89 protein-coding genes and 1 pseudogene (1 of these 90 cut by a window edge) are annotated in these 112238 nt (G+C 38.2%); 57 read left to right on the top strand and 33 right to left on the bottom strand.

What is annotated here, in order from left to right:
• Nucleotides 1-618: 618 nt before the first annotated feature.
• On the bottom strand, nucleotides 619-3099 hold the full coding sequence (locus tag J4051_RS04290) for an exopolysaccharide transport family protein (protein ID WP_208232619.1): 2481 nt from the start codon (nucleotides 3097-3099) through the stop codon (nucleotides 619-621).
• Between the two features lie 6 nt (nucleotides 3100-3105).
• Nucleotides 3106-3900 (bottom strand): polysaccharide biosynthesis/export family protein, encoded by a 795-nt coding sequence (locus tag J4051_RS04285; protein WP_208232618.1) that lies wholly within the window; start codon nucleotides 3898-3900, stop codon nucleotides 3106-3108.
• 282 nt (nucleotides 3901-4182) lie between these two features.
• On the opposite strand from J4051_RS04285, the gene J4051_RS04280 reads away from it, so the two are divergent.
• The 5 genes from J4051_RS04280 to J4051_RS04260 all read left to right on the top strand — a co-directional run bounded on the left by J4051_RS04280 (nucleotide 4183) and on the right by J4051_RS04260 (nucleotide 11674).
• Entirely contained in the window at nucleotides 4183-6042 is a 1860-nt protein-coding gene (locus J4051_RS04280; RefSeq protein WP_208232617.1) for an ABC-F family ATP-binding cassette domain-containing protein, read from the top strand.
• A 351-nt stretch (nucleotides 6043-6393) separates the two neighbouring features.
• On the top strand, nucleotides 6394-7164 hold the full coding sequence (locus J4051_RS04275; RefSeq protein ID WP_208232616.1) for an O-methyltransferase: 771 nt from the start codon (nucleotides 6394-6396) through the stop codon (nucleotides 7162-7164).
• A 150-nt stretch (nucleotides 7165-7314) separates the two neighbouring features.
• Nucleotides 7315-7998 carry an ABC transporter ATP-binding protein gene (locus J4051_RS04270; protein ID WP_208232615.1) on the top strand — a complete coding sequence of 228 codons (684 nt, stop codon included), beginning with the start codon at nucleotides 7315-7317 and terminating at the stop codon, nucleotides 7996-7998.
• Between the two features lie 383 nt (nucleotides 7999-8381).
• The gene (locus J4051_RS04265; protein WP_236027212.1) at nucleotides 8382-9707 is read left to right on the top strand and encodes a DUF58 domain-containing protein; all 1326 of its coding nucleotides are present in this window, start codon (nucleotides 8382-8384) and stop codon (nucleotides 9705-9707) included.
• Between the two features lie 1028 nt (nucleotides 9708-10735).
• Nucleotides 10736-11674 (top strand): LysR substrate-binding domain-containing protein, encoded by a 939-nt coding sequence (locus J4051_RS04260; RefSeq protein WP_208232614.1) that lies wholly within the window; start codon nucleotides 10736-10738, stop codon nucleotides 11672-11674.
• A gap of 91 nt (nucleotides 11675-11765) precedes the next feature.
• Here J4051_RS04260 and J4051_RS04255 read toward each other — a convergent pair whose 3' ends face one another.
• The gene (locus J4051_RS04255; protein ID WP_208232613.1) at nucleotides 11766-11963 is read right to left on the bottom strand and encodes a hypothetical protein; all 198 of its coding nucleotides are present in this window, start codon (nucleotides 11961-11963) and stop codon (nucleotides 11766-11768) included.
• A 506-nt stretch (nucleotides 11964-12469) separates the two neighbouring features.
• Between J4051_RS04255 and J4051_RS04250 the strand changes: the two genes are divergently transcribed.
• From J4051_RS04250 to secA, 3 genes are all read left to right on the top strand, one after another.
• A complete protein-coding gene (locus J4051_RS04250; protein WP_208232612.1) occupies nucleotides 12470-13045 on the top strand; it encodes a cob(I)yrinic acid a,c-diamide adenosyltransferase in 576 nt (191 codons plus the stop codon).
• Nucleotides 13046-13201: 156 nt separating this feature from the next.
• Nucleotides 13202-13423 (top strand): DUF2795 domain-containing protein, encoded by a 222-nt coding sequence (locus J4051_RS04245; RefSeq protein WP_010177336.1) that lies wholly within the window; start codon nucleotides 13202-13204, stop codon nucleotides 13421-13423.
• A 298-nt stretch (nucleotides 13424-13721) separates the two neighbouring features.
• Nucleotides 13722-17075: a preprotein translocase subunit SecA gene (gene secA / locus J4051_RS04240; RefSeq protein ID WP_208232611.1), complete on the top strand. Its 3354-nt coding sequence runs from the start codon at nucleotides 13722-13724 to the stop codon at nucleotides 17073-17075.
• Nucleotides 17076-17227: 152 nt separating this feature from the next.
• Here the strand turns inward: secA and J4051_RS04235 are convergent, their stop codons facing one another.
• The gene (locus J4051_RS04235; protein WP_208232610.1) at nucleotides 17228-19699 is read right to left on the bottom strand and encodes a hypothetical protein; all 2472 of its coding nucleotides are present in this window, start codon (nucleotides 19697-19699) and stop codon (nucleotides 17228-17230) included.
• Between the two features lie 219 nt (nucleotides 19700-19918).
• Here J4051_RS04235 and J4051_RS04230 point away from each other — a divergent pair, with 219 nt between their 5' ends.
• The 5 genes from J4051_RS04230 to ccsA all read left to right on the top strand — a co-directional run bounded on the left by J4051_RS04230 (nucleotide 19919) and on the right by ccsA (nucleotide 30395).
• Nucleotides 19919-20587, top strand: a complete 669-nt coding sequence (locus J4051_RS04230) for a porin family protein (protein WP_208232609.1) — start codon at nucleotides 19919-19921, stop codon at nucleotides 20585-20587.
• A 168-nt stretch (nucleotides 20588-20755) separates the two neighbouring features.
• The gene (locus J4051_RS04225; RefSeq protein WP_208232608.1) at nucleotides 20756-24712 is read left to right on the top strand and encodes an AsmA family protein; all 3957 of its coding nucleotides are present in this window, start codon (nucleotides 20756-20758) and stop codon (nucleotides 24710-24712) included.
• Between the two features lie 354 nt (nucleotides 24713-25066).
• Entirely contained in the window at nucleotides 25067-25666 is a 600-nt protein-coding gene (gene nrfH / locus J4051_RS04220; RefSeq protein WP_208232607.1) for a cytochrome c nitrite reductase small subunit, read from the top strand.
• A gap of 12 nt (nucleotides 25667-25678) precedes the next feature.
• Nucleotides 25679-27178: an ammonia-forming cytochrome c nitrite reductase gene (gene nrfA / locus J4051_RS04215; RefSeq protein ID WP_208232606.1), complete on the top strand. Its 1500-nt coding sequence runs from the start codon at nucleotides 25679-25681 to the stop codon at nucleotides 27176-27178.
• 64 nt (nucleotides 27179-27242) lie between these two features.
• On the top strand, nucleotides 27243-30395 hold the full coding sequence (gene ccsA / locus J4051_RS04210; protein ID WP_236027209.1) for a cytochrome c biogenesis protein: 3153 nt from the start codon (nucleotides 27243-27245) through the stop codon (nucleotides 30393-30395).
• 95 nt (nucleotides 30396-30490) lie between these two features.
• Here ccsA and pncA read toward each other — a convergent pair whose 3' ends face one another.
• The 4 genes from pncA to J4051_RS04190 form a co-directional block, all read right to left on the bottom strand.
• Nucleotides 30491-31096, bottom strand: a complete 606-nt coding sequence (gene pncA, locus J4051_RS04205; protein WP_208232605.1) for a bifunctional nicotinamidase/pyrazinamidase — start codon at nucleotides 31094-31096, stop codon at nucleotides 30491-30493.
• A 416-nt stretch (nucleotides 31097-31512) separates the two neighbouring features.
• Nucleotides 31513-32910 carry a nicotinate phosphoribosyltransferase gene (locus J4051_RS04200; RefSeq protein WP_208232604.1) on the bottom strand — a complete coding sequence of 466 codons (1398 nt, stop codon included), beginning with the start codon at nucleotides 32908-32910 and terminating at the stop codon, nucleotides 31513-31515.
• 349 nt (nucleotides 32911-33259) lie between these two features.
• Nucleotides 33260-34798, bottom strand: a complete 1539-nt coding sequence (locus tag J4051_RS04195) for a bifunctional metallophosphatase/5'-nucleotidase (protein WP_208232603.1) — start codon at nucleotides 34796-34798, stop codon at nucleotides 33260-33262.
• Nucleotides 34799-35325: 527 nt separating this feature from the next.
• Entirely contained in the window at nucleotides 35326-35778 is a 453-nt protein-coding gene (locus J4051_RS04190) for a KTSC domain-containing protein (RefSeq protein WP_208232602.1), read from the bottom strand.
• A gap of 268 nt (nucleotides 35779-36046) precedes the next feature.
• Here J4051_RS04190 and J4051_RS04185 point away from each other — a divergent pair, with 268 nt between their 5' ends.
• From J4051_RS04185 to J4051_RS04165, 5 genes are all read left to right on the top strand, one after another.
• Nucleotides 36047-36745 (top strand): DUF4382 domain-containing protein, encoded by a 699-nt coding sequence (locus tag J4051_RS04185; RefSeq protein WP_236027201.1) that lies wholly within the window; start codon nucleotides 36047-36049, stop codon nucleotides 36743-36745.
• A gap of 396 nt (nucleotides 36746-37141) precedes the next feature.
• Nucleotides 37142-37717, top strand: coding sequence for a DUF2911 domain-containing protein (locus tag J4051_RS04180; protein ID WP_208232601.1), 576 nt, complete (start codon nucleotides 37142-37144; stop codon nucleotides 37715-37717).
• 14 nt (nucleotides 37718-37731) lie between these two features.
• Nucleotides 37732-38811, top strand: a complete 1080-nt coding sequence (gene meaB / locus J4051_RS04175; RefSeq protein WP_208232629.1) for a methylmalonyl Co-A mutase-associated GTPase MeaB — start codon at nucleotides 37732-37734, stop codon at nucleotides 38809-38811.
• Nucleotides 38812-39419: 608 nt separating this feature from the next.
• Complete coding sequence (locus J4051_RS04170; RefSeq protein ID WP_208232600.1) at nucleotides 39420-40781, top strand: acyl-CoA dehydrogenase family protein; 1362 nt, start codon at nucleotides 39420-39422, stop codon at nucleotides 40779-40781.
• Between the two features lie 319 nt (nucleotides 40782-41100).
• The gene (locus J4051_RS04165) at nucleotides 41101-41982 is read left to right on the top strand and encodes a diacylglycerol/lipid kinase family protein (protein WP_208232599.1); all 882 of its coding nucleotides are present in this window, start codon (nucleotides 41101-41103) and stop codon (nucleotides 41980-41982) included.
• Here J4051_RS04165 and J4051_RS04160 read toward each other — a convergent pair.
• The 7 genes from J4051_RS04160 to J4051_RS04130 all read right to left on the bottom strand — a co-directional run bounded on the left by J4051_RS04160 (nucleotide 41967) and on the right by J4051_RS04130 (nucleotide 49855).
• Nucleotides 41967-42560, bottom strand: a complete 594-nt coding sequence (locus J4051_RS04160) for a phosphatase PAP2 family protein (RefSeq protein ID WP_208232598.1) — start codon at nucleotides 42558-42560, stop codon at nucleotides 41967-41969. The two genes, J4051_RS04165 and J4051_RS04160, sit on opposite strands and share 16 nt — an antisense overlap.
• On the bottom strand, nucleotides 42560-42787 hold the full coding sequence (locus J4051_RS04155) for a hypothetical protein (protein ID WP_208232597.1): 228 nt from the start codon (nucleotides 42785-42787) through the stop codon (nucleotides 42560-42562). Before J4051_RS04155 ends, J4051_RS04160 begins: the two co-directional genes overlap by 1 nt.
• A 417-nt stretch (nucleotides 42788-43204) precedes the next feature.
• A complete protein-coding gene (locus J4051_RS04150) occupies nucleotides 43205-44599 on the bottom strand; it encodes an MATE family efflux transporter (RefSeq protein WP_208232596.1) in 1395 nt (464 codons plus the stop codon).
• A gap of 420 nt (nucleotides 44600-45019) precedes the next feature.
• Nucleotides 45020-45964 carry an NAD(P)H-dependent flavin oxidoreductase gene (locus J4051_RS04145; RefSeq protein ID WP_208232595.1) on the bottom strand — a complete coding sequence of 315 codons (945 nt, stop codon included), beginning with the start codon at nucleotides 45962-45964 and terminating at the stop codon, nucleotides 45020-45022.
• Entirely contained in the window at nucleotides 45964-47577 is a 1614-nt protein-coding gene (locus J4051_RS04140; protein ID WP_208232594.1) for a S8 family serine peptidase, read from the bottom strand. Before J4051_RS04140 ends, J4051_RS04145 begins: the two co-directional genes overlap by 1 nt.
• 32 nt (nucleotides 47578-47609) lie before the next feature.
• On the bottom strand, nucleotides 47610-48797 hold the full coding sequence (gene mnmA / locus J4051_RS04135) for a tRNA 2-thiouridine(34) synthase MnmA (protein WP_208232593.1): 1188 nt from the start codon (nucleotides 48795-48797) through the stop codon (nucleotides 47610-47612).
• Between the two features lie 347 nt (nucleotides 48798-49144).
• Nucleotides 49145-49855 carry a toxin-antitoxin system YwqK family antitoxin gene (locus tag J4051_RS04130; RefSeq protein WP_208232592.1) on the bottom strand — a complete coding sequence of 237 codons (711 nt, stop codon included), beginning with the start codon at nucleotides 49853-49855 and terminating at the stop codon, nucleotides 49145-49147.
• A gap of 66 nt (nucleotides 49856-49921) precedes the next feature.
• Here J4051_RS04130 and J4051_RS04125 point away from each other — a divergent pair, with 66 nt between their 5' ends.
• The gene (locus J4051_RS04125) at nucleotides 49922-50914 is read left to right on the top strand and encodes a fasciclin domain-containing protein (RefSeq protein ID WP_208232591.1); all 993 of its coding nucleotides are present in this window, start codon (nucleotides 49922-49924) and stop codon (nucleotides 50912-50914) included.
• A 97-nt stretch (nucleotides 50915-51011) separates the two neighbouring features.
• Here the strand turns inward: J4051_RS04125 and yidC are convergent, their stop codons facing one another.
• From yidC to J4051_RS04110, 3 genes are all read right to left on the bottom strand, one after another.
• Nucleotides 51012-52907 carry a membrane protein insertase YidC gene (gene yidC, locus J4051_RS04120; protein ID WP_208232590.1) on the bottom strand — a complete coding sequence of 632 codons (1896 nt, stop codon included), beginning with the start codon at nucleotides 52905-52907 and terminating at the stop codon, nucleotides 51012-51014.
• Between the two features lie 109 nt (nucleotides 52908-53016).
• A complete protein-coding gene (locus J4051_RS04115) occupies nucleotides 53017-54657 on the bottom strand; it encodes a CTP synthase (RefSeq protein WP_208232589.1) in 1641 nt (546 codons plus the stop codon).
• A gap of 597 nt (nucleotides 54658-55254) precedes the next feature.
• Nucleotides 55255-58023 (bottom strand): M16 family metallopeptidase, encoded by a 2769-nt coding sequence (locus J4051_RS04110; RefSeq protein WP_208232588.1) that lies wholly within the window; start codon nucleotides 58021-58023, stop codon nucleotides 55255-55257.
• 202 nt (nucleotides 58024-58225) lie between these two features.
• On the opposite strand from J4051_RS04110, the gene J4051_RS04105 reads away from it, so the two are divergent.
• From J4051_RS04105 to J4051_RS04065, 9 genes are all read left to right on the top strand, one after another.
• Nucleotides 58226-59110: an SDR family oxidoreductase gene (locus J4051_RS04105; protein ID WP_208232587.1), complete on the top strand. Its 885-nt coding sequence runs from the start codon at nucleotides 58226-58228 to the stop codon at nucleotides 59108-59110.
• 90 nt (nucleotides 59111-59200) lie between these two features.
• Entirely contained in the window at nucleotides 59201-62056 is a 2856-nt protein-coding gene (locus J4051_RS04100) for a M16 family metallopeptidase (RefSeq protein WP_236027198.1), read from the top strand.
• Between the two features lie 242 nt (nucleotides 62057-62298).
• A complete protein-coding gene (locus J4051_RS04095) occupies nucleotides 62299-63063 on the top strand; it encodes a ParA family protein (RefSeq protein ID WP_208232586.1) in 765 nt (254 codons plus the stop codon).
• A complete protein-coding gene (locus J4051_RS04090; RefSeq protein ID WP_208232585.1) occupies nucleotides 63063-63962 on the top strand; it encodes a ParB/RepB/Spo0J family partition protein in 900 nt (299 codons plus the stop codon). Before J4051_RS04095 ends, J4051_RS04090 begins: the two co-directional genes overlap by 1 nt.
• Nucleotides 63952-64563: a DUF5683 domain-containing protein gene (locus tag J4051_RS04085; protein ID WP_208232584.1), complete on the top strand. Its 612-nt coding sequence runs from the start codon at nucleotides 63952-63954 to the stop codon at nucleotides 64561-64563. Before J4051_RS04090 ends, J4051_RS04085 begins: the two co-directional genes overlap by 11 nt.
• A 92-nt stretch (nucleotides 64564-64655) precedes the next feature.
• A complete protein-coding gene (dapB, locus tag J4051_RS04080; protein ID WP_208232583.1) occupies nucleotides 64656-65357 on the top strand; it encodes a 4-hydroxy-tetrahydrodipicolinate reductase in 702 nt (233 codons plus the stop codon).
• A gap of 108 nt (nucleotides 65358-65465) precedes the next feature.
• Nucleotides 65466-67010 (top strand): signal peptidase I, encoded by a 1545-nt coding sequence (lepB, locus tag J4051_RS04075; protein WP_208232582.1) that lies wholly within the window; start codon nucleotides 65466-65468, stop codon nucleotides 67008-67010.
• A 12-nt stretch (nucleotides 67011-67022) separates the two neighbouring features.
• Nucleotides 67023-67643, top strand: a complete 621-nt coding sequence (locus J4051_RS04070) for a WbqC family protein (protein ID WP_208232581.1) — start codon at nucleotides 67023-67025, stop codon at nucleotides 67641-67643.
• Nucleotides 67643-67957 (top strand): DUF6122 family protein, encoded by a 315-nt coding sequence (locus J4051_RS04065; protein WP_208232580.1) that lies wholly within the window; start codon nucleotides 67643-67645, stop codon nucleotides 67955-67957. The genes J4051_RS04070 and J4051_RS04065 overlap by 1 nt, the downstream gene beginning before the upstream one ends.
• A 366-nt stretch (nucleotides 67958-68323) precedes the next feature.
• Here the strand turns inward: J4051_RS04065 and J4051_RS04060 are convergent, their stop codons facing one another.
• The 7 genes from J4051_RS04060 to J4051_RS04030 form a co-directional block, all read right to left on the bottom strand.
• Nucleotides 68324-69346, bottom strand: a complete 1023-nt coding sequence (locus tag J4051_RS04060; protein ID WP_208232579.1) for an endonuclease/exonuclease/phosphatase family protein — start codon at nucleotides 69344-69346, stop codon at nucleotides 68324-68326.
• 4 nt (nucleotides 69347-69350) lie between these two features.
• On the bottom strand, nucleotides 69351-70223 hold the full coding sequence (locus J4051_RS04055) for a rhomboid family intramembrane serine protease (protein WP_208232578.1): 873 nt from the start codon (nucleotides 70221-70223) through the stop codon (nucleotides 69351-69353).
• On the bottom strand, nucleotides 70220-70969 hold the full coding sequence (locus J4051_RS04050) for a rhomboid family intramembrane serine protease (protein WP_208232577.1): 750 nt from the start codon (nucleotides 70967-70969) through the stop codon (nucleotides 70220-70222). The genes J4051_RS04055 and J4051_RS04050 overlap by 4 nt, the downstream gene beginning before the upstream one ends.
• 28 nt (nucleotides 70970-70997) lie before the next feature.
• The gene (gene mutL, locus J4051_RS04045) at nucleotides 70998-72848 is read right to left on the bottom strand and encodes a DNA mismatch repair endonuclease MutL (protein ID WP_208232576.1); all 1851 of its coding nucleotides are present in this window, start codon (nucleotides 72846-72848) and stop codon (nucleotides 70998-71000) included.
• On the bottom strand, nucleotides 72848-73129 hold the full coding sequence (locus J4051_RS04040; protein WP_208232575.1) for a riboflavin synthase subunit beta: 282 nt from the start codon (nucleotides 73127-73129) through the stop codon (nucleotides 72848-72850). The genes mutL and J4051_RS04040 overlap by 1 nt, the downstream gene beginning before the upstream one ends.
• A 595-nt stretch (nucleotides 73130-73724) precedes the next feature.
• The gene (ribH, locus tag J4051_RS04035) at nucleotides 73725-74207 is read right to left on the bottom strand and encodes a 6,7-dimethyl-8-ribityllumazine synthase (protein WP_208232574.1); all 483 of its coding nucleotides are present in this window, start codon (nucleotides 74205-74207) and stop codon (nucleotides 73725-73727) included.
• A 4-nt stretch (nucleotides 74208-74211) separates the two neighbouring features.
• Nucleotides 74212-74979, bottom strand: a complete 768-nt coding sequence (locus J4051_RS04030) for a YfgM family protein (protein WP_208232627.1) — start codon at nucleotides 74977-74979, stop codon at nucleotides 74212-74214.
• A 134-nt stretch (nucleotides 74980-75113) separates the two neighbouring features.
• On the opposite strand from J4051_RS04030, the gene recF reads away from it, so the two are divergent.
• The 6 genes from recF to J4051_RS04000 all read left to right on the top strand — a co-directional run bounded on the left by recF (nucleotide 75114) and on the right by J4051_RS04000 (nucleotide 80379).
• Nucleotides 75114-76196: a DNA replication/repair protein RecF gene (recF, locus tag J4051_RS04025; protein ID WP_208232573.1), complete on the top strand. Its 1083-nt coding sequence runs from the start codon at nucleotides 75114-75116 to the stop codon at nucleotides 76194-76196.
• An 86-nt stretch (nucleotides 76197-76282) separates the two neighbouring features.
• A complete protein-coding gene (locus J4051_RS04020; protein WP_208232572.1) occupies nucleotides 76283-76702 on the top strand; it encodes a lipocalin family protein in 420 nt (139 codons plus the stop codon).
• Nucleotides 76703-76765: 63 nt separating this feature from the next.
• The gene (locus tag J4051_RS04015) at nucleotides 76766-77062 is read left to right on the top strand and encodes a DUF721 domain-containing protein (RefSeq protein WP_129016796.1); all 297 of its coding nucleotides are present in this window, start codon (nucleotides 76766-76768) and stop codon (nucleotides 77060-77062) included.
• Between the two features lie 98 nt (nucleotides 77063-77160).
• The gene (locus J4051_RS04010; protein ID WP_208232571.1) at nucleotides 77161-79581 is read left to right on the top strand and encodes a penicillin acylase family protein; all 2421 of its coding nucleotides are present in this window, start codon (nucleotides 77161-77163) and stop codon (nucleotides 79579-79581) included.
• Nucleotides 79578-79931, top strand: coding sequence for a hypothetical protein (locus J4051_RS04005; RefSeq protein ID WP_208232570.1), 354 nt, complete (start codon nucleotides 79578-79580; stop codon nucleotides 79929-79931). The genes J4051_RS04010 and J4051_RS04005 overlap by 4 nt, the downstream gene beginning before the upstream one ends.
• A 256-nt stretch (nucleotides 79932-80187) precedes the next feature.
• A complete protein-coding gene (locus J4051_RS04000) occupies nucleotides 80188-80379 on the top strand; it encodes a cold-shock protein (RefSeq protein WP_027125508.1) in 192 nt (63 codons plus the stop codon).
• 147 nt (nucleotides 80380-80526) lie between these two features.
• Here the strand turns inward: J4051_RS04000 and J4051_RS03995 are convergent, their stop codons facing one another.
• Complete coding sequence (locus J4051_RS03995) at nucleotides 80527-80946, bottom strand: nucleoside-diphosphate kinase (RefSeq protein WP_208232569.1); 420 nt, start codon at nucleotides 80944-80946, stop codon at nucleotides 80527-80529.
• 214 nt (nucleotides 80947-81160) lie between these two features.
• On the opposite strand from J4051_RS03995, the gene J4051_RS03990 reads away from it, so the two are divergent.
• The 4 genes from J4051_RS03990 (at nucleotide 81161) to J4051_RS03975 (ending at nucleotide 84644) form a co-directional block, all read left to right on the top strand.
• Nucleotides 81161-82177, top strand: coding sequence for a DHH family phosphoesterase (locus J4051_RS03990; RefSeq protein ID WP_208232568.1), 1017 nt, complete (start codon nucleotides 81161-81163; stop codon nucleotides 82175-82177).
• Complete coding sequence (gldI, locus tag J4051_RS03985; RefSeq protein ID WP_208232567.1) at nucleotides 82174-82722, top strand: gliding motility-associated peptidyl-prolyl isomerase GldI; 549 nt, start codon at nucleotides 82174-82176, stop codon at nucleotides 82720-82722. The genes J4051_RS03990 and gldI overlap by 4 nt, the downstream gene beginning before the upstream one ends.
• Before the next feature lie 4 nt (nucleotides 82723-82726).
• Nucleotides 82727-83890, top strand: a complete 1164-nt coding sequence (locus J4051_RS03980) for a peptidylprolyl isomerase (protein WP_208232566.1) — start codon at nucleotides 82727-82729, stop codon at nucleotides 83888-83890.
• Between the two features lie 268 nt (nucleotides 83891-84158).
• On the top strand, nucleotides 84159-84644 hold the full coding sequence (locus J4051_RS03975; RefSeq protein ID WP_208232565.1) for an integrase core domain-containing protein: 486 nt from the start codon (nucleotides 84159-84161) through the stop codon (nucleotides 84642-84644).
• Between the two features lie 79 nt (nucleotides 84645-84723).
• Here the strand turns inward: J4051_RS03975 and J4051_RS03970 are convergent, their stop codons facing one another.
• A complete protein-coding gene (locus J4051_RS03970; RefSeq protein WP_208232564.1) occupies nucleotides 84724-86184 on the bottom strand; it encodes an aminoacyl-histidine dipeptidase in 1461 nt (486 codons plus the stop codon).
• A 166-nt stretch (nucleotides 86185-86350) separates the two neighbouring features.
• Here J4051_RS03970 and J4051_RS03965 point away from each other — a divergent pair, with 166 nt between their 5' ends.
• From J4051_RS03965 to J4051_RS03955, 3 genes are all read left to right on the top strand, one after another.
• Nucleotides 86351-87418 (top strand): DUF3810 domain-containing protein, encoded by a 1068-nt coding sequence (locus tag J4051_RS03965; protein WP_208232563.1) that lies wholly within the window; start codon nucleotides 86351-86353, stop codon nucleotides 87416-87418.
• 82 nt (nucleotides 87419-87500) lie between these two features.
• The gene (locus J4051_RS03960) at nucleotides 87501-90467 is read left to right on the top strand and encodes an amidohydrolase family protein (RefSeq protein WP_208232562.1); all 2967 of its coding nucleotides are present in this window, start codon (nucleotides 87501-87503) and stop codon (nucleotides 90465-90467) included.
• 121 nt (nucleotides 90468-90588) lie between these two features.
• Nucleotides 90589-91890 carry an amidohydrolase family protein gene (locus J4051_RS03955; protein WP_208232561.1) on the top strand — a complete coding sequence of 434 codons (1302 nt, stop codon included), beginning with the start codon at nucleotides 90589-90591 and terminating at the stop codon, nucleotides 91888-91890.
• Between the two features lie 211 nt (nucleotides 91891-92101).
• Here the strand turns inward: J4051_RS03955 and J4051_RS03950 are convergent, their stop codons facing one another.
• On the bottom strand, nucleotides 92102-92905 hold the full coding sequence (locus J4051_RS03950) for a DUF6503 family protein (protein WP_208232560.1): 804 nt from the start codon (nucleotides 92903-92905) through the stop codon (nucleotides 92102-92104).
• A gap of 256 nt (nucleotides 92906-93161) precedes the next feature.
• On the opposite strand from J4051_RS03950, the gene J4051_RS03945 reads away from it, so the two are divergent.
• The 11 genes and pseudogenes from J4051_RS03945 (at nucleotide 93162) to J4051_RS03895 (ending at nucleotide 102003) form a co-directional block, all read left to right on the top strand.
• Entirely contained in the window at nucleotides 93162-93959 is a 798-nt protein-coding gene (locus J4051_RS03945; RefSeq protein ID WP_208232559.1) for a TrmH family RNA methyltransferase, read from the top strand.
• A gap of 209 nt (nucleotides 93960-94168) precedes the next feature.
• Nucleotides 94169-95401 (top strand): M48 family metallopeptidase, encoded by a 1233-nt coding sequence (locus J4051_RS03940; RefSeq protein ID WP_208232558.1) that lies wholly within the window; start codon nucleotides 94169-94171, stop codon nucleotides 95399-95401.
• A 156-nt stretch (nucleotides 95402-95557) separates the two neighbouring features.
• Nucleotides 95558-96790, top strand: a complete 1233-nt coding sequence (locus J4051_RS03935; protein ID WP_208232557.1) for a serine hydrolase domain-containing protein — start codon at nucleotides 95558-95560, stop codon at nucleotides 96788-96790.
• A 312-nt stretch (nucleotides 96791-97102) separates the two neighbouring features.
• Nucleotides 97103-98305 carry a retropepsin-like aspartic protease gene (locus tag J4051_RS03930; protein WP_208232556.1) on the top strand — a complete coding sequence of 401 codons (1203 nt, stop codon included), beginning with the start codon at nucleotides 97103-97105 and terminating at the stop codon, nucleotides 98303-98305.
• A 551-nt stretch (nucleotides 98306-98856) separates the two neighbouring features.
• A pseudogene (locus tag J4051_RS18955) lies at nucleotides 98857-99039 on the top strand (type II toxin-antitoxin system RelE/ParE family toxin); the annotation flags it as partial.
• Between the two features lies 1 nt (nucleotide 99040).
• Nucleotides 99041-99325 carry an addiction module antidote protein gene (locus J4051_RS03920; RefSeq protein WP_208232555.1) on the top strand — a complete coding sequence of 95 codons (285 nt, stop codon included), beginning with the start codon at nucleotides 99041-99043 and terminating at the stop codon, nucleotides 99323-99325.
• A 310-nt stretch (nucleotides 99326-99635) separates the two neighbouring features.
• The gene (locus J4051_RS03915) at nucleotides 99636-99887 is read left to right on the top strand and encodes a type II toxin-antitoxin system ParD family antitoxin (RefSeq protein WP_208232554.1); all 252 of its coding nucleotides are present in this window, start codon (nucleotides 99636-99638) and stop codon (nucleotides 99885-99887) included.
• Complete coding sequence (locus J4051_RS03910) at nucleotides 99880-100179, top strand: type II toxin-antitoxin system RelE/ParE family toxin (RefSeq protein ID WP_208232553.1); 300 nt, start codon at nucleotides 99880-99882, stop codon at nucleotides 100177-100179. Before J4051_RS03915 ends, J4051_RS03910 begins: the two co-directional genes overlap by 8 nt.
• A 138-nt stretch (nucleotides 100180-100317) precedes the next feature.
• Nucleotides 100318-100848, top strand: coding sequence for a hypothetical protein (locus J4051_RS03905; protein WP_208232552.1), 531 nt, complete (start codon nucleotides 100318-100320; stop codon nucleotides 100846-100848).
• Nucleotides 100849-100902: 54 nt separating this feature from the next.
• Entirely contained in the window at nucleotides 100903-101394 is a 492-nt protein-coding gene (locus J4051_RS03900) for a YdcF family protein (protein WP_208232551.1), read from the top strand.
• A 201-nt stretch (nucleotides 101395-101595) separates the two neighbouring features.
• Nucleotides 101596-102003 carry a hypothetical protein gene (locus J4051_RS03895; protein WP_208232550.1) on the top strand — a complete coding sequence of 136 codons (408 nt, stop codon included), beginning with the start codon at nucleotides 101596-101598 and terminating at the stop codon, nucleotides 102001-102003.
• A 158-nt stretch (nucleotides 102004-102161) separates the two neighbouring features.
• Here J4051_RS03895 and J4051_RS03890 read toward each other — a convergent pair whose 3' ends face one another.
• Nucleotides 102162-104447: a glycoside hydrolase family 20 protein gene (locus J4051_RS03890; protein WP_208232549.1), complete on the bottom strand. Its 2286-nt coding sequence runs from the start codon at nucleotides 104445-104447 to the stop codon at nucleotides 102162-102164.
• 188 nt (nucleotides 104448-104635) lie between these two features.
• Between J4051_RS03890 and J4051_RS03885 the strand changes: the two genes are divergently transcribed.
• Both J4051_RS03885 and J4051_RS03880 read left to right on the top strand, forming a co-directional pair.
• Nucleotides 104636-105226: a hypothetical protein gene (locus tag J4051_RS03885; protein ID WP_208232548.1), complete on the top strand. Its 591-nt coding sequence runs from the start codon at nucleotides 104636-104638 to the stop codon at nucleotides 105224-105226.
• 89 nt (nucleotides 105227-105315) lie between these two features.
• Entirely contained in the window at nucleotides 105316-105492 is a 177-nt protein-coding gene (locus tag J4051_RS03880) for a hypothetical protein (RefSeq protein WP_208232547.1), read from the top strand.
• Between the two features lie 90 nt (nucleotides 105493-105582).
• Here J4051_RS03880 and J4051_RS03875 read toward each other — a convergent pair whose 3' ends face one another.
• The gene (locus tag J4051_RS03875; protein ID WP_208232546.1) at nucleotides 105583-106806 is read right to left on the bottom strand and encodes a class I SAM-dependent rRNA methyltransferase; all 1224 of its coding nucleotides are present in this window, start codon (nucleotides 106804-106806) and stop codon (nucleotides 105583-105585) included.
• Between the two features lie 213 nt (nucleotides 106807-107019).
• On the opposite strand from J4051_RS03875, the gene J4051_RS03870 reads away from it, so the two are divergent.
• The gene (locus J4051_RS03870) at nucleotides 107020-107862 is read left to right on the top strand and encodes a tetratricopeptide repeat protein (protein ID WP_236027193.1); all 843 of its coding nucleotides are present in this window, start codon (nucleotides 107020-107022) and stop codon (nucleotides 107860-107862) included.
• A gap of 155 nt (nucleotides 107863-108017) precedes the next feature.
• Here J4051_RS03870 and J4051_RS03865 read toward each other — a convergent pair whose 3' ends face one another.
• A complete protein-coding gene (locus J4051_RS03865; protein WP_208232545.1) occupies nucleotides 108018-108992 on the bottom strand; it encodes a hypothetical protein in 975 nt (324 codons plus the stop codon).
• A 251-nt stretch (nucleotides 108993-109243) separates the two neighbouring features.
• Between J4051_RS03865 and J4051_RS03860 the strand changes: the two genes are divergently transcribed.
• Nucleotides 109244-109696: a hypothetical protein gene (locus J4051_RS03860; protein ID WP_208232544.1), complete on the top strand. Its 453-nt coding sequence runs from the start codon at nucleotides 109244-109246 to the stop codon at nucleotides 109694-109696.
• 92 nt (nucleotides 109697-109788) lie between these two features.
• On the opposite strand, the gene J4051_RS03855 is transcribed toward J4051_RS03860, so the two are convergent.
• Nucleotides 109789-110565 carry a TIGR03915 family putative DNA repair protein gene (locus J4051_RS03855; RefSeq protein WP_208232543.1) on the bottom strand — a complete coding sequence of 259 codons (777 nt, stop codon included), beginning with the start codon at nucleotides 110563-110565 and terminating at the stop codon, nucleotides 109789-109791.
• Nucleotides 110566-110569: 4 nt separating this feature from the next.
• Nucleotides 110570-111832: a putative DNA modification/repair radical SAM protein gene (locus J4051_RS03850; RefSeq protein ID WP_208232542.1), complete on the bottom strand. Its 1263-nt coding sequence runs from the start codon at nucleotides 111830-111832 to the stop codon at nucleotides 110570-110572.
• Between the two features lie 286 nt (nucleotides 111833-112118).
• On the opposite strand from J4051_RS03850, the gene J4051_RS03845 reads away from it, so the two are divergent.
• A protein-coding gene (locus J4051_RS03845) for a RelA/SpoT family protein (protein ID WP_208232541.1) crosses the window boundary here: on the top strand, nucleotides 112119-112238 show its beginning. Its footprint extends 2085 nt past the window's final position; the window shows 120 of its 2205 coding nt (coding positions 1-120); it begins with the start codon at nucleotides 112119-112121; its stop codon lies beyond the right edge, outside the window.

The raw sequence follows: 112238 nt of genomic DNA, 5'->3' as shown, positions 1-112238 counted from the left end.
TTAAAAGCTCGACGGAATTAGCATAATTTTGTGTTTCTCCTAAACAGATTCAAAATGACAGTAATTTTAAAGAAACTCTCATAGAGCCTTTATTGGTCAGGCTTTTAGAGGAACATTTAATTTTAATCGGACACCATTGAACCAAGATTCAAGATTCAGTAGCGTCCGATATAAGAACCAAGACCGCTGCGCTATAAGAATCAAGAACCAAGACTAAAAAACTTAGAACATTAAAAATGTGGCTTTTAAAATTTAAAGCTCGACGGAATTAGCATAATTTTGTGTTTCTCCTAAACAGATTCAAAATGACAGTAATTTCAAAGAAACTCTCATAGAACCTTTATTGATCAGGCTTTTAGAGGAACATTTAATTTTAATCGGACACCATTGAGCCAAGATTCAAGATTCAAGATCTTCAAAAATCAACAATCAACAATCTTCAACCCGCCCCTACCTAAGAAGGTACGTTCGGGCTAGTCGTTAATCGTTAATCTCATAACCTTATCACTACTAATTCCTAATGCCTAATCCCTAATTCCTCACCTCTAACCTCTCACCTCTCACCTCTCACCTCACCACTAATCCCTAATCCCTAATCCCTAATCCTTAAAACCCCCATCAACCAATACTCTTAAAAAACCGCTTAATGCGTCTCAACAGCGGGCGTCTGCCGTTTCCTTCGTGATAGGCATTGCCATAAACGCCGTAACCATAGCCGTAGCCGTACCCATACCCGTACCCATACCCGTAATTATGATTGGTCTTGTGCTTATAGAAGTTAAGGACAAAACTAATATTCTTGACCTCACCCATTTTATATTTGGCGTTGATTAAAGCCAACATCCCTTTTTTGGTATAATCCAATCGGACCATAAACAGGGTGGCATCGGCATATTGTGTCAATTCTAAAGCGTCGGTGACCAAACCTAAAGGTGGCGTATCCAGTACAATCATATCATAACGGCCACGTACTAACTCGATGAGCTCCTTCAATCGATCGCCCATTAATAGCTCTGAAGGGTTTGGAGGTACTGGCCCCGACGGAATGACATCTAAATTTTCAACATGCGACGAATAATTAACCTCATCAAACGTATTGTCTCCAATTAAATAATTGACAACACCTTTATCATTCGAAATATTAAAATCATCAAAAATTTTGGGTTTTCGCAAATCCAGACCCAACAGCAAGGTTTTCTTCCCGGACAAGGCATAAACTGTCGCTATATTAATGGAACAAAATGTTTTTCCTTCACCACTCACCGAGGACGTAATCATGATGGTTTTGCCGACACCATCCTCTTCACCTTGCTTTTTATAAATAAACTGTAAACTTGAACGAATAGAACGGAAGGATTCTGAAACTGCCGATTTCGGCTTTTCAAATACCACCAAATTGTTTTTATAATTGTATTTCCCAATCAAACCCAAGATTGGAATGCTGGACAAACGTTCTACTTCATCCGAACCGTGAATGGTATTATCCAGTAAGAAGATCACAAATATGAGGAACATGGGGATAAAAAAGCCTAACATCAAACCCATCATATAATTCAGGTTTTTGTTGGGACCAATCCGGCCGCCTCCAATATCCTTGGCTTCGTCAATAGTGCTGATGTCCGATACATTCGCCGCTTTCACGATAGCCGCTTCCCCCCGTTTAGTCAAATAAATATTATAGGCCTCTTGACTGATGTTCATCTTACGCTGAATTTTCAAAAACTCCTGTTGGTCTTCAGGCAGATTGCTCAACTGCGCTTCAAAACGCGCCATATTATTATTAATAGCATCCAAATTGATACCAATCGTCTTTTTTGTATTGCCAATAGTTTCTAAGAGCACATTCTTTTCGGCATCAATTTGCCGATCAATATCCTTAAAAATAACATTGCCCTCCTTAACCGTGTACTCTTTTGATTGCCGCTCAATGGCTAATGCAGTAATTTTAGCAACACTCGACAATATGTTATTCTCAGTAATCCCTACAGAAGTTGGTGCAGCTATTTGAGTATAATCAGTCTTTGTTCGGAGATAGTTTTCGAGCGAATTAAGATAGTTTAATTTGGTACGTTCTTCTTCCCTGCTTAAGTCTAAGGCTCTCAATTTTTCCGAAACAATATTCATTTCTTCCGTGACATCAAACAGCTTATTCTTCTTTCTGAAGGTATTCATTTCATCCGTAACATCCTTGAGATTGTCATTGACGGCATTCAAACTACTGTCAATGAATTTTATGGTATTGGTGGCGTATAAGTTCTTGCGCTCCAATTCCGTCTTGCTTAAAATTGAGGTGGTCGCATTCAAATAATCCACAATCTTGGCTTTGTTACTTCCCGCCAAGGATAAGGTTAAAACTGAGGACGAACTTCCTGAAAAAGGGGCGATCATCACACTGTTTTTATACTGATTGACTACCGAATCGAAATTTAAAAATCGCAGATAGTATTTTGAACCCTGCACGATATTGCCGTCATTCCGCTTTGTAATCGTACCATTGAAAAAAGGTAAATTGATGACTTCACCAAAGCTAAAGGTCTGCGCGAATGGTCCGACCTTAAAATTGTCGTTATATTTTGCTTTATCCGAATAGCGTTGGGCCGTAAACCCGCCTTTTTCGAAATTGGCAGTCAGTTCGAATTGTGTGTCATTTATAAATTGGATTCCAATGATGTTACCTAAAATCTGCCCTTTGGATTGATCTAACTTCACTACAAACGGCGCGTTTTTATAAATATCCTCCATACGATATTTTCCTTCCTGCAGATATTCCATATAATACTGTAAGGAATCCATCACCAACTCATTATGGGTACGGGTTTTTACAGTGGTCATTACTTTGCCCACTTTCCCCGAAACACCTCCCCAGTTGAAAGAAATACTGGTATTGGCCGTGAAAAATGGATTTTGATCGGTTTCTACTGAAATCAGCGAATCTAACTTATAGATGCTTTGTTTTCTTACATTGATAAGATACGCGACAATCAACGCAAACACCACACTTAGGAGCACAAATTTCCATAAGTGAAGGGCCTTAAACAAGTAGCCCCTAAAATCAAAGTAGGTGCCTCTTGGTTCTGAATAATCGTCGTGTTCTTCCATGATCAATTAGAATCTCGTAAGCAATAAGATGGTTGTGGTGACAAGGCTCAAAACAGAAACGATCGTAGCCAAGGACTCCCTGCCCGTGGTTCCTGTACCCCAAGTTTTTTGTTTGAGTGGCTTAACATAGATCATATCATTGGGCTGGATATAGTAATATGGCGAATTCATGACATTGATATCTGTCAAATCCAAGTGATGGATCTGTTGCCCTTGCGGGTACTGCCTGATGATCAAAACATCTTTTAAATCTCCTGTAATGTCAACTTCACCTACATTGGCAATGGCCTGAAAAATGTTGACCCGTTCCTGAAATAGTATTTGTGTCCCAGGGGATCGTACCTCACCCATAGCGGTATAGCGCAATCCAGAAAGTTTAACCGTGATAAACATATTGGCCGTTTCCTTGAATTGCTCCTCCAGAAGTCTATTTTTTATAAGCTCTTCAATTTCCGTAGTGGTGTACCCTAACACCGTCATTAACCCCAGCTCAGGGATTCTGATACTGCCATGGGTATCTACCGTAAAACCATCAAAGTAGGCACGTTCCGAGGCACTTGCATTCAAGTTCCCTTCACCTATAGGATTGAAAATACTGACATTTTCTTGGTCCAAAACCTTAATCCGAATATTCAAAATATCATTGATCTGAACGCGATATGGTTTTTGCTGCTCCACCATCATCTGTAGCGTATCCGTGGCCATATCCTTATTTTGGAGATACACAATATCTTTATGAGGAATACAGGACGTCAACAAACTACTGAGAATTAATCCCATAACCAATAAAAATCGTTTCATAGAGGGTCACATGTGTTTTGACAAATATAAGTTATCACTATGAATATCAAAACAATTATGGATTTTTTTGGTTTATTGGCAAATCAAAGGCTAAGACCGTGCAAATGATAGTAGTTCGGATGGGTTACTTTTTATTTTTAAGTCACAAAGAATAATAAGTGCTTGATTTATTAGGAATTCTATTTAATGACTTTACACAATTAGAAGCTCTTTGTAAGCTTTAAAAACTGAAGATTTACCCTCCCTTATTATTTATTCCCGTTATTTGCAAAAAAATAGACTTTGAATTACCTAACTGTTGAATCGATTTCAAAATCTTATGGCGAAGTATCGCTATTTGAAGACTTGTCTTTTAGTATCCATAAAGACGATAAAATTGCCTTTGTGGCTAAAAATGGAAGTGGCAAAACCTCCATCTTAAATATCATCTCAGGAGCAGATCAACCCGATAACGGGCAAGTCGTGATCAGGAAAGGGCTGCGCTTGTCTTTTTTATCCCAATCGCCACAATTCGAAGACGAACTCACCATAGAAGATACAATTTTCAATTCCGATTTGCCCATTTTAAAAATCATTGAAAGTTACGAAAAGGCACTTTTAAATCCAGAGGACGCCGAGGCCTACCAAAAGGCTTTTGAGGGTATGGAGCGCCATAATGCTTGGGAATTTGAGCTGCGCTTTAAGCAAATCCTGTCGCAATTGAAATTGGAAGACCTCAGCAAAAAGATCAAAACTTTATCTGGTGGTCAGAAAAAACGCTTGGCACTGGCAACAGCATTGATCAACGAACCTGATCTTTTAATTTTGGATGAACCTACTAACCACCTCGACCTGGAAATGATCGAATGGCTGGAACAATATTTTGCCAAGGCGCAAATGACCTTGTTTATGGTCACTCACGACCGGTACTTTTTGGAGCGCGTCTGTAATGAAATCATCGAGTTGGACCACGGCAAACTTTATACTTATAAAGGTAATTACTCCTATTATTTAGAGCAAAAGGAAGCACGGGTCACTAATGAAACTGTTGAAACTGGCAAGGCCAAACAGCTTTTCAAAAAAGAATTGGACTGGATGCGCCGCCAACCAAAAGCACGGACCACCAAATCGAAATCGCGAATAGACGATTTTCAGGACATCAAGGCCAAAGCGCACCAACGCCGAAACGACCATCAGATTCAACTGGAAATCAATATGGAACGCTTGGGGAGCAAGATCGTTGAATTTCATAAAGTCTCAAAAGCATTTGGTGATAAGGTGATATTGAATGGTTTTGAATATGTTTTCAAAAGAGGCGAACGCATTGGGATTATCGGAAAAAATGGGACTGGAAAATCGACCTTTTTAAATATGTTGACCGAATCCATCGCCCCAGATGCAGGGAAAGTCATCATTGGCGAAACGGTGAAGTTTGGGTATTACACCCAAAGCGGCATCAAAATAAAAGAAGGCCAAAAAGTAATTGAAGTTATCAGAGAATTTGGTGACTATCTTCCGTTGACCAAAGGACGTCAGATTAGTGCCTCACAATTATTGGAACGATTTTTATTCGACAGAAAAAAGCAATATGACTTTGTGGAAAAATTGAGTGGTGGCGAACAAAAACGTTTATACCTCTGTACGGTACTGATTCAAAATCCGAACTTCCTGATTCTGGATGAGCCTACCAACGATTTGGACATTGTGACCTTAAACGTGCTTGAGGAATTCCTGCTGGACTTCCCTGGGTGTTTGCTCGTGGTATCGCATGACCGTTATTTTATGGATAAGATTGTAGATCATTTGTTTGTTTTTAAGGGCGAAGGTGAAGTGGAGAATTTCCCTGGCAACTATTCCGATTACCGCGATTATGAAGCGTCCGCACCAGTTGTGGAAATTTCAAAAGCAGAAACCGGCACCGTGGATCAGACAAAGAACGAAGCCAAGAGACTTTCTTATAATGAGAAAAAGGAACTAAAATCGTTAGAAAGCAAAATCAGATCTTTGGAGTTGGACAAAAAAGCCTTTGAAGAAAAATTTCATGACACGACTTTAAGCCAGGATAAAATCAATAAATTGTCATTGCAGTTAGAGAAAATAATTGACGAGTTAGAGGCAAAGGAAGCGCGATGGTTTGAATTGTCGGAAAAGTTGGAGTCTTAACTATTTGTTATTTTTATTATTTATTAGTATTAATTCGCCCTAAAAATCAGTGAAAAATCAGCAAAAATCCGCGTCATCAGCGTTCTATTTAATTTTGATCGATGACCGATGATTGATGACAGATTTTTGCTTGTCCGCAGCTTTTGCAGAAGCAGAGAACAATAGAAACAAGAAACAATAGAAACCTGAAACAATAGAAACCTGAAAAAGCCTGCCCGTCCGCCTGCCCGTCCGTAGTTTTTACGAAGGCGGGTAGCGAAGCGAAGGCGGGCCTGCCCGTCCGCAGCGAAGCGAAGGCGGGCCTGCCCGTCCGCAGCGAAGCGAAGGCGGGAAACAAGAAACTCTTAAACCTTGCATCAAATCCTCTCCTACATAAAATTCCTCCTCAAATCAAAAAACCAACACGGTGTCCACTCCCCTTTTGTATATGATTTGGTCACGGCATGTTTTTATTATCGCACGAAATATGCTGAGTATGAAGCCATAGCCACCTATCGTTCAGAGTTGCTTCAGAATCCTGAAAAAATCACCATCACCGATTTCGGTTCGGGGTCTAAAGTTTTTAAATCTGATGAACGTGCCATCAATGCCATTGCCAAAACATCGGGCACCTCCTTAAAAAACACCAAATTATTGTTTCGGATCGTACGGTATTTTGAATCTTCTACCATTTTAGAACTCGGCACCAATCTTGGCATTGGTACACACGCCATGGCCTTGGCAAACCCTAAATCACAAATCACGACTATTGAAGGCTGCCCTGCGATTTTGGAAGTTGCCAATCAGCAGTTTTCAAACAAGAATCTATCACACATCACCACTGTTCAAGGGGATTTTAAATCAAAAATTAAAGAACTCACAGAAAAAAAATGGGATCTGATATTTTTTGACGGACACCATTCAAAAGAAGCCACCTTGAGCTATTTTGAGGCACTAATACCGACTGCCCATAATGATTCTGTTTTTATTTTTGATGATATTTATTGGTCCAAAGGGATGACGGAAGCCTGGGAAATCATTAAAAAAAATCCGAAGGTCACCGTGACGGTAGACCTGTTTCATTGGGGATTGGTTTTCTTTAGACAAGAGCAAGCTAAAGAACATTTTAAGATTAGAGTGTAACAACTCCGCAATTTGAACGTCAAACCAATCGTAAATCAATTATCTTGCAAACACGAAAAATTCAAGATTCCATGTTTGATATTCAAAGTTTGTTTATTCATCTTTGAACCTTGAACCTTGAGCCTTGAACTTTGAACCTTAAACACACCCATGGGAAACGTCATTCATATTAGAAACATCGTTAGAAACTTCCAATTAGGATCAGAAACCGTTTATGTCTTAAAAGGCATTGACCTTGACATAGAACGCGGCGATTATGTCGCCATTATGGGACCTTCGGGTTCTGGGAAATCGACCTTAATGAATTTATTGGGTTGTTTGGACACCCCTACTTCCGGTAAATACATTCTCAACGATCAAGACGTAAGTCAGTTGAGTGACGATCAATTGGCAGAAATCCGAAACAAGGAGATCGGTTTTGTTTTTCAAACCTTCAACTTATTACCAAGAACCACAGCATTGGACAATGTAGCGTTACCAATGATCTATGCCGGTGCCTCAAAAGCAGACCGTCAAGCGCGTGCCACAGAAGTATTGAGCGATGTAGGATTGGCCGATAGGATCCACCATAAACCGAATGAGCTTTCTGGAGGGCAACGTCAACGTGTGGCCGTAGGCCGTGCTTTAGTCAACAGGCCTTCCATCATTCTTGCCGATGAGCCTACGGGAAATTTAGATTCTAAAACCTCGTTGGAAATTCTCCAATTATTTGACGATATTCATCTTGCAGGAAACACCGTAATCGTTGTGACCCACGAAGAAGATGTGGCAAAAAGAGCGGCACGTGTTATTAGATTGCGCGATGGGATGATTGAGAGTGATGAGAGGAATTAGATATTTTAGTTGGCAGTTGGCAGTCTTCAGTTGAGCCCGCCCGTACCACTCGTGTGAACCAATTCAAGAAGAAAAAAGTACGTTCAAGCGGGTCTTCAGTTGGCAGTCCTCAGTGTGCAGTCTTCAGTAGGCAGCCCGCCCGTACCGCTCGTCTGAACTAATTATAGAATAAAAAGGTACGTTCGGGCGGGTCTTTAGTTGGCGGTAGGCGGTATCTCAACGCTGAGACCATGGATGGTCGAGGCATGTAAAAATCAAGATCCTTCAGGCAATTCCTCTAAGAATGAATAAGAAATTGTATTTTCGATCAAGATAAGCTTAGGGGTACTAAATCTCATTTGTGGCGATAAATTAGTGGCAACAAATCCGAAATTAAATTAAAATTGTTTAAATCTTTTTACATACAGCCTCGTTTTTTTTATAGTGGAATCTTCATTATAACACTGTTCGTATTCAGTTATTTCATTCCTGTTTTATTTGGAATTGCCCAACTCTCCATTCTGGTCGTATTGCTCCTGTTTTTTCTGGATGCATTGATTGTGTTTTTTAACAGTAATAAAATTGTTGCCCATCGTATTCTACCTGATAAATTCTCTAATGGCGATAATAACCAAGTAGAAATCAGTGTAGAAAACAAGTATCCGTTTATTATCTATTTAACTATTATTGATGAAGTTCCAATCCAGTTTCAAATAAGGGATTTTGAGCTCAAACTCAAAGTTAAACCCAATAAAGAAGATCGCATTGGCTATAACCTCAAGCCAACGGAGCGTGGGGAATATCATTTTGGAAACCTCAATGTTTACGCAGCAACGAGAATAGGACTGGTAGCCAAACGTTTTCGTTTTGATAATGAAGCCATGGTGCCTACCTATCCGAGTTTTAAGCAATTGCGGAAATTTGAACTGATCAATATTAATAATAACCTACAGGATTATGGGGTTAAGAAAATCAGGAGGATTGGCCATTCCATGGAGTTTGAACAGATTAAGGATTATGTTTTAGGTGATGATCTACGCACCATTAACTGGAAAGCGACGGCTAAGAAAAACAGCTTGATGATCAACCAGTTTCAGGATGAAAAATCACAACCTATCTATTCCATTATCGATAAAGGCCGCGTGATGAAAATGCCTTTTGATGGTTTGAGCTTATTGGATTATGCCATTAATGCCACTTTGGTCATCAGCAGTATCGCCTTAAAAAAACACGACAAAGCCGGAATGCTTTCTTTCTCCAAAAAGGTAGAAAACATTGTGGTAGCACAACGCCGAAGTTCCCAAATGCGCTTGATATTGGAATCACTTTACAATATAAAAACCGATTATTATGAAAGTGATTTTAGCCGATTGTATGCCAACATTAAGCGTAATATCACGCAACGCAGTCTAATCCTACTCTACACCAATTTCGAAACTTTAGATAGTTTAAATAGGCAATTGGCCTATTTGAAAGCAATCGCAAAGAACCATCTCATCGTTGTTATTTTCTTTAAAAATACGGAGCTCACCAGTATTGTTGACGAAAAAGCGGGTACCATACAGCAAGTCTATGATAAGGTTATTGCTGAAAAATTTGCTTTTGAAAAGCGATTGATCGTTCAGGAATTAAAAAAGTACGGCATCTACTCTATTCTAACCACGCCGGAGAATCTGACCATCGATACCATTAATAAGTATTTGGAGATTAAATCAAGGGGATTGCTTTGAAGGAAGTTGGCGGGGCTTAGTTGGCAGTCCTCAGTCTTCAGTCTTCAGTCTTCAGTTGGCAGTCCTCAGTATTCAGTTGGCAGCCTTCCCGCCTTCGCTGCGCTACCCGCCTTCGTAAAGACTACGGACGGGCAGGCGGACGGGCAGGCAGGTTTCAGTTCATTTCAGAAATCAACAATCTTCAACCCGCCCCTACCTAAGAAGGTACGTTCGGGCAACTCGTTAATCGTTAATAAAATTGCAAATTCAATGCATCTATTCAAGGCAACTTAGTCACGCCATCATTTCTTCGTGCTTCGAGCTTCCCGCTCCAAACTCTAAAAACAATTCACGTAATCATGACCAACAATATTTCGACTTCTCCCGATTCTTGGTCTTGGATCTTGGCTCTTGGTTAAAAAATCAACAATCACTTAGTAGAGATGCGGTTCATTTGTTTGAATTAATGCGATTACAAAAGCATCAAGGATAAAATTCCCTATCAGCTGACAGGCAGGCAAATTTCAATACGATGGTCTATGAAAATCAGTGTTATTTGTGTCTAAAGAAAATCAGGTTTTCTCAATTCAAATCGTAGTCTACAAACTAAATAGATGTACAGGTCGGCGCTCCGTTTTTTCTCGCAGAGGCTCAGGGCGCAGAGTAGATTTGCAAATCCATCATTATCTTTGAAAGAAAAAAGAGGACATTAAGTCCTTTTTTTTTATATAAAAAATCTCAAATCTCTACATATTTTAACTTTTTTTGGTCTCATCTAATTGGATTTGACTCCAATATAATTTTCGCAACTAATCAGTAATGGCTTGAGACACTCTTGTTTTACATCGGGTCTAAAGGGAGTCAAGGACATTTCGAGCCTTTCACCCTTTAGGGAGGGGTAAAGAAGGCTTGAAATGTGTCAATTTTTCTATTAGACTGATTAGTTACGATTTTTCCTTTTTGTTCACTAAAAATTATGCTTTAATTAACCAAATATATAATAGTTTTTGTAGATAGTTTTTATATTTTTATAGTTTAAATGAATAACCATGACCATTACGCAATTAACTTATGTTATAGCTATTGCAGAACATAAAAACTTCACCAAAGCGGCCGAAAAATGTTTTGTTACGCAACCCACATTAAGCACACAAATACAAAAATTAGAAGAAGAGTTAGAAGTTCTTATTTTTGATCGCAGTAAAAAACCCATAGAACTCACTGAAGTTGGACGGAAAATTGTCCAGCAAGCACGAAATATTGTCAATGAATCTGAACGCATCCAGGATATTGTTGATCAACAAAAAGGATTTATTGGTGGCGAATTTCGAATTGGAATCATCCCTACGGTTATGCCCACCCTGCTTCCCATGTTTTTAAAAACATTTATAAAGAAATTTCCTAAGGTAAAACTGAAGATTGAAGAGCTAACCACTGATGAAATTATCTTACGGATTAAAGAGGGTCATTTAGATGCCGCCATTGCTGCAACGCCTTTGGAAAGCGAAAACATAAAAGAACGCGTACTCTATTATGAACCTTTTGTAGGCTACATACCTGAACACCATCGTCTTTTTGACAAGAAATCAATTGAAGTGTCCGATCTTGAGATCAACGACATGTTATTGCTTGAAGATGGCCACTGTTTTAGGGATGGGATCATAAATCTATGTAAAGCTTTTAAGAATCAGAACGAAGATAGTTTTCAGTTGGAAAGTGGCAGTATAGAAACTTTGATCAAACTTTCAAACGAAGGATTGGGCATGACCCTACTCCCCTATTTACACACTCTGGAACTCAATGACAGCCTTAAGGTCAACCTCCATCATTTCGTAGAGCCTTCGCCAGCGCGTGAAGTCAGCATTATTTACCATAAAAGCGAATTGAAAATGCAGATTATTGATGCACTGCACGACGTGATATCTGGAATTATTCGTGGAGCGATTGCCTTTCAAAACGTAAAAATCATTAGTCCACTATCAAAATAAATAAGAACTTGCCTTTTCGATTAAGACAAGTTCAGGGCAGTCAAAACCCATTTATGGGAATAAAAAAAGCGACCGGTTGGTCGCTTTACTTTTAAGTTTTTAAATAGATTAAACATTGATTTAACTCTGGATTCTGTAGGATCAAAGATCTGATAAAGACCTTTAGCTCTTCAATTTCGTAAGGTAATAAGCGTTGAATAGCTTTTTGAACTTCTCTACAGAACAACGCAGTATCAAAACTGACTTTGCTAAGCACAGTTTTAGTGTACTCAAACATTGCTCTTGACATGATTTTTTAGTTTAGGTTATAATATTAGGTAGATTTGAATAATAGGCATCATTTTTTAGGTTGTCTAAATTTAGTAAAAAAATCAGCATCTTACCTAAGGAAGGCTAACTTTAACAAATTAAAAAGACATTTTCCTTTAAAAAAAACCATTATCCCCATCCAAAACATCGTCCAATCCAACAAGGGCACTGCTTTCTCCTTCTGCTCTCCCCCAGTTTGAAGTAGGCTTATTCAATTCATAACTCGTCAGTTCTCAATCCGTCCAGTAGCTGGGCAATTTCTCCCAATATCGGATTCAATTTCAACTTCAACATCAATTTCAATCCGTCTTATCTCCCCACTACCCACTAACCACTACCAACTACGCACTAACCACTTCATGCTTCGTACTTCAATCATCCTTCTTCCCTCTCCAAAAAAATAGTCCTCCATTGGTGGCAAACCTTTTTAATCTATTGTATCTTCGTACTTCAAGCTTCGCGCTTCAAACTTCAAACTCTTTTAAAATGAAAATCTATACAAAAACAGGTGATAAAGGCACCACCGCGCTATTTGGCGGCACAAGAGTTCCAAAACACCACATCCGCATTGACAGTTACGGTACGGTTGATGAACTAAACTCCCATATTGGCTTGATCAGAGACCAAAAAATCGACCAACATTCCAAAGAAATCTTAATGATCATTCAGGACCGATTGTTTACCATTGGCTCTACCTTGGCTACGGATCCTAAAAAGGCAACGCTTAAAAGTGGTAAAGCCCGATTGAACATTCCCAAAATTTCATCGCAGGACATCGAACGTTTGGAAAATGAAATAGACCTTATGAATGCCTCCTTACCCGAAATGACACACTTCGTTTTACCTGGCGGTCACCAAACCGTGTCATTCTGTCATATTGCCCGCTGCGTATGCCGTAGAGCGGAACGTCTGGCATCGGCACTTAATGACTTAGAGCCTTTTCAACCCGAAGCCTTGACCTATTTAAACCGTCTATCTGACTACCTATTTGTGTTGGCACGAAAGTTGTCCCATGACTTGAAGGCCGAAGAAATTCAATGGATTCCACAAAAAGAATCTTAATGAAATTAGGCCATTACATTTTTTTTGATTATATATTAATATCGAGAAATCCTGTAAGAATTATACGCTCTTTTAAATAGTGATTAAATAATTCATTTATTACTTGATTATATCAACAAAAAATATATTTTTGCAAAAATTTAAAACGAATAACAAATGTATTGGACATTAGAACTAGCATCTTATTTAAGTGATGCGCCTTGGCCTGCAACCAAAGACGAATTAATTGATTATGCGATCCGTACTGGTGCGCCTTTAGAAGTGGTAGAGAATTTACAAGCAATTGAAGATGAAGGAGACTCTTATGATTCAATTGAAGAAATATGGTCAGATTATCCAACCGATGAGGACTACCTCTGGAACGAGGACGAATATTAAATCAAGAACCACGAGACCTGTCCGACCGACACTGGCAGGCAAGTCCGTGAGACATGAATGATAAATTGTCCTTCCGATTGCGATAAGCATCAGAGTATAAAAGCCCACTAGTGGGAAATAAATCAAAAAGAATAGTTAAAAAGTCTCATTAAGAGACTTTTTTTGTGCGTTATTTTTTAATAAACTTAGCACAAACCGTATCTTTGTGAGCCTTACAGGCAAAACATCGTACAAATAACATATATTATCATAAATGCACACGGAGCATGTCGACGTGTAGCTTAAATAAAAACATCATATGAGTTTTTTAGATTCAGTATTGAAGGTCTTTGTTGGCGACAAATCCAAACAGGATGTCAAAGCCATCATTCCTATTGTAGATCAGATCAAAACCTACGAAAAAGCTCTGGAAGCTTTGTCACACGACGAATTAAGAGCAAAAACAGACTTTTTTAAATCTAAGATCGCTGAAGCGCGCCAGCCTTTTAATGATACTATTGAAAAACTTCAAAAAGAGGCTGAAGCAACAGAAGACATTGATGAACGTGAAGACATCTACCTTGAGATAGACCGCATCAAAGACGACATTTACAAGGCTACAGAAGAGGTATTGAACACTATTCTGCCAGAAGCCTTTGGTGTGATTAAAGAAACCGCAAAACGCTTTGTACACAATACTTCCATAACCGTAACGGCAAGTACTTTTGACCGCGAAATTTCGGGAAGCAAAGACTACGTCACCCTAGACGATGATAAAGCTATATGGGCAAACTCATGGGATGCTGCCGGTAAACCAATTACTTGGGATATGATCCACTACGACGTCCAACTTATCGGCGGTGTAGCACTTCATCAGGGTAAAATTGCAGAGATGCAAACTGGTGAAGGTAAAACCCTTGTGGCATCACTTCCTATGTACTTAAATGCACTTACCGGAAACGGCGTGCACTTAGTTACGGTCAACGATTATTTAGCAAAACGTGATAGTGCGTGGATGGCGCCTCTGTTCGAATTTCATGGTATGAGCGTAGATTGTATTGACTACCATCAGCCCAATTCAGCAGCGCGTAAAAAAGCATATAATGCCGACATCACTTACGGAACCAACAACGAATTTGGTTTCGATTATCTGCGTGATAATATGGCACATTCGCCTGACGATTTAGTACAACGCCCACACCACTACGCCATTGTGGATGAGGTGGATTCCGTTTTAGTGGATGACGCTCGTACCCCGTTAATTATTTCCGGACCAATTCCGCAAGGAGAGCGTCATGAATTTAACGAATTAAAACCTAAAGTTGATGCCATTGCCGCTGCGCAACGTCATTATCTAACAGGTGTTTTGGCCGAAGCAAAGAAATTGATTGCTGAAGGTGATCTTAAAGAAGGTGGTTTTAAATTATTGCGTGTTTACAGGGGCATCCCTAAAAACAAAGCCTTAATCAAGTTTTTAAGTGAGGAAGGCATCAAACAATTACTGCAAAAAACTGAGAATCATTATATGCAGGACAATAACCGCGAAATGCCTAAGATTGATGCGGAACTGTACTATGTGATTGATGAAAAAAATAATCAGGTCGAATTATCTGATAAAGGTGTGGAATTTCTTTCTGGAGAAGACGATCCAAATTTCTTCGTCATGCCAGAAATCGGAATGGAAATTTCAAAAATTGAAGCACAAAACCTTTCCAAAGAAGAAGAAGCAGAAGCTAAAGAAGAACTGTTCAGGGATTTTGGTATTAAATCAGAGCGTATCCATACCCTGAGCCAATTATTAAAAGCCTATGCCCTATTTGAAAAAGACATTCAATATGTCGTTATTGACAATAAAGTGATGATTGTTGATGAGCAAACAGGTCGTATCATGGATGGACGTCGCTACAGTGACGGTTTACACCAAGCTATTGAAGCCAAGGAGAATGTAAAAATTGAAGCGGCCACCCAAACCTTTGCTACGGTAACGCTACAGAATTACTTTAGAATGTACCGTAAGCTAGCTGGTATGACAGGTACTGCTTTGACTGAAGCTGGTGAGTTCTGGGAAATTTATAAATTGGACGTCATTGAAATTCCAACCAACAGACCTATTGCCCGTGATGATCGCGATGATTTGGTTTATAAAACCAAACGCGAAAAGTACAATGCGGTGATTGATGAAGTGACTAAGCTGTCGGAAGCAGGTCGTCCAGTTCTGATTGGAACAACCAGTGTTGAAATCAGTGAGTTATTAGGTAAAATGTTAACCTTGCGAAAAGTACCTCACAACGTTTTGAACGCGAAGCTCCATAAAAAAGAAGCCGATATTGTTGCTGAAGCAGGACAACCGGGCCAGGTGACCATTGCTACCAATATGGCGGGTCGTGGTACCGATATTAAATTAAGCGAAGAAGTTAAAAAGGCAGGCGGATTGGCCATTGTAGGTACAGAGCGCCATGATTCACGTCGTGTCGACAGACAGCTGCGTGGTCGTGCCGGACGTCAGGGAGATCCAGGTAGCTCACAGTTTTATGCTTCTTTGGAAGATAATTTAATGCGCCTTTTTGGTAGTGAGCGGATTGCAAAAATGATGGATAGAATGGGCCTTAAGGAAGGTGAAGTGATTCAACATTCCATGATTTCAAAATCTATTGAACGTGCACAGAAAAAAGTAGAAGAAAACAACTTTGGTGTGCGTAAGCGTTTATTGGAATATGATGATGTCATGAACGCCCAACGTGAAGTGATTTACAAACGCCGTCGTCATGCGTTGCACGGCGAACGTTTGCGTGTGGATTTGGCGAATATGATCTATGATACCTCAGAAATCATTTCCCAAACCAATAAAGCAGCTAACGACTTTAAGAATTTTGAATTTGAACTGATCCGTTATTTCTCTATGAGCTCGCCTATCACAGAGGCTGAATTCAGTAAAATGACCGATATAGAGATTGCAGGTAAAATATATAAGGCGGCATTCAATCATTATAAGGACAAAATGCAAAAGAACGCTGATATGGCTTTCCCTGTCATTAAGAATGTTTACGAAACACAGCGCGATAAATTCAAACGTATCGTCGTTCCGTTTACAGATGGCGTAAAGAGCTTACAAGTGGTCACAGATCTCGAAAAAGCTTATGAAACCAATGGGAAACAACTGATCAATGATTTTGAAAAGAACATTACTCTGGCCATCCTAGATGATGCATGGAAAACGCATTTGCGCAAAATGGACGAATTGAAACAATCGGTTCAATTGGCTGTCCACGAGCAAAAAGATCCATTATTGATTTACAAGTTTGAAGCTTTTGAATTGTTTAAGGTGATGATTGACCAAGTGAACAAAGATGTGATCTCCTTCTTATTCAAAGGTGAATTGCCATCAGAAACTACTGATGCCATTCAGGAAGCTCGTCAAACACGCTCCAAAGAAAAGTTAGAAACCAATAAGGAGGAAATTCCTAATTTGGATGAACGTTCTTCACAAAGCAGAGCTGCTGGAAACACACAACGACAAGAAGTGGTGGAAACCATTGTGCGCGACAAACCTAAAATTGGACGTAATGATCGGGTGACCATTAAACACGTGTTGAGCGGTGAAAACAAAACTTTAAAATACAAACAAGCTGAACCTTTAATATCTAAAGGAGATTGGGTGTTGACGGAAGATTAACCCAATTCTTGCGAAGTCAGTCCTGAAAATTTGGGATTATGAATAAAAAGAGGCTATCTCATAACACTTGAGATAGCCTCTTTTTCTACTTTACTGGCGTTCTCCTATCGAAGACATGTCACGAATTTTCAATTCTACAGATTCGTTTTGATTTAAAAATGCGAATCTAATAATATTGTTTTTTCTTCATAAATAACTGAACCATCATTTACAATACCTTCTATATATAATGTCACAGGCACTTTAGGTTTTGCTATGCTGAACTTAATATTTCCATTGGCATCCGGAATAAGTTTAGGTTTCCAGTCAACAGTACCATATTGTTTATAAAAATCATCGGTGTAATATTGATATTTCGGTACGTAGAATTTTTTCTCAACACTAAATGCCAAAGGCAGATCAACTCCTAATCCCGTTTTTCTGTTGTCTTGCAGATCAGAACCATAATAAGAATAGATTTTAACAACCCCGCTGGCGCCCCTAGCGCCATTACCCATTCCTGTTCTATTAATTTCAACATAATCCACATTATTGAGCGGATATTGATTTAACATAGACTGATCCACCAACTGTATATCATCTAAAAACACTGTCATCGGTCTAATTTTAACCTCATTATTTATCATATTATCCGCAGATGAAGAACTTGAGCTCGGTGTTCCACCAGAAGCGCCGTAGTTGGCGGTAGAATTGTTTTTCAGTCCTGAATAACCCAAGAACAATGCAAATCCGCCATCACTTTCATCAACAGTCAATCCCAAAAAATGTAAATAGTCCGTAAGCGTACCAAATGACATTCTATCTGCCTCTTCTACAATTTTAATTTTTCCATATTTATGCTCCCCAAGCTTCTGAATGCGCGTTTTGGTTTTACTTACCCGTGTAGAAACCGTTATTTCAGCCAATTGCTGCATATCATTTAACTTCTCAAATTGAATAGCATTGTTGAGGCTCGTACTGATATTATAATCAAATTTCGGATTTAAATAGACTGATTTAGCAGACAGTTTGGGAATAGCGTTTGGAAATGATTGAACATAAAGTTTTGCAGATTCCAACACATCATTACTCTTGACCTTGGACAAATACAAACGGTCATTCTCCATCGGAAAAACATTGTCTATCATAAAACTTTTATCGTTTTTGTTGACATTGAAAACTTGTGGGTCAGTCTCACCTACCGCGTGCATGAGATATGAGCTTGTGGGTTCGTTGTTTTGAGAGTTTATATTCACTTTATATCTGATGCCTTGTTCAAACGTATAATTCAGGCGTTCTGGAGCATTGAAAAGAGTGTTCCAGTTATAACTGCTCCAACCTTGGGTGATCAGCAGATTGTCCAATTCAAACTGTTTCTTAGCATCAATGTCAGTAAAGTAATACTTGGCTTGTTCAATTTCTCCATTTATATAGGGCTGTAAGTAGAGGTATGAAACAATATTATGGTGCTTATTGTAAGATATTGTTTCCTCGGGCAAGACCGAAATACTAATGTTGCTAAGCGCATCGGCATCTATGTTTTTGAAATTAAGTGCCACAGCAACGGAATCCTTTGTTTTTGATGCCGAAATCTCATTTGACTTAAGCATGTTTATGCCCTCATAATTAAAAAACAGACGCTCGGCAATTGGTTGATTATTTTCATTAAAAAGCGTCAATATATTAACTCCAGGAGAAGCGCTGGCCAATTCGATGCCTATCGTGACGGTTGCATTGTCTGTAAAGTTAACATCCATTAAAGTGCTTTTATCCCCATTGTGCCACAACAAACTGTAACCTTTATTTTTTGTTAAATCTAAACTTTCGGTATTGGTCACTATAGAGACAAAGACCTTGGACTTATTTCTGTTGAGAGAAATAATGACACCCTTTTTTTCGGTTCTTTGATTCAGATTGAAATTGAAATCCTTATTGCCATAGTTAAGCTTGATCCTGTAGTCAGTATTAATCTCTGCAAATAATGGAAATTTACCGATGCCCAATTTATTGGTTTTAAAGGCGGTCAGCACCTCATCATTTTTTCCAAAAACTGTGCCTTCTATATTGGGTACCCCATAACCCAAATTATCCTTGACTACCACACCAACCGTGTTCATGACACCATGAAGAAGGTGGCCACTTTCCGGTAAAAACTGTGCATCCAATTGGTTAGCTGTAGTTTCTTTCTCAATATATTTTTCGCTTTCCGGATCAATAATCCTAATCGATTCGACATAGTGATTTTGCTCAGTAAAATTAAGCATCCAATTGGTATAGGCTTTTATGGTGTAGTAACCAGAAGTAAATGTAGAATCAACAACAAAAGTATTTGATCCCACACCATCCATTATCCTTATCAACTTTTTTGCTATGGTCTTATCGTTTTTATCTTCGATAGAAACATAAAGGTTGGTGGTAAGGTTGGAAGGTTTTTTATCCTTCTTGTCAAAAACATAAGCAGTAAAACCGATTGCCTCGCCTTTTACATAGGTTGATTTGTTAAGGTGCAAATAGGCAACCTCTCTTGCGTCTTCGGTATAATTTTGATATGTGGGCAACACATCATTTTGGCCCACAGCTAAAGAACCAGTTAAGATCATCAACACAAATAAAAATAGCTTGTTAATTGGTCTGGGGATATTCATAACATTGATGTTTATACCGAAGATATCAAAAAAATAGCAGCACTCAAACATTATTCTCATAGATGTGGAAGCATCTCAGCACGCTTTATAGATGACTGTATCATGTTTTACGACATTTTTTAGTTTTAAAAAACTTTAGACCTAAACTAATTTTAAAAGACATGATGACATTTTAAAGAGTTCCCGATGCTATGACTTAACCACATAAAACATATCATTATGAATGATTCAAAAAACAAATTCAAATTTCTAGGTCTCGCATGCATATTTAGCCTGTCCTTTGCCGTAAATGCACAGGATTTCACCTATGGCGCCAAGGCAGGTCTTAATATTGCAAAACTTAAATTTTCTGATAATACTGACTTGGAATCACTATTGGGAGTCCATATTGGGCTATTTGGTAATTATGCCGTCACCGAAAAATTCGCCATTCAACCTGAACTTTTCTTTTCAACTGGTGGGACAAAGTGGAGCTATAGCTACATAAACGCTTCAAATAACGCTGAGGTTGAAATGAGAAGTTCCATGGGCGCAGTTAACGAGGTCTCAGGAAAGATCAAAACAAGCTACATCACACTCCCCGTCATGTTGCAATATAAAATTATAAATCATCTTTATGTAGAAGCTGGTCCTCAATACAATTTTCTACTCTCAATCAAAGAATCCGTTGATGGTGGTTCAGATGAAGATATTAAAGAATATTATAAGACAGGTACATTTGCATTTGGTGTAGGCGTCGGTTATGACTTATCAACATTTGCACCAGGCTTAAAGTTAGGTGTAAGATATACCGGGGATCTTTCAGACATGAATAAAGAAGAAGTCGGTGCAGGAAACATAAAAAGCAACATGTTTCAAGTAGGTGTCACTTATGCTTTTTCAAAATAAGCAAATCGATAAATCAGATCGAAATAAAAAAGAGGTTGTCTTAATAATTAAGATAACCTTTTTATATTTGAACCGGCAGTGGAGTCAGTTCCATCACTGATGAAATATATTCCATACACAAGGCTTAATAGCCCAAATTTTCTCCTTACTTTTCCATAAATTTCAACTTTGAAAACCCCAATAGGCAAGACCAAAAAATCTACAAAGCAAAAATGGCTTAAAAGAATTGCTATAGGTTTAATAGTTATCATGCTATTGCCCATCGGTCTTTTCACCATTGGTTGGCTCAATCGGGATAGTGTTATTGACGTGCTGCAAGCGTGGTATGCTGAAAACACCTCAGGAACATTGACCATTGGCAAAGTAAATGCCCGTTTCTTGAGTGGTTTCCCGAATGTGAGTTTTACGCTCAAAGACATCACGCACACCAATAGAGATTCAATTTCTGATCAGGTGTCAAGTCTTCAAATCGATGAAGCCAAGTTGGTCATAGGTGCCGGAAAATTATTGAGGGGCCAGATTGTTTTTAAAAACATCGCTATCAAGAATGCCGAATTCCATTCAGAAGTCATCTCAAAAAAACCCTTAGCATTTCACCAGCAACTAAAAAAAGACAAGCAACAAGCAAGACAAAAAGGTTTTCAGCTGCCTGGCTGGGTCAATCCTACGGGTGCGGATATCTTATTGGACAATGTCAAATACGTTACCAAGGATAGTGTTTTAAACAAATATTTCAATCTTCACATTCATAAAATCAAAGGGACATTTAAAGGAGATGATTTAAAGTTAAAGGGAAACTCCAATATGGATATCACCGTCAACAATTTAGGGTTCAACACCACTAAAGGCAGTTTCTTCAATGGTGCCATAGTAAAAGGCGTCTATAAATTTACTGTGGATTTAGAGAATGACCATATAGAAGTTCCAGAATTCCCACTCGCAATTGATGACCAGACCTTTCAATTAAGTGCCGATTTTGATCTTTCGGACATCACGGAATACAGGTTTGAACTGCAAAATCCCAATACAGATTTTAAAGCGATTAAAGGTTTACTTACGGATAACATTTCGGAAAAACTCAAAAGTTATGAGATCCAAAATCCTCTTGCAACTAATCTCAGACTAGTGGGCAAATTCGCCTATGGCAATAATCCTGATATAGATGCTCAATTTTCTACAGCAAATAACGAGGTGGCCATTGCTGACAAATTCCATTTTAAGAAGACATCTTTTAGTGGCAACCTGACCAATGATCTTTATAATACTGATAGTTTAAGACAAAAAAAATCTGTAAAAGATTTCAAAATAAGCTTTGATACCATTCATGCGAAATTAGAGACCATAGAGGTTGCTATCCATAATTCCTATTTCCAAAGCACACCGGAAGCCTTAAATTTTATCGACGCCAATGTGCGATTAAATGGCGCTAATGAAGACTTGGCAGCGATTATTGAAACCGACAATTTTGATTTTAAGGGTGGAAAGTTTCTTTTGGATGCACACTTTTCTGGAGACATCCAAAACCCTTTCGAATTTCTAAACAAAGCTACGGGTCTATTCAATCTGAACAATACACGGGTCGTCCTTAAAAAAAATGGGCTCCAATTGCCTGTACAATCTATTACGGTATCATTGGAAAGGGAAAACTCAGTTTTAAAGGAACTGACCATCAACCTCCCCAATGGTGAAGATTTAGTATTTAAGGGAAACCTAAAAAATATTGCTGGGATTCTATCCAAGACGCCTACAGTTCCCACGACGAGTCAGATCTCATTGAACTCTAAAAACCTAAATGTCAATGATGTGATTGCCATGGCGAAACGGTTCGTACCAAAGACCAATACGCCGGTGGACGACAGAAGAAATCTCCATGAAACCCTTGATGCCATTTACAGCCAATTTCATCCGCAGTTTAATATCAATGTCGGCTCCTTAAGGTATAATGATGTGGTGATAAACGACTTAAGCTCGAATATGGAGCTGATCAATTCAGAAACTATCCTGCTCAAGAACTTTAACTTCAAATATGATGAAGCAATAACCAATCTGAAAGGTAATGTTAGGGTCCATGGTCCACAAAGCAAATTGAAAGATGCCGTTTTTATGAATGCTGAAGCGAGTTCAAGTGGTCCCATCTCTGTATTTAAGGATTTGTTCAATATTCAACTGTTCCGGATAGATTCAGGTGATTTTAAGTTTAACGGACATGTTACCGGCAATGTAAAAGAACTCAGTGAGCTTCTAAATAATGCCAGAGGTGATCTGACCTTGACCAATACCAATCTCCACTATGAGCCTGCTGAAATAGACATCATTATTGATTCTTTGTCCCTTTTTGTTAATAATTCAAATATTCTACTTAAGGAATTTAATGTGGAGATTGATGACGTGCATTCCATAAATCTCGATGGAAGCATCAAACAATTTCCGATTTTTTTATTGGATGATAAAGAAGGGGCCAGCTCTGTGTCTTTAAACCTTACCGCACCTTTTATTGACGGCGATGAATTGCTGGCAACCATAAGTTCCTTAAAGAAGGAAGACAAGTTAAACGTCCAAAAAAACAAAAAGGCATTACATACCATATTTAAAGATATCAACAGGTTCAATCCAGAGATTCAGATAGCTGTGGATTCATTAAAGTACAAAGACTTGATCACAGAAAACATCAATTCCCAAATCTTTTTTGAAAATGATTCCATTCTTAAATTGAACCATTTGGATGTCCATTTTAAAGAGACCGTGGCCAATGTTTATGGTGAAATCATTGCGCATTCCACGCATGTTGAGCTGTCGAAGGACAATCCGTTTGATCTTGATTTTTCGGTGAAGGTGAAAGGAAAATCTGAAGACTTGAATGATTATTTGAAGACCACCAATTTCGTATTTAAATCGGGTGATTTTGAATTTATCGGGAACTACAAAGCAGAGTCCAAAGATTTGAAGTTGTTGAATGCCGAGGGATTTGGTGATCTAAAAATGGCGGGGACTTCTGTAGAATTCAAAGCGGCCGGGCTTCAAATTCCAGTAGATAGTTTGCATGTTGAAATAAACAACGATGTAGCGACACTCAAAACGCTTGATATTCGATTACCAGGGAAAAGTGAGGTCTATTTCTCAGGAACAATTGACAATTTTTCAGGATTTATCAATGGGCCACAGGATATCAATCAGCATAGTTCCAGCTTTTCCATCCATGCGCCGTATCTAGACACCTCACATATCAAGGAGTTTATTGCATCTTCAAGCCTGAATACCCAACCAACGGATACGACTTCTTTTGATCTCCAAAAGTGGAAAACCACCATGGTAGAGATCAACAGCTCATTTTACCCTGCCATAGCCATCGAAATTGACACCCTAAAACACGATAAATTCAATATCACCAATTTTGGTTCAGAACTCCTATTTGAAGAAAATAATTTAATGATTGAAGATATGCAGTTCGATAGTTTTGGAGGCACACTATCATTAGACCTCGCTTTAGGAATTGAAAATGCCGTGAACACTCCAGTTGCAATCGAAATTGACGTCGATGATATTGAACTTCATGAGTTTCTAAATAGTGTCAATTATTTCAATAATGAAGATTTAAAGCAGGCTGACAGCATTAGGGGCCTCTTAAATTACACTTTAAAAGCAACCGCATCATTGGATGAACAAGGGAAACTCAACATGGATTCCATGAATGGCGTTCTTCATTTTGAACTGGAAAACTTAGCACTCTATAATTATAAACCCCTCATGGAAGCTATTCCGCTGATGAAGGCAGAGCGCTTTAAAAACCTAAGATTCCAACCTATTGTCCAAACTTTAGAAATTAAGGATGGTGAAATAATGATCCCGAAAACAGAAATTCAGTCGTCGGCCATACACTTGTTTGCCGAAGGCCGATTAAAGTTGAAAGAATATATGAATATCTGGTTATCGGTGCCATGGAAAAACCTCAAAAGCAATGACGGTTTGTTATTGCCAGAAAAAACGACCTACGAGGATGCTGGAGCTAAATTCTTTTTGCAAATTGTTCAAGATAAAAACAGTAAAAAAACAAGAAAACAAAAGCTAAAAGTCAAATTTAAACTTGGAAATAGAAAATTGCGAAAGATACGAGCGGGTACAAAGTAAAATCCGATGAAAGTACCAGCAACTCCATTTTAAATTTTCCAAGTAGCTGATTTCTTAATAAAAAATAAAACTAGTTAAGGCTGTTCTGTTTTTTTAGAACGATTCTAAATCAGCTAAAAATGAAGATAAAATAGACTCATTATTTATCTTTAACAAAATAATTCCCCATCTTAGATACAGAATATTAACAGATTAAGAAATTAAAAGTCGTCGCAAAAAATAATCAATCGCTTAACTTCTCAGTTACGATTTATGCTTGTACGATTTTCATATTTACTTTTTTAAATAAATATGATGGATATCAGTTAAGCCACCAATCCATTTGATTATTTTTAACATACAATTCACATTAGTATGAAGTTTAATTTTAAAATACTTCCAGAAAAAGGCTCTTCGTGGCGCACTTTTGCGGTTTTTGCAATTGCCGTTGTTATGGGTATGGGTTTTTTCCTAATGCGTGAAGCCGAAGTGGTATCTTACCTGTCAGATAATCCGCAAGCCTGCGTAAACTGTCATGTCATGACGCCAGTTTATAATAGTTGGATGCACAGTTCTCATAGAGAATGGGTGTCCTGTAACGGCTGCCACGTGCCGCAGGATAATATTTTTAACTCCTATTACTTTAAGGCAAAAGATGGATTGTATCACTCCGCAGTCTTCACCGCCAGAGCAGAGCCAGATGTCATCACGATGCGTGAAGCCTCAGAAGAAGTTGTCCAAAACAACTGTATCAGATGCCATATCCAGCAAGTTACAGAAGTTAAATATGATGGCTGGCTTGATAATCATAGAGAAAACCGCACTGAAAGAGCCTGCTGGTCTTGTCATCAAGAAGTGCCACACGGTCGTATCCACGGACTATCGACAGTAAAATATAATATCGCTCCATTACCAACCGATCTTGATGAAATGGTCATCCCGGAGTGGTTAGCAAAAGAAATTGAAGCACAATAAACCGTAATTATTATGAAAAATAAAGTTCTCTTCATCGTCACAATTGTAGTCGTCTTTTTATTAGGACTGCTTGCATCCAGTATCATTAACAGGAAAAGTGAGGCGAAGTACAAATATGTACCTAGCGTTGTCATTGGGAAAAATGAACCTAGAAATGAGGAATGGGGTAAAAATTATCCAAGAGAGTACCAATCATACATGCAAACAGCCGATACGAGCTTCCGTTCGTACCAAGGTGGTTCTGCCATGGTTGATATGTTGGAGGAAGATCCGAGAATGGTTTTACTTTGGGCTGGATATGCATTTTCAAAAGATTACAATCAAGGCCGTGGTCACTTTTATGCCATAGATGACCTTCATAATAGCTTGCGATCTGGAGCACCTGAGAATAAAGAAGATGGTCCAATGCCAGCTACTTGTTGGGCATGTAAAGGTCCAGACGTACCACGATTGATGGATGAGCATGGTGTTGGGGAGTTCTATGCCGGTACTTGGGCAGAAAACGTGTCGGAAGTCGTCAACCCAATCGGATGTGCGGACTGCCACGACCCGAACAATATGAAGCTGCGCATTACAAGACCGGCACTGGTTGAAGCTTTTCAGGCGATGGGCAAGGATATCAACAAGTCCACCCACCAAGAAATGCGCTCATTAGTTTGTGCACAATGCCACGTAGAGTATTATTTCAACAAAAACAAACCAGGACATGAAGGCACCAATTACCTGACTTTCCCTTGGGAAAACGGATTTGCGGTTGAGGATATGGAAAAGTATTATGATGATATTGGATTTTCTGATTGGACACACGCCATCAGTAAAGCACCAATGCTTAAAGCACAGCATCCAGATTATGAAATTTTCCTTACAGGAGTTCATGCCGACCGTGGCGTATCATGTGCCGATTGTCACATGCCGTATAAGAGTGAAGGTGGACAAAAGTTTACTGATCACCATTTACAATCGCCTTTAAACAATGTCGCCAACTCATGTCAAGTGTGTCATAGAGAAGAAACAGCAAAACTTATTGCCAACGTCTATGAGAGACAACAAAAATCCAATGAAAACAGAATCAAATTAGAAGACGTCTTGGTAAAAGCACATATTGAAGCTGGAAAAGCCTGGGAGCTTGGGGCTACAGAAGAGCAAATGAAAGATATTTTGATGAGCATTCGTCACGCACAATGGCGTTGGGATTATACTGCAGCGTCTCATGGTGGGTCTTTCCATTCGCCTGTGGAAATAGGACGTGTATTGGGTAGCGGTCTTGCTGAAGCACAAGAAGCACGAGTCATGTTAGTACGTCTCTTAGCCACTTTAGGACATAATGAGCCTGTGGCAATGCCAGATATTTCAACGAAAGCAAAAGCGCAGAAATACATCGGACTTGATATGGATCAACTTAGACAAGACAAGGAAAAATTCAAATCGAATACGCTACCAAAATGGCTGGAAGAGGCAAAAGCCCGCGAAGCTAAAATGGGTTCCGATAAAGTAGTAAGCACCAAAAAATAATTACATCCATAAACGGATCAACAACTCTCTATAACGGCTTCTTTGAAAAGCCACATCATTCCCTATGAAATTAATTTATCGTTTCTTTTCGTCTTCCATTTTAGCCTTACTTTTACTTTTAATCTTTGCGGTGGCCATGGCCACCGCAACATTTATGGAGAATGATTTCGGCACAGACACTGCTTGGATCAAAGTTTATGATGCCCTTTGGTTTGAATTGGTCATGGTAGGCTTAGCCTTATGCTTTCTTGCCAACACTTTCAAATATAACCTATGGCGAAAGGACAAATGGGCCATCCTCCTTTTTCATCTCTCCTTCATCATTATAATCATTGGAGCCGGAATTACGCGCTATGATTCGTATGGTGGCATCATGCGGATTAGAGAAGGTGAAAGTTCCAAAACCATTATTTCAGATAAAAACTATTTACAAGTCCATATCTCCAACGGAAATAAAACAAGACACCTTCAAAAGAAGAAAGAATTCTCCCCGCTCAATGATAATAGCTTCACTATCAATACAGATATAGAAGACACGCCTGTTACGATTTCCTTAAAAGAATTTGTTGCAGATGCACTACCGGAAATTGTAGATGATCCAGAAAAGGGAATTCCTTTATTACAGATGGTCACCACTTCTGGCAACGGTAGAGAAACGCTTTTTCTAAACAAAGGAGAGGTAGAAGTTATCGGTCCCCACAAGCACAAAGTAGGATTTGAAGCGCAAGAAGAAGGGATCATTAATATTACCGAAGAAAACGGTGAATTTAAGATTTGGGCGCCTCACCCACTCGATTTTTTCGTCATGGCCGATCAAAAAGCAGGGGTCATCAAAGGAGATTCCCTTCAGCCCATGTCGCTTAAAACCTTATACAGACAAGGGGATTTATCTTTTGTACCACTTTCCTATCATGCGAAAGGCAGTATGAAATTGACCAGCACTTCAGAAAAGCCACAGGACAACGACCCAACAAAGGACGATGCCGTTGTGCTAAATGTGAGCGTTGGGGATAAAACCGAAGAAGTCATGCTTCTTTACAGAAAAGGATTTTTACCTACCACTCATGAAATTAATGTAGATGGCATAAACCTCAGTTTTTCTTATGGCGCAATGCCCATAGAAATCCCCTTCGCTATCAAGTTAAATGATTTTCAATTGGAGCGCTATCCCGGTTCTGAAAGTCCATCATCCTACGCCAGTGAAGTCACTGTTTTGGATGGTGATACTGAAATGCCCTTTCGGATCTATATGAACAATGTTTTAGATTATGGCGGCTATAGATTTTATCAGGCCAGTTATGACACGGACGAAAAAGGTACGTTATTGGCCGTAAATCATGACGTCTTGGGCACAGCTACAACCTATATTGGTTATTTTTTACTGATGATTGGAATGTTTTTTACCCTCTTCGGAAAAAGTACGCGTTTTACCATCATTAGCAAAAAACTAAAGAAACTGAAACAAATCACCACTATTCTTCTGATTGCGCTATTTAGTTCCTTGACAACATCTGCGCAAGCGCCGATGCAAAAGGATTCGATACCTTCTGTAACTGAATTGGTAAAAGCTCAAGAAATTGACAAACAACATTCAGATTTATTCGGACGTATTTTGGTCCAGGACATCGATGGAAGAATCAAACCTATCAATACCTTAGCTTCAGAGTTTTTACGTAAAATCTATGGTAAAACTACGTTTACCTATAAAGCGAGTGACGAAAAAATTAAACTGGATGCCAATCAAGTCTTCTTGGCGATGCATGTTTCCCCTGGAGCATGGCAGAAAATTCCTGTCATCAAAATAGAAGCCATTAAAGGAGGCGATTTTTTCAAACCCCTTAAAATCACAGAAGACGGCTATATCTCCTTTGATCATTTGATCAATCCAGAGGGCGATTATGTCCTGTCGAAAATGGCTGAAGAGGCACATGCCAAAAAACCTGCCGAACAAAACGAGTTTGATAAAGAAGTCATCAGAGTTGATGAGCGCTTCAATATTCTATTCAATATTTTTTCTGGCAATTATTTAAATATTTTTCCGAATAGTTTAGATGAATCCGATAAATGGTTCAGTTACACCCATCATTTTAACGACTTCCCACCAGAAGACGGTGTGTTTGTTCAAAATATTACACGAACCTACTTTAACGATATCGCCGCCCATAATTTGGCAGGCGCTACTGATAAACTTTCTTATATAGACACCTATCAATCTACATTGGGGAAACACATCATCCCTTCTGAAGAACGGATTGAAGCCGAATTGTGGTATAACCAAATGAATCTTAATTTTTGGTTGTTTCAGACCTTTTTTACTATTGGTTTGATCATGCTGGTCTTGGCGCTTTCAAAAATATTTGTTCAAAAACGATTTATAAATATTCTTTGGGATATTCTCGTGTTAATTTCATTGATCAGTTTCTTGATATTTACAGGAAACATTCTGCTACGTTGGTATATTGCACAACATCCACCATGGAGTAATGGCTATGAAATGATGGTTTTTGTAGCGTGGGTATTGATGCTCTGCGGATTGATGACCTTTAGAAAGTCTGATTTCTCATTGCCATTGGCAACCTTATTCACAGGGTCTCTCCTATTTGTAAGTTACCTCGATTGGTTAAACCCGGAGATCACCAATTTAATGCCGGTCTTAAAATCGTCGTTTTGGCTCAAGGTTCACGTTGCCACGATTGTCAGTAGTTATGCGCCGCTGGCATTATCCGCGGTATTAGGTTTTATGGCCTTGATTTTAATGATCATTAGAACGAAGAGCAACGCCTACAAAATTGATATCCGCATAAAAGAACTTACGTATATCAACGAGATTTCAATGACCATAGGCTTGTTTGTATTGACTATCGGTACCTTTTTAGGTGGCGTTTGGGCAAACGAATCCTGGGGCCGATATTGGGCTTGGGACCCTAAAGAAACATGGGCATTGATTTCAATCATTATCTATGCGATCGTGTTACACTTAAGACTGGTTCCGGCACTTAAAAGTCGCTTTACCCTGAATGTCGCAAGTGTGTTTGCTTTCGGTTCCATTATTATGACCTCTTTTGGGGTGAACTACTATTTAACAGGCTTACATAGTTATGCTGCGGGTGACCCTATCCCTGTTCCGAAATTTATTTATATTCTAACGGCGGTTGTTATTGTAGTATCGGTCATAGCTTATATAAGAGTGCGAAAGCCTAAAAGGAAAGTTGGTTAATATTTATTTAAAACACCAACCCTTAAATATTTACATTAAAAAACCTCTCAGGTTTTGAAAACCTGAGAGGTTTAATATTGGTTATAAATTCTCAACTAAATATCTTCAGAAGAGATCATCTGTATGCCCAGATATTCCATCTCCTTTTTTAATTCTTCATATTTTTTTGGATCCAATGGCTGAGAAGCATCTTCAATAAAGAAACAAGCAAAACCTTCCTTAAAGGCATCGTAAGTAGAAAAGTAAACGCAGATATCTGCCGCAAGCCCACATAAAAAAAGTTGGGACACGCCTTTCTCTTTTAAATAACCGGTCAATCCCGTCGACTTCAAATGGCCATTGTCATAAAAGGCACTATAGCTGTCAATTTCCTTATCCGTTCCTTTTCTAAAAATCGCCTCCCATTTTTGAGTGTCAAGATCCTGATGGAACTTAGCGCCCTCGGTGCCCTGTACACAATGATCTGGCCATAGCGTTTGTGGTTTTCCGTGAATTTCTATCTCATCAAAATGGGATTTCCCCGCATGATTGGAGGCAAAACTCACATGATCCTGCGGATGCCAATCCTGGGCCGCGACCACTAAATCAAATTTATGCTGAATGTCATTGATCACCGAAACGATTTTATCACCATCCGGAACCGCAAGCGAACCTCCAGGCATAAAATCGTTCTGAACATCAATTATAAGAAGTGTTTTCATTTTAATTTATTATTATAAGCTTTTCCGTAAAGTTAATTAAACATCCTGTTTTCGACAACCCAAAGTCCCGGAATAATAGGTTAAACATTTTATAGCAAACATTTATTTTAGACACGAATACTCACTAATTTTTAAACAACAATTTCGACAATCTTAAATATACCAGACGTAATTATTAGTGGTTATCAGTGACATTACTGTATCAAGATGTCTGAAAAATTTATCCGAAATGAACTACCTCGACCAAAGGTTACGAAGTATCAAATTAGAAATACTTGTTTAACTCCAACACAGAGCGTCGGGGAATTAAACCCAAAAGATCCCGCTGAAAAGTAGGATTATCCCGATAGGTATCTGGACAACTATCAATTTTTGATGTATTGCTTTGTAGTTTTTAAAAATTAAGTTTCACTAATTTAAAACTTGTGTTTTAATACCAACCTATCACGTTCTTGCTTGAGATCTGTGCTCAGACCTATTTTGTAAATGTGCGGATTCTGAAAACGCTTGTATTCTTCAGGTAGTTTCTCCAATCGGGATTTTGAATACGCTGCAATTTCACTGACAGTTCGCGCCGGCATTACTTTTTTACCGTTTTCCATTACATTTTGAAGCAACGGTTCATGTTCAAAACGGGTAAGTTCTAAGCTTTTATTAGCATCGAAGGAATGCTCCATTCGTGTTACATTTTCCTCATTAAAAACAGCAACGGCATCTGCTCCGTAGAACATACCATTCCTGTCCAACATTCTGTAAACTTGTTTTTTAGATGGAAGCGAAACCTTAATGATATTTTCAGAAAGTTTGATTCGTGGTTCGCCATTGTATTCAGACAACTTATAGACCCCATCTATCGAAGCGTCAGGTTTTCCGGTGACCAAATTAGTTCCCACACCAAAGATGTCAATAGGCGCTCCTTGATCCTTTAAACTTTTTATGACGTATTCATCCAATTGGTTTGAGGCGACAATTTTCACATAATTCAAATCGGCGTCATCCAGCATTATACGCGTTCTTTTTGCGAGATAAGCCAAATCTCCACTATCCAATCTGACACCCAACAACTGCGCTCCACTGCGCTCCATCTCTTTGGCCACTGTAATCGCATTGGGCAATCCACTTCTAAGCGTGTTGTAGGTATCAATCAGAAGGACGCAATTCTTTGGTCGTATTTTTGCGAAATCTCGAAAGGCCTGTAATTCATCTTCATAACTCTGTATAAATGAATGGGCCATGGTTCCGGAAGAGGGAATGTCATAATCCTCAGCTGCCTTGACATTACTTGTGCTGTCAAAACCACCAATGATAGCAGCGCGAGATGCATAATATCCACCAGTAGCATGAGCACGGCGCAGTCCCATATCCAAAAGCATTTCTGTTTTTGCACTATGACGGATTCGGCTGGCCTTTGAAGCAATCAAGGTCTGAAAATTGAGAATATTCAGCAAAAGCGTTTCTATGATCTGTGCCTCTATAATATTCGCTTCAACCTGCAGAATCGGACGGTTTGGAAAAACAACATCACCTTCCAAACTTGAAGAGATATTCCCTCGGAATCGAAAATCTTTTAAATAATCCAAGAAGCTGCTTTCAAATCCATGTTGCTCCAAATAGGTCAAATCGGAAGAAGAGAATTTTAAAGTTTCAAGGATATTCAAAACGTCCTCCAATCCAGCAAAAATGGAATAACCACCGTTAAAAGGATTGTTTCGAAAATAATAGTCATAGACCGCTCGCCCATCGGGTTTGGTTTTGAAATAGACTTGAGCCATGGTCAGTTGATAGAGATCAGTATAAGAAGCTGTAATGTTCATGAAGTTTAATTTTAATTGAGAGGTTTTATAATGTTAAAATATCCAATTGGTATGATAATCAATTAATTCATTAATAAGATTTTAGTAAAAACAAAGGGAACAAGTTATAATAACATTGTTCCCTTTGCAAATCATATTCCTTCTTTTGGCATTATCCCCTTTGAAGTTATACGGGTTTTTTCTCAGCTATGTTTAAAGATTTAAGCACCCCGATATGATTGTCATATAAATATACAAAAATTTTAGACGTCTCTTGATGCTGGATAAAAATTTAACATAAGTTTTTTATGCGGCTCTACTGCAATGCAAATGATCATCGAAAATCAGTCTTCATTGTCTTTCTCAATCTCTAATTGTTTAAACTTTTTAAATAATGTACGAGTGCCAATCGGATATCAGATTGAGGATGATCAATAGAGGTTTCAATGGGATATATTTTGACGATTTCAGGATGATCTTCTTTTAGAAAATCTAAATTTGTCTCCATACCCGTAAGCAGAAAACCCAACATGGCTACCCTATATACCTTACTATCCTCAATTTCATCTTCCCCAATAGCCCATTTATCATCCGTTTTCTTTATGGTTGAATTACGCAAGAGATAACCTCCACTTCCTTTATTACTTTCTCCTATCTCCAAAATCTTGTTTAGTAAACTTCCCTTCATATCCACCTCTCTAATTTCTCCACCAAAAGGCATGGCTCGCAAGATGTCATATTGAGTCACTGGTGCATACAAAATATCGTCAACACGAATTGCTCCCGCATTGATAAGCACGATATCAGCTAAAGGCGCAGCGACCTGAACAGCGTTTGCCACAAGTTCGGTCAGATTACTTGGTTGCGACCTGATTACAATTTCTCTGCCTTCAAGTGGCTCACTTTTTTCTATAACAATATCCGCAGCGTCAAATCCTAAGGAACTGTAATTTGCATTCGCAATTCCCTCCCATTTTTTAACTATGATATTGGTTTGAGGATCAAGCGCTATGCTCTCATTAATATATCTTAGCTTTGGAGACACTTTTAATTCACCTGTATTCTTATTTAATCTCAAGGTATTTACATAAGCCGATTTCGCATTGGCGTGGGCCTTCGTAATGTACACATCGCCTACTTTTTCAAACTGCATATCATGCTCATGGCCGCCCATAATTAATCCTAAGGTCGGAATTTCCTGAGCGAGTTTGATATCGTCTTCAAGATCCAAATGCGTTAAAGCGATAACCACATCCACAGAATCTTTTAGTTGAGCATACAACCTCTTAGCGGTTGTTATAGGATCAGTATACTGTACATAAGACGCTTTATTAAAAGGGAGGGTAAGCCCGATAATACCAATTTTCGCTTGGGTACCATCGGCATCTGTGACATTTAAAATGTAAGTTTCCGGAAAAGGTGCGGTTGAATTCTTGGAAAAAGGCTGAACCGTAGAACCTGTTTTATGAAATGTGTTTGAAGACACCCAAGTAAACTCTGATTCGTCAATTCGTGACTGAAGTTCACTTTCCTTAATATCAAATTCGTGATTTCCAAAAACGACAAAATCCATCTCAGCAGCATTTAATGCTTCTACCATCTGCTTGCCGCGAATGCTCTTCCCTTCATGTTTCAAGCTATTGTATATAGACGGACTCATAAAGTCGCCACCCATGACCAGAAAGGTGTTTTTATTTTTCTCCTTTTCCTGTTTTTTTAAGCTAGCTACACGTGCGATTCCACCTTCTTTTCCACCTGCTAATGGCGCTATTTCATAAACATCATTGACTTGTACAAAAACAATATCTATTTTGCCATCATCCTTATTTGAGGTGTTTTTCTGAACTACAGAACAGGAAGTTCCAAACAGTAAAATTACGAGCGACAGAATGGTAAGTGTTTTTTTCATAATAGAGAGATTTAATGCAAAATAAGCATTTACAATCTGAATAAAAACTTTAATTTCTTCAAAAACACTCAGTCTCAAGGCTTAATAGGTATGTTTTGGGGTTTACCAAACTATAAACAATGGTTCAGCTCCAGCCTAACTGTTAAATTCAATTTCCATTATTTAGAGAGGTTTTATTTTTGGGAAATTTTAAAGAAAAGGTTTATTGCTTATTAAAATCAAGAACCTCGGGGCCCGTCCGACCGGCATGGGCGGGCAGCGCTTAACAGGTATTCAAATTAAAATAACAAGGCAGAGCCTCGGGAAACTAAACCCGAAGATCCCGCTGGAAAGAGGGATTATCCCGATGGCTATCAATTTTTATTGTATTGCTCGCAGTTTTTAAAAATTGAGTTTCACTAATTAAAACCCACAGGTGGGAGTCACATAAAAAGAAAAGGGAACACGTTTAAAATAACTGTGTTCCCTTTTGCAAATTCAATTTCATTTTTCGCAGGATTTAATCGCGAAACGATGTGTCGATCTTCCTATTGAGCAGGCTCAAGAGTTCTTTTCGACTTTCTATAAGTGTAATTAGCATAAATGTTACGTTTCGCAAATCGATTTAATTTATCGCTATTGATCATTTTGATGTAAACTTGTTTGGTCACGCCAAAATACTCATAAGTAGAACCATCCTGAAAGGTGATTTCCAGCAATAGGCCTTTGTGCGTATAATCTGCAATACCTGAATTGGTAATCGTTTCTGTGTAACTATCTTTATTAGATGCAATGGTTTCTGGAGCTATGCTCACAAGAAAATGATACCCATCGATTATCTTTCGGCTTTGTACTTCAGCCTCTTCCTGCAGAGCATCGCCATTTTGGAATTTATCAGGATGCCATTCTTTCACTAAATCACGGTAACTCTTTTTTAAAGTCTTTAATTCAACTTCGTTTTCCACTCCAAAGAGTTTCTTGTATTCATTTATGCGCTTCATTTCAAAATTTTATTTGAGGGCGCAAAAGTACGGGTAAATATGACATAAATTACTAGCCTATAACATTTTAATTGAATAATAATTCTATCATAAAACTCTGTCATACATTAAACTACGATTTACATTGCGATTTTTTCTCTACTCAAATCCCGTAATATTGAAAAGAGAGGCCACTGTGACCAACAATTTTCAGATATATTTAACATTTGTAAAGTAATATTTACATTTTAAGTCGTTAACCTTAGTATAACCTATAAAGTTTAAAACTATGAATGTATTTAAAAAAATGAAATTTGGCGTTGTTGCACTGTCCCTGGCAACTGTATTTACGGCCTGTTCATCGGATGATGATGCAACAAAAGCCCCTAATCAAGGCAATTTAAAAATTGCTGCCAAAGCAAGTTATATCCCAGTAGCCAATAGAGGTACTGATAACGTGAATCTTGGGAAGTTTTTAGTGAATTTCAAAGAAATTGAACTGGAACTCCAGGACGGTTTTTACGATAGTGATGATGATATCGAGCTAAAAGGCCCTTTTGAAATCGATCTTTTATCCGGTAACAGCATTCAGTTGGTAGACATCGAAATTCCAAACGGTATCTACGAAGAAATTGAATTTGAATTTGATAAAAGTGAAAATCCCAACTCTGACCTGTTTGGTAAAAGTATGCAGTTGACCGGAGAAATCAATGGCCAAGCTTTTGTTTTCTGGCATGATTTTGAAGACGAAATCGAAATTGATTACGAAGACAGCGAACAAAAGCTGATCATCAACAATGACACAAAAGAAGTTGTCATCAACTTTGATCTCAACGCCGTATTAGGCATGGTAGATCTTTCTACCGCCACTGATGGTGATGGTGATGGGGTGATTACAATTAGTCCAGAAGATCTGGACGGTAACAATGATTTGGCAGATGCAATTAAAGAAGCTTTCAAGGCACACATTGATTTGTTGGATGATTAAGAATCAATAATCACCTATTTATTATAATAACTGCTCGGAAAAGCTAATCAAAGCTGCTTTCGAGCAGTTTTTTTTAATACTGAATTTAAGCTGGTCCCATAAGCATACTATGTTGAAGACTATAATTAAAACCTAATCAACACCATCAAATGACAGAATTAAGCATTTCAAATCGGTCATTTTAGACATTTTTGTTTCTTTAACTGCGACATTTAAAACTCCCTTTGGGTTTTGATGATTCTCTCCAAAACACCTTTAAGAGTACGAGCTGGGGCTGATTTAAGCATTCTTTTCAAAAAAGAATACCAACTTTCCATAAAACAACGTTAAGTGCTTTAAGGAGCAATCTTTTATAATTATATTTAACCCAAGTTTCAAATTTATGATCCATTATTTATGAATACGTTTTTAAAACGCCTTTTAATTATCCTTGCCTTCGTGGCAGCTGGCTTATTTTTATATTCCTATTTTGTTGAAGATATTTTCTCGAAACGAGTAAGTCCAAAAGATGTCGTAAAGTTTGAATTAAATGACACCAAATTGGAAGTACTCTATAACAGACCTTATAAAAAAGGGCGAGAGGTATTTGGTGCTTTGGTACCTTATAACAAAGTGTGGCGTACAGGAGCTAACGAGGCAACCACATTTACGACCAATAAAACTCTAATTATTGATGGGATTTCTGTACCTAAGGGTATTTATACGCTTTGGACTGTACCTAACGACAGCCTTTGGAAAGTTTATTTTAATACTAAGCAATATCCGTGGGGTGTTGACGACCAAATGCGACCAATGCGCGAACCAAAATACGATCTTTTGGAAATTGATGTACCTGTCATAGATATTGACAGTACCGTAGAACAGTTCACCATCGCTTTTGACAATACCGTAGATGTTTTAAAAATGACCATGGCATGGGACCAAACCAAAATAGAAGTCCCTTTGGAAATCAGCAACGACCAACCACAATAGGCTAAATCTTAAATATTTTGAGCGAAAAAGGTAAAACTTCAGCACTACAAGAAAATGAAGGTGTTTCTGAACCTGAAACGACCAACATAAGTGCTATCGCTGCCATTAAGAACAAACGTCAAAAACAACCTTCTGTAGCTGAACTGGTCAAAGGTATATTAGCCCAAAATCGTACTGCGCTCAGTAGGGCTATAACTTTGGTGGAAAGCACCAATCCCCAGCATTTAAAAAAAGCCAACGAAATCATACAGCAATGTCTGCCTTATGCCAATTCATCAATCCGGATTGGCATTACAGGTGTTCCGGGGGTTGGAAAAAGCACTTTCATTGAAACTTTTGGTACATATTTGACTTCTAAAGGAAAGCACATTGCCGTATTGGCCGTAGATCCGAGTAGCACTTTGAGCCGAGGCTCTATTCTGGGCGATAAAACCCGAATGGAAGATTTGGTCAAGGACGATAACGCATTTATCCGACCCTCACCTTCTGGTACTTCGCTTGGCGGTGTGGCTCGAAAAAGTAGGGAAACTATTATTCTCTGTGAAGCCGCTGGCTTCGATACCATCTTGATCGAAACCGTAGGCGTTGGGCAAAGTGAAACGGCAGTCCACAGTATGGTCGATTTCTTTTTATTGTTGAAATTGGCCGGTGCGGGAGACGAATTGCAGGGCATTAAACGCGGCATCATGGAAATGGCAGATGCTATTGTCATCAACAAGGCAGATGGCGACAATCTCAAAAACGCCAAAACCGCTAAAGTTGAATTCAATCGGGCACTCCACCTCTACCCGCCTAAAGATTCTGGATGGCAACCCAAAGTTTTGTTGGCCAGTGCGCTTAAAAATGAAGGCATTCCAGAAGTATGGCAGCTTATTGAGGACTATTTGAGCTTAGTAAAAGAAAACCATTTTTTTGATTATACGCGGAACGAACAAAACAAATTCTGGCTGCTCCAAACCATTGAAGACCGACTAAAAACTGACTTTTACAATAATCCTTCCATTAAAAAAGAATTGAAACATCAATTGGAACGCATTGAAAATGGTGAAACGACACCATTTGCTGCCGCGGAACTCTTGCTGGGTTTAAAGTAAATCTCCAAGAACATTTGACGGATTTCTCTGTGCAACTTATTTTTATCTGTGTAACTCTCCGAAATAACTTACTAGTGTGTAGTGGGTAGAGGTTCGTGGGTAGTAGTGGATTGAAGATGTTTAGTCTTCTCGACCTGAAATCTGTGTAAAAAGAAATATCCCGAAATGGTTTTCAAAAACACTCCATGAAATACTTTGTGCGCATCCGTGAAACCTGAGAACCAATTCAGGTCAACTTCCTCATGAAGTAAACATTTGAAAATTTCGACTAAGACCTAGCAATATAGCCAGAAGTTGGCAGTAATAGCTTTTCAGGATTGGGGAAGAGATTAGAACAAACCTAAGCAATGAAATCAGCTCATTCTTCTTCACTAGCTTCTGCGGAAATCTGCGAAATCCGCGGGAAACTTTAACAATAAATGACGGAAAACATCTCCCAACAATCCTCGGGATTCAATTTCAACTTCAATTTCATGTTCGACTTCTCCCGATACCCATCGGGATTCAACCTTCAACGTTAAATTCTATATAAATCTCCATAGACTCGTATTTTTTTCTAATGGAAATCACTAACTTTTCAACAACTAATTTTAAATCCGAAGCGCTCTATGACATTATTCACTAAAATTAAGTCCATCATCAATCTGATGAAAGAAGTTGACTTTGAAGATCTTGGTAGAATTTCAGAGAAGATAGATTTACCTAAAATCATGAAAACTGTTGGAGAACTCGATGATAATCAGCTCGACGGGCTCATGAAAATGCTCACTGAAAAAAGCAAAAAGGGACAGCATCAGCTTCCTCCTATTGATGGTGACTTTTACGATCTCGATTTAAAATTGACACAAGAACAACGTGCCATTCAAATGAAAGTCCGCAATTTTATGCAGGATGAAGTAGAGCCTATTGCCAATGACTATTGGAAAAAAGCCAAATTCCCTATGGAAATCATCCCAAAATTAGCTGCCCTAAACATTTGTGGTGTCGCCTATAAGGGTTATGGCTGCCCTGATCTTCCTTTTATTATGGAAGGCATCATCGCCGAAGAATTGGCACGGGTGGATGTCTCTATCTCCACTTTTTTTGGTGTTCACAGCGGACTTGCCATGGGTTCGATTTATCTCTGCGGAAGTGAAGAACAAAAAGAAGAATGGCTACCAAGAATGCAAAAAATGGAATTGATAGGCGCCTTTGGTCTGACCGAACCCAATGTTGGAAGTGCCGTAGCGGGCGGGATGGAGACCACCTGTAAACTTGAAGGCGACGAATGGATTTTGAATGGTCAAAAAAAATGGATTGGGAACGCCACTTTTGCTGATGTGACGATTATATGGGCAAGAGACGAAACCAGCAACAAGGTCAAAGGATTTTTGGTTAGAAAGGGTACCCCCGGATTCACCACCGAAAAAATAGAAGATAAAATGGCATTAAGAACCGTACAGAATGCTATCATCACACTAAAGGAGTGTAGAATTGCTGAAAAAGACCGACTCCAAAACGCCAATTCGTTCAGAGATACGGCCAAAGTATTGCGGATGACCAGAGCGGGTGTCGCGTGGCAAGCCGTAGGTTGCGCAAGGGGAGCTTATGAAAATGCACTCAAATACACCAAAAAACGCGAACAGTTTGGAAAACCAATTGCTTCATTCCAATTGATACAAAATCACTTGGTGGAAATGTTATCCAATCTAACGGCGATGAAAACCATGGTCTATAGACTTTCTGAATTGCAGGATCAAGGTCTTCTAACCGATGAACACGCCTCCTTAGCAAAGGTGTTTTGCTCTTTAAGGATACGAGATGTGGTCAGCCAGGCGCGCGAGGTCATGGGCGGCAACGGTATCTTATTGGAGTACAATGTGGCACGGTTTGTTGCCGATGCTGAAGCCATTTATTCTTATGAAGGTACCAAGGAGATCAACACGTTAATTGTGGGAAGAGCCATAACTGGATATAGTGCGTTTGTATAACTATGGATAGGACAATACATATTAATAATGTAAACTCAGATATATTCTCACTCTATCTCATAAGGATCTGATTACAAAACCTATAAACTTATAGTCTCACATCTATTTGTTATTATTTATATGAAATGATTTAAAATTTCAATTCGCTAAATATTTGATAAATTATATCGATAAACTGAGATCTTTCAACCACTTTTCCGACTTTTGCGCGCAATCTCATAGTTCTACATTTCCGGTTGCAAAATAGGTTTATCAGTAACTAAATAATTATGAGGCTTGGGCTAGTAAAACCCATAGGTGGGAATAAAAGGAATCTTATTTGAAACATATACATTTTATAGTGAATCCCGTATCTGGTTCCGGAAACCAGCCAATCCATCAGAAATTTTTAAAGAAATTTTTTGATGAGGAAAATTATGTGGTCATTATAAAAAAATCTGATTATAAAAAGCACGCCAAAATTTTAACCAAATCGTCCATTGCCGAAGGTGCACATATTATTGTAGCCTGTGGTGGTGACGGTACGATTAACGAAGTAGCCTCATGTTTGGTCAATACCAAAATCGCTTTGGGCATTATTCCGTTGGGCTCAGGAAACGGCTTGGCTTCCAATTTAAAGATCCCAAAAAATATTGAACGTGCCATCGCTCTTATCAAAACAGCATCTGTAAAGAAAATTGATGTTGGTTGTGTCAATGAACATTATTTTTTCAGCAATACGGGCATCGGCATTGATGCACAAGTCATTAGGCACTATGAAAATTCGAACGAGCGAAAATTAATTAGCTATTTAAAATCTTCTCTCAAAGCACTATGGAGTATAAAATATAAGAATAAAATCAGAGTTGAAGTTAACGGACAAACAATCCAAACCTATCCGTTTTTAGTATTTATTTCCAACTCCAATGAAATGGGCTATAAGATCAGTTTGACCCCCATGGCATCTTTGCAGGATGGCTTATTGGATGTTCTTATTGTTTCAAAAATATCTAAGCTAAAATCCTTATACTTCGGATTTTTGATCCTGCTTAAAAAACCTCATTTAATAAAGGAAGCCAAGAGTTATCAATCTAAGACAATCAAAATATATCAAGCCAATCATAGCGTTTATGAAAGTCAAATTGATGGTGAATTTTTCACTATCGATAGCGAAGCGATCAACATCTCTCTACTGGAAAAATCACTTCACGTTATTTTCTGATTCTTTTTGTCGGCCTTAAATTTAGTTATTGCATAGACATTAAGCTTATAAAACAAGGCTCCAGTCAAAACGCCAAACAACATTCCCAATAACACGTCTAAAGGATAATGAACTCCAATGTAGATACGACTGTATCCCATTAAAATCGCCCACACAATCAGAAGATAAATAAGATATTTGAATCGTTTTTTTAAGGTTAGGCCAATAAATATTGCTGCTGCCATGGTATTGGAAGCATGCCCAGAAAAGAACCCGTATTGACCTCCACAACTCGATTTCACGAGTCGCATCCCGTCAATCAACTCGGCCAAATGGCAAGGTCTCAATCTGTGAAATCCGTTTTTGAAAAGATTGGTCACTTGATCCGTAACCAGGATCATTAAAGCGACAGCCAAAAGTGTAATTAATACTGCCTTTAATCGCATTTGTCTAAACATCAAATACAGCAACAAGGCATAAAGTGGAATCCAATTGAATTTAGAAGTATAAGCCATCCAAAACGGATCCCAGGTTTTGGTCCCAAGACTGTTTAAATAGATAAAAACATCGGTATCTAATTGTAGAATTTGATCAATCATTAGGCATTGTATCTTTCAATTTCACGATCGTAAAAGTCCGTAGCCATCTGAATCAAATTCTCAGTTTCTGAAGAAATTTCCTTTTCGTCATGCTCGTCAAACTCTTCCATCCACTCCACCTCATCATCTTCCAAATTTAAAATGAATCGCGGAAATTCAGTATGAATAATATATATGGCATCGGGATAATCTGTGTTGTCGCCGAGAATGAATTTTGGTAGTTCCATGTTTTTCAAGTTAATAGTTAGGAGTATTTGAAGTGTCTAAAGTTAAAAACATTTAAAATGCCTAAAATTATAAACAATTGACGTACTTAAAGTTAAACGCATTTGATATGCTTTATGGTGAAATTTAATTAGAATGTAAAAGTATCAAATTTTATTTAGTATCTGGCTTATAACTTACTTGCAATTGGAGTAAAAATAGTCATAAGCTCCCTGGCTTCCAATCGTAGTTTTTTGAAACTTTCCGTTGATGATGGTAAAGCGGTAGACAAGTTTATTATAGTAATTACAAATTGAACTGTCCGTTTTTCAAAATAACCTCAAATTCCATATTAGTCATATCCAGTTGAATTAACTTTAAAGTTTCACTAGTTCAACCTTAAGGAACCTTTACACGTTATTTTTCAGAAACTCTAAACCTTAAGCACTTACAACCGTAGGCACTTCCAACCTAATCAATTTTTTCGTTAAATAATTGAATCTGATAAACAATAAAATCGCAGCGCAAGTCAGTCCTGCTATAAGTCCAAGCCAGATTCCGACACTTCCAAAAGCTTCTTCCTTTCCCAAATAAAAGCTAATTGGAAACCCGATAATCCAATAAGATATAAACGTGATTATGGTTGGTATTTTAACATCTTGAAGGCCTCTTAGCGCACCAAGGGCAACCACTTGTAAACTATCGCTTATCTGAAATACAGCAGACACCAAAAGCAAAGTGGATGCAATGGCGACAACTTCACGGGTGTCAATGGCGTTTAGCGGATCATCCAAATCCACATAAATGGTTGGAAGTACCTTATGCAAGAGCACAAATGCCAAAGCGAAGATAAAGGCCAAAACAACACCTAACAAAAAAATGGATATCGCTATGCGACGCAATTCCGTGAAATTTCGAAGCCCTTTTTGGTTCCCCACCCTAATCATCGCGGCGACACTTAAACCAGTGGCCACCATAAATGTCATTGAGGAGAGGTTCAAGGCAATTTGATTGGCGGCTTGTGGATTCTGACCCAATGTACCACTAAGCCATATAGCCGAGGTGAATATACCAACCTCAAAAAACATTTGCATAGCACTTGGAAACCCAATATTGATGACCTTTTTAATCATGGTTGACTCCAGAACGAAAATTTTGATATTGGTGACATAGGCTTTCGATTTATCTCGAGCTTTTAAAACCCACCAGATAAAAAACACCATCACAACTCTTGAGATCAAGGTTCCGATAGCAGCGCCCACGATACCCATTTCAGGAAACCCAAATTTCCCGAAAATCAACAAGTAATTGAGCACCACATTGATGACATTGGCTATAAGTGTCGCGTACATTGGGTATTTTGTAAGTGAAAGTCCATCACTAAACTGCTTAAAGGCCTGAAAAACAATCAATGGAATCAATGAAAATGCTACCAGATCTAGATAAGGGATAGCCAATACCACGACTTCCTCAGGCTGATCCATGATATACATTAAGGGTTTAGCCAGTAAAAGGAGTAAAAACAGAACAATTCCCAAAGCAGTACATAAGAATAAACCATGCTTTAGTGCCGATTTTCCTTTTTTGAAATTATTTTCAGTATCAGCTTCAGCCACCAAAGGCGTAATAGCTGTTGAAAACCCAATTCCGATAGACATGGCAATAAAAACAAAACTATTTCCCAAAGAGACTGCGGCAAGTTCTGCAGCTCCCAATTGCCCCACCATAATGTTGTCCACAAGACTCACAAAAGTATGGCCTAACATGCCCAACATGACTGGTGCTGCCAAGTTTAGGTTGTACTTGAATTCTTTGGTATATTGAGATAAAATCACGCTTAAATTTTAAAGGTGCAAAGGTAGATGGATTGACCATCTTTACGGCTAATTTTTTAATTTTATTTCAATGGAAACGTATCAATCAATTGATAGTTATAAACTTACATTGCAACTTTGTTAATAAGTTGTTTCTATATAATTGCACAAAATCATGATATCGGTTATTTTTACAGATATCATGTGATTATTTAGATTTCATTCATGACAGGCACTATAGAACACGAAAAGTTTTAGCTATTATTTTAGAGGGATTTAAAGATAGTATTGTTAAAACATTTCAAATCACAAAGGGGAATTTCTTCCCCTTTGTGTTTATATCATGTTTATCAATGTTGTTGTATAGCCTTTGTCAGAGTCTTATCAAGCTCTAAATAAATACATTACAAAATTTAGAATCCTGGGAATATTTCGAAGAGTTTAAAACAACGTACTCACCTGTTGCTTCGCTATTTCATACTCAGATAGCATGTCTTCAACAATTTTTGCAACTGGTTTAATATCGTGGATCAACCCTGAAATCTGACCAATCTCTAATTCGCCTTCCTCCAAATCACCTTCAAACATGCCACGCTTTGCTCTTGCCCTGCCCAATAAATCTTTGAGATCCTCAACAGATGGAGATGTCTTGTACAATTCGACAATATCATTATAGAATTTGTTTTTGACCAACCGTACAGGTGCTAATTCTTTTAATGTCAAGTGCGTGTCACCTTCTTCGGCGTTGATGACAACTTCTTTAAACGCTTGATGTGCAGAACTTTCTTCACTGGCCACAAATCTACTGCCTACCTGAACCCCATCAGCACCTAATACCATAACCGCCAACATACCCTGTCCAGTGGCAATTCCTCCAGCCGCAATGAGCGGAATGTCCAAAGCTTCGCTAACCATTGGGATTAAAGTTAAGGTGGTACTTTCTTCTCTTCCATTATGACCGCCTGCCTCAAATCCTTCGGCTACAACAGCATCAACACCAGCTTCTTGAGCTTTCAATGCAAATTTCACGCTACTCACTACATGAACCACAGTGACGCCGCGCGCTTTTAACCAAGTGGTCCAAGTTTTAGGATTTCCTGCGGATGTAAAAACAATCTTCACCTCTTCATCCACAATAATATTCATGATCTCTTCAATATTCGGATAAAGCATGGGTACATTCACCCCAAAAGGTTGATCCGTAGCCTTTTTACATTTTTGAATATGTTCCCGTAATACATCTGGATACATGGAACCAGCACCAATCAGACCAAGAATTCCTGAATTACTCGAAGCTGAAGCCAGTCTCCATCCACTGTTCCAAATCATTCCTGCTTGTATGATTGGATATTTAATTTTGAAAAGTTCTGTAATTTTATTTGACATTAAGATTTTATAAATTTAAAATTGAGTGATTTACTATTTGAACTGATATGAAGCATGTATAATCCTGAAGTTAAATGCGATACATCGATATTGGAATGGGTAGTGGAATACACCTGTTCAATTATGAGCTTACCAAGGGCATCATAAATCCTTAGAGTTCTTTCCTCTCTACTTGCTGGCAGTTGAATATGAAGCCGATTTGAAACAGGGTTGGGATAGATCTTAAATTCTTGGACGTCGCTTCCTGGTACTGAAAGTCCAAGAGAAAGCGCCAATTGAAAATTCGGAATGCCGTAGCCTAAAAAATAATCCGGTGCGGTGTATTGGGAAGCTGACAGTCTCACAAATTGCTTAATCTGCTCTGCATTGGCGTTCGGAAGTGCTTGCCACAAACAAGCAATACCTCCTGCCAAAATGGGCGAACTAAAAGACGTGCCATTATTTGCTACAATAGCATCCATTTCATCAATCACCATAGATCCTAATCCTTGTGCCACCACATCTGGTTTTTGGGTGGATTGAGAAGCATCGCCTCTTGAACTGAAGGCAGCATATTCTCCTTCACCATTTACCGCGCCAACGGTTAAAACTCCAGAAGCATCTGCTGGAGCCGTGACAATACCCCATGATTTGTTCCCTGAATTCCCCGCTGAATTAACCACTAAAATCCCTTTTTCAGAAGCGATGTTAGCACCTCTACTAATGAATGTCGTCGTTCCATTCATATCTGATGGTACATAATTATAATTGGCATTATCAAACGTATTATAGCCTAATGACGAATTGATAATATGGACTCCCAAACTGTCAGCTCGTTCTGCTGCTTCGACCCAATAACTTTCCTCAATAGGGTTTTCAAAGTCTGCCTCTTCGGTTCGGAACAAATAATAGGATGCATCAGGTGCAGTACCAACAAATTCATTTTCAATATAACCTCCCATGGTGCTCAACACTTTAGTGCCGTGAGAACTGGCAGTGTAGTCATAAATGGCTGAAGTTCTATTCACAAAATCATAGCCACCCAACAATCGGTTGTTTGTTCTTAATCTATTGAACGATGTCATGGTGTTCACATTGGCGAAGCCGGCATCAATCACTGCGATAACAATCCCTTCTCCTGTATAGTTTTCAATATGAAGCGCATCCACATGAATCATGTCCACTTGATTTTGGGCACTTCCGTAATCAAAATCTTCTAGTCCAGTCTCAATAGCAAACTTGTCTTGCTGGATGGTTGATCGAGATAAACCGGTTAAATTTTTATCTGCAAATTCAATTCTGTCCACAAATTCCCAATCAAAAAGTGCAGTAATATCCGAAACTTCACCTCTGACGTGAACCGCATTCATCCATTTTGATTTTGCCAAAACAGTGATGCCATTAGCAGATTTTAGAATAGAGATATAAGATTCATTGACAGGCACATCTCTGACATCAATAGGAATTTGATGTGTGTTTCTTCTTGTAATGGCTTGTTGGGAAAGAATAGTGATGGGATTTTGAATCGAAGCCTCTACATTTTCCTTATCCGTCAAATACACCCATGCATCTTGTTGTGCGAAGACAACATGAGAAAAGCATATAAGTAGAAACAGGAAAACGTTCACTTTCATCAGCAATAATTTAGCTAAATTATTACTGCAATTTAAGAAATAACTCCCGAACCAACTAATTCGTCATTGAGGTACCACGCCACAAACTGGCCTTCGGTAATGGCCGATTGCAACTCTTCAAAAACCACGTAAAGCCCACTATCCACCTGATGCAAGGTTGCATTTTGAAGCGGTTGACGGTATCTGATTCGCGCTTTGACCTCCATAGTTTGATCCAACGCCAACGTTAAATCCTCACGAATCCAGTGCACCTCATCATTAGAAACGAATAAGGCTTTTTTGAGCAATCCTGGATGTTCTTTTCCTTGTCCTGTATAAATGACATTCTCTTCAACGTCAGTTTCTATCACGAAAAGAGGTTCAACCGTGCCGCCAACGGCAAGCCCTTTGCGTTGACCTTTTGTGAAGTAATGTGCGCCTTGATGTTTGCCCACCACCTTTCCATCTGCGATATGGTATTCAATTTTTCGCGACATATAAGCGAGTTGATCTTCTGCAGAAGTGAATTCAGGCTCTAACTCGTTGAATATATTTTGCTCGGATGGAATTTCGACAATCACACCTTCTTTCGGTTGTAGTTTTTGCTGTAAAAACTCGGGCAGCCTAACTTTTCCAATAAAACAAAGGCCTTGGGAGTCTTTTTTGTCTGCGGTAATCAGATTCTGCTCCGTTGCAATTTTGCGGACTTCAGGCTTAGTCAATTCGCCAATAGGGAATAATGCCTTAGCTAATTGGTCTTGTGATAATTGGCACAAAAAATAAGACTGATCCTTGTTATTGTCAACCCCAGCAAGCAATTGATAGATTTCCTTTCCGTCTTTTTCAAGAGTTCCTTTACGGCAATAATGGCCGGTGGCTACAAAATCAGCACCCAAATCGAGCGCGATTTTCATAAACACATCAAACTTGATTTCTCGGTTGCAAAGCACATCCGGATTTGGTGTTCTACCTTTCTGGTATTCATCAAACATATAATCGACGATGCGTTCTTTGTACTGTTCGCTCAAATCGACGGTTTGAAATGGAATCCCCAATTTATCGGCAACCAACATGGCGTCATTGCTATCATCCAACCACGGACATTCATCAGAAATAGTCACGGAATCATCATGCCAGTTTTTCATGAACAAACCAATGACTTCATAGCCTTGCTCCTTTAATAAATAGGCAGCAACGCTTGAATCAACACCTCCAGAAAGTCCTACGATTACTCTTTTCATTTTGCAAAATTACGAAGTTTATGGCAGATTAGGTAATGTGGGAGTGAATTTGAAAATGAAGTTGGAAATTTGACGGATGACGGATGACGGGTGACAGAGGACGGGTGACAGAGGACGGCTGACAGGGGCTTATAGGTTATTTCACAGAGGATTCATAGAGAAAAATTGAGTTTCAAGGAGACACTGAAAACTATATACTTAAGCCCCGAATGTACCTAATCGCTACGGGCATCCTGAATACTGCCTGCCCGTCCGTAGCTTTAGCGAAGACGGGAACACTGAACACTGCCGACCCGCCCCGAACGTGACTTATCGGTACGGGCAGGCTGAACACTGAATATTGAACCCTACTGTTTCATCGGATTCTTACTATACACCGTAAAATCCTTTTCTTCCGTTAGAACACCTTTCTCATAAAACTTCCAGATGCCGTGTTTTTGGTCGTTTCTATAAGCGCCTTCGGCCAACATCTTTCCATCTGCATCATAATATTTCGACATGCCGTGAAGGACATCATTTTCATAGGTAAACTCCTTGATGAGCACTCCTTTTTCTGAAAACACTTTAGAAACACCATCAATTTTTCCATTGATATAGTAGGATTGCTCCGCCATTTGACCATTGGGATAATACACCAACTTTTCACCCTCAAGTTGCCCCTTATCACTATAGTGTTCAACCGTCATGATACCTTTGGTTTTATTGTGATAATACACCCATTTTCCAACAAAGAGTTTGTTGATCATTTGTCCTTCGCTTATCAATTTTCCTTTGGAGGAATAGAATTTCACAATAATATTGTCACTATTGGGGTCAAATTCCCGGGTGGCACTTAAGACACTCTTATTTCCATCCAATTTATAGAATTTAAACATCCCCACTTCCTTACCATGATCAAATGTGCCCTCATACCGGGGTTGGTCGGTCTGCTCGAAATGCACTTTCCAAAACCCATGCCGCTCACCATCTTGATCCAATTGATTTACAGAGTTTTGCGCATACGAGTCTGTTAAAAACACTGTTAAAAAGAATAAAAAGAATATATTTTGTTTAATCATTTCTTATTTTTGTTAAACAAACTAACGTAAGGTTAGTTTTTATGTCGAACAAATAAACTCAAAAAAATGAAGATTATTTCAAAAACTCTCAAAATTCTACCATTACTATTACTTGTTATAGGTTTTCAATCCTGTAGTAGTGATGATGACAACAACACTGAACCTCTACCAATGAATATTGTAGAAACAGCAGTTGCTACCTCAGACCTCAGTAGTTTGGTGGCAGCACTTCAAGCGGCCGATGGTAACTTAGTAAGTGTATTGAACGGCCAAGGGCCATTTACCGTTTTGGCTCCAACAAATGCAGCATTTCAAAAATTCTTAACGGATAATGGCTTTGCAAAATTAAGCGATGTCCCAACGGATGTACTTTCTCAAATTTTGCTAAACCATGTCATTGCAGGAAATGTGAAATCTACAGACTTAGTTGATGCTGGTTCAGGCTATGCAAACACGAGTGCAACTGGTCCAGGCGGGAAAAACTTAAGCCTATACTTTAATACCACGGATGGTGTGAAGTTCAACGGAATTTCAAAAGTCACCGTTGCAGATATCTCTGCAACCAATGGAACTATTCATGTGGTGGATGCCGTTATCGGCCTACCAACAGTAGTAGATTTCGCATTGGCAAATCCGGCCTTATCCAGTTTAGTAGCTGCCTTACAGTCTGCAGATTCTCAAGATCCTTCTCCAATTTTGATTCCTACCCTTTCAGGAGATGGTCCATTTACGGTGTTTGCACCAACCAATGATGCTTTTGCTTCGTTGTTGAACGAACTTGACCCAACGGGAGAAACAACTTTAGGTGATGTTGATCCGGCAACGGTTGAAGCCATTTTAAAATATCATGTTGTGAGTGGTAATATCACTTCGGATGCTATTCCAACGGGTGCAGTATCAACACTTGGAGGAGAGGTGACTATCAATGCATCAAATCTTACAATTACAGATCCGAACGAAAGAGTTAGCAATATCATCCCTACATTAGTAGATATACAAGCTACTAACGGTGTAGTTCACGCTATTGACAAGGTCATATTGCCAGAAATGGGACAATAGTTTCAATTTTAATTACCCTCAACAACTTTGTTGATTAATAGCAAAAATGCCTCTGAAGTTTTCAGAGGCATTTTTAATTGCAAATCGAAAAACGTTTTTAGCGTTTTCCTTGTTTTTTCTGTGCTTCAGCTTGTTCCATCATTTCTTTCATCTTCTTTTGGAACTTGCTTTCTTTTTTAGGTTTTGCTTTATTCACCTGAATTTGTGCATGGATCTTATCCTCATCCAAAATAAAGTTCTTGATGACCAACATGATACCAATACTAATCAAGTTCGAAATGAAATAATACAAACTCAATCCTGATGCATAGTTATTAAAGAAGAACAACATCATAATTGGCGAGAAGTAAATCATATACTTCATCATTTTCGCCATGTCCGGCATTCCCTCTTGAGTTGGCTGTGAAGCCATTTGCTGTCCTGTAGTCATTTTCATATAGAAGAAAATTGCAATGGACGCCAAGATCGGAAACAAACTCACGTGATCTCCATAAAAAGGTATCTTGAATGGTAAATCTGCAATAGTATCATATGACGATAAATCATCTGCCCAAAGGAAACTCTTCTGGCGGATATCAAATGCCGACGGAAAGAATTGGAACAAGGCATAGAACACCGGCAACTGAATCAATGCCGGCAAACAGCCACTCAGCGGACTTGCACCAGCTTTAGACTGCAATGCCATTGTTTCTTGTTGAATTTTAAGCTTATTATCTTTATATTTTTCCCGAATGGCATCCAACTCTGGCTTAATGATCTTAAGCTTTGCCTGAGAGAGGAATTGTTTGTACTGTACAAATGACAGACATATTTTGATCAAAATGGTCATCACTACAATAGCAATTCCATGAGACATATAAGACCCTAAGAAGGCAAATAATGGAATAAACAAGTAACGGTTGATCCAACCAAATATACCCCAGCCCAACGGTAAGATTTCATCTAAATTTCTATCGTAGGCATTCAAGATTTTATAATCACTTGGACCGTAGTATAAGTCCATGCTCTTATTAATCTCACCACCTTCAAGAGCCAATGGCAACTTACTCGTAAATGCTTTAGTAAAAATGGTATCTATATCCTCATCCTGAACTAAGTTTCTAGACGTAAAGTACCCCGTTTTAAAAGGCTGATCAGCTAAAAGAATGGATGTGAAAAAATGTTGCTTATTGGCAATCCAAGTGACGTCTTTGGCCGTATCATCAGTAGATTCGCCTTGACCCAAATAATCATCTTTACCGCCTTCATATTCAAAAATAAGCTCTGTATATCTATTTTCATAAGAGATACTTTTGGCGTAACGGTACGTCTTGGCGTTCCAATCGAGGTTAACTTCCTGTGAACTGTTGATCACATCATTTAAACCTTGTGAGCGCACGTTGAAAGCAAACATATAATCGTTTGGCTTCAGCTCATAGCGATATTCCAAAAACTTACTTTCTGAAACTTTAAGCTTCATGGAAACCACAGTATTCTCACCATTTTTAGTAATCGTTGGCTCAAAGTAAAGATCTTTGGTATTCAGATTTCTGTTATCTGTAGTAGAGAAAGAAATATTGAAAAGAGCATTGTTGTCTTTTATAAGATAAATCGGCATGGAGTCATGAGAAACAAACTCTTTAAGTCTTACTTCTGATAAATAACCACCCTTGTTGCTGAATTTTAACTCCAACAAGTCTGTCTCCACCAAAGTTTCATTGTCTGTAGCAGATGGCAATGTGGACGCATAGGCAAAAGCACCCAATCTGTTTTTTAACGATTCAAGCTTTGTGGAATCCAAAGCCGTTTTGTTGGTATAATCATCAGCAGAGGTAACGAAGGTGTCTTTTTTAACTGTTGCTTTTTTCTCGGCTTCTACTTCGGCCTGTTTTGCTTGTTCTTGTGCTGCAACTTCTTCAGGAGTTGGTTGGTTCTGCCATAGCATGAACAATAATATTCCGAAAATAAGAACGAATCCTATAATAGAATTGAGATCAAATTTTTTTTCTTCCATTTATGTGATGTTCAGACCTGACATGTTACAATAACTTTTAAGGTCTTTTTTAAGTTGGTAATTAATTCTGTTTTTGATAAGATTGGATAACACAAAAATGCAACCAAATTTAATTTTGTGTCATACTGACACGATTTTTATCTTTTTTAAAATCTACTGCAGCTTTTACAAAGGCCACAAATAACGGATGTGGATTGGCCACGGTACTTTTATATTCTGGATGAAATTGCACACCGACAAACCAATTGTGCGACGGAATTTCAACAATTTCAACCAAACCAGTGTCAGGGTTGAGACCTGTTGCCTTCATGCCGGCATCTTCGATTTGCTTTTTATAAGCATTATTAAATTCATAACGGTGACGGTGACGCTCTAAGATATCAGTCGTTTGATACACATCGTGAGCAATGCTTCCTTCTTCTAACTGACAAGCCCAAGCTCCAAGTCGCATCGTTCCCCCTTTGTCTGTGACATCTTTCTGCGATTCCATTAAATCGATCACAGGATCAGACGTATGTGGATTCATTTCAGTAGAATTCGCGTTTTTCAAGCCCAAAACATTACGGGCATATTCTATAACTGCCATTTGCATGCCCAAACAAATGCCTAAAAATGGGATATTATTTTCTCTGACATACTTCACCGCTTCAATCTTTCCGTCCACGCCGCGCTCTCCAAATCCTGGTGCTACCAAAACACCGTCCAAATGTGCGAGTTCTTTCACTGCATTTTCTACAGTTAAATGTTCAGAATGGATAGGTATTACCTTTACTTTTACTTCATTTTCAGCACCTGCATGAATAAAAGATTCTAAAATAGATTTGTAAGAATCCTGTAATTCAACATATTTTCCAATCAAACCAATGGTCACTTCACTCTTTGGATTTTTCAATCGCTTTAAGAATTGATTCCACTGGGTTAAATCCGGTACATCGCTTTGAAGGTCCAGTTTTTTAAGCACCACTTTATCCAAGCCTTGTTCCAGCATTAAATTGGGTACATCATATATCGTCGAGGCATCAATAGATTGAATGACCGCTTCTTCACGAACATTGCAAAACAACGCCAGTTTACGTCGTAAGTCCATTGGCAACTCATGTTCAGTACGGCACACCAAAATATCGGCCATGACCCCACTTTCCATTAAGGTTTTGACACTGTGTTGGGTAGGTTTTGTTTTCAATTCGCCTGCAGCCGACAGATAGGGCACCAATGTTAAATGGATGACGATCGCATTATGTTCTCCCAAATCCCATTTTAATTGACGCACGGCTTCAATATAAGGCAAGGACTCAATATCCCCAACGGTTCCTCCTATTTCTGTTATGACAATATCATACTCGCCAGATTTTCCAAGGAGTTGGACTCTGTTCTTAATTTCATCCGTAATATGTGGAATAACCTGAACGGTTTTACCCAAAAATTCGCCGCGGCGTTCCTTTTCAATAACACTTTGATAGATCCGTCCCGTGGTAACATTATTGGATTGACTTGTAGGCACATTTAAGAAACGCTCATAATGTCCCAGATCCAAATCGGTTTCTGCACCATCATCAGTAACGTAGCATTCCCCATGTTCATAAGGGTTCATCGTTCCTGGATCGACATTAATATAAGGGTCTAATTTTTGGATCGCAGTTCTGTAACCTTGAGCCTGAAGTAATTTTGCCAAAGAAGCTGCAATAATGCCTTTCCCTAAAGAAGACGTTACACCCCCTGTGACGAATATGTATTTTGTAGTAGTTGTCATGTTGCGCTGTTAAACGCAGGCAAATTTACAAAATTTAAATAGTTATTAGAGCATCTAATTTTAGTTATTTATCAGGGCAAACAATCATCTATTAAGTCACTTAAGGCATTCATGTGCAACCACTTGTAAGAGTTTACGATTTTAAAATAAAATAATAAATATCTTCAGTGCAGACCCTCGAGGTGTCGAATGGAAGCATTCTACCAATTCAGAAATAAGATTTGTGCCACTAGCCAATGCTGGAAGGTAAAAGATATATCCCGCTAATCCCATAACCATCCGCAGAGATTATCCCATTAGATATCGGGACAGCCAGCAAAATCCAATGCACTTCACTTTTGAGTTTTGCCTGCCTGTCGGCTGACAGGGGTTCCGGATCCCGCCCAAATGCGGGATTATCCCGATAGAACTATCGGGACAACCGGCAAAACCCAATGCGCTTCGCTTTTGAGTTTTGGGTTTCATCCCGCCCTGAAGCGGGATTAGTTCAACCATCAAAACCCAATGCGCTTCACTTTTGAGTTTTGGGTTTCACTAAAAAAACCTGCTCCAAGCGCAAAACAGTTGAAGCAGGTGATTATGTTTGTTACAATTTTATTAATCTACTTTTTTATCCTCTTGCTTAATTTCAAAATTATCAAAATCGCCACCATTCACTACCGTCCAGTTTTCGTAATCCTTAAAGTACTTCTTAATGGCTTTATTGACATCTTCAACGGTTAATTTTTTGACTTGTTTTTCAACATTCTCCTGGAACATCATATCTCTGTCCAAATACAAATTGTTGCTGATGACTCTCGCCAATTCATTATCCTTGGCTCTCGATACATTCTGCTCTTGTACCCAACCATTGACAGCATTCTTAAGTTCTTCTTCCGTAATACCGTCAGTGATATAGCGTGCAATTTCCTCTCTAAAACCTTGCTGCACCTTTGCTGCATTTTCTGGAGCATAAATGGCATAAATGTACATGGACGAGTTTTTATCATCCTTATTATTATCCACTTGCACATTGCCGCCTGCACCATAACTCACACCGTCTTTTTGACGTAATCGACCTGCAATACGAGAATTTAAAAAACCACCTCCAAAAATCTCTCCTGCCACTTGTAACGCAGCATAGTCATCGTTATATTCGCTTCCTTCAAAAGACAAAACACCTAAAGTGAAGGCATTTTTCTTGTCTGGGGTGAGAATTTTTTCATTTGCTGGCTTACTGTTTTGAAACTTATTACTGATTTCCGTATAAGGTTTATCCGATTTGAAATCGGCATAGGTTTTATCGAAATAGGTCTTTACCGCTTCTTCATCCATATTGCCAATAGCCACTACAGAAGTGCTTTTGTTGACTCCATAAAAACCTTTGTAATAGGCTTTTAAATCAGCTACATTCACTGCTTTTATTGCAGCAATTTCCTCATCTAAAGTCATACTATATAAAGGATGTCCCTTTTCATAACGGTTGTTCAATAAACCTATTTGTCTCGAAACTACAGATTGTGGTTCTGATTTGCGCTCTTCCAGGCTGGCCAAGTCTTGAGTTTTCAGTTTTTCCAACTCCGTGGCGTCAAATACGGGGTTTTTCAACATATCTGTCATCAATGCCAAAGTTTCCATTAAGTTTTCCTCCGTACTATTGACCGATGCTGTAACACGACCGTTGGATCCACTAAAATATACAGACGATTTTAAGGCGCTCAGCTTGTCCTCAATATCTTGTCTGGATTTTGTTTTAGTGCCTTTGTTCAGCATTTGCGCTGTATATCTTGCAGCGAGCCCTTTATTCATCAACTGATCAACGTTCCCTGTACGTAAAGAGAACGTGAGATTGACGGTTTTACCACGATTGTCTTTTTTGATCAATCCATATTCAATATTGCTACTTGCCAACGTTCCGGTCTGCAAGGTATTTTGAATATTTTCATAAGATACATCAAAGGCTTCGCCAGCATCCAATGCTTCCCTACCTTTATAATTGGCAACTAAGTCTTCAACGTTTTCTGTATGTGGAATACCAACACGTATTGGATTTTTTGTTGGGATAAAATTTCCGACAGTTCTGTTTGTAGGAATAAAATATGTTTTGATGGCCTCATTAACTTTATCAACCGTCATTTCTTCAATACGATCTCTAAAGATGAACGCCAATCGCCAGTCGCCCGCTCCAATAAATTCGCTCATATAAGTTCCCAAATAAGAGGAGTTTCTAAAAATTTGATCCATCTGCTTCAACATATTCGCCTTCGCTCGATTTAATTCAGCCTCCGTTATCGGATGATCTGCCAACTTATCCAAAGTAGTCAAGAAAATTGTTTCGGCTTCAGCTAAAGATTTATCTGAAGGCACATCAACGTTCATATAAAAGAAAGAAGGCTCTTTTGTAAATGGTGTAAAAGACCAGATCCCAGATGCTTTTTGAGTATCAATTAAAGCTTTATACAATCTGCCGGAAGGCTCATCAGTCAAAACTTGCTCAGCAATGGCCAATGCCGCAGCATCTTCATGCGAACCTGCAGGCACATGATAAAGTGCGGACACTATTTGCAAATCGCCCACCCGATTTAAAGTCACCCGTTTTTCGCCATCCTGTGCTGGCTCAATGGTCGGGATATCTTTTAATTCAACATCTGGATTTTTAATTGGTCCGAACTTTTTTTCAACTAACGCCAAAGTTTTTTCGGTATCAAATTTTCCGGTAATCATTAATATGGCATTATCCGGACGGTAATATTTTTTGTAAAAGGCTTGTAAGTTCTCAATTGGTACACGCTCAATATCCGACTTGTTACCAATGGTAGATTGTCCGTAATTATGCCATAAATAAGCAGCACTTGCAACGCCTTGCATCAACACTCGTGATGGCGAATTTTCACCGCTTTCAAATTCATTACGCACCACTGAAAACTCCGACTCCAAATCTTCTTTTGCGATATAGGAATTGACCATTCTGTCCGACTCCAAATCTAAGGCCCAATCTAAATTTTCATCGGTGGCATTGAAGGTTTCAAAGTAATTGGTTCGGTCGTACCACGTAGTACCATTTGGTCTTGCGCCGCGAGCGGACAGCTCTTCTGGAATATTTGGATGATTTGGTGTGCCTTTAAACACCATATGTTCCAGCAAATGGGCCATGCCTTTTTCGCCGTATCCTTCATGACGGGAGCCTACCATATAGGTAATGTTGACAGTGATAGTTTGTGCGGAATTGTCAGGAAACAAAAGGACTTTTAGACCATTGTCCAATCTGTATTCCGTAATTCCTTCTACACTTGCAACTTTTTTGATTTGTGCTTCCGCAGAGAGGGATAGTGAAAGACACAGCAGCATTGCAAATGCAATTCTGAATAAATGGGTGTGATTTTTCATAGTTAATGGATAATTGATTCAGTTTAAAGGTATAAAAAAAATCCCATAAATTTTTCCAATCTCCAAGCCAATAGCTTCTACGCTTTTAAGGAACAAGGACCTCGGAGTATTAAAACCCACTGGTGGGAATAATTTGACTTTCCAGAATGGAATTCATAATATATTATCCGTATTTTTAAATTCACTTAATAAAATATAAAAAATGACTTATACACAAAAAATGCTCAGAGATGATGCTTTAAAAGGAAAAACAATAGTAGTTACCGGTGGGGGTAGCGGATTGGGTAAAGCCATGTCAAAATATTTTTTAGAATTGGGCGCCAATGTTGCGATTACCTCGCGTAATCTTGATAAATTAAAAACTACTGCTGAGGAACTTGAAAAAGAAACCAACGGTATCTGTCTGCCATTGCAATGTGATGTCCGCAATTATGACGAGGTAGAAGCCATGTTGAAAGGGGCAATCAAAAAATTTGGGAAAGTAGATGTTTTGTTAAATAATGCAGCCGGAAACTTCATCTCTCCTACTGAGCGCCTTTCCGCCAATGCATTTGATACCATTATAGATATTGTATTAAAAGGCACCAAAAATTGCACCTTGGCATTTGGAAAACATTGGATTGACACGAAGCAAACCAATACTTCCGTCCTCAATATTGTGACTACTTACGCCTGGACAGGATCCGCTTATGTGGTACCAAGTGCTACAGCCAAAGCTGGTGTGTTGGCCATGACCCGCAGTCTTGCTGTGGAATGGGCAAAATACGGAATGCGCTTTAACGCCATTGCTCCGGGACCGTTCCCTACAAAAGGGGCTTGGGACCGGCTCTTGCCAGGTGATTTGAAAGACAAGTTTGACATGGCTAAAAAAGTACCCCTAAATCGTGTGGGTGAGCATCAGGAATTGGCGAATCTCGCTGCCTATTTAGTCTCTGATTTTTCTGCCTATGTCAACGGAGAAGTGATTACTATTGATGGTGGCGAATGGCTAAAAGGTGCAGGACAGTTTAACCTATTGGAAGCAATTCCGGAAGAAATGTGGGACCAGTTGGAAGCGATGATTAGAGCTAAAAAATCAAATAAATAAGAGGTTTATTATAAACTCTGGTTTTATGAACTAAAAATTTAGTTATATTTAACTCAGATAAATACAAATTAATTTAAACCATTCAATGTTATGCTAAAATCCCTCAAACTCGCAAGCCTTGTGATGTCAGTCTCTTTGATGACTGTCGCCACGGGTTTTGCCCAACAAATCAATGCGGTCAAGCAAAAGACACCTGCTACCAAGACCACTGCTACCGAAAACATTCCTTTTAACCCAGAAGTCAAAATGGGTAAATTGGACAACGGTCTTACCTATTATATTAAAAACAATGGGAAACCCGAAAACAAAGTAGAACTGCGTCTTGTAGTCAACGCTGGTTCAATTTTAGAGGATGAAGATCAACTGGGGCTTGCACATTTTATGGAACACATGAATTTTAACGGCACCAAAAATTTTGAAAAAAATGAATTGGTCAGCTATCTGCAAAGTATAGGTGTGAAATTTGGTGCACATTTAAACGCTTACACAAGTTTTGATGAAACCGTTTACATTCTTCCTATTCCAAGTGATGATCCTGAAAAACTGGAAAAAGGATTTCAGATAATTGAAGACTGGGCGCACAATGCCCTTTTGACCCATGAGGAAATTGACAATGAACGCGGTGTCGTATTAGAAGAATACCGCCTAGGAAAAGGTGCGGATGAGCGGATGCGACAAAATTATTTACCAAAATTACTTTACGGATCCAAATATGCCGATAGATTGCCGATTGGCACCAAAGAAAATCTTGAAACTTTTGATTATGAAAGTCTAAAACGGTTTTACAAAGACTGGTACAGACCAGATTTAATGGCCGTTATTGCCGTTGGCGATTTGGACGTCAAAACTTTAGAAGAAAAAATAAAATCCCATTTCGGAAAAATCCCAGCTGCAAAAAACCCGAGAGAGCGTGCCATTTATGACATGCCAAACCACAAGGAAACCTTTATCGCCGTCGAAACTGATAAAGAAGCCTCCTTTTCGCAAGTCCAAGTTCTGTTCAAGGATTATGACAGTGCAACCCCTGATCTTATTATCGCTGATTATAAGCACGCTATGGTGGAATCACTGTTTGGACAAATGCTGAACAACCGATTGGACGAATTGAGAAACAGTCCAAATCCGCCTTTTGTTTTTGGATTTAGTTATCATGGGGGCACTTATGCCCGAACAAAGGAAGCCTATCAATCGTTTGCCATGACCAGTGAAACAGGACAACTGAACGCTCTCAAGACATTGTTGGAGGAAAATGAGCGTGTCAAACAGTTCGGATTTTTTGAAGGCGAATTGGAACGTGCTAAAAAGGACATTCTCGCCCGATTGGAAAAGGGATACAAAGACAGAGACAAAACGGAATCAGCACAAATTATCAGCCAACTTGTAAACAATTTCTTGGAACAAAAGCCTGTTCCCGGTATTGCATGGGAATACACCTTCCAAAAGGAACACATGCCAGACATTACTTTGGACGATGTCAATTCATTAATTGCCAATTATATTAAAGAAGATAATCGCGTGATCATTCTGACAGGTCCAGAAAAAGAAGGTATTGCTAAAGTAACAGAAGCTGAAGTGCAGGGCGTTTTGGACAACATCAAAAATACGGAATTAACGCCTTACGAAGACAAGGAAGTGGCGGCTGCATTGATGACCGATGTGCCTCCAGCTGGACAAATTACAGATTACAAAAAAGATGAAGCTTTAGGAACCACCACTTTGATTTTGGGCAATGGCGCGACGGTGACCTACAAAATCACCGATTTCAAAAACGACGAAATATTGTTTGATGCCTTCAGTTATGGCGGCACGTCTTTATATTCTGATGAAGACTATAAAGCTACAAGTTTTGCCAATGGCGGCTTGGGCGAGGCTGGGGTAAATAATTTTGACAAAAATGAAATGTCCAAAATCCTTTCGGGTAAAATGGTCAATGTAAGACCAAGTATTGGTGCTTATAATGAAGGCTTTTCAGGAAATGCGTCACCTAAAGATTTGGAAGCATTGTTTCAGTTGACCCATTTATATTTTACGGCATTGAACAAAGATAAAGACGCCTACAATTCTTATAAGGAAAAACAAAAGGCATTTATGTCCAACATGATGTCAAGTCCGCAATTTTTTTTCCAAGTAGAAATGGGCAAATTCATGTATGGCGACAACCCAAGATATATCGGCTTTCCTACTCCTGAAGATATGGAAAATGCAGATTACGACTTGGCTTACAAAAAATATCAGGAACGTTTTGCCGATGCTGGCAATTTTCACTTCTACTTTGTCGGCAACATCGATGAAAAGAAGCTTATAGAATACAGTGAGAAATATTTAGCGAGCTTACCCGCCACACAATCGAAAGCAATGTATAAGGTAGATGATTTCAGGCCATTGACTGGACAGCATGAAAAGATTGTAGAAATAGGAAAAGATCCAAAAAGTATGGTACGCATGACCTATCACGGCCCAACAGAATATTCTGAAAAGGAGGACCATGCCCTAAAAAGCTTAGGCGAAGTGTTATCCATCAAGCTCATTGAAAAACTCAGGGAGGAAGAAGGTGGCGTCTACGGTGTTGGCGCACGTGGAAACATCAACAAAATACCTTATGAGTGGTACAGTTTTAACATCAGCTTCCCATGTGGACCAGAAAATGTTGAAAAACTTACCGCTGCAACCTTAGCTGAAGTTGATAAACTGGTTAAAGAAGGTCCTACAGATGAAGATATGACAAAGATAAAAGAAGCGCAACTTTTAGATTATAAGGAGAATTTAAAAGACAATCGCTTTTGGTTAAGAACACTAAGAAATGCCGACTATCAGGGAATGGAGGCTAAGAAGATGTTGGAATTTGAAAACACCGTGGCCAATTTAACCAAAGAAGATCTTCATAATGTGGCAAAAAAATATTTAACACAAGGCTATATTATTGGGATCCAGAATCCAGAAAAATAAACCACAAAAATTTAGTCCTATTAAAAGCAGTTTCAATTGAAGCTGCTTTTTGTTTGTTCAAGGGTCATTTAATTCCGTAAATAGACATCTGAAATTCCATACAATGACATCATCAAAGGTCCGTTAACATCCAATAATCCCATTACTTCCCATCATATCAGCCCAAACCATTTGTTAACAAGTAACATTTTTTAAACCCACAAATAATTGTATTTTTACAGCGACTAAAACCAGAAGATTTAATGGGTAAAATCATTGCAATAGCCAATCAAAAAGGAGGTGTTGGTAAAACAACAACATCAGTAAACTTAGCTGCTTCCTTGGGCGCTTTAGAGAAAAAAGTATTATTGATAGATGCCGATCCGCAAGCCAATGCGTCATCTGGCCTGGGCATTGATGTAGATAGCGTAGAAGTTGGTTCCTATCAACTTATTGAACATTCTGCAAAAGCAGAACAGTGCATCATTCCTACAACTGCACCACATGTGGATATCATTCCTGCCCACATTGATTTGGTGGCCATTGAAATTGAACTGGTGGACAAAGAAGAACGTGAGTACATGCTCAAAAAAGCCATTCACCACCTGAAGGACCAATACGATTATATTTTGATTGACTGCGCCCCATCTTTGGGACTTTTGACTTTAAATGCGCTTACTGCTGCAGACTCGGTCATCATTCCAATACAATGTGAATATTTTGCGTTGGAAGGATTGGGCAAATTGTTGAATACCATTAAAAGTGTACAACGCATCCATAATCCAGATTTGGATATCGAAGGCATGTTGTTGACCATGTATGACGCCCGACTTCGTTTGTCAAACCAAGTTGTTGAAGAGGTGCAGAAGCATTTTAGTGATATGGTTTTTGATACGATCATTCAGCGTAACGTACGGCTGGGAGAAGCACCAAGCTTTGGAGAAAGCATTATCAATTATGATGTGAGTAGTAAAGGTGCCACCAATTATTTAAGTTTAGCAAAAGAAATTATTAAAAAGAACGATTAATGGCGAAGGCAACAAAAAAACAAGCTTTAGGAAGAGGGTTATCAGCACTTTTAAAAGATCCATCAAACGATATTAAATCGGTTCAGGATAAAAATGCCGATAAAGTCATCGGTAATATTGTGGAGTTAGAATTGGAGGCCATTGAAATCAACCCCTTTCAACCACGAACCAATTTTAACGAAGAAACGCTTAGAGAACTAGCATCCTCCATCAAGGAACTGGGAGTTATTCAACCCATTACTGTTAGAAAGCTTGATTTCAACAAATATCAACTAGTCTCAGGAGAACGCCGATTTAGAGCTTCCAAACTTATTGGGTTGCCAACCATTCCAGCATATATCAGAATTGCCAACGACCAAGAATCCTTGGAAATGGCTTTGGTCGAAAATATCCAACGTCAAGATTTAGATCCTATCGAAATCGCCTTGTCTTACCAACGGCTGATTGATGAAATCCAATTGACCCAAGAGCAAATGAGCGAGCGTGTGGGTAAAAAACGATCGACCATAGCCAACTATCTCCGTCTATTAAAACTGGATCCTATCATTCAAACGGGCATGCGTGACGGATTTATTTCTATGGGACATGGACGTGCCATCATCAATATAGAGGACCAATCCAATCAGCTCGATATTTACGAAAAAATACTTTCCAATAAACTATCAGTTAGAGACACGGAAGCTTTGGTAAAGAACTATCACAACAAAAGCGAAACAAAAGTTTCTGAAAAACCAGAACTACCTACCTTTGTTAAAAATGGGGTAAAGGAGTTTTCAGAATACTTTGGCCACAAAATAGACGTTAAAGTGAGTAAGAACGGAAAAGGGACCATAAGCATTCCTTTTCATTCTGAAGAAGATTTTAACCGTATCAAAAAACTTGTCCAAAGTGCCAAATAATCGCCTTTATACATCTCTATTTATTTTATTTTTTGCCTCTTTCTTCGGATTTTCGCAAACCCCTGCTGATAGTATTCGGAAGGACATTTCCAAAGACATTCCCAAAGAAGCTGTGATTGACAGCATCGTCAGGAAACCCATGAATATTTTAGCGCCATCCCGAGCAGCATTTTACTCGGCCGTGCTACCTGGATTGGGACAAGCCTATAACAAAAAATATTGGAAAATACCTATTGTTTACGCCGCACTTGGCACAGGTATCTATTTTTATTTGGACAATGACAAAACCTACGATCGCTATCGGGATGCCTACAAACGCCGGTTGGCTGGATTTACTGATGACGAATTTTATGGTGATGGCACAACGCCCCGAGTATCCAGTGAGGGCCTTATTAGAGCACAGAATACCCTGCGTCGTAATAAAGAGCTGTCCTTGCTGATTACCTTCGGACTTTACGCACTCAACATTATTGATGCCAATGTGGATGCACATTTGCTCCAATATAACTTAGATGAAAATTTGGCTTTAAAGCCTCATTTTAAATATAGCGAACAGGAAAACTCCACCAATTTGGGAGTAACCTTGAATTTTAAATTTTAAGCATGAAACGAGCATGCTAAAGATTTTGATACCCATGAAAATGTTTAATAGCGAACAGCATGTGTCCGTTAAAAAAAAATAAATATAAACACATGAAAATAGGTCTTTTAGGTTATGGAAAGATGGGAAAAATCATCGAACAGATCGCCCTCAAGCGACAGCATTACATCACTTTAAAAGTTGACAAAGACACGGAAAACTATGTTCTCCAAAATATAGATGTCGCCATAGATTTCAGCACACCTGATGCTGCTGTAGATAATATTACAAATTGTTTTAACCACAATATTCCCGTGATTTCTGGGACTACAGGTTGGTTAGAACATTATGATAAGGTTGTCGCTTTATGTAAAGAGAAAAACGGCACTTTCCTTTACGCTTCAAATTTCAGTCTTGGTGTGAATATCTTTTTTGAATTGAACAAAACCCTTTCTAAACTCATGGCAAATCTTCCAGAATACGAAATCAGCATGGAAGAAATACATCATACCCAAAAGCTGGATGCCCCTAGTGGTACCGCGATTACGTTAGCAGAGGAAATTCTTAAGAATTCAAAATACGGCACCTGGACACTTGATGCCGCAAAACCAAAGGACTTACATATCAATTCCAAACGCATTGACAAGGTTCCAGGAACCCATGAAGTGACCTACCGCTCATCCGTAGATACCATCGAAATTAAACATACGGCTCATAACCGCGAAGGATTTGCTCTTGGCGCTGTGATAGCAGCAGAATGGATTGCAGGAAAAAAAGGCGTATTCTCAATGAAAGATGTGTTAAACATTGGTTAACTTATTGACAGTTTTTTAGTTACGATTTATCATTTACAATATATTTGTTAACGGGATTTAAAATCCAACCATTAAATCCCTAATTTTTACATTAATAACTACGATCAGATGACATTTACAGAATGGTTTATTTTCTTTTTCGTGATTCAGGTCATACATGGACTTGGCACATGGAAATTATACATTAAAGCTGGCCGACAAGCTTGGGAAGCTTTTGTACCGGTATATAATGCGGTAGTTTTAATGAAAATCATCAACAGACCTTGGTGGTGGACGATTTTACTGTTCGTTCCTATTGTCAATTTGATCATGTTTCCTGTGGTCTGGGTTGAAACAGCCAGGAGTTTTGGAAAAAACACGACTACCGATACGGTTTTAGCACTGATTACTTTAGGCTTTTACAATTATTACCTAAATTATTTTGCAGATGTCGTTCATGTTAAGGACAGAAGTTTACATCCAAAATCGGCTGCTGGCGACTGGATCAGCTCTATTTTATTTGCTATTGTTGCGGCAACAATTGTCCACACCTATTTTATTCAGCCCTTTACCATCCCGACTTCCTCCTTGGAAAAAACATTGTTGGTGGGCGACTTTCTATTTGTGAGTAAATTCCATTATGGGGCGAGACTTCCAATGACCACAGTGGCGGCACCGATGGTACATGACACCATTCCGATTTTAAATATCAAATCTTATCTTTCAAAACCTGAATTGCCTTATCTAAGACTTCCAGGTTTTCAAAAGATCAAACGCAATGATATTGTCGTTTTCAACTGGCCTGTCGATACCATGTTAGACATGCGTCATACCGATAAATTCTACTATAAACCTATCGATAAAAAGACCAACTATGTCAAGCGTAGCGTAGGGATCCCTGGCGACACACTCTCCATAAGAGATGGCTATGTGTACATTAATGGCAAACAAAATGCTCTGAACGATCGCGCACGAATTCAGTTTTCTTATGATGTGACTTTTAAAGGCCAAATCGCTTCAAATGCCCAGGTCTATGAAATCCTGAAGCGTTTTGACATGACCGATGGTCTAGGCTATGACCAACAAACCGAAAAATGGATCATTCCTGCAGCGACTGAAGAAGCAGTGGCAAGAGCAAAAAATCACCCAAATATTGCTTCCATAGAAATCAGAAAAGATTCTTTGGGTCAACGTGATTCTGGGATATTTCCTATGAATCCTGCCTATAATTGGAATAATGATTATTTCGGTCCTTTATACATTCCCGAGAAAGGAAAAACCATCACTTTAACCGCTGAAAATCTTCCATTGTATAAACGTGTCATCGATGTTTATGAAGGCCGTGAACTCTCTGTAAATGGCAATCAAATCAGTATTGATGGCCAGGTGACCAACCAGTACACCTTTAAACAGGATTATTATTGGATGATGGGAGATAATCGCCACAATTCACAGGATTCCAGAGTTTGGGGTTTTGTCCCTTTTGATCACGTGGTTGGGAAACCTGTACTGGTATGGATGAGTTGGGACGGCATTAAAAATCCGCGTTGGGAACGCTTTTTCACCACCGTTGGTGGCAATGGAAAATTAGTGTCTTACTTCATTCCTTTCTTAGTGTTATTAGGTGTTTGGTTTGGATTTAATGCATGGCGTAAAAGGAAAGCTAATAAATAGTCGATTTCTACCATGGACATCCTACTTCACCCTACCTATTTCCCGAGCATTGCACAATGTGTCGCAATGGTTCAGGCAGAAAAGGTGAATTTTGAAGTCTGCGACAATTATCAGAAACAAACCTATAGAAACCGAATGACCATATACGCGGCTCAGGGCAAAATCCCATTGACCGTTCCTGTGGTTTATTCTCAAAAAAACAGGCAGCTTTACAAGGACATCAACATTTCGAATGATGAAAAATGGCAGGACTTGCATTGGAAATCGATTCAATCGGCTTACAGTAGCTCTCCATTTTTCGAGTTTTATGAACATGATCTGGTACATCTTTTCACTGAAGAAGTAATACAATTGATGGATTTTAACTTTAAATGCTTGGATGCCATTTTAGAATGTCTGCAATATGATTTGAAGATTGAAAAAACAACTGAATTTGAACTGAATCCTTCACAAGAAAAAGATTATCGATATTTAGTCAACCACAGAAAAGAAACCGAACAACAGCTCAAACCTTATGTGCAAGTATTCGATGACAAACACGGATTTATTTCAAATCTGAGCGTTCTCGATTTAATTTTCAATGAAGGTCCGAATGCTCTATTGTATCTTGAAAAACAACAATTACCTGTATAATGCTGCAATCCTTCATACATTACGGAATTCATTTTGGACTACCTTTAGTTGTGGCGTTTATATTTTTTAGATCAAATTGGAAAACTGCCTATTTGATCATGATTGCGACCATGCTCATCGATCTCGATCATCTTTTGGCAACCCCACTATTCGATCCGGGACGCTGCAGTATTAATTTCCACCCGCTTCACACCTATTATGCAATGGCTGTTTATGTTGGATTTTTATTTTTCAAAAAAACACGGATTTTGGGCATCGGATTGGTGATTCATATGATTGCAGACGCAACGGATTGTTGGATGATGACGCTTTGAGGGTCAAGATTCAAGATTCAAGATTCAAGATTCAAGACTTGCCCGAACGTACCTTTTTAGGTATGGGCGGGTTGAAGATTCAAGATTTTTTAAGGGTAATAAAAATAGTTGAGAAATGTACTGTTTCAGCTAAATAATTTCTGTGATATTCTGTGACCCGAGCGATATCGAACTGGCGAAGCAAAACCGCGGGAGAAATCTAACATAACGATTTACAATTTACGATTTACGAAAAATAAAAAAAAGCCATATCAGGAAGTTGTACAAAGAAATATCTACGCATTTGTACATATTCATAACTCTGAATTCATAACTCGAAACCCAATTGCCAACTGAGACTATAGGCTGCAAACTGAAGACTGCCAACTACCTCACCTTCACCCTACTCATTATCGGAAAATGGTCTGATAACTTGACATCATAGGTCTTAAATCCGTTAATTTCAAAATTCTGATCCACCAGAATAAAATCAATCCTCACCGGAAAGAATTTAAAATCGAAAGTACGCCCAAAGCCATTTCCAGCTTCTACGAAAGCATCTCTGAGATCGTTACCTTTTATTTCCTTATACACATAAGAATAAGCGGTATTATTAAAATCGCCACAAATAATGGTCTTATATGGACTTTTGGACTTATGTTCCAAAAACAAATCGGTCTGGGCCTGTTGCAACCTAAATGTGCTACCGACACGTCTAAATAGATTTTCGGCCGCTTCATTTTTTAAGGGATCGGTATTGGCATCAATTTTTAAAGATTGTAAATGCACATTATAAATCCTGATTGTATCCTTACCTGTCACAACATCAGCGAAAATAGCATTATTATAGGTATTTGGGAATTCGATGGATCCTGTATTGATGATTGGAAATTTAGAAAATATGGCTTGGCCATTTTTAATCCGCTCACCTCCAACAGCTTCAAATCTATAGTATTTCTTTAAAACCAACCCATCATCAGGTCTATACTCTTGCATGCTGATGATATCTGGCTTCTTATCCTCAATAAACTGACTGATGTCTTGGGCAGCATCTATATCAGGAATCCACTTAAAAACGTTGAACAAGCGCACGTTGTAGTTCATTACGGCAATATTATCAACATCATCTACTTGTTTTGATGCTGAAATCTTATATAGCGAAGTCAGATGGTTAAAACCTATCAAAAGAACAATCAAGGATAATAAGAGTTGTTTTTTGACCTTTAAAAGCCAATAGACTACAAAAAGAAGATTAACGATAATTAAAAAAGGAACCGTGAGACTTAATACGGACAAAAAAGCGAAACGTTTAGGTTCAATATATGGTAAGATGTAGGCCAGCAAAAGCGTCGTTGCCGCAATTGAATTGAAGAAAAACAAAAACTTATCAATAAGATTCAGTTTTTTCATGGTTTTAGTCTTTGGCCTTAAACAAAAAAGCTTTTTCTTCTTCCGTCAGGCTTTCATAACCACTCTTACTGATCTTATCCAAAATGAGATCGATTTGTTTCTGCTTACTAAACTCCTTAAACTCCGATTTTTTATGACCCGCAACCGAGTTCGATTTTCGTTTGTGGACTGTTTTCAACGGTGACTTCTTTCCGCTTTTAAAAAGGTTGGCGACAGCGTCCATAAGCTTTTCGAAGCCTTTCCCAATGTCATTTCCTTTGATCAACTGAGTGGCATAAAAATACCCCAAAGCGACGCCACCCAAATGGGCAATATTGCCACCTTGGTTTGAGCCAAAAAGGCCAATGACATCAAAGGCAACAAGCGCAACGCCTAAATGCCATAGTTTTATATTGAAAGCAATCAACCTCACCTGAGTGTTCGGCATATATGCACATAAAAAAATCAATAAGGCCCTTACGCCAGCCGAAGCGCCAACCAGAGCACTAGCCGGTTTCAAGAAGTCTTGCGGAAGCACGTTATAGGCAAAAAGAAAAAAGAGTCCGCCCAGAATAATGCCCAAAAAATAAACATTTAAAGTGAGTTTAGGGCTGAATAAATTGAGCATCATTTGTGATACAAAATAGAGTACCAACATATTGAACAACAAATGAAATAAACCATAGTGGGTAAAACCATAAGTGATGATGCTCCAAGGCTTAAAGAGAAAATCACCGGCGTCTTTTGGCAATTCCAGCCAGTACAAGCTCCCGCCCGTCTTAACAATGAGTGAAAGCAACAGCCCAACTAGGAAAACAACCACATTGATAGCGATTATCTTCTCAAGCACATTGAGATGCCTCAATTTCTCTTGAATATCGTGATTTAGTGATTTCATCTGTCCCATCTGTTTTTATTGAACTGCGTTTTTTTCCAATACCACATCATTAAAAACCCAGTCAAAGCACCACCAAGGTGGGCAGCATACGCGGTATTGCTCGGACTGAAAAACGATTGTCCTGTAACTGCTGAAATGAAATCCAATAAGATAATTCCTGGAATAAAGTATTTAGCCTTTATGGGAACAGGTAAAAATATGAGCATTAATTTGGATTCTGGATACAACATACCAAAAGCGACCAAAACTCCAAAAATGGCCCCAGAAGCACCCAGCATTGACGAATTAAAAATATAAAACATGGATTGCAGCTGATCTGTTTGTACGGCGTTAACACCTTGCATAACTCTTCCTGTGCTCATCGTTTCATGAATTTGGGAAGATGTAAAACCGGCGGAAAGGATATCTGACTCTAAAGGTAAATATTGTAAATAGTAAGTTCCCAACATTACTAAAGCCGCTCCCAAACCTGCTGAAATATAAAAGAAAATAAATTTTCTTGCTCCAAAAACCTGCTCTACTGCGGTCCCGAACATCCATAGTGCGAACATATTAAACAGAATATGCATAAAGTTGCCATGCATAAACATGTGGGTAATGATTTGCCAAAATTTAAAAGCATCATTCTTTGGGAAATGCAATGCAAACAAATCATCCAACAAACCTGGTTGCATGGTCATTTTTGCAATAAAAAACAACACATTGATGATGAGCAAATGCTTAACGGTATCTGTAATTCCTCTCATTCTTTACTGATCTTTTCTTTAATTAAAATTACATAAATTTTCTGTCAACCTCATCAATCGTCATCGTAATAAATGTGGCTCTATTAGTTGGTGAAACCGATGGGTCTTTACACGCAAACAGGCTATTCACCAAATGTTCCTGTTCTAAGTTTGACAGTGATTGTCCGGTTTTAATAGCCAAGCTCTTTGCCATGGATTTTGCCAACAAATCGGTGGCACTAAAATGACTATCAGGCACCTCCTGTTCCACATCGCTAATAAGTTGTTCCAAAATCATAGACACTTCGCTATCGGGTACATTTATTGGAAGCCCGGTGATTTCAACCTGGTCTTCATCAATAACAGAGAACACAAAACCTGTAGCTTCCAAATCAGCTTTTAATTGCTTTAAAATAGTCAATTCCGACCCTGTAAAATGCAATTGCAATGGAAACAACAATTGTTGGCTCACCGCTTCCTTAACGGTCATACTTTTCAACAAACCTTCATATAAAATCCGCTGATGTGCCCTATTTTGATCGATCATCAACATGCCAGATTTTATGGTGCTGATAATGTATTTATTCTGAAATTGATACGTACTTTGCGTGGTTTCTATTTGTGATTTGTCATCAAACAAAGAGGATTTTTCAGGTTCACTTTCAAATTCTACCTGACTAAAATCTTGAGTATCACGTGTGCCTTTTGACTCTAAGCCAACGTACAAGCTATCCCAATTGCTCGGTGTTTGCTTTTTAAATGCTGTGACCTGCTTGCCGGCAATCCGCTCTTCCCGAAATGGGTTGTAATTTCTGTCCACCTCAACCGTTGGTGTTGAAGCACCTTTATCTTTGTAGTTGTAAGGCGTGTCCAGATTGGTATCATAATCAAAATCCAAAACTGGTGCAATGTTGAATTGCCCCAAGCTATGTTTGACCGACGATCTCAATATGGCATAAAGCGTATGTTCATCATCAAATTTTATTTCAGTTTTTGTAGGATGGATATTGATATCAATCGATTTTGGATCGACCGTTAGATTTAAAAAATATATGGGGTGATTCCCGTCTTTGATCAAGCCTTCAAACGCGGCGTTAATGGCATGATTAAGGTAAGGACTTTTAATAAAGCGATTATTGACAAAAAAGAACTGTTCTGATCTACTTCTTTTTGCGAACTGCGGTTTACCCACAAATCCAGAAATTGTCAAGACTTCAGTAGTTTCCTCTACAGGAACAAGTTTCTCATTGGTTTTTGTTCCAAAGATATTGACCACGCGTTGGCGGTAATTGCTTTCGGGCAAATTGAAAAGCTCACTGCCATTATGGTACATCGCAAAAACAACCTTAGGATGTGCTAAAGCCACACGATGGAATTCATCAATAATATGGCGCAATTCGACCGTATTCGATTTTAAAAAGTTGCGACGCGCTGGAATATTAAAAAACAAATGCTTCACGGCAATAGATGTTCCAGTTGGCGTAACTGTTACTTCTTGGGTTTTAATTTCGCTCCCTTCAATATTTATTAGGGTTCCGAGTTCATCTTCATCCTGTTTAGACCTCAATTCTACATGAGCAATAGCAGCAATACTTGCCAAAGCCTCACCTCTAAATCCTTTAGTATTCAAGCTAAACAGATCATCGGCAGAACGGATTTTGGAAGTTGCATGGCGCTCAAAACTCAATCGCGCATCGGTCGCACTCATGCCTTTCCCATTATCAATCACTTGAACCAAGGTCTTGCCAGCGTCTTTAATAATTAACTTGATTGATGTCGCTTCAGCATCAAGCGCATTTTCCATCAATTCCTTGACTACAGAAGCAGGACGTTGCACGACCTCTCCTGCTGCAATTTGATTAGCAACATGATCTGGTAAAAGTTGAATAATATCTGACATTAGCCTTTTGAAAAGAATATTGACAAATCGAAGCCTATGATTAACAGAAAAATGAATATTAAAATTCCGATGATAATCAGCGTTCGTTTGTTGGCCGAGGCATCAGGTGTATTTTTATAATCGTCCCAAGCGTTTTCGAATTTCCCTTTTAAACCAACTTTTCCAACCGTTTTTCTGTGTTCATCAAATTTATGCTTGATCTCAAAAGGATTCTCTTCACCTTTATAGTACCGTGGTGTGTAGCTAAACTTTTTGTTTTGACGTGTTTTAAAGATGCTCATAATTTCTAAATTTCGTAGTTACTTAAAACATACCAAATAACAATTACCATACCTAAAAAAATTAGGAGCATAGGTAATGTTCGCGCTTTTCTCTTGCGCTTTGTTCTTTGACGCCATTTGGATTCAAATTCATTCGAATTGTCCTTCTGATGCTCTTTGAGATGTCTTGGCGTGTAACTGAAACGTTTAGGTTGACGCTGATTAAATAAATTCACTATTGAACGCTTTGCCTTTGTGAACTTCAAATGTACTCAAAATACGAGGAAAAACGATGCTTTTACTGCTAAAAATTGTTAATAAAGGAGCGGGAAGCACGGAGCTTGAAGTTGGAAGTTAGGGTGACCGATGGCGGATGACCGAGGACTCCTGATCGTCGATTGCTGAAAGTTTATTAAACAGCGTTTCGCCAAGAGCCTCAGAATAGGACAAAAATATACGTGAATTCGTAGCTAAAAAAACACACGACTAGTGGCCAACCTCCTCCTGATCACAGCATCCTACTTACTGAAGACTGAAAACTGTCTACTGATGACTGAAGACCGCCTACTGATGACTGATGACTGAAGACTGAAGACTGCCTACTGAATACTGAAGACTATAAGCGACGTAATACCGCCATTTTGATAGCAGCTACAGCAGCTTCAACACCTTTATTGCCGTGTTTACCGCCTGATCGTTCAATGGACTGTTGCATAGTATTATCTGTCAGCACGCAAAAGATTACTGGAGTGTCGTGCATCACATTCAAATCTTTGATACCATGTGAAACGGCTTCACATACAAAATCAAAATGCTTGGTTTCACCTTGAATGACACAACCTATGGCAATCACAGCATCGACCTCATGCTCTTGCATTTTTTTACTACCATAGATCAGCTCATAGCTCCCTGGAACATGCCAACTAATGATATTATCAGGTAATGCCCCGTGTTCAATTAACGTGTCGAGAGCGCCTTTGTATAGGTTGTCCGTGATATTATTGTTCCATTCTGAAACAACAATCCCAAATCGAAAGTCTTTCGCATTTGGGATTGTGTTTTTATCGTAGTATGATAAATTTTGATTTTTTGTTGCCATTTCTTTACAAACTTGCTTGTGCTTTTCCTATAAAGGCATCAATATTGTTAGCCTCATTAGAGCTTGGATAGTTTTCTTTTATGGTCGTAAAGTGATCCAATGCTTTTTTGCTTTTACCTAAACTCAATGCCACATTGCCCGCTTTAAATAAAAACATTGGCGTGGTATAATCGTTTTTGTTCATATTAGCCGCCTTTTCATAGTAGCTAAGAGCGTCCTCAGGCTGATTCAATTGAATAAATGCATCTCCAATTCTTCCGTTGGCAATCGGTCCCAACATTGCATCCTTGCTTGAGAAATCACCCAGATATTTAACCGTGTTGGTGTAATCATTCAAACTATAATAGGCCATTCCAGCATAATAGTTAGCCAGATTAGCTGCTGGTGTTCCGCTGTATTCATCAATAATGTCCAACATCCCATATTTCCCTTCACCTCCATTCAGAGATAAAGTATATAATGAATCCTTAGCGGCTGCGCCATTAAGGGCTTGTTCAAAATATTGTTGAGCTTTGAACATTTCGTTCATTGCTTCACTCGCTTTAGGTTCTGCAACAAATTTGTTGTAAGCCAAATAGCCTAAAACAACAACTACAATAGTTGCAACTGCACCAATAATATAATTCTGGTTTTTTACAGCCCATTCTTCAGTTCTTGAAGCGGACTCATCTAAAGTATTAAATACCTCAGCCGTTGTTGAGTTTTCTTCTAAAGCTTCTGTCTTTTCAGCCTTCGTTTTCGGTTTGTAACCTCTTTTCTTATAAGTTGCCATATCGTCATAATTAATGCGCCGCAAAATTAAAATTTTTATTGGTATATAAAAGGTATATTATTTGTTATTTTTCAATAATTTGCACTTCCTTTCGCAATGTTGACAAACAATCTTTTTTTAAAGCGAATTTTTACATGATTTTAAACTCACTTTCCTTACTGAACTACAAAAATTTCGACAGTCAAAACTTCACTTTTGACCATAAGATCAATTGTTTCGTAGGCGCCAATGGCATTGGAAAGACGAACGTTCTGGATGCTATTTACCATCTGTCTTTTGGGAAAAGTTATTTCAATCCGATAGCGTCTCAAAATATTAAACATGGTGAAGATTTTTTTGTTGTGGAAGGCATTTTTGAGAAAGACAATCGTGAAGAAAAGATTCTTGTTTCGCTAAAAAAGTCGCAAAAAAAGATGATTAAGCGGAATTCTAAGGCTTATGAAAGATTTAGCGACCATATTGGCTTCATTCCTTTGGTGATAATTTCTCCAGCCGATAGAGATTTGATCATTGAAGGCAGCGAGACTAGGCGAAAGTTTATTGACAGTGTAATTTCGCAAAGCGATAAAAATTACCTCAATCAGCTTATCAATTACAACAAGATTTTACAACAGCGAAATGCGCTATTGAAGTATTTTGCACTTAACAACACGTTTAACGCACAAACGCTGGAAGTTTATAACGAACAATTGCACACTTACGGTTCAGAAATATTTACCATCAGAAAAGCGTTCTTGGAAACCTTTATCCCAATTTTCAAAACCCGCTACAATGCGATCAGCAATCACCAAGAACCTGTGCACCTAAGTTACAAAAGTGATTTGTTTGAAAACGATTTGAAGTCGCTTTTAAAAATCCATATCAATAAGGATAAGGCGCTCCAATACACCTCTGTTGGGATTCATAAAGACGATTTGAGTTTTGAGATTGACGATTTTCCGATTAAAAGATTCGGAAGCCAAGGACAGCAAAAATCATTCTTGATTGCCTTAAAATTGGCGCAATTTGATTTTATAAAACAGCAGAGTGGCTTTTCTCCTATTTTGCTTTTGGACGATATTTTTGATAAATTAGATGAAAATCGCGTGGCACAAATCATTGGACTGGTCAATAATGAGAATTTCGGACAGCTTTTTATTAGCGATACACATGCTGATAGAACCGAAGCTATTATCAAACAGGTGCATCAATCTTATAAAATATTTAAACTAAAATAACGAAATCAAAATCTAAAATTCCAATCGTGCTCAATAGTTTTGGAGTCTGGTACTTGAATTTTGTAAATTGAATACACGAAATCCTTATGAAAAAATATACAGTTTTAATTTTTGGCCTTATTTTATTAAGTTGTTCCAATGATCCAAATGCCTTAATCGAACATTTAGACGGTTATTGGGAGATTGATGAAGTCACTATGGCCGATGGCTCCAAACGCGATTACACGTACAATGATACTGTAGACTACTTTAGCATCTCCGATAGTTTAACTGGGTTTAGAAAAAAAATGAAGCCGAGTTTTGACGGCACCTATTCAACCTCTGACGATTCTGAGAGCCTAAATCTGAAAATTGAAAATGACAGCTTGAACATTTATTATACAACTCCTTTTGCCAACTGGAAGGAAACCGTTTTAGATGCTACTGAGGAAAAGCTATTAATTATAAATGACCAAAAGATAAAGTATCTATATAAACGCTTTGAACCGATAAATGTGGAGAAATAAAATTTCCTCTCTGCCCCGGCAGGCATGCAAAAAACTGAGTTTAAAAGATTAATAAATTCCAAAATGGCAAGACGTAACAAAGACAACCTTTCTATCAGTGACCTTCTCAAAGAATTTGTAGACACCAACAGACTCCAACCAGGTTTGGACAAAGTGAACGTCAAGGACGCTTGGGCGCAAATGATGGGTAATGGTGTCAACAACTACACGACAGCCATACAATTGGAGCGTGACACACTTTATGTACAACTCAGTTCCAGTGTTCTACGGGAAGAGCTCAGTTATGGCAACCAAAAAATCATTAAAATGTTAAATGAAGCACTCGGCAAAGAGGTGATAAAAAAATTGGTGCTTCGTTAAAAATTAACCTGTCCGGTTTTTCAAGGAATAAGTATTTCTTCGATAGGCTGATATTTCAGCAATATTTCTTATTTTCAAAGCCCTAACTAAATTGTTTTATGAAATATTTTAAGCTTCCGCTGACATTAGTGCTCACGTTGGTTGTATTTACAGGTCTCAATAGCAAATTTGGCAGCATTCCGCCTATGGGCAAATTCTTAAGTCCAAATGAAGGATTTTGGCAAAACGAACAGGATGAAAACCTCAACTCCACCATGCAGATTATTGGCTTGGAACATGAGGTCACTGTTCATTACGACGAACATTTAATTCCCCATGTATTTGCACAGAACAACAACGATCTCTATCGTGCACAAGGCTATTTGACCGCAAAGCATCGTTTATGGCAATTGGAATTTCAAACGTTTGCTGCTGGTGGACGCTTAGCTGAAATACTTGGAGAGCAAGCCTTAGATTATGACCGTCAGGAACGCCGACGTGGGATGGACTTTGGCGCAGAAAATGCCCTTCAAAAAATGCAGGAAGATCCTGAAACGCTTAGTTATATTGAAGCCTATCGTGATGGGGTAAACAGTTATATCAATCAGTTAGAGCCCAAAGATTATCCAGTAGAATATAAATTATTGGATTACGCCCCTGAGCCATGGACCATTAAGAAAACAGCACTATTGCTCATGTATATGACCAAGATGCTGGCAGGACGAGAATCTGATCTGGAACATACCAATGCCTTGGCAAAATTTGGAAAAGAGCGATACGATCTACTCTTTCCAGATTTCTATGATGTTAATGATCCCGTGATTTCCAAAGAAACCGATTGGCGTTTTATAGACGTAAAAATGCCGGAAACACCTGAAGACGACACATCTCTGGACTCCATTTCCATTACTGAAACCATTGACAAGCCCCATGCGCAAAACGGGAGTAATAACTGGGCCGTTTCTGGAAAAAAATCCTATTCCGGACATCCTATTTTGGCCAATGATCCACATCTAAGCTTGAATCTCCCAGCCATCTGGTATGTAATGCAATTGGCAACGCCAGAACACAACAGCTACGGCGCCACATTGCCCGGAGCCTTGGGCATTATCTCTGGCTACAACAATTATATTTCTTGGGGCGAGACCAATGCTACTCGTGATGTCATCGACTGGTACAAAATTGAATTCAAGGATGAGAGCAGAAAAGAATACAAACACGATGGCCAATGGAAAAAAACCACACAGCGCATTGAGGAAATCAAGATCCGAAATAGAGAAACTCTTTATGACACCATCATTTACACCCACCACGGGCCTGTCACTTATGACCACAATTTTAAGGGTGATAATGCAAAATCAGGTTATGCCATGCAATGGGTGGGTCATATTGGAGGAAACAACCAGCGTACGTTTTTAAAACTTAATGAAGGAAAAAACTATGACGACTACCTTGACGCCCTAAAAAGCTATACGGCTCCCGCCCAAAACTTTGTATTCGCATCTACCGAAGGTGATATTGCCTTATGGATCCAAGGCAAATTTCCCAACAAATGGAAAGGACAGGGCAAGTTTTTATTGGATGGAAGCAACCCGAAACACGATTGGCAGAGTTTTATTCCACAGGAATTCAATGCACATTCTAAAAACCCTGAGCGTGGCTTTGTAAGTTCCGCAAATCAGCACCCAGTAGATCCCTCCTACCCTTTTTATGTTTACAACGATGGTTACGAAACCTATAGAAATCGGGTAATCAATGATTTTTTCAGAGCAAAGGACAAATTCGACATTCAGGATTTCAAGAATCTACAGAATAATAATTACAATTTAAAAGCGTCTGAATTGTTGCCCAATATCTTCACCACAATGGACACATCTTCTTTAACTGAGGAAGAGCAAGGTATTCTGAACACCATAAAAAAGTGGGATTTCTATAGTGAGATTGATCAGCTCGCACCGAGTATTTGGAAAAGCTGGTGGACAAAACTATACAAGATCGTATGGGATGAATTCGATGCCGATAGTTTGTCATTGTTAACGCCATACACTTATCAAACCATTTATATGCTTAAAAACCATCCGCAGGATGAATTAATGGATATTCTAAGCACACCTGAAAAAGAGACGGCTAAAGACTTATTCTTGATCACATTTAAAGAAACAGCAAAAGAGCTTGCGCAATGGAAAGCAAAACACGGCGACTATAATTGGGGTGCATACAAAGCAACTTATGTTGGCCATTTATTACAAGCTTTACCTGCATTTTCACGATTTGACCTGAACATTGGAGGCGATTATAATACCGTTAATGCCGCTTCAAAAAATCACGGTCCTTCTTGGCGAATGATTGTAGAAATGACCTCGCCACCAACGGGCTATGGCATTTATCCCGGTGGGCAGTCTGGAAATCCGGGCAGTAAATATTATGATAATTTTATCGATCGATGGGCCGCTGGAGAATATATGGATTTGTTATTTATGCAAGACCAACAGGACACCAAAGATATTATCGCAAGTCAAACCCTAACTCCTCAAGAATGAAAAAGAAGCTTATCAATTTTATAGTCACGTTGATCATTGCCATTATTCTATCACAGTTTTTACCGTGGTGGCATGTTATGGTAGCAGGTTTTGTTTCTGCCTTATTTTTTAGTCTGGATCGTGCTGCTGTATTTTTTATTCCATTTTTAGCAGTCTTTCTATTTTGGATGACCTATGCGCTCTGGTTGAGCAATGCAAATGATTTTATTTTAGCCGAAAAAATTGCAGTGTTGTTGCCCTTGGGAGGCAGTTGGATTGTATTGCTTTTAGTTACAGGATTTATTGGTGGCATTGCTGCGGGAGTTTCAGCCATATTGGGAAAACAATGCAGCATGTTGGTTAAACGATAAACAGTATTTACTCATATAAACAACTTCTATTAAAACAGACGTTCAAATCCAATAAAAAGGAGACATTAGTGTAATTGAATGAAATTACAATTCAAACGTTGCTACAAACCAAACTTTAATGTTTTAGAATCAAAACATTAGCTTCAAAACGATAAATAATAGGGATTTAAAAAAAAGATGGCCTAAAAAGTACTTTGTATTCTTTTTGGCACTATCTTTGAACTATTATATACAATTAATTTAATATTTTATTACAATGAGTAAAGGAACAGTAAAATTTTTCAACGATGCTAAAGGCTTCGGTTTTATCGTAGAAGAAGGAAACAACAAAGAACATTTTGTTCACATTTCAGGATTAATCGACGAAATTCGTGAAGGCGATGAAGTTGAATTCGATCTAACAGAAGGAAAAAAAGGATTAAACGCAGTTAACGTAAAAGTTATCTAATATATAAGCTTTTTTAAATGATAAAGCCCTGCAACTGATGTTGCAGGGCTTTTTGTTTTAAGATAGTCAACAAGATTTTAGATATATATCAAAAAAAGCTTGAAACTAAATGTTCCAAGCTTTATTATTTCAATAAGTTCCAATTCCTTAAAACATCTCTCTTCCAGCAAAATGGAATGCGCTTTCAATAGCGGCATTTTCATCACTGTCACTTCCATGGACAGCATTCTCACCAATGGAAGCTGCGTAAAGTTTACGGATGGTGCCTTCAGCCGCATCAGCAGGATTTGTAGCACCAATCAAGGTTCTGAAATCTTCGACAGCATTGTCCTTTTCTAAAACAGCGGCCACAATTGGTCCGCGTGTCATATATTCTACCAATTCGCCATAGAAAGGTCTTTCGCTGTGAACAGCATAAAATTCCTTCGCATCAGCGGTGGTCATCTGTGTTAATTTTAATGCTACAATTTTAAAGCCCGAAGCACTTATTTTATCTAAGATTGCGCCAATATGTCCTTTTTCGACTGAGTCTGGCTTAAGCATTGTAAACGTTCTATTAGTTGCCATATTTATAATTTAATTAATTCTGGTTTATATTTTAGGTATGAAGGTTTAGGGATTAGGCATTAGAAATTTGGTTCTTGATTGTTAGTACTTAGTACTTACTTCACTATTCTCATTTCCTGATTCCTTCTCAGCCCCCCATATATTTCGTGCAAAAGTACGGCATTTATCACTAAAACCATAATATGAAACTTAAAAAATTGTATCTTCGCACGCTATGACCGAACACGATATTAAAGAAATTAAGGCCTTATTAATTGCGCCAAAACACATCGTCATTGTGCCTCACAAAAACCCTGACGGAGACGCCATGGGCTCCACATTGGGCCTTTATCACTACCTAATAAAGAACAATCATAAGGCGACAGTTATTGCGCCAAATGATTATCCTGACTTTTTGAAATGGCTCCCGGGCCAAGACAATGTTGTCGTTCATGAATCTGACAGAACCAATGCAGAACGTCTTATAGAAAGTGCCGATCTTATATTTACCTTAGATTTTAATGCTTTGCATCGTTCTGGCGAAATGGAAACACCTTTGGGCAATTCAAAAGCTGTGAAAATCATGATTGACCATCACCAACAACCGGATACTTATGCTGAATATATGTTTAGCGATGTATCTATGAGTTCTACTTGCGAGATGGTATATCGTTTTATAGATATGCTTGGTGATACGGATGCTATTGATGACCAAATTGCGACCTGTCTTTATGCGGGAATTTTGACAGATACTGGATCGTTTAGGTTTCCGTCAACTACCAGCACAACACATTTGGTAGCGGCAGATTTGATTGATAAAGGTGCAGATCATTCCGAAATATATAACTCCATTTACGACACCAATAGTTATGAACGCTTACAGCTTTTAGGCGTCGCGCTCAAAAACTTAAGAGTCATTCCTGAATATAGAACAGCATATATTACACTTTCACAAGAGGAACTTAATGCTGCCAATTTCAGAAAAGGAGATACCGAAGGCTTTGTGAATTATGGGCTTTCAATCAAAAATATTATTTTTGCGGCTATCTTTATTGAACATAAACAGGAAGGTATCATCAAAATATCATTACGAAGTGAAGGTGATTTTTCCGTCAACGAATTCTCACGACAAAATTTTAGCGGCGGTGGTCATACCAATGCAGCAGGTGGGAAAAGCGACCTCAGTTTAATTGATACAGTTGAAAAATTTATTAGTATATTACCACGCTATAAAAACACCCTAAATTCATGACAAGAGCCTTTCTTTTCATTCTCGTCTTAGCCATTAGCGTCAGTAGCTGCAAGTCTCCTGAAGCCAGAAGACCAATCTCGCAAAAAACGGGTTCCTTCATAAAAATATCAGCGGAGCGCAACAAAAAGCTCAATGCTGAAGAGTCTGCGCAGATCAAAAATATCATCAAAAAAGATACTTCAAAAACCTATATCGCTTCAGAAAGTGGTTTTTGGTATTATTATAACACTAAAATCGAGAAAGACACCATCACGCCTACATTTGGGGATATTGTGAATTTCGATTATGATGTTAAAGACTTCAATGGCAATGCTATTTATTCTGATAATGAAATCCATCCACGGGATTATGCCATGGATCAGGAAGAAATTTTCACAGGACTAAGGGAAGGTTTAAAACTGATGAAACCAGGTGAAACGGTTACCTTTTTATTTCCATCCCAAAAAGCTTATGGTTACTATGGTGACAAAAACAAAATTGGCACCAACACTCCAGTCATCTGCGAAGTGACCGTAAATTCAATAATTCAAAACCAAAACGATTAAAACTATGCGATTGATTAAAAAGGCATTTGGCCTCGTATTATTAATGCTTCTTGTATCGGCAACGGCCTGCAAGGACAAGTATCCAGATTTAGAAGATGGATTGTACACTGAAATTATTACCAACAAAGGTACTATGGTTCTCCGTTTGGAATACCAAAAAGCACCTGTGACGGTAGCGAATTTCGTTTCTTTGGCCGAAGGCACCAACACACTTGTGGACAGTGTCTATATTGGGAAGAAATTCTACAACGGATTAATTTTCCATAGAATTATTGACGAGTTTATGATTCAGGGTGGTGATCCTACGGGAACTGGAAGTGGCAGCCCGGGATACAAATTCAATAATGAAATCTCTGAAGATCTTTTGCATGATAAAGTAGGCACATTATCCATGGCCAATTCAGGACCTAACACTAACGGAAGTCAGTTTTTTATTACAGAAGGCCCAACGCCTAACTTAGATGGTGGCTACAATGTTTTCGGATATTTGGTTATAGGAGAAGATGTGTTGCACACCTTGGCAGGTGTTGAAACTTCAAAGCCTGGAGACAAACCTGTAGAGGATGTGATCATGGAAGAAGTCAACATTATCAGAAAAGGTAAAGAGGCCAAAAATTTTAATGCACCAAATGTATTTAAGGACCATTTTGCTGAGGCTGAAAAAGCGGAAAAAGAACGCCTGGCCAAAGAGGAAGAAGAACAAAAAATAAGAGCCGAAAAAAGTGCTGCCGCTGCGGCTGACATGAAACCTGCATTTGAAACTTATGAAGGCAAATCGAAAACTTTAGCTTCTGGTTTAAAAATGTTCAATATTACCAAGGGGACTGGTCCCAAACCAAAAGCAGGCAATACTGTCATGCTTTATTATCAAGGCTATTTTACCGATGGACGTCTTTTTGATAGTAATATAAAGTCGGTAGAAGAAAATTATGGTGTGTATAACCCGGACAAAGAGCAAAGGCAGATGTACAACCCAATGCCAATGCAAATCAGTCCTGATGCACAAATGATTCCTGGTTTTAAAGAAGCAGTCAATCAAATGCAAGTTGGCGACAAATCCTTCTTCTATTTACCATCACATTTGGCATACGGCGAACGTGGTTTTAGAATGATTCCACCTAATACAGATTTGATTTTTATCATTGAAATGGTAGAAATTCAAGAATAAAATCTTATCAATCCAATCATTACTTTTGGAAATTAAAAAAGCAGCGTTGAAAATTTTCAACGCTGCTTTTTTAATTCCTGATTCTTAATAATATCTGTGATATATTTCTTCTCGATACTTTGCGCTAAGAACTGTTATCTTACTTTATAAAACTTTCAAATCGAAAAAAACTCTCAATGTTTATTATTGATGTGTACACAAGAGAAATATTGGGATATCACTGTGGAGATAACATGTGCGAACGGAATGCAATATAAGCGCCTTGGAAATGGCTTTAAAGAAGGTTCCAAAGGCATTGCAGGGCAAGATGATCCATCACTCCGACAAAGGCTCGCAATATGGCAGCCAAGCTTATACCGAATTATTGAAAGCTGCGGGAATATCTATAAGCATGGGACTTATTGCCCAAGATAACGCTTTTGCCGAAAGAGTCAACGGAACCATAAAAAACGAGTATTTAAAGCTATGGAACATTACAGATTTTCAAACGTTAGTGTTATTAACTAAAAAAGCAGTAAAGCATTACAATGAAAAAAGAGTGCACAAAGCTTTTAATGATAAGTACTCACCTTTAAAGTTTAAACAAACTTTAGTAAATTTGGACACCCAAGAAAGACCGAAGGTGATTATTTACGCCGAAGGGAATTATAAAACCAAGGAGGCATCAAGCCACCTCGGTTTTAACCCAAGAAAAGAACCTCAGGCTCATAATTGTCCGATGGATTTTTTAATAGAAGATAATTTGAATAATTAACCAAAACGGTCAACCCTATTTAGGGAAGTACAAGGCGCCTAATTACCTCATGCCTAATTCCTAATTCCTAATACAAATTCTATTTTTTCGGAATATTCTTCAAGATCTCCAATACAAATTTCCAATATTTCTGTGTCGATGAAATCTGGGCACGTTCGTCAGGAGAATGTGCGCCTTTAATATTAGGTCCAAAGCTGATCATGTCCATCTCAGGATAATTTTGTCCCAAAATACCACATTCCAATCCTGCATGACAAGCCGCCACATGAGCTTCTTTTCCATTCAATTCTGTATACAAATTCGATAATACTTTTAAGATTGCCGAGTCCATATTAGGTTTCCATCCAGGATAATCGCCATCAAATTCAACCTCACATCCGGTCAATTCAAAGGTTGCACGCAGCATATTGGCCAGATCCCATTTTGAAGATTCCACGGAAGAACGTGTTAAACACATAATCTTGATGTCGCCATCTTTTACAATCACACGTGCAATATTATTCGAGGTTTCTACCAAATCAGGAATATCGGGACTCATTCTGTAAACCCCATTACAAGCCGCATAAAGCGCTCTCGTCAAACCTTCCTGAACGCCTAAGTCCATCATCATTGTTGGAGTCTCTATTTTGCTGATCTCTATCGTCAGATTAGGCTCCATCGTTTTAAATTCAGTTTTGATATCATCAATAACCTCCTCCATATCCGTTTCAAATGCCGCCGCATTCATTGTATCAACCGCTACAATGGCATTACTTTCTCTGGGAATGGCATTGCGGAGACTTCCCCCATCAATTTCAGAAATACGCAATCCGAAGTTTTCAAATCCGTCAAACAGCAAACGGTTCATCAGCTTATTGGCATTACCAAATCCTTTATGGATATCCATCCCTGAATGCCCTCCCTGTAATCCTTTTACGGTGACCTTATACCCTGTTTTGAACTCAGGCGTTTCTTCTTCCTTATAGGTTCTTGTTGCCGTCACATCAATACCTCCTGCACATCCAACACCAATTTCGTCATCTTCTTCAGTATCGAGATTCAATAGGATATCACCTTGCAATAATCCGCCTTCCAAGCCTTTTGCGCCCGTCATTCCTGTTTCTTCATCAATCGTAAATAAAGCTTCAAGAGCAGGATGTACAATATCAGAGCTTTCCAAAATCGCCATGATCGTGGCAACTCCCAATCCATTGTCCGCACCAAGTGTTGTGCCCTTTGCCCTAACCCAATCGCCATCTATATACATCTCGATGCCTTGGGTATCAAAATCAAATTGGGTATCATTATTCTTCTGGTGAACCATGTCCAAATGCGATTGCATCACCACCGTTTTACGGTCTTCCATCCCAGCAGTGGCCGGTTTTCTGATGATGACATTGCCCACCTTGTCTTCAAAAGTCTCCAATCCTAATTTCTGTCCGAAATCTTTCATAAAAGCAATTACACGCTCTTCCTTTTTTGAAGGTCGTGGCACGGCATTTAAATCGGCAAACTTATTCCAAAGTACTTTAGGCTCTAATTCTCTTATATCTTTATTCATATGTAGATGTTTATTATTTTTTTATTGGTCATATCTAATTCGCAAATTTTCATTCGTGTTTATGGCCGAATTTTGGTAAATGCCCTTTTCATACGCCTATTTTATGTTGTTCTACAAAGGTAGGGATTCATAGATGTTTTATAAAACTATTTTCTATTTTTGAAGCATGCGCAAATACACCAAACTTATTATTGCCCTATCCCTGATCGTACAGATTTTGCTCATAAAAATATTGGCAAACTTCCCGGATTTTGTTGAGAACTATTACAGCAACGGCATTTACCAATGGATTTCAAAAGGAATGCATTATGTATTTGGATGGATTCCGTTTTCTGTGGGAGATATTCTCTATACCATTGCAGGTATTTATATCATCCGATGGTTTATAAAAAACAGAAAGAGATTGAGAACGGATACCAAAAATTATATTTTGGACATCCTATCGGCGGTTTCTGTAGGTTATTTTGCATTTCATATCCTTTGGGCTTTTAATTATTATAGACTGCCATTGCATCAATCACTTAAAATTGATAACGATTATTCCACAGCGGAATTGGTAACATTCACCGAAGAGCTTATTTTAAAAACCAATGTCATCCATGGCATGATTGAAAAGAATGACACCACAATGGTGGTGATGCCGTATACCAAACGTGAACTCATTAAATTGGCACCAAAAGGCTACAATCAACTCGCCAAAGAATATCCAAATCTTGCCTATTGGCCAAGTAGTTTGAAGCGATCCATATACAGCCTTCCATTGACCTATATGGGGTTTAGTGGCTATTTGAATCCGTTCACCAATGAAGCACAAATTGACGGCCTCATCCCTACCTACAAATATCCCACGACCACAAGCCATGAGATAGCACATCAATTGGGATATGCCGCAGAAAACGAAGCCAATTTCATCGGAGCCATGGCAGCCATGAAACATGAGAATATTTACTTTAATTATTCGGGGTATTCCTTCGCATTGAGACATTGTTTAAATGATCTTTATTTGAGAGACCCGTCTAAATATCAAGAGCTTCTGATGACAGTCAATATTGGAGTTCTCAAAAATTATGAGGAAATGCGCATGTTTTGGCGATCCTATGAAAATATATCAGAAACGTTCTTCAAAAACACCTACAGTGGTTTCTTAATGGCCAACAATCAAAAGGGTGGCATTGAGAGTTATAGTTATGTGGTAGCACTTTTAGTCAACTACTTTGATGAAAACCCGTTGTAAACTGTTAAAACTATCTTAATAATCTGCTAAAATCTCGATATTCTTTATCTTTAGAACTCAATTTTTAACTAATCCCAACCCTATGATTAAAACAGTTTTGACTCTCATGACGTTTGTGTGCAGTTTTTCTATTCTTGCACAGGACTATTTTCCAAAAAACGACGGTGTTACGAACAAAAACACCAATTACACGGCAATTACAAATGCAAAAATCTATGTGACACCCACTCAAGTTATTGAGAAAGGAACCTTGCTCATTAAAGAAGGCAAAGTGGTAGCATCGGGAACATCGGTAACCATCCCTAAAAATGCAATACAGATAGACGCTTCAGGAAAAAGCATCTATCCTTCTTTTATAGATATGTATTCTGACTTTGGAGTTGAAAAGCCAAAACGGTCCTCTACAGGTAGAAGCTCTCAATATGACCCTACACGATCAGGCTATTATTGGAATGACCATATCATGCCAGAAAACAATGCCATTGACCAATTTAAATACGATTCTAAAAAAGCTGAAGATTTGATCAAAGCTGGTTTTGGCGTCGTTAACACACATATTCAAGATGGAATCGTTCGTGGAACTGGGACTTTGGTGGCCCTGAATTCCAGTGATGATAATGCCATGAGGATACTTGATGCCAAATCAGCACAGTATCTTTCTTTTAGCAAAAGTGTGACATCCAATCAAGCCTATCCTTCGTCAATTATGGGAAGTATGGCCTTATTGCGACAATTATATTATGATGCCGACTGGTATGCCAAGGGCAATATCACCACAAAAGACCTTTCCCTTGAAGCCTTGAACAACAACAAATCCATGGTTCAAATTTTTGAAGCAGGCAGTAGAGCTAACAATCTACGTGCCGATAAAGTGGGCGACATGTTCAATATCCAGTATGTTATTTTAGGTGGTGGCGATGAATATGAGCGTATGGACGAAATCAAGGCCATGAACGCACCAATGATCATCCCAATCAATTTCCCTGATGCCTATGATGTTGAAAATGCGTTTTTAGCTTCGACGCTTTCAATCCATAATATGAGAGCTTGGAATCAAAAACCGACCAATCCAAAATTGTTGGCTGACAACAACATCACATTTGCATTCACTACGCACGATTTAAAATCGGCCAAAGAATTCAAATCCAACTTAATGAAAGCTATCGAAGCAGGACTTTCCAAAGAAAAAGCTTTAGAGGCCTTAACTACTGTACCAGCTCAATTATTAGGAAAATCAGATAAAATTGGTTCGTTAAGAAATGGTACATACGCGAACTTCTTGATTACTTCTGGCGATATTTTCGACAAGAAAACGACGCTTTATGAAAACTGGGTTCAGGGTAATAAAAACACCATTGAAGACCGTGGAATAGTTGATATCACAGGTAAATATGAATTTACTCTTGCAGGCGAAACTTACGAAATGACCCTTTCGGGAGAATCGAGCAAGCTGAAATCAGAAATCACTGCCAATGATAAAAAACGTGGCTCAAAAATAGCTTATGCTGATGATTGGGTGAATATTGCTTTCACCACGCAAGACAGCACTAAACAAGAATTTGTTAGAGTTATTGCCAATGTAGATGCCAATAAAAATCTGACTGGAAGGGCCATTTTGCCAACTGGTGCAGAAATGAGCTTCTTCGCAAAACAAACAGAAGCCAAAAAAGATACTGCTTCGAAAAAAGAGGGTTCTGATGAGGACAAAAAAGATTCAGTGGCCACTGTATCTCCAATCACTTTCCCTAATAATGGCTATGGATTTGAAACATTGCCTAAAACTGAAACCTTATTGTTTACAAATGCTACCGTTTGGACCAACGAAAAGGATGGTATTTTAGAAAACACTGACGTTCTCATCAAGAATGGTAAGATTGCCAAAATCGGTAAGAATTTATCTGAGCGTGGTGCAACGGTAATTGATGCCACAGGAAAGCACTTGACCACAGGAATTATTGACGAGCATTCGCATATTGCTGCAGCTTCCGTCAATGAAGGTGGACAAAATTCATCGGCAGAAGTGACTATTGAAGACGTCATTGACGACACGGATATTAACCTATACAGAAATTTAGCTGGTGGTGTCACCTCCATTCAGATTCTTCATGGATCGGCAAACCCAATTGGTGGTCGTTCTGCGATCATCAAACCAAAATGGGGTCATGCGGCCAAAGATTTAATTATTTCCAACAGTCCGAAATATATAAAATTCGCTTTAGGTGAAAACGTTAAACAATCCAATTGGGGCGGGAGCAGATTCCCACAAACCAGAATGGGAGTTGAACAAGTGTATGTCGATTTTTTTACCCAAGCAAAGGAATATGAAGCGCTTAAGAAAAGCGGCAAACCATACCGCAAGGACATTGAAATGGAAACCCTTGTTGAAATCTTAAACGGCGAACGTTTTATCAGCTGCCACTCTTATGTACAAAGTGAAATCAACATGTTTATGAAAGTTGCAGAGCAATTCAACTTCAAGATCAATACGTTCACACATATTTTGGAAGGTTATAAAGTAGCCGATAAAATGCTTCAGCACGGTGTAGGTGGATCTACGTTTGCGGATTGGTGGTCGTATAAATATGAAGTTAACGATGCCATTCCGTACAATGCGGCCATTATGCATGACGTGGGCATCACGGTTGCGATTAATAGTGATGATGCCGAAATGAGCCGTCGATTAAACCAGGAAGCTGCAAAAACCGTTAAGTACGGCGGTGTTAGCGAAGAAGAAGCCTGGAAATTTGTCACTTTAAATCCTGCAAAATTGTTACATATTGATGATCGTGTTGGCAGTATCAAGGTTGGCAAGGACGCTGATGTGGTACTTTGGACCGACCATCCACTTTCGATCTATGCCAAAGCCGAAAAAACGATTATTGAAGGCGTCACCTATTTCGATTTAAAACGTGATGAAATGATGAGAGCACAAATCAAAAAAGAAAGAAGTGAACTGATCAATGATATGTTACAGGCAAAAAACAAAGGCCTGAAGACACAGCCGATAAAGAAAAAAGAAAAAGAATTGTTTCATTGTGATTCGGAATAGTTCAGAGTTCAGAGTTCAGAGTTCAAAGTTTTAAGATGAAAATTAAAAATTTGTGCATTCGTGCAAAAACAAAAACCATAAGTAAGATTTCCTCCTTCGAGGGAATGTAAATAAGTTTCATATGAAAAAAATAACATACATACTCATAGCAATTTTGTGCACCTCCTTCGGATTTGCACAGCAAACACCAGCGCCAAAGCAATCCCAACCGATTGCTATTACCGGTGCAACCGCACATTTGGGCAATGGCCAAGTTATCGAAAACAGCCTGATCATTTTTAAAGATGGTAAATTGACCACGGTGTCCAATACTTCACAAACGGATTTTTCCGGGATGGAAGTCATCAAAGCCGATGGAAAACATGTTTATCCGGGTTTTATCGTTCCGTCTTCTACCTTAGGTTTGACAGAGATTGATGCGGTAAAGGCCACAGTTGACGAAAGCGAGATTGGAGAAATGAATCCACATATCAGAAGTATCATTGCTTATAACGCCGAATCCAAAGTGGTCGAATCCATGCGCCCAAATGGGGTTTTGATGGGTCAGATTGCGCCTCAAGGCGGTCGAATTTCGGGAACTTCATCCGTTGTGCAATTTGACGCTTGGAACTGGGAAGACGCTACTGTCAAAGTGAACGATGGTATTTATCTGAATTGGCCAAGTAGCTTTACTCGTGGCAGATGGTGGCTTGGAGAAGATCGAGGATTAAAGAGCAACGATAAATACAAGGAACAAGTGGATGATGTTGTAGCATTTTTTAATGAGACCAAAGCTTATTCGGCTGGAGACAAAACCACGACCAATTTACCTTATGCAGCCACCCAAGGTTTATTTGACGGCTCAAAAAAATTGTATATCAATGTCGATGACGAAAAAGGCATCACAGACGCCATTCATTTTGCCAAAAACAATAAGGTGCAGCACCTGGTCATTGTAGGCGGCAGTGAGTCTTATAAAGTAGCCGATTTGTTAAAACAACATAATATTCCAGTCATTCTCCAACGTATCCATTCGCTTCCATCCAAAGAAGATGAAGATTACGATATGCCGTATAAATTAGCAACCTTATTGGTCAACCAAGGGGTAATGGTGGCTTTGAATGCCAACGGATCCATGGAGCGAATGAGCTCAAGAAACTTGCCTTTTTACGCAGGAACAACCGTTGCCTATGGCTTGGACAAAGAAGAAGCTTTAAAACTCATTACCTCCAACACTGCCAAAATATTAGGTATCGATAAGGATTATGGCACTTTGGAAGAAGGTAAAAGCGCCACCTTATTTATCAGTGAAGGTGATGCGTTGGACATGCGTACCAATCAGTTGACTCATGCCTTTATTGACGGTCGATTGATAAGTTTAGAAACTCACCAAACGGAATTGTACCATCGTTATGATGATAAGTATAAGGCTGAGAAGAAGTAGTGAAGTATGAAGCACGAAGTTAGCGGTTTCGTTTAAAAAAATAAAATCTGTCATTCTCGAGGTAAAGAGAGTGACAGATTTTTTTTATAGTACAATTAAAAGGATGACCTCCGTGTCTAAATAATTTTATCTCAATGTGTAAAGCTGAGACAAATCAAATCTTTGTTCTTTATTCTAACAGCGAAGCGATCTTTGTTCTATTTAGCTCTATTTACTGAATCATCTCCGCCCCTTCCGGCCTACCATAGACTCTTGAGTCCATCACAACCGTTGTTAACATCGGACTTACAAATTTTGTTTCACTTTTTACAGTAGTTGGTTGGTTGTTCGCCACGTTATACCAAGTCATAGTTTCTGGCAATAATAAACCTTCCACCTCTTGCCAATTGCCGTATTTTATAAAGTTAAAGTCTTTACTTTTTTCGTCTTTACCAAAAGTTACGGTATAGGCTAACCAAGCCATTTTATTGGTATCTTGATCATAATACATAATATATTCATCATCTGGAGACTCGCCGACGCCGCTTTCGTACGAAATTTGAATGCCTGGGTAGGTTTTGCCTTCAAAAACCAAAGGTTCTGCTTCGGCATACATAATGCCGTCATCGGCCAAGACAAATGGCATGGCGTAAAAATAGAACATCAAGTTGTAGTAAAACTTCGGATTTCCTTCATATTTAGTATTCTCCCTATTCTTCATCCAAAGCACTTCGCCATCAAAACCAATCGTATGTTTTGGCATTTCTATCAAGGTATAACGATCTTTTAAATCGGTGGTGGTAATTTCATAACCGCCCGGCTTTTCAACAGAAAACTCCAATGTTGACATCTCATTCCAGGTATCGAGGCCACCGTGGGCATCAAAAACTTTGGTGATGTTCTCAGGATAGGCACTTGTGGTCACGTCGAGCTCTTCTTCGATATAGGGTTCACTCTCAACCTTTGTTTCCGGGGTTTTGTCTTTACAAGAAACCATGACTGTAATCAGCATCAATAAATAAAATGTGTTTTTCATATAAATTTCATTTTCATTCCCTCGCCAATCTAACGCCAGATTGGAAAGAGGAAATATGATTAGTGTTTAGAAATTCCCATAAAGCGGAAATCAGTTTAGTTAAATCGTCGACAAATTAAGAATTTTAAACACGAATTTCACGGAATGTCATAAATTTCTATAAGGGTCTCAATATCACAAATCGGATAAACCATTTGAATACGACTATTGTTCTCTCATATTCAGTAAATTTGCAAAAGCAAAATACCACTCATCTGTGAATAAAGAAATATCCAGCGTTCAAAACCCTTATATCAAAGAGCTCTATCAGCTCAAAGAAAAGTCCAGGGACCGAAAAAAATCGGGATTGTTTTTAATTGAAGGCGCACGTGAAATTAGTTTGGCCATTAAAGGCGATTATCAACTTGAAACCATCTTGTATTATCCTGAGTTATGCTCTGAAACACAGCTCAACAGTCTAACCACCCAGCAACAAACGACGATAGAAATATCCAAAGAGGTCTATCAAAAACTGGCACACAGAGATACGACGGAAGGTGTGATTGCCGTGGCCCAAACCAAATCGCACGATTTAAAAAACATTGTATTCAAGTCAGAAAGCCCATTAATTCTGGTTGCAGAAGCTCCTGAAAAGCCAGGTAATATCGGTGCGATTTTAAGAACTGCAGATGCAGCGAATGTAGATGCAGTCATCATTGCCAATCCAAAAACCGATTTGTACAATCCCAATATCATCCGCAGTAGCGTGGGTTGTATTTTCACCAATCAGATTGCCATGGGCTCCACTTCTGAAATTATTGCATTCTTAAAAGAAAAGCAGATCTCCATTTACTGCGCTGCATTACAAGCATCAGAAGTGTATACCGCACAGGATTTCACAAAAGCTACCGCCATTGTGATGGGTACCGAAGCTACAGGTTTGAGTGACGAATGGCTACAACAATCCACTCAAAACATCATCATCCCCATGCAAGGCGAAATTGATAGTATGAACGTGTCCGTTGCCGCAGGAATCCTTATTTTTGAGGCCAAGAGACAGCGAAATTTTCTATGATTATCTCGCAAAGGCGCAGAAGTAATTTTAGACCGTATCCCGATTTCACAACAGTAATTTATGAATACTAAAAAATCTGAAAAATTAAAAATCAGTCCGAATTCCAGAGAAAAATCCAACACTTAATTTTTCTAAAGACTGAAGACTGCCAACTGAAGACTGCCAACTAAAGACTGCCGACTGAAAACTGCTTACTGAAGACCAAAAATATGACACCCACATCCCTATTCTACATCATCATCGCTATCATTATCATCGATTTCATAGTCGATAAAATTTTGGATGCCTTAAACGCCAAACATTATAACGATCCGATTCCTGAAGAGTTGACTGATGTTTATGATCAGGCAGAGTACCAGAAATCACAAGACTATAAAACCACCAATTATAAATTCGGGTTGATCACCTCAACTTTTTCATTGGTATTGACCTTGGCCTTTTTAGGTTTAGATGGTTTTGAGTTTGTTGATACAATTGCACGAAGTTATAGTGACAATAACATCATCATTGCGTTGATCTTTTTTGGGATCATCATGTTGGGAAGTGATCTCCTCAACACCCCTTTCTCCTATTATCAAACCTTTGTTATTGAGGAACGTTTTGGTTTCAACAAGACTACTAAAACAACTTTTATTTTGGACAAGCTTAAAGGTCTATTGATGATGGCCCTTATTGGCGGCGGACTTTTAGCCCTAATTGTTTGGTTTTACGAGGTAACCGGAACGTACTTTTGGCTGTATGCATGGGCACTGGTAGGAGTTTTCAGCATCTTTACCAATATGTTTTATGCGCGACTAATCGTGCCAATATTCAACAAACAAACGCCATTGGAAGCAGGCGACTTAAGAGAGAAGATTTCAGCTTATGCCAATTCTGTAGGTTTCAATCTTGATAAAATCTTTGTCATCGACGGTTCCAAACGCAGCACCAAAGCCAATGCCTATTTCTCAGGATTCGGCAGTGAAAAACGTGTCACGCTTTACGATACCTTGGTCAACGATTTGGAGGATGAAGAAATTGTGGCCGTTCTGGCACATGAGGTTGGGCATTATAAAAAGAAGCACATCATTTTTAATCTGATTGCATCCTTGCTACTTACCGGATTGACCTTGTTTATCTTATCTGTTTTTATTTCGAATCCGTTGTTGTCCAATGCGCTTGGTGTGGAGATCCCAAGTTTCCATGTCGGCTTGATTGCTTTCGGACTGCTCTACTCGCCTATTTCTGAATTGACCGGATTTGTGATGAACCACTTCTCCCGAAAATTCGAGTACCAAGCGGATGATTATGCGAAGAATACTTACAAGAGTGAACCATTGGTAAGCTCTTTAAAAAAGCTCTCCAAAAACAGCTTGAGCAATTTAACACCGCATCCTGCGTATGTCTGGGTGCATTATTCGCATCCGACACTTTTGGCGCGGGTTAGGAATTTGAGGAAATAGTGCATAGAAAATCATTTCTTTTTATTTATATATTTAGACTATATTGTTCAATAAGAATGAAAAAGTGGTTTTAAGCGGTCAAACGAAATACTTATTAGCACTTTTGGGACTTGCATAAAGAAGCTACCTGCAAGCTAAAAAACAAACAACCGATAAATGAAAAATCTATTTTTAATCATCATCCTTTTAACAATGATATTTTCATGTAAACAAAAAAGTGAAACCTCGATTATAGTCGAAAATAACAATACTGCAATAAATGATAGTCTAACAAAAAAATTAGAATTAGCTTATGATAAAGATGCAATTATGGGGTTTTCAGTTTCCGTAGTGAATGAAAAAGGATTGATTTACGATAAAGGTTTTGGATTTACTGATATTGATCAAAATAAAGCATACACTTCAAGTACAACACAAAACATTGCTTCAATATCTAAAACACTAATAGGAATATCTTTGTTAAAGGCACAAGAATTGGGGAAATTAAATATAAATGATCCTATCAACAAGTATTTACCTTTTAAAATCATTAACCCAAATCATCCTGAAACTCCAATCTTAATCAAGCATTTGGCTTATCATACTTCTTCTATTATTGACCTTGATGAAATTTATGCAAAATCCTATGTTTTAACTAAAAATGAACACGCTGACAATGAAGGTGTTTTTGACTATTTCAATAAACCTGAAACCAATATTTCATTGTTAAGTTTCATTCAAAATAGTCTTACACAAAATGGGAAATGGTACACAAAAAACACATTTTCAAATACTAAACCAGGAGAAGAGCGAGAATATTCAAATATTGCGGCGGCTCTGTGTGCTTTAGTAATAGAATCTGCAACTGGTCAAGATTATCGTTCTTTTACCAAAGACCACATTTTGAAACCATTAAAAATGAATAGTTCTGGTTGGACATCAACGGAAATTGATTCAACAAAACGTTCTCGATTATTTGCGAGCAAAGAGAAAATGATAGCTGAATATTCACTTATAACTTATGCTGATGGTGGGTTTCTAACATCGAGTCACGATTTAGGTTTGTATTTATCTGAACTAATAAAAGGCTATGCTGGAAATGGGAAATTACTCAACAAAGAAAGTTATAAAAAACTCTTTGAAAAACAGCACTCTTTAAACAACGAAAAAACTGAAGACTATGGTATTTTCATTGAATTCCGTGGTGGTTTTTTAAACATTAAAAATGATATGATTGGTCATAATGGGTCTGACCCAGGCGTGTTTACAGCGATGTATTTTAATCCGCAAACTAAAATAGGAAAAATAGTTTTGGTAAATACGGATACGGATTTCACAGATAATGTATGGCCCGAGATAGAGCAAATATGGAAAACGTTATCAGAGTATGAAGATATAATGAATAAATAAAAGCCAGCAGGTAATAATGTGTATAAGCAACCAGCCCGAAAGAATCGTTCTGGCGGGTGGCTTGTCCTTACCTACTTGGAAACCATTCACACTAAAAAGCGTGACAGGACGGTTTTTCCACAGGCAAGTACTCGTTTGGAATTGTCCGTAACAAACCACTCCACAGCTCATATACATAAACTTTTTACTTCAAAAAAAAATGCACAGGCAACCTTTTCAAAAGAATTAGCGTCTATTAATATGAAGGGGGGTAAACAAACGCTTATTCCCAAACTAAAAATCATTAATAAATTCTAAGTAAAAAAAGTAAATATGAAATTAAACAAATTAATAGTTTCACTTCTTGTATTCTCTTTATTATCCAGTTGTGCAGGCTCTAAAATGAATAAAACACTTCAAGAAGGAAGTATAGTTCAAAAAGAATTTAAAGTTACCGTGCCGTTTGAATACCGTCAAGGGCTTATTATCCTCAAAGTAACCATCCAAAACGAAATTTACGACTTTATTTTAGACACTGGATCCTCTAATGTACTATCAAAAGAATTGGCAGATAAACTTAAAGTTATACCATTGGGCAGTGAGGATATTACTGATATTAATAACAAAAGCCAACAACTCAACTATACCAAAATAGACGATATTCAAATAGGAGGCATTAATTTCAAAGAAACGATTGCTGCCATAGCAGACTTCAATAGTGGAGATCTTGCGTGTTTAAATGCCGATGGTTTTATTGGTTCAAATTTAATGCGATTTGCGGTTTGGGACTTCGATTTTAAAAATCAATTAATTACGATAACAGATGATGAACAGAATTTGAATGTTCCGGCAGATGCTATAGAATCAAAAATATTTATTGGTGCAGCATCTAAACCATCTATAACCACTGAAGTAAATGGAGGTAAAGCATTAAATAATCTGGTTGATTTAGGCAATAATTCAAACGCAAGTCTATCCTACATTACTTTTTCTAAGAAAAAGAAATCTCAAAAAATAACCAATTATATAAAAGGCTCAGGTTATACAGGGATAGGCTTGTATGGCAAAAGCGAGCCAAAAAATGAGTATTCTGCAAAAATTGACCAAATAAAAATTGGCAACCATAGCATAACAGATAAAGTAATGAGCGTTAAAGATGGTAAAACAAACTTGGGAATTTCATTTTTTAAAAATTATAGGTTGATTTTGAATTGGAAATCAAAAAGACTAAAGATGATTCAAGAAAGTGCTTCTCTTAATACCGAATTAAACCATTTCGGTTTTAATCCCACTTTTGAAGGAAACAAAATGTATGTTGGTTTTATTTATAATGATACTGAAACATCACAAGTTTTACAATTTGGAGACCAAATATTAAAAATAGACAGCATCGATTACAGCAATCTCACTAATGATAAAAAATGCGAATTAGTCAGTAATGGCATAATACCAAAAGGGACTAGTGAAATGCAAATAAAAGTATTAAGAAATGAGGAAGAATTAGACTTTCAGTTAAAAAAAACAAAGCTTCTTTAGACGATCGTAAAGCCGAATAGCCGTGTGTAATTAATTAACCGGTTCTTTTCTATTGACGAAAATCTTCCACGCTAAAAGCGTGAAAGATCGGATTTTCTACTTGTGATGTTTGCTAACTTACTCGCTTAATCCCCTGCTATCGCGAGCGTCCCGCTCGTGCCCAAAAATACTACCGGCCACTATAACTCATATTATAGTTTTAAAATATGTAGTTCTACTTATAGGAAAGTTTAGGGAAAGGTGGTAGATTGGAGATTGAAAATTTAGATAACTAAAGTTGCTCCTATTGGCACGATGAGGGGAGATATGAATACGTATAGTGCTTATAAATGTAAGTTGTGGTGCATTTAAAAGCAACCTTCTGGAAATCCGAAAACTTCTGTTTTAAATCCAAATTTTTGATTATATCTGTATCTAACTGGATACAGTAAATGATTGTCATTTAAAAGACATCTGAATTTGATAAGTGGATTAGAAAGCTGAAAGATATACGTGCGAAATCCAAAATACTTTTCCGAATCTAGAAACTTGAAACTGATGAGCATTTTGGATATTGTAAGCCTGTTGGAGATGGAATTAGTGAAATGCGAATTAATTATGCCAAAGGTTACAGAGTGTATTTCAAAGAAAAAGATAATAAAATCGTAATACTTTTAATTGGTGGAGATAAATCTACTCAACAAAGAGACTTAGAGAAAGCGAAAAAAATCTGGAACAGAATAAATGAGGATTGATATGGAAACAACTAAATTTGATATAGCAGACTATTTGGACAGCGAGGAAATGATTGCTGAATATCTAAATACAGTTCTTGAAGATGGAGACAGTTCTGACTTGATAGTTGCAATCGGACATATTGCAAAGGCAATCGGAATGACTAAAATTGCGGAGAAAACCGGTATGAGCAGACCAAGTCTTTACAAGGCATTATCTGACGGAGCGAAACCACAATTTGGAACGATAATGAAAGTCCTGAAAGCAATAGGTGGACAAATAAACGTGAAACCAATGTCAGCGTAAAAAAAACGCACCACAACAAGCCGTGTATAATTAATGGCTGGTTCTCGCCTACTTACGAAAATCCTCGCGGATTTTCTATTCGGTATTTATTTGCTGAATTAGGTGCTTAACCACGCCACTCATCATGCATAAAAACGCTGTGTGTAATTCCTCCCATTTCTGGAAAAAATTAATCTCTAAAAGCTAACCTTTCAAGAAAATCTAAAAACACTAAAAGTCGATTTTCAGAACATTAAAAAAACCTTACTCAGAATTCGAAGAGTTGGATGTTTTACCAATTTTTGGTACATTTGAGAAAAGTAGAAATAAAATGAGCAAAAACACATCAATATCACTCGGAAATTATTTTGAAGAATTTGTTCAAAGTCGAATCAAGGAGGGGCGATTTAAAAATGCAAGTGAAGTTATAAGGGCTGGATTGAGGCTTTTAGAAGAAGAAGAAACTAAGGTCATTGCACTGAGGAACGCAATCCAAGACGGCATTGATAGCGGAATCGCGCACGATTTTGATCCTAAAAAGCATCTTGAATCTCTAAAATCGAAAAAGAACTTAAATGGCTAATTTTAAGCTTACAAACAAAGCCGTTGAAGATTTATCGAAAATCTGGGATTATACGTTTGAAGTATGGTCAGAAAAGCAAGCGGATATTTACTATGAATCGCTAATTTCTGACTGTCAAAAAATTGCTGACAACCCAAGTTTAGGAAAAAACTATAACGAAATTACTCAAAATCTTCTTGGAATAAAATCGAATAGACATATCATTTTCTATCGAACAATGAATGATAACTATGTTGAAATCACAAGAATTTTACACGAGAGAATGGATTTAAAAAAGAGAATAAACGAATAAAAACTACACACCACAACGTGTCTAAGCAACCAGCCCGATAGAATCGTCCTGGCGGGTGGCTTGTCCTCGCCCACTTGGAAAGGTTCGTCCCAAGATACGCCACAGTTTTAAGATAAGCTTCACCCAGAATTTTTAAAAATGAATTCAGACTTCCAAACCGAAATAGTTAAAACCAAAGAATATAGCAAAGTGTTTCGCCTCTTCATTACAATACTTTTTTTGATCACAACTGTTTATCTCTTTTTTATTGACAAAGAGAACCAAAACATATATTTAAAATACGCCGCATTTTTAATATACTTAATTGGAATTTTTTATTTATTTGGTCAGTCTTTTATAAAACCGAAAACTATCGGGGTTTTTAAAATATCCGATGGGATAATCCATATTGAAAAAGATGGATTGAAAAAAAACGTGACGCTAAATCAATTAGAAAAAATCTATTTGAAATACACCGATTATGGCAGCTGGTCCACACATTCCATATTTGGAAATAAGAACTATATCGAGATCACTGAGACATCTGGAGAAAAACACAATTTCGAAATTCTTTTAAGAAATAGAACATCAAAAAATGATTTAGAGCGTATTTTAAATAGTGGCGAATTTCAAGAGAAATTTGCTTTTAGACAACTAAAGAACTCACGAACAGAATTCAAAAAAACTTAAGCCGCGTACAACCAAAATAATACCATCAGTTATTTGTCAACAAATTGATCAGTCATGAAAAAAGAAGTTTTAATCATATTAGGCAGTCCAAATTCACCTTCCGGAAAACTAAGTGATATTTCGCTATGCCGATTGAATTATTGCGTCAATCATTATAAGACAGGAAACCTCATACTTTGTACGGGAGGATGGGGCGAACATTTTAATACTTCAGAACATGCGCATGCCTTATTGGCAAAACAGTATTTGATTGAAAACGGAATACCAGAAGCCGTTTTCTTAGATTTTGCCTTGTCAGGAAACACCGTTGAAGATGCCGTAAAAGCAAAAGAAATCCTATCTGCATTGGAAAATATTAAGCTGACAATTATTACTTCCGATTACCATGTCAATAGAGTAAACCTTATTTTTAATGAAATATTGAAAAATTATACGATGGATTTTATTGGTGTGAAAAGTAATTTGGATAAGGATGTTTATGATGCGTTAGAACTGCACGAAACAAAGGCAATAAATGCGATCATTGAGAATGGGCTTTACTATTAGTTAAGATGCGTTTGGGAATAGCTCAAAATGAGTTGTAATATCTACGTCGCCATTGTTGGTGTTTTCCATAAACAGTTTCAAAACAGCTCTTGACTTCATTCTTTAAAAGAACTGGGCAAAGATGACTCAAAAAATTCTGAACATAATAGTTATATTGGTACTCCGATAAATGAACTATCAAACATTTTAAGAAACAGACCGATGAAAATCACATTTAACGAAAAAGAAAAGTCGATTGAGATAAAAGATGGATTAAAAACACAGTTTTTATTACTGAAAATCTCGCTGGGTTTTGTGCTTGCCAATTCCGTTCTTTTTCCAGTATTTGTTTTGGATAAAAAGCAATTTGAATGGATGGGCTTTATCTGGATACTTCTTGGACTTGCTATAATCGTCTTGATAGCTTATCAATTATTAAAAAAAACAGCATCTGAAAAACTGAAATTATCGGACATAAGTTCGCTAAACGAAAAGCAGTTTTTTGGCAGAAAGATGTTGCGTTTAAAACTTAACAACGGCAAAACGAGAGATTTGATAGACGTTAAAAGCCAAAAAGATATCTCAGAGATAAAAGAGTTTTTTAACACGATTGGAATTCAAACGAGTTGAATCTCTTATAACCCTACGAGATTTCCAATACTTTACACAAACAAGAATTTTTCGCAACTGTGGATGTCCTCAAATTTTTCGCCACTGTTGGTGTTTTCCTCCAACAGTTTCCAATTGTTGTTTATAAAACCTTGAATTCCTTATAAATCTCAGAGATGCTATCTTATCGATACCTCATCCACAAAAATCCAAGCATCTCCCTCTCGAATATGCCATTCTGGTAATTGACCTCTATTTTTTGCGGTGATTTTAATAATACTGACATTTTGTTTTTCAAAATCTGTTTCGATTCTTTTAATGATTGGATCTCTGTCCTTAATCGTTTCAAACGTTTGGTTGTAAACCGTTTGATAGTTTTTCCCATCTTTTGAAATCTCGATAGTGACCTCAGTCGGCAACATGACCGATGTAGAAGACAGATGTTGGAAAAAGTTCAATCCAATATATGACAAGGTCGTGGTTTCTCCTAAATCCATAATCACCTCAAAATCCTTTTGAGGAAGTCCCTGCCAGTTGGAATCGTCACCTCGCGCATTTCCATATTTATTGTCAAACAAAGCTTGATCCCCACCACCGCTGTAACTTTCATTATAAGGATTGATATAGGTTACCTTAGTTTTCTCTGTGAACTTTGTAGAAAGCAATTTTTTCAATGGAAACCCAATGGCTTCACCATTTCTAAATGTTTGGGCATATAAATCAATCGCATCAGAATAATGGATGGGCTTTGAATAAAGCTCCGAAGTCATGGAAGGCTCAGAACCATCCAAGGTATACCGAATGTCATAAATACCCAGTTCATTATTTAATTCGAGCACCTGATTTTTGTTATTTTTATCATACGTCACCTTATAGTCCGGTGAAAGCGCACTCCAGGCAAAGTTATAGCCCAAGGCTTTTAATCTATCAAAATGAACATCGATATTTTTTATGAATTCCTCTTCATTTTTCTGATCTGGAGCCGTCCAAAGCGCTTCTGAAAGTGCGGATAGTCTTGGCAACATCATATATTCAATATGGCTTAAGGATTTAATCTGCTCAGTCCAAAGATTGGCCTGTCCACCTAGGATATGATGTCTTTTATCTGCTGCAATATCATCCGGAACGGGATTGAAATTATACACTGCCAGTAAGTTATTGTAACCACCCCATGCCGGTGGCTCAAACTCACCTGTACCTTGATTATAATCAAAATATAAAGGTGCAGCGGGCGACATGACCACATCATGTCCAGCGTTGGCAGCTTCAATTCCGCCTTCAAAGCCTCTCCAAGACATAACGGCGGCTCGTTCTGGCAATCCACCTTCTAAAATCTCATCCCAACCTATTAGCTTTCTATCCTTCGAATGCACAAACTTCTCCATACGTTTTACAAAATAGCTTTGCAGTTCTTCGCCATTTTGCAAACTCTCGTCTCGCATTCGTTTTTGACATCTCTTACAATTCAACCAGGCCTCCTTCCCTACTTCATCCCCACCAATATGCAGATATTGATAGGGAAACAATTCCACAACTTCATCAATAATATTCTGTAAAAATTCAAAAGAGCCGTCATTTCCTGCACAGTAAACGCCTGTGTTTTCGGCATCTTCGCAAATAAACTCAGGATAACATTGTAAGGCTGCTTCCGAATGTCCAGGCATTTCAATTTCCGGAATCACATCAATATAACGTTCGGCAGCGTAGGCTACAATTTCTTTGATATCGTCTTTGGTATAAAAACCACCATAGATTTCGCCTTCACTATCCTTATAAGTCACCTCAAAGTCTTCCCAAGGTTTTTTATATTCCTTTACTTTCCTCCAGGCTCCCTTTTTAGTCAATTCTGGATATTTATCAATTTCAATTCGCCAACCAATGCCATCTACCAAATGCCAATGCAGCTTGTTCATTTTATGCATGGCCAAAATATCAATGACTTTTTTAACCGAATCTTTTTCCAAAAAATGACGCGACACATCCAACATCATCCCGCGCCAGCCAAACTCTGGACCGTCAGTAATATCGACAAAATTAAGTACAGGTTTCTTTATTATGGTTTTTGGGGTCAGCAACTGCTTCAAGGTCTGTATCCCATAAAACACGCCGTGGTAGGAATTGGCAGTGATTAAAACGCCCGATTTAGAAACTTCTAATTGATAGGCTTCGTCATCAGTTTCGTCGTTGTTCACTATTAACTGTATGGCATTCGATTGAGATTCAGATGAGATTTCTATATTCAAATCAAAATTCTCATCCAAAAACGACTTCAATTCAGCAGCATTCCAATTCCCTTCCTTTGAATCCTCAGCTACAATAGTGGTGTTTTCTGTAATTAGAAAAGTTCCATCTTGATAATTTATAAAATTAGGCTGTGGAATGATTCCGGTTTTTTCAACGGCCTTCTTTTTACAGGAAAACGCCATGAATAAAACACAGAGCAATAGGGCTTTGAAATATCTCATCATTTTAAAATCGAAAGTGAAGTGGTTATCTTAAGAGGGTCAAGATAATTAAATTTCACAACAGATCTCTCGTTTAACGATCTTTCAATCCTAATGATTCTTTATTGCAAGAATATTCTACGGCCTATTTTATTAAGTTATTTCCAATAAGTTTTGTATCTTAAGCAGTCCAATAATAAAATTCACTTATGAAAAATTTATTTCTATTATCCACACTAGTTTGTTTCTCGTCAGCCATTGGCCAGACAAAGATACCAACTGTAGAAAGCCAAATTAAAACTGCGCTTTATGCCGCTCCTGAAATGTATAAAGAAGGTGCAAAAATTCTGGGCTATAACCAAGAAGGCGAACTGATCACCATACGTGAGGGCAACAACGGCTTGGTCTGTCTGGCGGACGACCCCAACAAAGATCGCATTAGTGTATCGTGTTATAGCGACAAGCTCGAGGCCTATATGGCCAGAGGTCGTGAATATATTGCTGAAGGAAAAACTGAAGTAGAAAAGCGAGAACTCCGTAAAAAGGAAATCGATGCAGAAGCATTGTTGATGCCAAAAGAGCCCGCTGCAGTTTATGTGGTGAACGCCAAACAGGAAGATCACGATTTTGAAAGTGGTGAATTGAAAAACAGTAGAATTCGGTATGTATTATACAGACCTTATATGACTGCTGAAGAAACCGGTTTGCCTACCCAACCTGGATTGCCAGGCATGCCATGGCTAATGGATGCCAATACGCACCGTTCGCACGTTATGATCACACCTGCAGCCGAAAACTAAAACATCTACTTTCCTATAAAATATAAATATGGGTTTTTGCTGTATTTCAGCGAAATAACAACGACTTCTATACTATAAATCTCAAAATAATGAAGAAAACAATCTATATAATCAGTTTAATAGCCTTGGCTATCAGTTTCTTCTTGATCATTCAATATCCAGGTTCCAGCAGAATGAATATGATTGCGGGCGGTCTTGCCACTATAGGATTTGTGCTGAATATTATAGGTTCTTCATTAGTGAAAGTGAGACAAACTGTAATTTAAACCTTTGCCACTGTTGGTGATTGACCTTAACAGTGGCAAAATTATTTCATACCTTTTATATTCTCACAATAGAATACTTCGTCTTTATAATCAAGAGGAGAATTTGTAATACCCACATTTTAAATAGGCGCCTTCCTTGAACGTAACGGGATGATCACTATCGTGATAGGTTTTGTCTTGGATTACAAATTGTCGTCCAGTGGAACGAAGTGTGGATTCGTTGATCTCAAAAAAGTCATCGGCCACTACACGTGATGAACACGAAGCCAATACCAAAACACCATTCTTAGATACCAACTTAGCACCTAATCGTGCCAATTGGGTGTACTTATGTTTTGCCGTAGCTACTTCTTTTTGGCTCTTTGCAAAAGATGGCGGATCGATAACCACCACATCGTAGGTATTTCCCTCTTCAACCAATTGTTCAAGAATTAAAAATGCATCGCCAGCCAATGTCAGATGGTTGTCAACACAACCATTTAAAGCCGCATTTGAAGTTGCCAATTCCAAGGCTTGTTTACTAATGTCAACGCTAGTCACTTCTTTTGCCCCACCAGCCAAAGCATGGACTGAAAATCCACCTGCATAAGAAAAAACATCCAGGACGGTTTTGTTTTTGGCTAAGACGCCGACTCTCTTTCGGTTTTCGCGATGGTCTAAAAAATAGCCTGTTTTATGGCCTTTAATCACGTTCGCGGTGAACAGCACACCGTGTTCGACAAATTCTACTTCTTCGTTTTCCAACGTCCCGTATAAAATCATGCCGTCCTGTAAATCAAAATGATTATGTGCTTGAAGATTGCGGCTAAGTCGCAACACCACAGTTTCACATTCTGAGACCTCAATCAACACCTGTAAAATGTCCTTTAAATAAGGAAACCAAATGGCCGAATACAATTTCACAACCATCACATTGGCGTAAACATCTGCGATAAACCCTGGGAAGCCGTCATTTTCACCAAACAATAAGCGGTAACTATTGGTGCTTGTCGCCAAGAGTGGTTTTCTTAAAGCGAAGGCTTCGTTTATCTTTTCTGAAAAAAATGACTTATCAATAGCTTTTCCGCTATAATAATGCAGCATTTTAATTTGAATGGGCGACTCAGGATCGTACAAGCCAACGCCGTACAGGTCATTGGATTTCTGTCGGAATAAAATGGCGATATCTCCTGCCTCTCCTGGTTTGTTGATCTTCTCAATGTTTTTTGAGAAGATCCACGGATGGGCAGTTTGCATAACCAGCTTTTCAGCTGCAGGGTTTAATTTGACGGCTAATCGCTGTACTTGGATATTCGGAAGATCGTAGTGAAACATATTAAATGGAAAACATACAAATTTAGCCTTATAAATACTATTTACTCCCGGACATGGATATTATTTTTTAAATTGTACCACCAAATATGTTCAAATTTTATTTGAATTTTAAAACCCTGATATGGTATAGGTTTTCTTACGATTGACAAAATTAATACTACCATAAATCTTTATTCCGCTGCCTTATTTCCAATTAAACATTTGATAAAAACAATGAATTTCACTTATAAATTATGTCTCGTTATTTTAATTTTCATGTCTTTTATCAACTGTAAAAACCAAGCTGAAGCAAGAGAAGACGCAATAGAAGTCGAAAGCTCTGAGTCAAAGGTAAATCAGCAGAAACAAGACACCATCATCTACGAAACTCTTAGCAATGCTTCTGATTATCATTTATACTCACAAGAATATCAATTGGAACTTGATAAAGGTTTAGCAAGAGATTCTACAATTGCGTACTTGTGGCAACAAAAAGCAATGCCACTATTTAAACAAGGTAAATATGAGGCAGGCATGATATATATTGACAATGCTGTAAAATATGACCGACGACGCTATCAAGATTATAGAGCCTTTATTAAATGCATATTTGCCAAAACTTATAGAGAAGCCATTATAGATTTTGAAGACTATAAAAAACGTTTTGGGGATAGTTATGTTATGGATCATACTTATGACTTCCACATTGCGCTTTCTTATTTACAACTTAATGAATTTAAAAAAGCAGAAGACATATTTGAAAGAGATTATCAAAAACAGCTCGCTGAACACGGAAAAGATTGGCTGCATTCTGTAGATTTATTTTATTATGGAATAAGCAAATACGAGCAAGGAAAATACCATGATGCCATAGAAATGTTTGATTTAGCACTTGGGATTTATAATAATTTTTCGGACGTTCAATACTATAAAGCCATTTGTTTAAGTAAAATTGGCAAAATTGGAGAATCAGATGAATTACATGAATTAGCTGAAATCAACGGCAAAAAAGGCTATACTTTTAATGAGGATAATGTCATTTATGAAAGATACCCGTATCAAGTAAGATGGCGATAAAACACGAGGCCACGAACCTTATAGGTTCTTAATTTTTAATTTTTCGTAGTTGCTATAGCATTCGATCAACAGGAATTAAATACGATCTGATTTTATTACTTCTTTGATAAGCGTTTTAATTAATAGCCTAATGTTCTGCTTTATTCAGTGGGCCCTTAAAACGGTAAACTTATAGAATCCGGTTCAACAAAATCCTTGGTATATGGATTTTCAAGAAAACTCAGTCTCGGCCTTTGCGGTGGAAGGATATGATCTTTTTCTATCCCGTAAACCTGCCAGTAATTGGAGAGCAATTGGGCATAGACATCCTCATCCCAGTGTCCGAAATGCGGTGGCTTGCCCGTCTCATCAACTTCTATGGTAATCCTATCGTCAAGATTCTCTATATTGTATTCTGGTGAATATTGCATGATGTAATCAGTGTAATGAAATCTTGCATACAATTCCTCAAACTGAACTGGATGTAAAACATGACCTTCAATTTTATCGAGGACTTCTTTTTGACTCTCACCGATGACCCCATTATCTTGTAAACATGCAATAAAACCAAAACCATTCACTCCAAAAGAGAACATTAAATTAATAGCATCATCGCGATAGCTAAAAATATCAGCAGAATATTTAAGAGGAAAGACCACAATACTCCACGGTTTTTTTCCAACAAAAGAGATCGGTTCAATTATAGATTGGAGCATGAGATGAAATTCGCTAAAACGCTTTCTGAGAACTGGCGACAATTCAAAGTCCTCACCTTTCCTTAAAAGTACATCTCTCTCATAAACCATTTCATAATATAACAGACCGTAGACCATTCTGCCAGTCCATTGAAAAAGCAGTTGTTGATCGAGCGCAGCCATACCTTCATAACCTTTTTTATAAGCCTCTTGGATTTTCAGATCCAAGTCGTCAAAAGCTTTTTTCACTTCAGGAGAACACGGCAATTTAAGATCTTCATAATGATAAGACTTGGCTTTATCCATCATCTCCACGCGTTCATCGCCAAATTTAAAATAGGCCATCAGCCACTCTGGGAAAACGGTCATCTCCTCATTGGTCAAGACTCCAGAAAGAAAGCAAAAATGTTCGTCGAAAATCAAATCCTGAAAAGGATTAAAAAGCATTTGGGACATAAATAGTCAAAAAATTAAGGATTTTAAGTCTTGCAAAGTTAGCCATAAACTATCGCTTCTATAAAAGAATTTCATCAGAAATTGTTTTCAGAATTAAAGTAAAGACATAAATTTAAAAACTATCCTCAGGTTAAAATCGGAATATTTTAAAGGATTAACTAATTTTACAAAAAACAATTCGGTACGTATCAGATGAGCAATATATGATTCAATATTCGCTCTTTTGGAACAAAACCACTATATAAAAACAGATGAGCTTTCACACCATAATTTCAGAATTTAGAACAAAGCTTGCGAGTCCAGAAACCCAAGCTAAAATCACACCCACTGATATCGACCAGTTTTATAAAAAGCTAAACAGCCTTAAATTTCTGTTCTTTAAAAAATACTACAAAAAATATATTGACAATCTCAATCGGTTGAAACCGGATCCGGAGGCTAAAAACCCTGACTGGACGCTTATACAGGTCGCCATTGCAGAGAGTGAATATAAGCCCACCAAACCATTCGCTATATTTCTCCATCAACTTAAATATGGCTATGCACTAACCTCAAAACCTTTTGTGGCCTATCAAAAAAAGCAAAATCTGAAGAAACTAAATGCGCCGGTAAAAGTTGTTAAAGAAGAGACCAAGCCAAAAGCTGAAAAGGAGTGGATACGGGTGCCAATTCCGCAAAGCCGACAAAAACTTAAAGACAATTAGCTGAAATAGATTGAAATTTAAAAATTCACAAATCTGAACAAGATTCTAAGTTCTCTTTACGATAAGTTTACATCATATTGAATTGAAACTCCTTAAGGTCTTTTTTCACTAAGGTATTTCCAATACCTTTTTGGGACGTGTTGAATATGCAGTTTGGTGTTTTTCCTGGCTACGATATTTGTGGACTGAAAATAATTCTGCCATAGAGTTTGAAATTCAATTTCTGAAGGCGTAAAAAACTCAGTCGTAGTTTGTGTAGGGTCAAAGTTTGCGGGCCAAGTCAAATTCATCATTTCCACCTTCTCTAAATCATAATACAATCCATATTGACGCTTCAAATCATAGATAATCCATTTTTGATCCGCATAGCGACTTTTAAAGTGTTTGGAAATCAAAGGTAAAACATCAAAATCAGGCTCAATATTTGCAAAATAGATATCATCATTGGTCAATTTAAATCGGACGAAGGCTTCCATTCTATGCTTCTCTCTTCCTACACTTTTAGCAATTTGAGAAATTTTGAGCACCGTTTCGTTCCCAAAATCTGAATCAAGTGGGATCCTGCTTTTGAACGCCTGCTGAATATAAGTTAATAACAGAGATTCTATCTGAGCCCGCTCACTCAAAAAAGCATAATATAATCGTAAACTTCCTCTTGCTGTCGAGTTACTTTTGATGCCCTTCCACACCCGATCGGCCTTTTTTAAATCCGTAATGATTTCTGTATTCATCCCAAATAGCGACTCCTGCACCTGGTTTTTTCTTTGAAAAGAAACCTGTTTTAATTTCAATTCGTAAATTTGGAATACACAGGTAAGAAAACCATCAAATGTGCTATCATAAACAAGTGTATGTTCTTCTGAAATCATCGTTTTATTCAAATAGATTCAACTGTGGACTTAGGATTTTTTGATATTTACTTGTGCTATTTTGTAAAATAATCGATTTCAGTTGAGGCCCGCTCAAATCTCGTCTTTCAAAATCTCTGGAATCACAAACTAAAAAGTATTTAGCTCTATTCAAAGCGACGCCCATACGCTTAAGATGATCCCAGTTCAATTTTCTAAACTGTCGAGCTTGCACTATTTTATGTACCGATTTCATCCCTAATCCTGGAATACGCGCCAACATAAGTCTATCCGCCTTGTTAACATCAATAGGAAAATATTGCAAGTTTCTTAAGGCCCAACCCAATTTCGGATCTACATCCAAATCGAGATTTTGATGTTCATTATTTAAAATTTCATGGACTTCAAATCCATAAAAACGCATCAGCCAATCGGTTTGATACAATCTATTTTCACGTAACATAGGCACATCTGTTCCTATTTGTGGCAATCGTGAATCATAACTTATCGGAATATAACCAGAGTAATAAACGCGCTTTAAATTGAAATTCTTATAAAAATAATTGGAAGTCCACATGATTTGCTGATCACTTTCACCACTGGCACCAATGATCATTTGCGTACTTTGACCAGCAGGAGCATATTTCGGAGTACTCTTGATAATTTTCTTCTCTGCTTGGTATTGGATGATTTCATTCTGAACTTTTCGCATCGGCTTCAAAAAGTCCTCTCGGTTTTTTTCTGGTGCCAACAATTTCAATCCTTCTTTTGTGGGAATTTCAATATTAACACTCAATCGGTCAGCATATAATCCAGCTTCTTTCATCAATTCATCAGAAGCTCCGGGAATAGATTTAAGATGGATATAGCCGTTGAAATTCTCTTCCAACCTTAATTTCTTAGCCACCGCAACAAGGCGTTCCATGGTATAATCCGCACTTTTAAAAATACCAGAACTTAAAAACAAACCTTCAATATAATTTCGACGATAAAAATTGATGGTTAAATCCACGACTTCCTGAACCTTAAAAGCCGCCCTTTTAATATCATTACTTTTCCGTGTCACACAATATGCACAATCAAAAATACAATGATTGGTCAGTAAAATTTTCAGTAAAGACACACAGCGTCCATCTTCAGTATACGAATGGCAAATACCCATCCCAGTCGCATCCCCAAGGCCCTTATTGATATTGCTGCGATTGCTTCCACTTGAAGAACACGAAACATCGTATTTAGCGGCATCTGCTAAGATTTTTAATTTTTCTTGGGTACGTTCAAAAGACATGAAAATCTATTTAGGGCTGTTTAAATTGAATTCAAAATTAGACATTTTCGATTTTTTTGATTGTCCTTAAACCCTGTAAATCTAACTTAAAACCCTATTTATTTATTTTTCCACAAGAGAGTACTGGCCAACTGTAAAAATATATTGAGCGATCAGATTGTTTAGATTTTCTCTAAGAGAGATTCATGAAATATATAGTAATCTATTTGGCCGATTCCCACAGTATTCTATTATTTTCCTCTAAAAAAACATTGCCCGTTTCCTTTCTTTGTATTACATTTAGTTTATGACAGAAGTTGATATAGATAAGGAGAATGCTGCTATTGCAAAAGCCTACAAAGAACTACTTAAAGTAAGTTACCAAACGCTTACCGTTGCTGATAAAAAACTGATTAGGCAGGCCTTT

It is taken from the genome of Gelidibacter pelagius, assembly GCF_017581925.1.
Taxonomy (GTDB): domain Bacteria; phylum Bacteroidota; class Bacteroidia; order Flavobacteriales; family Flavobacteriaceae; genus Gelidibacter; species Gelidibacter pelagius.
Note: the sequence above shows the minus strand (reverse complement) of the source record. Positions and strands in the feature narration are given on the sequence as shown.

Bases quoted from the DNA above. Each gene is read 5' to 3' on its own strand.
- J4051_RS04290 (WP_208232619.1), bottom strand. From the start codon at position 3,099: ATGGAAGAACACGACGATTATTCAGAACCAAGAGGCACCTACTTTGAT.
- J4051_RS04285 (WP_208232618.1), bottom strand. From the start codon at position 3,900: ATGAAACGATTTTTATTGGTTATGGGATTAATTCTCAGTAGTTTGTTG.
- J4051_RS04270 (WP_208232615.1), top strand. From the start codon at position 7,315: ATGGGAAACGTCATTCATATTAGAAACATCGTTAGAAACTTCCAATTA.
- J4051_RS04260 (WP_208232614.1), top strand. From the start codon at position 10,736: ATGACCATTACGCAATTAACTTATGTTATAGCTATTGCAGAACATAAA.
- J4051_RS04255 (WP_208232613.1), bottom strand. From the start codon at position 11,963: ATGTCAAGAGCAATGTTTGAGTACACTAAAACTGTGCTTAGCAAAGTC.
- J4051_RS04250 (WP_208232612.1), top strand. From the start codon at position 12,470: ATGAAAATCTATACAAAAACAGGTGATAAAGGCACCACCGCGCTATTT.
- J4051_RS04245 (WP_010177336.1), top strand. From the start codon at position 13,202: ATGTATTGGACATTAGAACTAGCATCTTATTTAAGTGATGCGCCTTGG.
- secA (WP_208232611.1), top strand. From the start codon at position 13,722: ATGAGTTTTTTAGATTCAGTATTGAAGGTCTTTGTTGGCGACAAATCC.
- J4051_RS04235 (WP_208232610.1), bottom strand. From the start codon at position 19,699: ATGAATATCCCCAGACCAATTAACAAGCTATTTTTATTTGTGTTGATG.
- J4051_RS04230 (WP_208232609.1), top strand. From the start codon at position 19,919: ATGAATGATTCAAAAAACAAATTCAAATTTCTAGGTCTCGCATGCATA.
- nrfH (WP_208232607.1), top strand. From the start codon at position 25,067: ATGAAGTTTAATTTTAAAATACTTCCAGAAAAAGGCTCTTCGTGGCGC.
- nrfA (WP_208232606.1), top strand. From the start codon at position 25,679: ATGAAAAATAAAGTTCTCTTCATCGTCACAATTGTAGTCGTCTTTTTA.
- ccsA (WP_236027209.1), top strand. From the start codon at position 27,243: ATGAAATTAATTTATCGTTTCTTTTCGTCTTCCATTTTAGCCTTACTT.
- pncA (WP_208232605.1), bottom strand. From the start codon at position 31,096: ATGAAAACACTTCTTATAATTGATGTTCAGAACGATTTTATGCCTGGA.
- J4051_RS04200 (WP_208232604.1), bottom strand. From the start codon at position 32,910: ATGAACATTACAGCTTCTTATACTGATCTCTATCAACTGACCATGGCT.
- J4051_RS04195 (WP_208232603.1), bottom strand. From the start codon at position 34,798: ATGAAAAAAACACTTACCATTCTGTCGCTCGTAATTTTACTGTTTGGA.
- J4051_RS04190 (WP_208232602.1), bottom strand. From the start codon at position 35,778: ATGAAGCGCATAAATGAATACAAGAAACTCTTTGGAGTGGAAAACGAA.
- J4051_RS04185 (WP_236027201.1), top strand. From the start codon at position 36,047: ATGAATGTATTTAAAAAAATGAAATTTGGCGTTGTTGCACTGTCCCTG.
- J4051_RS04180 (WP_208232601.1), top strand. From the start codon at position 37,142: ATGAATACGTTTTTAAAACGCCTTTTAATTATCCTTGCCTTCGTGGCA.
- J4051_RS04170 (WP_208232600.1), top strand. From the start codon at position 39,420: ATGACATTATTCACTAAAATTAAGTCCATCATCAATCTGATGAAAGAA.
- J4051_RS04160 (WP_208232598.1), bottom strand. From the start codon at position 42,560: ATGATTGATCAAATTCTACAATTAGATACCGATGTTTTTATCTATTTA.
- J4051_RS04155 (WP_208232597.1), bottom strand. From the start codon at position 42,787: ATGGAACTACCAAAATTCATTCTCGGCGACAACACAGATTATCCCGAT.
- J4051_RS04145 (WP_208232595.1), bottom strand. From the start codon at position 45,964: ATGTCAAATAAAATTACAGAACTTTTCAAAATTAAATATCCAATCATA.
- J4051_RS04140 (WP_208232594.1), bottom strand. From the start codon at position 47,577: ATGAAAGTGAACGTTTTCCTGTTTCTACTTATATGCTTTTCTCATGTT.
- mnmA (WP_208232593.1), bottom strand. From the start codon at position 48,797: ATGAAAAGAGTAATCGTAGGACTTTCTGGAGGTGTTGATTCAAGCGTT.
- J4051_RS04130 (WP_208232592.1), bottom strand. From the start codon at position 49,855: ATGATTAAACAAAATATATTCTTTTTATTCTTTTTAACAGTGTTTTTA.
- J4051_RS04125 (WP_208232591.1), top strand. From the start codon at position 49,922: ATGAAGATTATTTCAAAAACTCTCAAAATTCTACCATTACTATTACTT.
- yidC (WP_208232590.1), bottom strand. From the start codon at position 52,907: ATGGAAGAAAAAAAATTTGATCTCAATTCTATTATAGGATTCGTTCTT.
- J4051_RS04115 (WP_208232589.1), bottom strand. From the start codon at position 54,657: ATGACAACTACTACAAAATACATATTCGTCACAGGGGGTGTAACGTCT.
- J4051_RS04110 (WP_208232588.1), bottom strand. From the start codon at position 58,023: ATGAAAAATCACACCCATTTATTCAGAATTGCATTTGCAATGCTGCTG.
- J4051_RS04105 (WP_208232587.1), top strand. From the start codon at position 58,226: ATGACTTATACACAAAAAATGCTCAGAGATGATGCTTTAAAAGGAAAA.
- J4051_RS04100 (WP_236027198.1), top strand. From the start codon at position 59,201: ATGCTAAAATCCCTCAAACTCGCAAGCCTTGTGATGTCAGTCTCTTTG.
- J4051_RS04095 (WP_208232586.1), top strand. From the start codon at position 62,299: ATGGGTAAAATCATTGCAATAGCCAATCAAAAAGGAGGTGTTGGTAAA.
- J4051_RS04090 (WP_208232585.1), top strand. From the start codon at position 63,063: ATGGCGAAGGCAACAAAAAAACAAGCTTTAGGAAGAGGGTTATCAGCA.
- dapB (WP_208232583.1), top strand. From the start codon at position 64,656: ATGAAAATAGGTCTTTTAGGTTATGGAAAGATGGGAAAAATCATCGAA.
- lepB (WP_208232582.1), top strand. From the start codon at position 65,466: ATGACATTTACAGAATGGTTTATTTTCTTTTTCGTGATTCAGGTCATA.
- J4051_RS04070 (WP_208232581.1), top strand. From the start codon at position 67,023: ATGGACATCCTACTTCACCCTACCTATTTCCCGAGCATTGCACAATGT.
- J4051_RS04065 (WP_208232580.1), top strand. From the start codon at position 67,643: ATGCTGCAATCCTTCATACATTACGGAATTCATTTTGGACTACCTTTA.
- J4051_RS04060 (WP_208232579.1), bottom strand. From the start codon at position 69,346: ATGAAAAAACTGAATCTTATTGATAAGTTTTTGTTTTTCTTCAATTCA.
- J4051_RS04055 (WP_208232578.1), bottom strand. From the start codon at position 70,223: ATGAAATCACTAAATCACGATATTCAAGAGAAATTGAGGCATCTCAAT.
- J4051_RS04050 (WP_208232577.1), bottom strand. From the start codon at position 70,969: ATGAGAGGAATTACAGATACCGTTAAGCATTTGCTCATCATCAATGTG.
- mutL (WP_208232576.1), bottom strand. From the start codon at position 72,848: ATGTCAGATATTATTCAACTTTTACCAGATCATGTTGCTAATCAAATT.
- J4051_RS04040 (WP_208232575.1), bottom strand. From the start codon at position 73,129: ATGAGCATCTTTAAAACACGTCAAAACAAAAAGTTTAGCTACACACCA.
- ribH (WP_208232574.1), bottom strand. From the start codon at position 74,207: ATGGCAACAAAAAATCAAAATTTATCATACTACGATAAAAACACAATC.
- J4051_RS04030 (WP_208232627.1), bottom strand. From the start codon at position 74,979: ATGGCAACTTATAAGAAAAGAGGTTACAAACCGAAAACGAAGGCTGAA.
- recF (WP_208232573.1), top strand. From the start codon at position 75,114: ATGATTTTAAACTCACTTTCCTTACTGAACTACAAAAATTTCGACAGT.
- J4051_RS04020 (WP_208232572.1), top strand. From the start codon at position 76,283: ATGAAAAAATATACAGTTTTAATTTTTGGCCTTATTTTATTAAGTTGT.
- J4051_RS04015 (WP_129016796.1), top strand. From the start codon at position 76,766: ATGGCAAGACGTAACAAAGACAACCTTTCTATCAGTGACCTTCTCAAA.
- J4051_RS04010 (WP_208232571.1), top strand. From the start codon at position 77,161: ATGAAATATTTTAAGCTTCCGCTGACATTAGTGCTCACGTTGGTTGTA.
- J4051_RS04005 (WP_208232570.1), top strand. From the start codon at position 79,578: ATGAAAAAGAAGCTTATCAATTTTATAGTCACGTTGATCATTGCCATT.
- J4051_RS04000 (WP_027125508.1), top strand. From the start codon at position 80,188: ATGAGTAAAGGAACAGTAAAATTTTTCAACGATGCTAAAGGCTTCGGT.
- J4051_RS03995 (WP_208232569.1), bottom strand. From the start codon at position 80,946: ATGGCAACTAATAGAACGTTTACAATGCTTAAGCCAGACTCAGTCGAA.
- J4051_RS03990 (WP_208232568.1), top strand. From the start codon at position 81,161: ATGACCGAACACGATATTAAAGAAATTAAGGCCTTATTAATTGCGCCA.
- gldI (WP_208232567.1), top strand. From the start codon at position 82,174: ATGACAAGAGCCTTTCTTTTCATTCTCGTCTTAGCCATTAGCGTCAGT.
- J4051_RS03980 (WP_208232566.1), top strand. From the start codon at position 82,727: ATGCGATTGATTAAAAAGGCATTTGGCCTCGTATTATTAATGCTTCTT.
- J4051_RS03975 (WP_208232565.1), top strand. From the start codon at position 84,159: ATGGCTTTAAAGAAGGTTCCAAAGGCATTGCAGGGCAAGATGATCCAT.
- J4051_RS03970 (WP_208232564.1), bottom strand. From the start codon at position 86,184: ATGAATAAAGATATAAGAGAATTAGAGCCTAAAGTACTTTGGAATAAG.
- J4051_RS03965 (WP_208232563.1), top strand. From the start codon at position 86,351: ATGCGCAAATACACCAAACTTATTATTGCCCTATCCCTGATCGTACAG.
- J4051_RS03960 (WP_208232562.1), top strand. From the start codon at position 87,501: ATGATTAAAACAGTTTTGACTCTCATGACGTTTGTGTGCAGTTTTTCT.
- J4051_RS03955 (WP_208232561.1), top strand. From the start codon at position 90,589: ATGAAAAAAATAACATACATACTCATAGCAATTTTGTGCACCTCCTTC.
- J4051_RS03950 (WP_208232560.1), bottom strand. From the start codon at position 92,905: ATGAAAAACACATTTTATTTATTGATGCTGATTACAGTCATGGTTTCT.
- J4051_RS03940 (WP_208232558.1), top strand. From the start codon at position 94,169: ATGACACCCACATCCCTATTCTACATCATCATCGCTATCATTATCATC.
- J4051_RS03935 (WP_208232557.1), top strand. From the start codon at position 95,558: ATGAAAAATCTATTTTTAATCATCATCCTTTTAACAATGATATTTTCA.
- J4051_RS03930 (WP_208232556.1), top strand. From the start codon at position 97,103: ATGAAATTAAACAAATTAATAGTTTCACTTCTTGTATTCTCTTTATTA.
- J4051_RS03920 (WP_208232555.1), top strand. From the start codon at position 99,041: ATGGAAACAACTAAATTTGATATAGCAGACTATTTGGACAGCGAGGAA.
- J4051_RS03915 (WP_208232554.1), top strand. From the start codon at position 99,636: ATGAGCAAAAACACATCAATATCACTCGGAAATTATTTTGAAGAATTT.
- J4051_RS03910 (WP_208232553.1), top strand. From the start codon at position 99,880: ATGGCTAATTTTAAGCTTACAAACAAAGCCGTTGAAGATTTATCGAAA.
- J4051_RS03905 (WP_208232552.1), top strand. From the start codon at position 100,318: ATGAATTCAGACTTCCAAACCGAAATAGTTAAAACCAAAGAATATAGC.
- J4051_RS03900 (WP_208232551.1), top strand. From the start codon at position 100,903: ATGAAAAAAGAAGTTTTAATCATATTAGGCAGTCCAAATTCACCTTCC.
- J4051_RS03895 (WP_208232550.1), top strand. From the start codon at position 101,596: ATGAAAATCACATTTAACGAAAAAGAAAAGTCGATTGAGATAAAAGAT.
- J4051_RS03890 (WP_208232549.1), bottom strand. From the start codon at position 104,447: ATGAGATATTTCAAAGCCCTATTGCTCTGTGTTTTATTCATGGCGTTT.
- J4051_RS03885 (WP_208232548.1), top strand. From the start codon at position 104,636: ATGAAAAATTTATTTCTATTATCCACACTAGTTTGTTTCTCGTCAGCC.
- J4051_RS03880 (WP_208232547.1), top strand. From the start codon at position 105,316: ATGAAGAAAACAATCTATATAATCAGTTTAATAGCCTTGGCTATCAGT.
- J4051_RS03875 (WP_208232546.1), bottom strand. From the start codon at position 106,806: ATGTTTCACTACGATCTTCCGAATATCCAAGTACAGCGATTAGCCGTC.
- J4051_RS03870 (WP_236027193.1), top strand. From the start codon at position 107,020: ATGAATTTCACTTATAAATTATGTCTCGTTATTTTAATTTTCATGTCT.
- J4051_RS03865 (WP_208232545.1), bottom strand. From the start codon at position 108,992: ATGTCCCAAATGCTTTTTAATCCTTTTCAGGATTTGATTTTCGACGAA.
- J4051_RS03860 (WP_208232544.1), top strand. From the start codon at position 109,244: ATGAGCTTTCACACCATAATTTCAGAATTTAGAACAAAGCTTGCGAGT.
- J4051_RS03855 (WP_208232543.1), bottom strand. From the start codon at position 110,565: ATGATTTCAGAAGAACATACACTTGTTTATGATAGCACATTTGATGGT.
- J4051_RS03850 (WP_208232542.1), bottom strand. From the start codon at position 111,832: ATGTCTTTTGAACGTACCCAAGAAAAATTAAAAATCTTAGCAGATGCC.